General features: G+C 33.9%; 105 protein-coding genes, 4 tRNA genes and 1 pseudogene (2 of these 110 only partly in view). 43 read left to right on the top strand and 67 right to left on the bottom strand.

Annotated features, from left to right (window positions below; all coding sequences use genetic code 11):
• The 5 genes from GQ46_RS01270 to GQ46_RS01250 all read right to left on the bottom strand — a co-directional run.
• A protein-coding gene (locus GQ46_RS01270) for a hypothetical protein (protein WP_044397631.1) crosses the window boundary here: on the bottom strand, positions 1–510 show its 5' portion. The gene continues 141 nt to the left of window position 1, outside the view; 510 of the gene's 651 nt are visible here — the first part of the coding sequence; it begins with the start codon at positions 508–510; its stop codon lies off the left edge, out of view.
• A gap of 24 nt (positions 511–534) precedes the next feature.
• Complete coding sequence (locus tag GQ46_RS01265; protein ID WP_231567306.1) at positions 535–876, bottom strand: hypothetical protein; 342 nt, start codon at positions 874–876, stop codon at positions 535–537.
• A gap of 121 nt (positions 877–997) precedes the next feature.
• Positions 998–2326 carry a 4Fe-4S dicluster domain-containing protein gene (locus GQ46_RS01260; RefSeq protein WP_044397630.1) on the bottom strand — a complete coding sequence of 443 codons (1329 nt, stop codon included), beginning with the start codon at positions 2324–2326 and terminating at the stop codon, positions 998–1000.
• An 18-nt stretch (positions 2327–2344) separates the two neighbouring features.
• Positions 2345–3322, bottom strand: coding sequence for an MlaD family protein (locus GQ46_RS01255; RefSeq protein ID WP_044397627.1), 978 nt, complete (start codon positions 3320–3322; stop codon positions 2345–2347).
• Positions 3323–3375: 53 nt separating this feature from the next.
• Complete coding sequence (locus GQ46_RS01250) at positions 3376–4488, bottom strand: N-acetylmuramoyl-L-alanine amidase (RefSeq protein ID WP_231567305.1); 1113 nt, start codon at positions 4486–4488, stop codon at positions 3376–3378.
• A 98-nt stretch (positions 4489–4586) separates the two neighbouring features.
• On the opposite strand from GQ46_RS01250, the gene GQ46_RS01245 reads away from it, so the two are divergent.
• Together GQ46_RS01245 and GQ46_RS01240 are read left to right on the top strand one after the other, a co-directional pair.
• Positions 4587–7358 carry a putative LPS assembly protein LptD gene (locus GQ46_RS01245; protein ID WP_044404354.1) on the top strand — a complete coding sequence of 924 codons (2772 nt, stop codon included), beginning with the start codon at positions 4587–4589 and terminating at the stop codon, positions 7356–7358.
• A gap of 88 nt (positions 7359–7446) precedes the next feature.
• The gene (locus GQ46_RS01240) at positions 7447–7830 is read left to right on the top strand and encodes a Rid family detoxifying hydrolase (protein ID WP_044397625.1); all 384 of its coding nucleotides are present in this window, start codon (positions 7447–7449) and stop codon (positions 7828–7830) included.
• A 74-nt stretch (positions 7831–7904) separates the two neighbouring features.
• Here GQ46_RS01240 and GQ46_RS01235 read toward each other — a convergent pair whose 3' ends face one another.
• The 4 genes from GQ46_RS01235 to GQ46_RS01220 all read right to left on the bottom strand — a co-directional run bounded on the left by GQ46_RS01235 (position 7905) and on the right by GQ46_RS01220 (position 15485).
• Entirely contained in the window at positions 7905–8771 is an 867-nt protein-coding gene (locus tag GQ46_RS01235) for an N-acetylglucosamine kinase (RefSeq protein ID WP_044397623.1), read from the bottom strand.
• A gap of 87 nt (positions 8772–8858) precedes the next feature.
• Positions 8859–9860 carry a type I glyceraldehyde-3-phosphate dehydrogenase gene (gene gap, locus GQ46_RS01230; RefSeq protein WP_044397621.1) on the bottom strand — a complete coding sequence of 334 codons (1002 nt, stop codon included), beginning with the start codon at positions 9858–9860 and terminating at the stop codon, positions 8859–8861.
• 73 nt (positions 9861–9933) lie between these two features.
• Positions 9934–10920 (bottom strand): 6-phosphofructokinase, encoded by a 987-nt coding sequence (gene pfkA, locus GQ46_RS01225; RefSeq protein WP_044397619.1) that lies wholly within the window; start codon positions 10918–10920, stop codon positions 9934–9936.
• A gap of 170 nt (positions 10921–11090) precedes the next feature.
• Positions 11091–15485 carry a translocation/assembly module TamB domain-containing protein gene (locus GQ46_RS01220; RefSeq protein ID WP_231567304.1) on the bottom strand — a complete coding sequence of 1465 codons (4395 nt, stop codon included), beginning with the start codon at positions 15483–15485 and terminating at the stop codon, positions 11091–11093.
• A gap of 137 nt (positions 15486–15622) precedes the next feature.
• On the opposite strand from GQ46_RS01220, the gene tsaD reads away from it, so the two are divergent.
• From tsaD to GQ46_RS01185, 7 genes are all read left to right on the top strand, one after another.
• Entirely contained in the window at positions 15623–16645 is a 1023-nt protein-coding gene (gene tsaD / locus GQ46_RS01215; protein WP_044404351.1) for a tRNA (adenosine(37)-N6)-threonylcarbamoyltransferase complex transferase subunit TsaD, read from the top strand.
• Between the two features lie 68 nt (positions 16646–16713).
• Entirely contained in the window at positions 16714–17421 is a 708-nt protein-coding gene (locus GQ46_RS01210; RefSeq protein WP_044397613.1) for a 16S rRNA (uracil(1498)-N(3))-methyltransferase, read from the top strand.
• 1 nt (position 17422) lies between these two features.
• Complete coding sequence (locus GQ46_RS01205) at positions 17423–18064, top strand: DUF4159 domain-containing protein (RefSeq protein WP_044404348.1); 642 nt, start codon at positions 17423–17425, stop codon at positions 18062–18064.
• Between the two features lie 49 nt (positions 18065–18113).
• Complete coding sequence (locus tag GQ46_RS01200; RefSeq protein ID WP_044397611.1) at positions 18114–18614, top strand: TrmH family RNA methyltransferase; 501 nt, start codon at positions 18114–18116, stop codon at positions 18612–18614.
• A gap of 67 nt (positions 18615–18681) precedes the next feature.
• Positions 18682–19779: an AI-2E family transporter gene (locus GQ46_RS01195; RefSeq protein ID WP_044397609.1), complete on the top strand. Its 1098-nt coding sequence runs from the start codon at positions 18682–18684 to the stop codon at positions 19777–19779.
• 4 nt (positions 19780–19783) lie between these two features.
• The gene (locus GQ46_RS01190) at positions 19784–20965 is read left to right on the top strand and encodes a hypothetical protein (protein ID WP_044397607.1); all 1182 of its coding nucleotides are present in this window, start codon (positions 19784–19786) and stop codon (positions 20963–20965) included.
• Between the two features lie 66 nt (positions 20966–21031).
• Complete coding sequence (locus tag GQ46_RS01185) at positions 21032–21553, top strand: DUF421 domain-containing protein (RefSeq protein ID WP_044397605.1); 522 nt, start codon at positions 21032–21034, stop codon at positions 21551–21553.
• 282 nt (positions 21554–21835) lie between these two features.
• On the opposite strand, the gene GQ46_RS17830 is transcribed toward GQ46_RS01185, so the two are convergent.
• The 5 genes from GQ46_RS17830 to GQ46_RS01165 form a co-directional block, all read right to left on the bottom strand.
• Entirely contained in the window at positions 21836–21997 is a 162-nt protein-coding gene (locus GQ46_RS17830; protein WP_197077321.1) for a hypothetical protein, read from the bottom strand.
• A 73-nt stretch (positions 21998–22070) separates the two neighbouring features.
• A tRNA-Arg gene (locus GQ46_RS01180) sits at positions 22071–22144 on the bottom strand.
• 40 nt (positions 22145–22184) lie between these two features.
• Positions 22185–22259 (bottom strand) — tRNA-Pro (locus GQ46_RS01175).
• A gap of 20 nt (positions 22260–22279) precedes the next feature.
• Positions 22280–22368 (bottom strand) — tRNA-Ser (locus tag GQ46_RS01170).
• 90 nt (positions 22369–22458) lie between these two features.
• Positions 22459–24504 carry an HD family phosphohydrolase gene (locus GQ46_RS01165; protein ID WP_044397602.1) on the bottom strand — a complete coding sequence of 682 codons (2046 nt, stop codon included), beginning with the start codon at positions 24502–24504 and terminating at the stop codon, positions 22459–22461.
• A 134-nt stretch (positions 24505–24638) separates the two neighbouring features.
• On the opposite strand from GQ46_RS01165, the gene GQ46_RS01160 reads away from it, so the two are divergent.
• Both GQ46_RS01160 and GQ46_RS01155 read left to right on the top strand, forming a co-directional pair.
• Positions 24639–25817, top strand: coding sequence for an acetyl-CoA C-acyltransferase (locus GQ46_RS01160; protein WP_044397600.1), 1179 nt, complete (start codon positions 24639–24641; stop codon positions 25815–25817).
• A gap of 13 nt (positions 25818–25830) precedes the next feature.
• Positions 25831–26580 carry a C40 family peptidase gene (locus GQ46_RS01155; protein ID WP_044397598.1) on the top strand — a complete coding sequence of 250 codons (750 nt, stop codon included), beginning with the start codon at positions 25831–25833 and terminating at the stop codon, positions 26578–26580.
• A 61-nt stretch (positions 26581–26641) separates the two neighbouring features.
• Here the strand turns inward: GQ46_RS01155 and GQ46_RS01150 are convergent, their stop codons facing one another.
• Positions 26642–27220, bottom strand: coding sequence for a fasciclin domain-containing protein (locus tag GQ46_RS01150; RefSeq protein ID WP_044397596.1), 579 nt, complete (start codon positions 27218–27220; stop codon positions 26642–26644).
• Positions 27221–27442: 222 nt separating this feature from the next.
• Between GQ46_RS01150 and tpx the strand changes: the two genes are divergently transcribed.
• From tpx to ribB, 6 genes are all read left to right on the top strand, one after another.
• Positions 27443–27949, top strand: coding sequence for a thiol peroxidase (gene tpx / locus GQ46_RS01145; RefSeq protein ID WP_044397594.1), 507 nt, complete (start codon positions 27443–27445; stop codon positions 27947–27949).
• 65 nt (positions 27950–28014) lie between these two features.
• Positions 28015–28383, top strand: a complete 369-nt coding sequence (locus GQ46_RS01140) for a diacylglycerol kinase (RefSeq protein ID WP_044397592.1) — start codon at positions 28015–28017, stop codon at positions 28381–28383.
• 64 nt (positions 28384–28447) lie between these two features.
• Complete coding sequence (locus tag GQ46_RS01135) at positions 28448–30862, top strand: DNA translocase FtsK (RefSeq protein ID WP_044397590.1); 2415 nt, start codon at positions 28448–28450, stop codon at positions 30860–30862.
• Positions 30863–30919: 57 nt separating this feature from the next.
• On the top strand, positions 30920–31558 hold the full coding sequence (locus GQ46_RS01130) for an outer membrane lipoprotein carrier protein LolA (RefSeq protein WP_044397587.1): 639 nt from the start codon (positions 30920–30922) through the stop codon (positions 31556–31558).
• An 8-nt stretch (positions 31559–31566) separates the two neighbouring features.
• Positions 31567–33540, top strand: a complete 1974-nt coding sequence (locus GQ46_RS01125) for an LptF/LptG family permease (RefSeq protein WP_082041689.1) — start codon at positions 31567–31569, stop codon at positions 33538–33540.
• Between the two features lie 120 nt (positions 33541–33660).
• Positions 33661–34812, top strand: a complete 1152-nt coding sequence (gene ribB, locus GQ46_RS01120) for a 3,4-dihydroxy-2-butanone-4-phosphate synthase (protein ID WP_044397585.1) — start codon at positions 33661–33663, stop codon at positions 34810–34812.
• A 160-nt stretch (positions 34813–34972) separates the two neighbouring features.
• On the opposite strand, the gene GQ46_RS01115 is transcribed toward ribB, so the two are convergent.
• The 3 genes from GQ46_RS01115 to GQ46_RS01105 all read right to left on the bottom strand — a co-directional run bounded on the left by GQ46_RS01115 (position 34973) and on the right by GQ46_RS01105 (position 37419).
• Positions 34973–36166 (bottom strand): DegT/DnrJ/EryC1/StrS aminotransferase family protein, encoded by a 1194-nt coding sequence (locus GQ46_RS01115; protein WP_044397583.1) that lies wholly within the window; start codon positions 36164–36166, stop codon positions 34973–34975.
• 98 nt (positions 36167–36264) lie between these two features.
• Entirely contained in the window at positions 36265–36726 is a 462-nt protein-coding gene (locus GQ46_RS01110) for a thioredoxin family protein (RefSeq protein ID WP_044397581.1), read from the bottom strand.
• A gap of 63 nt (positions 36727–36789) precedes the next feature.
• Positions 36790–37419: an NAD(P)H-dependent oxidoreductase gene (locus GQ46_RS01105; RefSeq protein WP_044397579.1), complete on the bottom strand. Its 630-nt coding sequence runs from the start codon at positions 37417–37419 to the stop codon at positions 36790–36792.
• A gap of 90 nt (positions 37420–37509) precedes the next feature.
• Between GQ46_RS01105 and GQ46_RS01100 the strand changes: the two genes are divergently transcribed.
• Together GQ46_RS01100 and GQ46_RS01095 are read left to right on the top strand one after the other, a co-directional pair.
• Positions 37510–37899 (top strand): acyl-CoA thioesterase, encoded by a 390-nt coding sequence (locus GQ46_RS01100; protein ID WP_044397576.1) that lies wholly within the window; start codon positions 37510–37512, stop codon positions 37897–37899.
• A gap of 97 nt (positions 37900–37996) precedes the next feature.
• Positions 37997–38081 (top strand) — tRNA-Ser (locus GQ46_RS01095).
• Positions 38082–38471: 390 nt separating this feature from the next.
• On the opposite strand, the gene GQ46_RS01085 is transcribed toward GQ46_RS01095, so the two are convergent.
• From GQ46_RS01085 to GQ46_RS01020, 14 genes are all read right to left on the bottom strand, one after another.
• On the bottom strand, positions 38472–40202 hold the full coding sequence (locus tag GQ46_RS01085; RefSeq protein ID WP_044397571.1) for a DUF2207 domain-containing protein: 1731 nt from the start codon (positions 40200–40202) through the stop codon (positions 38472–38474).
• A 3-nt stretch (positions 40203–40205) separates the two neighbouring features.
• Entirely contained in the window at positions 40206–40760 is a 555-nt protein-coding gene (locus GQ46_RS01080; RefSeq protein WP_044397569.1) for a LemA family protein, read from the bottom strand.
• A gap of 57 nt (positions 40761–40817) precedes the next feature.
• Entirely contained in the window at positions 40818–41051 is a 234-nt protein-coding gene (locus GQ46_RS17515) for a hypothetical protein (RefSeq protein ID WP_156133064.1), read from the bottom strand.
• 397 nt (positions 41052–41448) lie between these two features.
• Positions 41449–43533: an immunoglobulin-like domain-containing protein gene (locus GQ46_RS01075; RefSeq protein WP_044397566.1), complete on the bottom strand. Its 2085-nt coding sequence runs from the start codon at positions 43531–43533 to the stop codon at positions 41449–41451.
• Between the two features lie 21 nt (positions 43534–43554).
• Positions 43555–44391 (bottom strand): family 16 glycosylhydrolase, encoded by an 837-nt coding sequence (locus tag GQ46_RS01070; RefSeq protein WP_044397564.1) that lies wholly within the window; start codon positions 44389–44391, stop codon positions 43555–43557.
• A gap of 25 nt (positions 44392–44416) precedes the next feature.
• Positions 44417–45820, bottom strand: a complete 1404-nt coding sequence (locus GQ46_RS01065) for a hypothetical protein (RefSeq protein ID WP_044404342.1) — start codon at positions 45818–45820, stop codon at positions 44417–44419.
• An 8-nt stretch (positions 45821–45828) separates the two neighbouring features.
• Complete coding sequence (locus GQ46_RS01060) at positions 45829–48975, bottom strand: glycoside hydrolase family 2 TIM barrel-domain containing protein (RefSeq protein ID WP_044397562.1); 3147 nt, start codon at positions 48973–48975, stop codon at positions 45829–45831.
• A gap of 673 nt (positions 48976–49648) precedes the next feature.
• The gene (bglX, locus tag GQ46_RS01055) at positions 49649–51955 is read right to left on the bottom strand and encodes a beta-glucosidase BglX (protein ID WP_044397560.1); all 2307 of its coding nucleotides are present in this window, start codon (positions 51953–51955) and stop codon (positions 49649–49651) included.
• Complete coding sequence (locus GQ46_RS01050) at positions 51955–53067, bottom strand: glycoside hydrolase family 16 protein (RefSeq protein WP_044397558.1); 1113 nt, start codon at positions 53065–53067, stop codon at positions 51955–51957. Before GQ46_RS01050 ends, bglX begins: the two co-directional genes overlap by 1 nt.
• A 14-nt stretch (positions 53068–53081) precedes the next feature.
• Entirely contained in the window at positions 53082–53996 is a 915-nt protein-coding gene (locus GQ46_RS01045) for a hypothetical protein (RefSeq protein WP_044397556.1), read from the bottom strand.
• A 14-nt stretch (positions 53997–54010) separates the two neighbouring features.
• Entirely contained in the window at positions 54011–56095 is a 2085-nt protein-coding gene (locus GQ46_RS16990) for a PKD domain-containing protein (protein WP_052503367.1), read from the bottom strand.
• A gap of 17 nt (positions 56096–56112) precedes the next feature.
• A complete protein-coding gene (locus GQ46_RS01030) occupies positions 56113–57579 on the bottom strand; it encodes a RagB/SusD family nutrient uptake outer membrane protein (protein WP_044397555.1) in 1467 nt (488 codons plus the stop codon).
• A gap of 11 nt (positions 57580–57590) precedes the next feature.
• Positions 57591–60650 (bottom strand): TonB-dependent receptor, encoded by a 3060-nt coding sequence (locus tag GQ46_RS01025; RefSeq protein ID WP_044397553.1) that lies wholly within the window; start codon positions 60648–60650, stop codon positions 57591–57593.
• A gap of 238 nt (positions 60651–60888) precedes the next feature.
• Positions 60889–63708 (bottom strand): triple tyrosine motif-containing protein, encoded by a 2820-nt coding sequence (locus tag GQ46_RS01020; protein ID WP_044397551.1) that lies wholly within the window; start codon positions 63706–63708, stop codon positions 60889–60891.
• A gap of 289 nt (positions 63709–63997) precedes the next feature.
• On the opposite strand from GQ46_RS01020, the gene GQ46_RS01015 reads away from it, so the two are divergent.
• Positions 63998–65014: a 2-hydroxyacid dehydrogenase gene (locus GQ46_RS01015; RefSeq protein WP_044397549.1), complete on the top strand. Its 1017-nt coding sequence runs from the start codon at positions 63998–64000 to the stop codon at positions 65012–65014.
• Between the two features lie 303 nt (positions 65015–65317).
• On the opposite strand, the gene GQ46_RS01010 is transcribed toward GQ46_RS01015, so the two are convergent.
• On the bottom strand, positions 65318–66100 hold the full coding sequence (locus tag GQ46_RS01010) for a patatin-like phospholipase family protein (RefSeq protein ID WP_044397547.1): 783 nt from the start codon (positions 66098–66100) through the stop codon (positions 65318–65320).
• A gap of 141 nt (positions 66101–66241) precedes the next feature.
• Between GQ46_RS01010 and GQ46_RS01005 the strand changes: the two genes are divergently transcribed.
• Genes GQ46_RS01005 through GQ46_RS00995 form a run of 3 tightly spaced genes read left to right on the top strand, consistent with a single transcriptional unit; the run spans position 66242 to position 68806 of the window.
• Positions 66242–67024 carry an ABC transporter permease gene (locus GQ46_RS01005; RefSeq protein ID WP_044397545.1) on the top strand — a complete coding sequence of 261 codons (783 nt, stop codon included), beginning with the start codon at positions 66242–66244 and terminating at the stop codon, positions 67022–67024.
• Positions 67021–67803, top strand: coding sequence for an ABC transporter ATP-binding protein (locus GQ46_RS01000; protein WP_044397543.1), 783 nt, complete (start codon positions 67021–67023; stop codon positions 67801–67803). Before GQ46_RS01005 ends, GQ46_RS01000 begins: the two co-directional genes overlap by 4 nt.
• A gap of 10 nt (positions 67804–67813) precedes the next feature.
• Entirely contained in the window at positions 67814–68806 is a 993-nt protein-coding gene (locus tag GQ46_RS00995; RefSeq protein WP_044397541.1) for an MlaD family protein, read from the top strand.
• Between the two features lie 99 nt (positions 68807–68905).
• Here the strand turns inward: GQ46_RS00995 and GQ46_RS00990 are convergent, their stop codons facing one another.
• The 6 genes from GQ46_RS00990 to GQ46_RS00965 form a co-directional block, all read right to left on the bottom strand.
• Complete coding sequence (locus tag GQ46_RS00990) at positions 68906–69490, bottom strand: hypothetical protein (protein ID WP_044397539.1); 585 nt, start codon at positions 69488–69490, stop codon at positions 68906–68908.
• 164 nt (positions 69491–69654) lie between these two features.
• The gene (locus tag GQ46_RS00985) at positions 69655–70233 is read right to left on the bottom strand and encodes a hypothetical protein (RefSeq protein ID WP_044397537.1); all 579 of its coding nucleotides are present in this window, start codon (positions 70231–70233) and stop codon (positions 69655–69657) included.
• A 160-nt stretch (positions 70234–70393) separates the two neighbouring features.
• The gene (locus GQ46_RS00980) at positions 70394–71305 is read right to left on the bottom strand and encodes an RsiV family protein (RefSeq protein WP_044397535.1); all 912 of its coding nucleotides are present in this window, start codon (positions 71303–71305) and stop codon (positions 70394–70396) included.
• A 424-nt stretch (positions 71306–71729) separates the two neighbouring features.
• Entirely contained in the window at positions 71730–72185 is a 456-nt protein-coding gene (locus GQ46_RS00975) for a pyridoxamine 5'-phosphate oxidase family protein (RefSeq protein ID WP_044397533.1), read from the bottom strand.
• Between the two features lie 103 nt (positions 72186–72288).
• Positions 72289–72789 carry a nicotinate-nucleotide adenylyltransferase gene (locus tag GQ46_RS00970; protein WP_044404333.1) on the bottom strand — a complete coding sequence of 167 codons (501 nt, stop codon included), beginning with the start codon at positions 72787–72789 and terminating at the stop codon, positions 72289–72291.
• Between the two features lie 75 nt (positions 72790–72864).
• Positions 72865–73767, bottom strand: a complete 903-nt coding sequence (locus GQ46_RS00965; RefSeq protein ID WP_231567302.1) for a metallophosphoesterase — start codon at positions 73765–73767, stop codon at positions 72865–72867.
• Between the two features lie 34 nt (positions 73768–73801).
• Between GQ46_RS00965 and GQ46_RS17935 the strand changes: the two genes are divergently transcribed.
• A complete protein-coding gene (locus GQ46_RS17935) occupies positions 73802–74011 on the top strand; it encodes a hypothetical protein (protein ID WP_231567301.1) in 210 nt (69 codons plus the stop codon).
• A gap of 72 nt (positions 74012–74083) precedes the next feature.
• Here GQ46_RS17935 and GQ46_RS00960 read toward each other — a convergent pair whose 3' ends face one another.
• The 17 genes and pseudogenes from GQ46_RS00960 to GQ46_RS00880 form a co-directional block, all read right to left on the bottom strand.
• Positions 74084–74683, bottom strand: a complete 600-nt coding sequence (locus GQ46_RS00960) for a CDP-alcohol phosphatidyltransferase family protein (protein WP_044397530.1) — start codon at positions 74681–74683, stop codon at positions 74084–74086.
• A 2-nt stretch (positions 74684–74685) separates the two neighbouring features.
• Complete coding sequence (locus GQ46_RS00955) at positions 74686–75594, bottom strand: mechanosensitive ion channel family protein (protein ID WP_044397528.1); 909 nt, start codon at positions 75592–75594, stop codon at positions 74686–74688.
• 12 nt (positions 75595–75606) lie between these two features.
• Positions 75607–75903 (bottom strand): chaperone modulator CbpM, encoded by a 297-nt coding sequence (locus GQ46_RS00950; RefSeq protein ID WP_044397525.1) that lies wholly within the window; start codon positions 75901–75903, stop codon positions 75607–75609.
• A complete protein-coding gene (locus GQ46_RS00945; protein ID WP_044397523.1) occupies positions 75903–76781 on the bottom strand; it encodes a DnaJ C-terminal domain-containing protein in 879 nt (292 codons plus the stop codon). Before GQ46_RS00945 ends, GQ46_RS00950 begins: the two co-directional genes overlap by 1 nt.
• A 27-nt stretch (positions 76782–76808) precedes the next feature.
• A complete protein-coding gene (locus GQ46_RS00940) occupies positions 76809–77174 on the bottom strand; it encodes an arsenate reductase family protein (RefSeq protein ID WP_044397521.1) in 366 nt (121 codons plus the stop codon).
• A gap of 7 nt (positions 77175–77181) precedes the next feature.
• Positions 77182–77397 carry a hypothetical protein gene (locus GQ46_RS00935; protein WP_044397519.1) on the bottom strand — a complete coding sequence of 72 codons (216 nt, stop codon included), beginning with the start codon at positions 77395–77397 and terminating at the stop codon, positions 77182–77184.
• Positions 77398–77600: 203 nt separating this feature from the next.
• Positions 77601–77810, bottom strand: a complete 210-nt coding sequence (locus GQ46_RS00930) for a DUF2892 domain-containing protein (RefSeq protein ID WP_044397517.1) — start codon at positions 77808–77810, stop codon at positions 77601–77603.
• A gap of 78 nt (positions 77811–77888) precedes the next feature.
• A pseudogene (locus tag GQ46_RS00925) lies at positions 77889–78563 on the bottom strand (ABC transporter ATP-binding protein).
• A 1-nt stretch (position 78564) separates the two neighbouring features.
• Positions 78565–79827 (bottom strand): FtsX-like permease family protein, encoded by a 1263-nt coding sequence (locus GQ46_RS00920; protein ID WP_044397515.1) that lies wholly within the window; start codon positions 79825–79827, stop codon positions 78565–78567.
• A complete protein-coding gene (locus GQ46_RS00915) occupies positions 79827–80906 on the bottom strand; it encodes an efflux RND transporter periplasmic adaptor subunit (RefSeq protein WP_044397514.1) in 1080 nt (359 codons plus the stop codon). Before GQ46_RS00915 ends, GQ46_RS00920 begins: the two co-directional genes overlap by 1 nt.
• A 15-nt stretch (positions 80907–80921) precedes the next feature.
• Complete coding sequence (locus GQ46_RS00910; RefSeq protein ID WP_044397513.1) at positions 80922–82013, bottom strand: site-2 protease family protein; 1092 nt, start codon at positions 82011–82013, stop codon at positions 80922–80924.
• 19 nt (positions 82014–82032) lie between these two features.
• Positions 82033–83322: an acetyl-CoA hydrolase/transferase family protein gene (locus tag GQ46_RS00905; protein WP_044397512.1), complete on the bottom strand. Its 1290-nt coding sequence runs from the start codon at positions 83320–83322 to the stop codon at positions 82033–82035.
• A 40-nt stretch (positions 83323–83362) separates the two neighbouring features.
• Positions 83363–83974: a WG repeat-containing protein gene (locus GQ46_RS00900; protein ID WP_044397511.1), complete on the bottom strand. Its 612-nt coding sequence runs from the start codon at positions 83972–83974 to the stop codon at positions 83363–83365.
• A gap of 94 nt (positions 83975–84068) precedes the next feature.
• Positions 84069–84767, bottom strand: coding sequence for a purine-nucleoside phosphorylase (deoD, locus tag GQ46_RS00895; RefSeq protein ID WP_044397510.1), 699 nt, complete (start codon positions 84765–84767; stop codon positions 84069–84071).
• Positions 84768–84769: 2 nt separating this feature from the next.
• Positions 84770–85417 carry a deoxyribose-phosphate aldolase gene (deoC, locus tag GQ46_RS00890; RefSeq protein WP_044397509.1) on the bottom strand — a complete coding sequence of 216 codons (648 nt, stop codon included), beginning with the start codon at positions 85415–85417 and terminating at the stop codon, positions 84770–84772.
• Positions 85417–85716 (bottom strand): thioredoxin, encoded by a 300-nt coding sequence (trxA, locus tag GQ46_RS00885; RefSeq protein ID WP_044397508.1) that lies wholly within the window; start codon positions 85714–85716, stop codon positions 85417–85419. The genes deoC and trxA overlap by 1 nt, the downstream gene beginning before the upstream one ends.
• Positions 85717–85722: 6 nt before the next feature.
• Entirely contained in the window at positions 85723–86103 is a 381-nt protein-coding gene (locus GQ46_RS00880; RefSeq protein WP_044397507.1) for a hypothetical protein, read from the bottom strand.
• Positions 86104–86233: 130 nt separating this feature from the next.
• Here GQ46_RS00880 and GQ46_RS17925 point away from each other — a divergent pair, with 130 nt between their 5' ends.
• The 8 genes from GQ46_RS17925 to GQ46_RS00840 all read left to right on the top strand — a co-directional run bounded on the left by GQ46_RS17925 (position 86234) and on the right by GQ46_RS00840 (position 95001).
• Positions 86234–88114, top strand: coding sequence for a PAS domain-containing sensor histidine kinase (locus GQ46_RS17925; RefSeq protein ID WP_044397506.1), 1881 nt, complete (start codon positions 86234–86236; stop codon positions 88112–88114).
• Positions 88111–89166: a response regulator gene (locus tag GQ46_RS00870; protein ID WP_044397505.1), complete on the top strand. Its 1056-nt coding sequence runs from the start codon at positions 88111–88113 to the stop codon at positions 89164–89166. The genes GQ46_RS17925 and GQ46_RS00870 overlap by 4 nt, the downstream gene beginning before the upstream one ends.
• Before the next feature lie 103 nt (positions 89167–89269).
• Positions 89270–90112, top strand: coding sequence for a universal stress protein (locus GQ46_RS00865; protein ID WP_044397504.1), 843 nt, complete (start codon positions 89270–89272; stop codon positions 90110–90112).
• A gap of 12 nt (positions 90113–90124) precedes the next feature.
• Positions 90125–90511 (top strand): hypothetical protein, encoded by a 387-nt coding sequence (locus GQ46_RS00860; RefSeq protein WP_044397502.1) that lies wholly within the window; start codon positions 90125–90127, stop codon positions 90509–90511.
• A 478-nt stretch (positions 90512–90989) separates the two neighbouring features.
• Positions 90990–91841, top strand: coding sequence for a universal stress protein (locus tag GQ46_RS00855; protein ID WP_044397500.1), 852 nt, complete (start codon positions 90990–90992; stop codon positions 91839–91841).
• A 16-nt stretch (positions 91842–91857) separates the two neighbouring features.
• Positions 91858–92703 (top strand): universal stress protein, encoded by an 846-nt coding sequence (locus tag GQ46_RS00850; protein ID WP_044397498.1) that lies wholly within the window; start codon positions 91858–91860, stop codon positions 92701–92703.
• Between the two features lie 86 nt (positions 92704–92789).
• Positions 92790–94154 carry an oxygen-independent coproporphyrinogen III oxidase gene (hemN, locus tag GQ46_RS00845; RefSeq protein WP_044397496.1) on the top strand — a complete coding sequence of 455 codons (1365 nt, stop codon included), beginning with the start codon at positions 92790–92792 and terminating at the stop codon, positions 94152–94154.
• Positions 94155–94167: 13 nt separating this feature from the next.
• Complete coding sequence (locus GQ46_RS00840) at positions 94168–95001, top strand: universal stress protein (protein WP_044397494.1); 834 nt, start codon at positions 94168–94170, stop codon at positions 94999–95001.
• Positions 95002–95112: 111 nt separating this feature from the next.
• On the opposite strand, the gene GQ46_RS00835 is transcribed toward GQ46_RS00840, so the two are convergent.
• A complete protein-coding gene (locus GQ46_RS00835; RefSeq protein WP_044397493.1) occupies positions 95113–95544 on the bottom strand; it encodes an Rrf2 family transcriptional regulator in 432 nt (143 codons plus the stop codon).
• A gap of 116 nt (positions 95545–95660) precedes the next feature.
• On the opposite strand from GQ46_RS00835, the gene GQ46_RS00830 reads away from it, so the two are divergent.
• The 9 genes from GQ46_RS00830 to GQ46_RS00790 all read left to right on the top strand — a co-directional run bounded on the left by GQ46_RS00830 (position 95661) and on the right by GQ46_RS00790 (position 103004).
• On the top strand, positions 95661–96164 hold the full coding sequence (locus tag GQ46_RS00830) for a cytochrome c (RefSeq protein WP_044397491.1): 504 nt from the start codon (positions 95661–95663) through the stop codon (positions 96162–96164).
• A 6-nt stretch (positions 96165–96170) separates the two neighbouring features.
• Positions 96171–96749: a fasciclin domain-containing protein gene (locus tag GQ46_RS00825; RefSeq protein ID WP_044397489.1), complete on the top strand. Its 579-nt coding sequence runs from the start codon at positions 96171–96173 to the stop codon at positions 96747–96749.
• A gap of 26 nt (positions 96750–96775) precedes the next feature.
• Positions 96776–98746 carry a Sec-dependent nitrous-oxide reductase gene (gene nosZ / locus GQ46_RS00820; protein WP_044397487.1) on the top strand — a complete coding sequence of 657 codons (1971 nt, stop codon included), beginning with the start codon at positions 96776–96778 and terminating at the stop codon, positions 98744–98746.
• Between the two features lie 158 nt (positions 98747–98904).
• A complete protein-coding gene (locus tag GQ46_RS00815; RefSeq protein WP_044397485.1) occupies positions 98905–99501 on the top strand; it encodes a hypothetical protein in 597 nt (198 codons plus the stop codon).
• 14 nt (positions 99502–99515) lie between these two features.
• Entirely contained in the window at positions 99516–99950 is a 435-nt protein-coding gene (locus GQ46_RS00810; RefSeq protein ID WP_044397482.1) for a nitrous oxide reductase accessory protein NosL, read from the top strand.
• Positions 99951–99953: 3 nt separating this feature from the next.
• A complete protein-coding gene (locus tag GQ46_RS00805; protein WP_044397478.1) occupies positions 99954–100247 on the top strand; it encodes a cupin domain-containing protein in 294 nt (97 codons plus the stop codon).
• A 36-nt stretch (positions 100248–100283) separates the two neighbouring features.
• Positions 100284–101528 carry a nitrous oxide reductase family maturation protein NosD gene (locus GQ46_RS00800; protein WP_082041688.1) on the top strand — a complete coding sequence of 415 codons (1245 nt, stop codon included), beginning with the start codon at positions 100284–100286 and terminating at the stop codon, positions 101526–101528.
• Complete coding sequence (locus GQ46_RS00795) at positions 101522–102229, top strand: ABC transporter ATP-binding protein (RefSeq protein WP_044397476.1); 708 nt, start codon at positions 101522–101524, stop codon at positions 102227–102229. The genes GQ46_RS00800 and GQ46_RS00795 overlap by 7 nt, the downstream gene beginning before the upstream one ends.
• Positions 102222–103004, top strand: coding sequence for a nitrous oxide metabolic protein (locus GQ46_RS00790; protein ID WP_044397474.1), 783 nt, complete (start codon positions 102222–102224; stop codon positions 103002–103004). The genes GQ46_RS00795 and GQ46_RS00790 overlap by 8 nt, the downstream gene beginning before the upstream one ends.
• A gap of 163 nt (positions 103005–103167) precedes the next feature.
• Here the strand turns inward: GQ46_RS00790 and GQ46_RS00785 are convergent, their stop codons facing one another.
• The 10 genes from GQ46_RS00785 to GQ46_RS00740 all read right to left on the bottom strand — a co-directional run bounded on the left by GQ46_RS00785 (position 103168) and on the right by GQ46_RS00740 (position 113874).
• Entirely contained in the window at positions 103168–103587 is a 420-nt protein-coding gene (locus GQ46_RS00785) for a CBS domain-containing protein (protein ID WP_044397473.1), read from the bottom strand.
• Between the two features lie 101 nt (positions 103588–103688).
• Positions 103689–104930: a pyridoxal-dependent decarboxylase gene (locus GQ46_RS00780; RefSeq protein ID WP_044397472.1), complete on the bottom strand. Its 1242-nt coding sequence runs from the start codon at positions 104928–104930 to the stop codon at positions 103689–103691.
• A gap of 13 nt (positions 104931–104943) precedes the next feature.
• A complete protein-coding gene (locus tag GQ46_RS00775; RefSeq protein ID WP_044397471.1) occupies positions 104944–105645 on the bottom strand; it encodes a sulfite exporter TauE/SafE family protein in 702 nt (233 codons plus the stop codon).
• Complete coding sequence (locus tag GQ46_RS00770) at positions 105646–106092, bottom strand: FixH family protein (protein ID WP_044397470.1); 447 nt, start codon at positions 106090–106092, stop codon at positions 105646–105648.
• 256 nt (positions 106093–106348) lie between these two features.
• Positions 106349–107773, bottom strand: a complete 1425-nt coding sequence (ccoG, locus tag GQ46_RS00765) for a cytochrome c oxidase accessory protein CcoG (protein ID WP_044397469.1) — start codon at positions 107771–107773, stop codon at positions 106349–106351.
• A gap of 25 nt (positions 107774–107798) precedes the next feature.
• A complete protein-coding gene (locus tag GQ46_RS00760; RefSeq protein ID WP_044397467.1) occupies positions 107799–108752 on the bottom strand; it encodes a cbb3-type cytochrome c oxidase N-terminal domain-containing protein in 954 nt (317 codons plus the stop codon).
• An 85-nt stretch (positions 108753–108837) separates the two neighbouring features.
• Positions 108838–109023, bottom strand: coding sequence for a cytochrome c oxidase subunit IV (locus GQ46_RS00755; protein ID WP_044397466.1), 186 nt, complete (start codon positions 109021–109023; stop codon positions 108838–108840).
• A gap of 6 nt (positions 109024–109029) precedes the next feature.
• A complete protein-coding gene (gene ccoN / locus GQ46_RS00750; protein WP_044397465.1) occupies positions 109030–111225 on the bottom strand; it encodes a cytochrome-c oxidase, cbb3-type subunit I in 2196 nt (731 codons plus the stop codon).
• An 11-nt stretch (positions 111226–111236) separates the two neighbouring features.
• A complete protein-coding gene (ccoS, locus tag GQ46_RS00745) occupies positions 111237–111422 on the bottom strand; it encodes a cbb3-type cytochrome oxidase assembly protein CcoS (RefSeq protein WP_044397464.1) in 186 nt (61 codons plus the stop codon).
• Between the two features lie 79 nt (positions 111423–111501).
• The gene (locus tag GQ46_RS00740; protein WP_044397463.1) at positions 111502–113874 is read right to left on the bottom strand and encodes a heavy metal translocating P-type ATPase metal-binding domain-containing protein; all 2373 of its coding nucleotides are present in this window, start codon (positions 113872–113874) and stop codon (positions 111502–111504) included.
• Between the two features lie 194 nt (positions 113875–114068).
• On the opposite strand from GQ46_RS00740, the gene GQ46_RS00735 reads away from it, so the two are divergent.
• Together GQ46_RS00735 and GQ46_RS00730 are read left to right on the top strand one after the other, a co-directional pair.
• On the top strand, positions 114069–114899 hold the full coding sequence (locus GQ46_RS00735; RefSeq protein ID WP_044397462.1) for a universal stress protein: 831 nt from the start codon (positions 114069–114071) through the stop codon (positions 114897–114899).
• Between the two features lie 71 nt (positions 114900–114970).
• Positions 114971–115343: the 5' end (the start) of a universal stress protein gene (locus tag GQ46_RS00730; protein ID WP_044397461.1), read on the top strand. The gene runs 482 nt beyond the window's last position; 373 of the gene's 855 nt are visible here — the first part of the coding sequence; it begins with the start codon at positions 114971–114973; its stop codon lies beyond the right edge, outside the window.

Raw genomic sequence — 115343 nt, 5'->3', positions numbered from 1 at the left:
ACCTGTAGAATTATCTTTAAGAAAAATAGTAATACTATTTTTTATTATTGCTTTTAGAGTGTTTTCAGAGATAAATTCGACTTCCATACCTTGTACTCCCATCATTTTAATCATCATTTCTTGAGCTTCATCATCAAAGTCTTGATTTTTAAATATCATAGTCATTTTCATATCATAGGATAAAAATGCATATTGTAAATCCTTCTCCTCGGCGTTAAAAACCTTTGATATTTTATAATTGGGAATTTCTTTTGGAATCTCTATTGAAAACTCGTCGTTTCCTTCAAGCATTGCTTTTATAACAGAAAGCATAGATTCCTTAGGAACGATTTCAAACAATTTTAGATACGTCATATCCATGAGCGCATCATAATCTTTATCATTAAAATTTTCAAACATTTTTAAAGCTACTGTATCAAGCGCTTTAGAAATCTTATTATCCTGAGAAAAACCTTTAGAATGGCTCCCTAAAAATAATAGTACTACAATTAATAACTTTGAACGACTCATAATTTAAGGTGTTATTTAATTAGTTTAATTATCTTCTCTTATTGCCGCAAAATCTGTTTTTGCTATTCTAATATAAACGGCTAATTTCTTTTTACCGTTTTTTAGTGTATTCTTGGGGTCGTGTTTTTCGCTAGCTGTTCGCCTAATAGCATCTTCTCCTAATAGTTTTAACTGTTTTTCTGAACAGTAATCACAAAACACTTTCTTTAGAGTAATACCTAGGGGCTGACCATTTCTGAACTCTATTTCTGTATAGGCCTTTATTTGTAAGGAGTCTTTTTTATAGGCTTGCGCAAAAACCATTTGAAATGCAGATACCAGAAAAAAGATCATGATTAGCTTGTATGTGACTTCTCTTGTATGCATTTAAAATTTGTCCAATTTAAGTTAAGCAATTAATCTTTATAGAGGTCCATGAAAAGAGCCGCTGCCGAAAGCCTAACCTTGAGGTTATTTCCCTACTGTCCAGCAGGTGTCTGAAATTATTTTACTCGTTTTTCCAATTTAATCTATCCATTTGATTATAAGGCCATGGTGCACCATTGTTTTCGATATTGGTCATCATATTATTAAGCTCCATTGGTGCTGCGCTTTCTTCCATAACGAGATAACGACGCATTTCCATAATGATATTTAATGGATCTATACTCACAGGACAGGCTTCTACACAAGCATTACAAGTAGTACAAGCCCATAATTCTTCTTTAGTAATATAATCATTTAATAATTGTTTACCATCATCTACAAACGTTCCATTATTAGCATCTATATTTTTACCAACCTCTTCTAAGCGGTCTCTCGTATCCATCATAATTTTACGTGGAGAGAGTTTTTTACCCGTTTGATTTGCCGGACACTCGCTCGTACAACGCCCACATTCTGTACACGTATAGGCGTTTAATAGGTTTACCCAACTTAAATCCTGTACATCACTTGCGCCAAATTTTGCTGGTGCTTCTTCGGTTTCCGTTTCTGCTGGAGCTGCAAATGGGTCTGCATCTGGATCCATCATGAGCATCACTTCTTTAGTCACCGCAGCGTTGTTTTTAAATTGTCCCTGAGGTGTTAATTTACCGTAATAGGTATTTGGAAACGCTAATAAAATGTGTAAATGTTTTGAAAAGTATAAATAATTTAAGAATACTAAAATTCCAATAATATGCAACCACCAGGCACTTCTTTCTACCAGGTGCAGACTGCTTTCAGATAATCCAGAAAATAGTGGTGCGATAAACTGACTAATAACATTGCCTGAATTATAACTTTGGAAAGTAGCATCTGTGGCATTCATTATTAAAAACAAACACATTAATACGACTTCAAAATAGAGGATGATATTAGCATCACTTTTAGGCCAACCTTTCATTTCAGCACTTAAAAAACGTTTAAGTTTAATCACATTTCTACGCAACCAGAAAATAATAACCGCAATTAAAACACCCACTGCCAGAATTTCAAAGCTTCCTATTAGAAAACCATAAACAGCCTCTGGTAAGAAACTCATGCCTATACGATGGCCTTCATATAGTACACCACTAAACAAGCCATCAATTATAATTTCTAATACTTCAATATTAATGATGATAAAACCAACGTAAACGACAACATGAAAAAAGCCTGATATAGGACGTTTAACCATTTTGCTCTGCCCTAAAGCAATCATTGCCATGTTTTTCCAACGCTGTGATTTATTATCACTCACATCTTTGTCTTGACCTAATTTGATGTTACGCCAAAGTTTATTTACGTTTCTTGAAAAATAGCCAATTCCTGCTATGAGGATGATGGCGAAAATTATGTTTGGTAAGTAATTCATTATTTTGGTTTATGTCATTTAATCTTTAGGGTCTTCAGTACTATCTTCAATTTCATTGCCTTCCGCATCGTAACGTTTTGGTTTTTTTCCAAAGAGAGAAAAATGAACATAACGCTTAGGGTTTAACTTCATGTCTTGCAACAATTCTTCCATTTGCTTAGAAGCTCCTGTAAGATTATCATACATTTTTTCGTCCTTTAGCAACTTCCCTAGAGAGCCGTCACCTCTTTCTACACTAGCCAATACATTATCAAATTTTTCGACTGTTTCTTGTAAACTTTTAATAGTCCCTGCTAAATTAATTTGTGACAGAGAATCTGAAAATTTAGAGAAATTTTCAGTCATGTTTTCAGCATTTGTTAATGTATTACTTAATTTAGACTTATTACTTTCTAAAATTTCATTTAGTGCTTTGGTGGTTTTGTTAAATGAAGTAATTGTTATATTCAAATTAGCGACACTTGCTTTTAAATTAGCTTTCGTTTCTTTGTCGAAAATAGAATTAAAGTTGACTAAAAGCGTATCTGTTTCAGACATTACTTTTTCAACTTTATGCTGAAGTGGCTCTAATCTATCGTTTAAAACCTCTGTCATCCCAGCTTTAACAGTGCCTGGTAAATAATCTCCGTCCTCGGCATTTGCACCACCATCATAGGCGGGAATTATAGCTACCGCTTTTCCACCTATAAACCCATTTTGATACAATAATGCCTGACTGTTTTTAGAAAACTCAAATGCCGTATCAATATCCATTTTAACGACTAAAACACCAGAACTAGCATCCTTAAAATAGATCTCTAGAACTTTACCCACCGCATAACCATTAATAGTCACTGGAGTCGATGGTGTTAGCCCATCTACATTATCGTATTCTGCATAAATTATACGTGAATCGTCTAATAAATTATTGCCTTTTAAATAACTGAAGCCAAATATGAATAGTATTATTCCTAAAATGACTAAAATGGCAGTTTTAATTTCTCTTGAGATCTTCAAAATTTTAAGGTTATGATTGAAAACAAAAATAAAATAAAATAAATAGTAAATCGTTATTTTGAGCCTTGATTTAGAGCTTTTTCTAAACTTATGTGTTTTCCGTCTTTAAAAGCGACAATAAAAGCGCTTTTGAATCCTTTTTTTTGCGCGTACTCTTCCATGGTTTGGATTTTATTATAATCTGAAGTGTAACCATAAAAATATTTATAAAACGCTCCTTCCTTTTCACGGGAAACAGATTCCAGTCCTTTAAAGTTAGAAGGTTTTGGTTCTAATATGTTAGATCCTGCAGCAATTTGCACTTTAAAAACAACATTACTAATAATGTTTTCTTCTGAAGGAATCGGAGTAATATCTATCGCTTCTTCGATACTGTAGGTCGCCTCACTAATATTGGATTCAACTGTGTTTTTATATTTAAGAATGGCTTTTGAAATAGCAGAAGCCATTTCTGCTTGTCCTTTAGAAGAGTTCAAGTATTTACCTTCATCATTATTTGTAATAAAACCAGATTCTACCAGTACGCTTGGCATAACTGTTTGGTGCAATACTATAAATCCAGCTTGTTTAACACCACGGTTTTTACGCTTTAGTGAATAAGTAAAATTATCCTGAATGTTCTTTGCTAATTGAATACTTTGATCAAGATAGGCTTCTTGCATTAACGTTAATCCCACAAAAGACTCTGGAGAATTAGGATCAAATCCGCCATAATTTTCTTTATAATTATCTTCTAAAAATATTACCGAGTTTTCTGCTTTTGCAACTTCGAAGTTTGTATCATTTCTATGTATTCCAAGCACATAGGTCTCTGATCCTGAAGCCTGAGAATAATGCGCATTACAATGCACAGAGACAAATAAATCGGCATTCGCTTTATTAGCGATGCTTCCCCTAACAAACAAATCGACAAAAGTGTCTGTTTTTCGTGTATAGATTACTTTAATGTCCTTATTTTTTTCCAATTCTTTACCAACAGCCAAGATAATTTTTAATGTAATATCTTTCTCTTTTAATCCATTCTTAGCTACTTTTCCGGGTTCACGACCACCATGACCGGCATCTAAAACCACAATAAATTGTTCGTTTTCAGATTCTTGCGCATTAATCGTGCTATTAACCCCAAGTGTTAATATTATTGTAATTGATAAGAAAATCCTTTTCATCTGCGTTTTCATACTATTATAACCCATTTTGTTTTTGTTTAGTATCGGTTTTTAAATTTTAGTGAATGATAAATTATTCCCAAAAAAATAATGTAATTTTGGCAATTCAAAAACCGAGCCATACTTTAGCAAAAATACATTTAAAAGCATTGCATACAAACAGATTTCATATACTTTTTGCCCTAAGTTTTACAGTGCTTATCAACACTTTTGGCTTTTCTCAAGTCGACGGCGGGAAAGAAACCATAAAAGTTCCTGCTGAAGAAGAAAAAGAAACTACTTTAAAACCACAAGATACACTCACCTTAGATACCGCTGGTTTAGTTCCAAAACCACCTGTTGTAGAAACAGACTCTATTAAAACAGATTCTATAAAACCAAAACCTGCATTATTACAAGATATCGTTACTTATAACGCAAAAGATTATACCACTTTTAATCGTAAAGAGCAGAAAATGTATATGTATAATGAAGCTAAGATTACCTATCAAGACATGGAAATCACTGCAGGAATTATTGTTATAGATTATACTAAAAATGAAGTCTATGCCGGACGCTTAAAAGATTCGTTAGGTGCCTATTCACAAAAACCTGTCTTTAAGCAAGGTGCTCAGGTAGTAGAACCAGATTCGATTCGTTTTAATTTCAATAGTGAAAAGGCTTTGATCTGGAATAGTGTTACAGAAGAAAGTGGCGGCACAATTATTTCTGAACTCACTAAAAAAGAAAACGATTCCGTTTATTTTGTAAAGAATGCCAAATTTACCACCGCTAAAGATTTAGAGGACCCGGAATATTATTTATTAATGAACCGTGCTAAAATTGTTCCTGGATCAAAAGTGATAACAGGATCAACACAAATGTTCATTTATAACGTTCCAACGCCTATTATAGTACCTTTTGCTTTTTTTCCATTAAGTAAAAAACAAACATCGGGAGTTATTTTTCCAAGTTTCGGTGATAATGACAGAGGTTATTTTCTTCAAAATGGCGGGTATTATTTCGCGATTAGTGATTATATAGATTTAGCTGTTTTAGGTGATTATTATACTAACGGGAGTTATGGCTTGCGCTTTGAAAATCGCTATAAAAAGCGTTATAAATTCAATGGTAATTTGGCCTTTAGATTTGAGAATTTAATTAATAGTGAGCGTGGTTTCCCCGATTATTCCAAAACAAATATTTATAATTTGCGTTGGTCGCACGCTCAAGACACAAAGTCTAATCCTAATTCTAGATTTTCGGCCTCTGTTAACCTTGGTAGTAGTAGTTATTATCAACAATCAGTAAATCAAGTTAATGCTGCCAGTTTTTTAAATAATACATTAGCCTCTTCCATTTCCTATTCTAAAACTTTTCAAGGTGAGCCACAAGTGAATATGAGTGTAACAGCGACCCATTCACAAAACACACAAACCGAAAGTATTAATATGACCTTACCTACATTGCAGGCTAGCGTAGGTCGTGTGTATCCCTTTGCGCCTAAATTTGGTTCTAAAAAAGGGATTCTTCAAAATATAAACTTACAATATAATGTAAGAGGTGAAAATAGAATAACGACCACAGATTCGTTATTCTTTAAAAAAGAAATGTTTGATGACGCCTTAATAGGGGTAAAACATTCTATCCCATTAACTACAAATTTTAAAGTATTTAACTATTTTAGTGTTAGTGCTAGTACCAATTTTGATGAAACCTGGACTTTAAACACCGTAGATCGCTTTTACGATCCCGAAACCAACAAAACCATAACTGAGGATTTAAAAGGGTTTGATGCCTATAGAACCTATAATTTTACGAGTAGTATAGGGACTACCATTTATGGATTATTCAATTTTGAAAAGAAAGGACAGGATAAAAAAATTAAGGCGATAAGGCATGTTATGCGACCGAGTGTAAGTTATAATATTAACCCGGCATTCGACAAGTATTATGATACTTTTGAAGTAACTGACATTAACGGTAATCCAATTGAAGAACGTGAGTTCTCGCGCTTTGAAGGTAGTTTATATGGCGCGCCTAACAAAACCTATTCAAGTTCTATTGGTTTGGCATTAGGCAATAATATTGAGGCAAAAGTAAGAGATAGAGATAGCACTAAAACAGAGCCTAAAAAAATAATTATTCTAAATAATTTAAACTTTTCAACATCTTATAATTTAGCGGGGGACTCTTTACGTATTAGTCCGGTGAGAATGACTGGTGGTACCCAATTATTTCAAAATAAAATGAATGTGAATTTTGGAGCCACATTAGATCCTTATGCACTGGATAACAATAATAGACGTGTTGACAAATTTAATATTGATAACGGCGGAAGCCTCTTTAGATTAACAAGTGCCAATCTTACCTTAGGCTATAGTTTAAGTAGTAAAGGCAAAAATGGTGAGGATAGAACTAGTGACCGAAGCCGTAACGAAACACTACAAAGTGGTGGTCGTGATGATGATTTATTTGGTCGTTCTCAGGACTTTGCAGACCAGCAATTTGGTGATAAAGAAGAGGAAGAAGAAGTGCCAAGCGATTTGTATAATGCTAAGATTCCGTGGACTTTGCGACTAGCTTATGCTGTAAACTATTCGAATACAACCAGACAAAATGAAATTTCATCGCATTCTTTAATGTTTTCTGGTGATATTGATATTGCACCGCGTTGGACGGTTGGTGCATCTTCTGGTTATGATTTTAAAAATAAAGGCTTTTCCTATACACAATTGCGTTTTGAGCGTGATTTATTAAGTTGGCGGATGAATTTTAGCTGGATTCCCTTTAGCGCAAGAACCTCATGGAACTTTTTTATAGGCATTAAATCAAGTATATTAAAGGATTTAAAATACGAAAAGCGCAGACAACCCGATCAACGCTTGTAATAGCCTAAACCCGATTTTAATAGTCTGTATTAAAAAAACATATTAATGAGATTTCTGCTTTCGCGGAAACTTTAAAACCCTTTTTCTGATGAAAAAAATAATAACAACCTCTAAAGCTCCGGCTCCTATAGGACCTTACAATCAAGCTGTTTTAAGCGGAAACACCTTGTACACTTCAGGACAAATAGCCCTACATCCAGAAACTGGCGCATTGGTTATTGATGATATCATCACAGAAACCAAACAAGTTATGGAAAACATGAAGGCGGTTTTAGAGGCAGCAGAGATGTCTTTTGAAAATGTGGTAAAAGCCTCTATATTTATTAGTGACATGACTAATTTTTCTAAAATAAATGCCGTTTATGCTACTTATTTTAGTGATGAAACAGCGCCAGCACGTGAAACTGTTGAAGTCGCAAACTTACCAAAGTTTGTGAACGTTGAAATTAGCATGATTGCTGTGAAAGGGTAAACTTTTAACCAAAAACGTCTATAGACTATGAATTCATAGTCTATAGACGTTTTTCCGGTTTTTAAGTCAGTAAATTATTTTGCCAAAGCGTTTGTATGAAAAGACACTAAACCTTCAATAGGTCTGCGCTCAAAATTCCCCACCTTAAAGCCCATCTCATCTGCAACTGCTTTTATTTCTTCTTGACAGAAAAAGGCTACAGAACCTGCAAAGTGTACAGGCACTGTTTTTAGTTCTTCTCTAAATTGAAAAATCATATTTTTTGCAAACAAGCGCATCCCATCTTTTATTAGCTTTTGAATGTATGCTGAATCTTTATTTAAGATCATGAATTCTGCAAATTGTGCTAAATAGGCATTAGGGTTGGGTTGCTTATAGAGGTTGTATTTAATAAAATCTGATTCTAAATTATATTTACTTGCAAAAGATATTTTAATACCTTCTGGCATATGGTTAAAATAATAATCTCTAATTAATTGCTTACCAAAATAGTTTCCTGAAGCATCATCCATTAATGTATACCCTAATGAGTCTACGCGTTGATGTAATATTTTGCCATCATAATAACTACAATTAGAGCCTGTCCCTAAAATACAAACTACGGCCGCCTGATCTCTGGAATCTATAGTGGCATACACAGCAGCCATAGTGTCTTCTTTTACAACTATATCCGCGTTTGTAAAAAATTCCTGTAAAACGACTTTTAGTAGTAATCTAGGATTCTCTGTGCCACAGCCTGCACCATAAAAAAAGACCTTTTCTACTGCTGTTTTAATATTTTCAAAATCCTTACTCTTTTTTATCGTTTTTCTTAATTTCTTCTCCGACAAAATAGCAGGATTGAGACCTTTAGTCCGGATTTTTTCAAGTAACTGTTTCCCCTGTTTATCTACTGCTATCCAATCGCATTTGGTAGAGCCACTGTCAACTATTAATATCATGATTATTAGGTGTTAAATTTAAAAAAAAGCGCAGTCTTAAGCTAAATATACTTTTAAAAACTTAAATACTACGCTTTTTAATATGTGTTATAATGCATTTACCTTTTCTGCTAAATCTACTAATTTGTTTGAATACCCGAACTCGTTATCATACCATGACACTAACTTGAAGAATCTTGAATTTAATTCGATAGCAGAATCTGCATCAAAAACACTAGTACGCGTTTCACTAACAAAATCTTGAGACACCACAGCATCTTCTGTATAGCCTAAGACCCCTTTCATTTCACCATTAGCGGCTTTTTTAAAGGCTGCCTTTATTTCTTCTAAAGAGGTCTCTTTCTTAGTTCTTACTGTTAAATCAACCACTGAAACATCTACAGTTGGTACTCTAAACGCCATACCTGTTAATTTTCCGTCTAATTCTGGAATTACTTTACCTACAGCTTTTGCTGCTCCAGTAGACGACGGAATAATATTGTTTAATGCTGAACGCCCTAAACGATAGTTTTTAGGAGACGGAGAATCTACAGTAAACTGTGTAGAAGTCGCTGCATGAATCGTGGTCATTAAGGCTTCTTCAATACCAAAGTTATCTTCTAAAACTTTTGCCATAGGGGCCAAACAATTCGTTGTACATGATGCATTGGATACAATTTTGTGATCTGCAGTCAATTTAGAATCATTGACACCCATCACGAACATTGGAGCATCTTTACTTGGTGCCGAAATAACGACTTTCTTTGCGCCACCATCAATATGATATTGTGCCGTTTCCATCGTTGTAAATATACCCGTGCATTCTGCCACAACCGCTGCTCCTGCTTCATCCCATTTTAAGTTCTTAGGATCGCGCTCTGCAGTTACTCTAATCATTTTTCCGTCTACAACAAGGTTTCCATCTTTAACTTCAATAGTGCCATCAAAACGGCCATGAACCGAATCATATTTTAATAAATAAGCTAAGTGATCTACATCTAACAAATCATTAATAGCGACCACTTCTACATTATCACGCTTTATTGTCGCTCTAAATACAATACGACCTATTCTTCCAAATCCGTTAATTCCTAATTTTAATTTTGACATTTTATTCTGTGTTATTTAATATTCTATAGGTTAAAAAAAGCCTAAACCAATTAGGCATTCAGGTTACATTGTTTTACGTTGTCATGATATCTGACACGCGAATTAATTCTTTATTGATCTTAGATTGCCCTTTTATGGCTTTTTCCAAAGGTGTTAATGCTATTTTATCATTTAACAAGCCAACCATTTGATTCGAAATGCCTTCCATTAAACTTTCTACAGCTTTTACTCCCATTCTGCTGGCTAAAACACGATCGAAACAAGACGGAGAACCACCACGTTGCATGTGTCCTAAAACAGAAACACGCACTTCATATTCCGTCATATTTTCTTCTACGTAATCTTTAAGTTCAAATACGTTCTTTCCAATTTTATCACCTTCTGCAACCACGACAATACTTGAAGATTTACCAGAAGCTTTACTTCTTCTCAATGATTCTAACAAGCGCTCTAAACCAAGATTCTCTTCCGGAATCAATATTTCTTCAGCACCAGCGCCAACGCCTACATTTAATGCAATATGTCCAGCATCACGACCCATAACTTCAACAAAGAATAACCTATTATGCGAACTCGCAGTATCTCGAATTTTATCAATGACTTCTACAACTGTGTTTAAAGCGGTGTCATATCCTAGCGTGTGGGATGTACCATAGATATCATTATCAATAGTTCCTGGAATTCCCATCACTGGAAAACCAAATTCCTGATTAAAAATTAAAGCTCCAGTAAATGTGCCATCACCACCAACAAGTACCAAGCCGTCTATTTCTTTTGCTTTTAATGCTTCATATGCTTTTTTACGACCTTCTGGCGTTCTAAATTCTTTTGAGCGTGCAGATTTTAAAATCGTACCCCCTTTATTGATAATACCCTTTACATTCCTGGCTGTTAAATCTTTAAAGTCCCCTTCAATCATGCCTTCGTAACCACGATAAATACCAACACATTCTATATTATGGTACGCACAAGTTCTAGTCACTGCACGAATGGCTGCATTCATTCCTGGAGAGTCTCCCCCAGAGGTCATTACCCCTATTTTTTTCATTTTATTTGGCATTTATTTTCCTTTAGAATATAAAGCTAATGAAGTAAATCTATATAATACTATGCTTTTGTTAAAAATTAACAAGGCATAAATTACTATAACGTTTTAGTTGACAAAAATGTTGAAAAAACACTAAATTAATAGAGAATCAAGCGTAATATGACTGCTAAAAACAGTGCTTTTTATTTGCTTTTAATCCCAATTCCGTCTGGCAACGGATTGCTTTTCTCTTCAGAATCATTTTGGTCTTCTGTTTCGAGAGTCGGTTTTTGATTTTTTCTAAAAATTCTACGAAGCAGTTCGCTAAATGTATTAAAATCTACAGAATAGTTAATACCTAAACCTTGGGTATAGCCTATTTCTTCTCCAAAGTTCCTAATACTATTCTCCCTGTTAAAAACGGTGGCGGTTAATGTACCATCTTCATTCAATAAAAAATCGACTTGTACATCTCCAGCAATAACAGATTCTGTAGCTCCTGCACCTCCAATAGGTACACCAACTTTACCATTTATTAAAACACGGTCAGTTATTTGAGTTTGTAGTGTAACCCCTAAGCGATCTTCGGTGATTAAGTCAGGTCGATTTAAACCCGCCTCATAGTTTAAACCAATGTTAATTTTACTATCAGTATCGCTAAAGAAACCGTTAATTAAACCATTGAGTCTTTCGGTTATTGTACCCGTAATGTTTATGTCTTTATTTTGTCGGTTAAAACTTCCGGTCGCTAAAATGTATAAGGCCTGATTATCTCTTTCGTCTTTTGAATCCAATCTATAATTTAACTCCGATTTTATTGTAGACGTTACATTGGGAAAATTAAATGTAAACTCCGGTTCTGGTTTAGCCAGCTGCCCCGTTAAATTAATTTCCAGTTCCACAGGTATGCTTTGTCTTATAGGATTGTCTAGTAAAGCCGAAGGATTTGTTCTTAATTTATAGATGGCTTGAATATTTATGGCGGCATTTAAAGGATCACCATTCCATGCTAATGTACTTTCAAAAGGTCTAACACTAAATTCTTTTTGAACCACACCACCATATAAAAAGTTATAAACGCCCTCATAAACGATGAAATCTCCAAACATTTCAAACTTTCCGTTTGTGTTTATGTTGAAGAGTAATTGTCCTGAACCTCTGCCTCTAATGGTACTTCCCGAAACACGATCCATTACAATTTCAATAAGTGCATCGCTGGTTACATTTAAATCGAAAAATAATTCTACACCAGAAACAGTATTGATTTTCACTTCTTTACCAGAGTATTTTGCTTCTTTTTCTTCTGGACTTAAAAAGTGAATGAATGAGTTGTCTCCAAAAGTCTCAACATCGCTCAGTGGTATAAAAAAAGTAGTTCCTCTTTTAGTTTCTGCTTCAGCCGTAATCCTTAAGGCTTTTGCAGGGCCATATAGTTCAGTTACCCCACCAATAAAACCTTTTCCATAATACATGGATTCTTCAACAAATTTAGTATCTAAAACTAATAACCTATCTGTTTCAATCGTTAAATCTAATTTCCAGTTGCTAAAATTAACATGACTAATAGAGCCATCTAAAACCCCTTTTGTCTTTTCTTTAGTATCCGTAATTTTTACTTCATTAAAAAAAAAGCTTTGATTCTTTAGCGTTACAGAGGCCTTGTCCTGAAAGCCATAATCGACATTGAGATAAGGGACATTTAAGCCGCCACGATCTATAGTTAAATCACCATTTATCTCTGGTTTATCTAAATTACCTATTACTTTGGCAACACCATTTATATCCCCCCGTATTCTATTAATCACCGGGTCTAAAAAGGGTGTTAATATCTCCAGTCCGAAATCTTTAAATTTTAGATCAACATCGATATAAGATTTATTTTTAGTAACATCTATATCTCCGATAGCCTGAAACGAATTTGCATCATCATTTTTAATTTTAGCATCTACGGTATAACGTGTTAATGTAGAATTACCAGTAATTTTAGCATCGAAAGACCCTAAATAGTTATGATTAACTTCTAAATCATCAATGATTATAGTAGAATTAGGGAGGTAATTTCCGTTTTTTTGAAGGATGTCTAGCTTCCCATTGACGTTGCCGGTTAAAGTTAAACTGTCTATTCGAGGTGTTATTTTCGCTAAATCGACGTCTTTAAAGTTTAATTTTAAATCTTTGTAGGTTGAGTCTCTAATAACCCCTTCGAGTTTTATTTGCTCATTTTGATGACTCATTACCAGTTGCTCGATATTTATGTTTTGAAAGCCACCATCGAACTCTATTTTGTTATACTTATCGCCTGCCCTATTAATTTCCCAAACACTCTTTTTAAAAATGACTTCACTCTTTTTAAAGCCCACAACTGAATTATTCTTCTCATTTAGTGTATGGTAGAAGCTTAAATTGTAATCGTCAGTATTGTTTTCACCCCCTTTAAATTCACTTCGCATATACAAGGTATCATTAAGGGTTACGTTGATTAGGTTAAATTTAGAGATGTCGTAGAATTTTGTGTTTAAACTATCGATCTCGATATACGTATTAAATAATGGGTTTTTATTATCAACTTGAATTTCGATGTCATTGGCAAAATAATTCAGTAATTCTATTTTTGGCGATTTAAAAGTGAGTTTAAACTCTTTCTCATCGGTTTCCACAAGGCCTTTAATAAAGGTGTTTTTACCTAGTTTTAAATCAGAATAAAACACTTCAACTATCTTATTATAAATCTTAAAGTTGAAGTTTATATATTGATCTGAAGTAATTAGATTTGGTGCCTCACTAGTGTAAATACTCTGTATTGAATTTTCAAAAAGCTTTCCTACATCCTTAAACTTAAACACTCCATTCATTGATCCCTCAATAATATCTGGTGAGTTAATTGTTATAAAGCGCTCTTTTCCTTCAAAGCTTGAAGTAATTTCAAAATCATCAAAATAGTAGTCATCATTTTCATTTTTGTAGTTTGTCTTATTAAATGAAATATTACCAACAGCATCATCAAACGATGTACCTTTCATCTTCATTTCTACTATGCCTTTAAATTCTGACGTGTCGTCCTTGTTATAAAAATTTAAAGCCTTTAGATTTAGATAATCTACATTTGCAGTAAAATCAAAAGCATTGGTGGTTTTAGAGAAATCTGCAAGTCCGTTAAAGTCTAGTTTTAAGTTTTTATCGTCAACAACTAATTTACCATTAAAGACACTCTGCATGTACGTACCGTTAACGTTGATGTTTTTATAATCATACTTATTATAATATATAGCATACACGTCTCCTTTTATTCGAGAACTCAAATTTTGCTTTTTAAACCCTTTCCCATCAACCTTTAAATTGGCTGAAATTTTACCAAGGTTTGGATCTTCCAAAAATTTTCCTATACTAAAATCATCAAAAATAATTTTTCCTTTATAAGTAGCTGTTTCAATATTAGTAACATTCGAAATACTTAAATTAGAGCGCACAAAACCTATTTGCGTTGCAATATCTAAATCGGCGTCAATTCTTGTTGTTGTAATTTTTGTAGTGCCATTAATACTAAAATTACCCAATTTATTAAAAATAGAAGGAATAGAAGCCCCTAAAACATTAGGTAATAGGTTTTTCAAATCTCTATAGTTAGATGACAGATTAGAGAAATCACCTTCCATTTCAAAATCATCAGTCGTTTTACTTAATAAATTTTTAAAACTTAAGTCACCATAGATTCTGGTATTACTACTTGTATTTAGTCTTAAATTAGTAAGATATAAATCATTTAACGTTCCAGAAATAGTAGTATTAAACTTTGCCCGTTGTCCAACACCAAACTCATTATAAAACATGTTAAGCTCATCTAAAGCAATATTTGCACCTGTAAACTTTGCCTCTATATTTACTTTGTTTACAAAATCAGCTAAGTCCTCTCGATCATAATTAAAGGTTAAGTCTCCTTTTAATGATGAATTTTTAGTTTTTATAACTAAATCATCAAACACCATCTTATTTAAGGTGTATTTAAAATTAGTAGACATGTTCTGCATGACAAGACCTCTTTTATCTAAAAAAGAAAGCGTATTTATTCGTGCTTCAACATCACTGCCATTGATTAAGAAATTGGTTGCATTGACATCCAGTTTATCAAATAGAAGTAAATTTGGATTTTCTCTGTTTTCATCTATAAACCTAAACGTACCATTGTAAATTGAAACGTCACTGGAAGACAGAAGAAAAGCACTTTTTTCGGCTCTTGGATTGTCTATATCAAAACGGGCGACAAACACATCCAGATTTGTTTTTGTTTCCCCTTTATAGGTTTTAACGTTAAAAATTAAATCTTCTAAATCAATATCACCAAAATTTAGCTTAGCATTGCTGAGATTGTTAAAACTTAAGATTGATGTATTTAATTCTGAAGCACTAATTAAGGTATCTCGTTTATAATCACGGATTAAAATCTCCTTTAACTCAATATCACCATTAAACTGTAAGCCAATTTTACCAATAGTAATGTTTGTTTTAAAATCATCATTAATACGCTTAGTGACATATTTACCTAGACGTGTTTGAACAGCGGGAATAGAAAGAAACAACACCAAAATGATGAACAGTAGCACTAAGATTGCTACTAATTTTCCGACTATTTTAAGAAACTTCTTGATAAGGAATTTAAGTTATAAAAAACTACCTTTGTTAAAGATTAATAACCAACTATTATTAGTCAAAATTAACAATTATAATGCCAAAACAACTAATGTCTTCGCAAAATATTTACATCCTAGGTATTGAGTCGTCCTGTGATGATACTTCAGCTGCTGTTTTATGTAATAACGTGGTTTTAAGCAACGTTGTTGCCAGCCAAAAAATTCATGAAGAATTTGGTGGTGTCGTTCCAGAATTAGCCTCACGTGCTCACCAGCAAAACATAGTCCCTGTAGTAGATCGCGCATTAAAACAAGCCAATATTTCTAAAGAACAATTACACGCTATCGCTTTTACCCGTGGCCCAGGTTTGATGGGTTCGTTACTCGTAGGTACGTCATTCGCGAAGTCTTTGGCTTACGGATTAACTATTCCGTTAATTGATGTTAACCACATGCAAGCACATATTTTAGCCCATTTTATAAAGGAAGACGGTTTTCAACACCCCCCATTCCCGTTTTTAGCGATGACTATTTCTGGAGGCCACACACAAATAGTGAAAGTGGACAATTATTTTAAGATGGACGTCATTGGTGAGACCATTGATGATGCTGTGGGTGAAGCCTATGATAAAAGCGGAAAAATTCTAGGTCTAGGTTATCCTGCCGGTCCTGAAATAGATAAACGCGCACAATTGGGAAACCCTAAAGCCTACCCTTTTACCAAACCAAGAGTAGAAGGCTTGAATTTTAGTTTTTCTGGTTTTAAAACTGCTGTGTTGTATTTTATTCAACGTGAAGTTAAGAATAACCCTAATTTTATTGAAGAAAACCTCAATGATATTTGTGCCTCAATTCAATACACTATTATTGGTATTTTAATTGATAAATTGAAATTGGCCAGCAAACAAACAGGCATTAAGCATATTGCTATTGGCGGCGGTGTTTCGGCAAATTCTGGTATTAGAAGAGCATTGAAAGCGGGGGAACAAAAATTTGGTTGGACCACCTACGTTCCCAAATTTGAATTCACAACAGACAACGCAGGGATGATTGCCATTGTTGGCTATTTAAAGTATTTAGAGGGTGATTTTGCAGCTCATGATGTGATGGCTTCAGCACGATTAAAAATATAAATAAAAACACATGGTACTATGCCTTTCAAAGAATTATATATTTTAAAAGTATTAGAAAATAAAAAGTAATGCAACTATTTTATAGTCCAGAAATACATAAAGAACAAAAGCAATTTGCCTTCTCGAAAGAAGAAAGTAAACACATTGTAAAAGTGTTGCGTAAAACTATTGGAGATGTTCTTAATATTACTAATGGTAAAGGTGATTTATTTACTGCTGAAATTAGTAATGCAGATATTAAAAACTGTGTGGTAACTATCGTAGCGTTTGAAACACAAAAACCGTTATCCTATCATTTGCATTTGGCTGTTGCTCCAACAAAAATGAACGACCGTTTTGAATGGTTTTTAGAAAAGGCTACTGAAATTGGTGTAACAGAAATCACCCCAATACTCTGCGATCATAGTGAGCGAAAGGTTATAAAAACAGAGCGTTTCGAGAAGATTTTACAAGCGGCAATGAAACAATCACTCAGCTGTTATTTACCAAAACTAAATGAAGCCATTCCTTACAAAGACTTTATAAAACAAGCATTTAGAGGCGATTTATTTATTGCTCATTGTGAGGAAACAGATAGAAAATCATTAAAAAAAATGCTAAAGCCAGAAAAGGACATTACGCTATTGATTGGTCCTGAAGGTGATTTTTCTGTTAAAGAAATAGAAAATGCGCTTGTTAATAATTTTATTCCTGTAACTTTGGGTGAAACACGTTTACGCACTGAAACAGCGGCTATTGTGGCCTGCCATAGCGTAGCCTTTGTGAATGAAATATAAAATGAAGTTATATCTATCTATTTTCTCCTTTCTTTTTTCTGTACTTCTTTTTGGTCAGGATTTAGCCGTTTTAAAATATGGTGGTGGTGGCGATTGGTATTCCAATCCTACAGCCTTACCAAATTTAATTCAGTTCTGTAATGCCAATATTGCGACAAGACTAAATGAAAAACCAGAGACTGTTGAAGCTGGTAGCACGGCTATTTTTCAATACCCCATGTTACACATGACTGGTCATGGTAATGTGTTTTTTAGCGACGAAGAAGCCGAAAATTTAAGAACCTACCTTGAAAGTGGTGGTTTTTTACATATTGATGACAATTATGGTATGAAAGACTATGTCATTAAAGAGCTTAAAAAAGTGTTTCCAGATCAAGAATTAAAAGAATTACCGGCTAATCATGGCATTTTTAGTACCGCCTTTAAATTTCCTAAAGGCTTACCAAAAATTCATGAACACGATGGTAAAAGACCACAAGCTTTAGGGTTGTTTTTTGAGTCACGTTTGGTTTTGGTATTAACTATTGAGAGTGATTTAGGCGATGGTTGGGAAGACCAAGAAGTACATAATGACCCACAAGATATAAGATTAAAGGCATTGCAAATGGGAGCTAATATTGTGAAGTATGTTTTTGAGAATTAATACCCTAGCAAAAACACAAAGGCGTAAAATAAATACTAAACCCTAAGACGTGCAGCTCAACCACTACACCAACCATTTTAAAAAGCAAAAATTCCCAATCGTTTTAGTTTGCGAAAATGTCACCAATGCACCAAATATTGGTAGTTTATTTCGTACGGCAGATGCCTTTGGTATTGAAAAAATTATATTTTGCGGGAGTAGTATTCCTTTAGGACGGAAGATGACAAAAACGTCTCGGGCAACAGAAAAGGTAGTTAATTATGAAACTTTTGAGAAGGCTTCAGTTGTCATTTCTCAATTAAAAGCTGATAACTATCAAATCATAGCCATAGAAATTACTGAGAACAGCAAACCCATTCATACGTATAGTTTTTCTACAAACAAACCAATCGCTTTAATTATTGGAGATGAGAATTTTGGTGTTTCTGAATATTTATTGAAACAAAGCGATGCCATTATTTATATTGATATGTTTGGACAAAACAGTAGCATGAACGTAGTGCAAGCCACCACCATCGCATTATATGAAATAACGAAGCAATCGCGTTAATTTTTTTTCTATTGTGAGTGGTAACATTCGTACGAATTGAGTAGATTTACTGACTAATTATTTTATTTTGACTCCACAAACAATCTCAAACGGTATTTTAAGATCAATTGCCATTCTTGTTGGCATCGTAATTCTGCTATGGTTTTTGTATACTATTCAATCTGTTATTGCCTATATCGCAATTGCTGGTGTTGTTTCTTTATTAGGAAGACCCATAAAACGTTTTTTTCTGATAAGACTAAAGTTTGGTGATACTTTATCTGTTGTCATAACCATGCTTTTGTTTTTTTTAATTTTTGTGGGCATAATAAGTATGTTTATTCCACTAGCGATGGAGCAGAGTAAAAATTTATCGCTTTTAGATATTAACAAGCTACAAGGTAATATTGAAAATTTATATCAGGAATTTATTACTCATTTCAATCTGCAACACCAAGATGTTGAGGAATCGATGAAAGACTCTAAGGTATTATCAAATTTAAATTTTGGCTTTATTCCAGATTTTATTAATGCATTTGTTGCTGGTTTTGGCAGCTTTAGTATTGGTTTGTTTTCGGTTTTATTTATCTCGTTCTTCTTTTTAAAAGACAGCTCCTTGTTTGGGAATAGCATCATGTCTATATTCCCAAAAGAACATGACCACCGCATTAAGAGATCCTTATTGGTGACAAGAGATTTATTATCACGATACTTTAGCGGCCTACTCTTACAGTTACTTATTTTATTTTCAATCTACTCTATTATACTCCTTATTTTTGGAATTAAGAATGCAGTAATTATCGCATCACTTTGTGCTTTATTAAATGTTATTCCATATGTTGGCCCAATTATTAGTGCCGTTTTGATTATACTGTTAACCATGTCCAGTAATCTCGGTGAAAGTTTTAGTGAAGTTATCTTACCTAAAACCATTTATGTTATGATAGGGTTTATTATAGCGCAATTAGTCGATAACTTTTTTAGTCAGCCCTATATTTTTTCAAAAAGTGTAAAATCACATCCATTGGAGATCTTTATCATCATCATCATCGCCGGTTTACTTTTTGGAGTCGTTGGTTTAATTATAGCTATCCCTGTTTACACAGCTATCAAAGTTATTGCGAAAGAATTCTTATCAGAATACCGAGTGGTTAAAAAACTAACCAAAGGATTAGACATGGATTAAAAATTTGAACACCTCTATTTTAAATACTGAAATCCAAGAGTTCATTGAAAATAATATTAATTCAGACACCACTGCTTTAATATTAAAAGGCACGTCTTTTCCTCATGTTAACACCCTAGAAATAGTAGAACAAATTGAAGCCAAAAAACGTTGTGAAAAGAAATTACCAACCTGGTTTTCTGCCAAAAACATATATTACCCCAATAAATTAAACATAGAACAGACCTCGTCTGAAGCAACGGCTAAATATAAAGCGCGTTTAGTTGAAGGCGATAGCCTGATAGATTTAACTGGTGGTTTTGGAGTGGATTGTTTTTACTTCTCTAAACGCATAGAACAGGTTACCCATTGCGAATTAAATAGCCATTTATCTGAAATTGTGGCTTATAATTTCAAACAGTTAAACACAAAAAATATAACCTGCTATGCCAAAGATGGCATTGAAATACTAAAAAGTAGCGAACAGCTTTTTGATTGGATTTATGTAGATCCGTCACGTCGTAATGCTATTAAAGGTAAAATTTTTTTATTAAAAGACTGTTTGCCAAACGTTCCACAGTTTCTGGAATTGTTTTTTAAACAGGCGAAACAGGTGATGATAAAAACATCTCCATTGCTCGATATTTCATCAGGAATTAATGAATTGCAAGCTGTGAAAGCGATTCATATCGTTGCTATAAATAATGAAGTAAAAGAATTACTTTGGCTTTTAGATCCCGATTTTAAAGGTAGTATTGAAATAAAAACCATTAATATTCAAAAAGAATCTGAAGCCCATTTTAATTTTTATTTAAATGAAGAATCTGAAGCTACTTCTAGTTTAAGTAAACCACTTAGCTATTTATACGAGCCTAACGCAGCCATTTTAAAAGCAGGAGCCTTTGAAATTCTAGCAGAAAAACTTCAGCTTAAAAAATTACATAAACATTCTCATTTATATACTTCTGAAAAGCTAATGGAATTTCCAGGAAGACGTTTTGAAGTGGAACAGGTTTCTGCTTACAATAAGAAACAATTTAAACGTCAATTAAAGATGACTAAGGCTAATGTGACCACTCGTAATTTTCCTGAAACAGTACAACAAATTCGTGAAAAATTGGCTTTAAAAGATGGTGGCAACGACTATCTCTTCTTCACTACCGATTTAAACAATAACAAAATTATTATAGCCACTAAAAAGGTATAGGGTCAATTCTCTTTTATATAGCGCACGAGATTATAAATTGCAAAACCTATCTTTAAAACAAAAATTATGATGGACTGGTTTACATTCAATTTGAACGCTTTTTTTGGAATTATTCTAACTGCTATTGGCATTTATGTAGCTACAATAATTTGTACCCGAATTGCAGGGAAACGCAGTTTTTCTAAAATGTCAAGTTTCGATTTTGCAATGACGGTTGCCATTGGTAGTATTATTGCCACCACGATTGTCTCAAAGTCTGTTAGTCTCCAAGACGGCATTATTGGCTTAGTTATTACCTATACCTTACAATTAGGTATGGCTTATTTACGTAGGTATAAATTCATAAGAAATACAATTGATAATGCACCTCTACTGCTAATGGACGGCAATACAATCCTGACTGAAAATCTAAAAAAAGTGAGGGTCACTGAAGATGATTTGCGTTCCAAGTTGAGAGAAGCCAATGTCTTAGAATTATCTCAAGTACGTGCTGTTATTATGGAAGCTACAGGAGATATCGCAGTCTTACATACAAAAGATCAAACCATAGAAGTTGAAGATTTTATATTGAAAAACGTCAAGCGCTAGACTTCAAAAAAAAACAAAATCTATAAAGGCTGAGTAATCTTTAAGACTATTTAAAGCGTTCAAACCGGTAAATATGCTGAAAGCCGCTACGATTAATTACAAATTAATCACTTAACAACAAGCTTTTGTCATGGTTTGTCTGCTTTTTCCGCGAATTACAATACCTTATTTAGTACATTTTAATAGCTCCTTTTTAAAACGTATAATTTACAACTAGTGAAAATTACTAAGGTGAAATTAACGCTATTTCAAACGGTTAAAATAGACACAGGTAATACCGTACTAGTCTTCTTCGTTAGTATTCTCTTTAGAGCGGGCAATAATAGCTTTCAGTTTTTCTTTGCGATCTATTTTTCCCTGTCGAAGTTTATTCTTTTTTTTATCCATAAGCTTAGAATGCTTAGTCTTATTCTTTGTGTTTTTAGGACGTCCTGTTTTAGCCATGAAATAAAAATAATGATTTTAAAATACTTATTAGAAACAAAAAATCCCTTCCAAACAAATGAAAAGGATTCTGTGAGCCCTACAGGATTCGAACCTGTGACCGCCTCCTTAGAAGGGAGGTGCTCTATCCAGCTGAGCTAAGAGCCCTTAGCATTACAAGTTTAAAATTGATTTTCAAACTAAAAAGTCGGGGTGGCAGGATTCGAACCTGCGACCTCCGCGTCCCAAACGCGGCGCGATAACCGGGCTACGCTACACCCCGATTCTGGTTATCTAATATTGCGGAGAGACAGGGATTCGAACCCTGGGTAAGTGTTTCCACCTACGACGATTTAGCAAACCGCTCCTTTCGGCCACTCAGGCACCTCTCCAATTGTATATGAACTATGCTATAATTGCGGATGCAAATGTAAGATAACATCTTATATAACGCAACAAATTTATTTATTTTTTTTTAATAATTATTCGGGATATTCAATTCGTAAATGGTAAATATTTGCAAGCTTGCGTTTTAGCACTTTTTTTATAGCCTGAATTTCTTTAAAAGTAATATTTGCATTTAAAAATTGTCCGTCTTCCATCTGTTTACTTAAGATATTCTCTACAAAATTATCGATTTTTGTTGATGTTGGCTCTTTTAAACTCTTAGAAGCTGCTTCAACACTATCACACATCATTAATATTGCAGTCTCTTTACTAAATGGCTTTGGCCCTGGATATGAAAAATCTTTAAGGTCTACGTCTTCATTTACCTCTTGAGCTTTCTTGTAGAAATAATAGACACTACTAGTACCATGGTGTGTTCTAATAAAATCGATAACACGATCTGGTAGGTTATTTTTCTTTGCTATTTCTATACCATCGAGAACATGATCGGTAATTATTTTAGCACTTTCTTTTGGTGATAATTCATCATGCGGATTTAAGCCTGAAGATTGATTTTCTGTGAAATACGTAGGATTATTCATCTTACCAATATCATGATACAGTGCACCTACCCTAATTAGCATGGCATTGGCTCCAATTTCATTGGCGGCTGCTTCAGCCAAATTTGCGACGTTTAATGAGTGGTGAAACGTCCCTGGCGCTTCATTTGATAGCCGTTTTAATAATTTTGTATTGGTGTCTGACAATTCTAAAAGAGACACGTCTGAAACTAAACCAAAAAGGTTTTCATAGATATAAATAAGCGGTTGCACGAATAAAGTCGCTAGTCCGCAAAGAATAAACGTTCCAAAAGTTTCCCATTTTAACGTTTCAATACTACCTTCATGAATAACGAAAAAAGCAAAATAAGCAATGATATAGACTAAGGTTATCTGGCCAACAGAAATAAATAAGTTCGCCCGTTTATATAATTCGGAAACCGTTAAAATCGTTACAATTCCCGCTATAATTTGTAAGAACATATATTCATAACTGTTGGGTACAATTGAACCCAGTAATAAAACAGTAATGACGTGTGTAAATAGACCCAAACGCGCATCAAAAAATGCTTTTAATACTAGTGGTAACACTGCAATAGGTACGATATAAATATACAGAGAATTATAATTTACTAATAATGTGGTTAGTAATACCATTAATAAAATATTGAAAAAGATAAAGGTGACTTTTGTATTATTATTAAATACGGTTAACCTATATTTTCTTAAGAATAACAAAAGCATTAATAATGCTAAAGCCACTAGAAGTGTGTACGCGAAGATTATTAAATTATAATTTGATTCGTTCCAAACTTGTGACTTGTATTCAGACTTTAATGACGTTAAGATCAAAAATTTATTTCCTTCGACAACCTCTCCTTTAGAAATAATTAAAGTCCCTTTCTCAATACTACCTCTTGTATAAGATATTTTATCAAATGCTTCCTGAAGTGCTTTTTCTGTTAAAGCCTTATTATAGGTTACGTTTGGTTTAATAATATCAAAAAATAAAGCGGTTAGCGGTTTTGAATAAGCATTTAAATTAGCCTTTTTTAGTTCAGATTCTATTTTTGTACTGACCTCAGATAGATTATAAAGGTTTCCAAAATCAGTTTTCTTCTTTTCAACCCGGTCATCTAATATGGTTATGTTTGCATTGTCTTTAATGGTAATAATGTCGTTAAGCACACCATAGTCGTAAAGGTCTCTAATAATTTCTTTGCCGATTCTTTTTAATCTGGATCTGTCATTTCTTATGGAATCTGGAATGGTTTTATTAAAAGTTTTATCATATTGTTTTAACACAAAAGGCTCTACGGATTTATCCAGTTCAAAGTATTTGGTACTATTCTTTTCAATTTGATTTTTTTCTTTTGTTAACTCCTCTTCTGTTTTTTGAATCGCAAAATCAAATGGCGCATAAAGTGTTTCAGACTGCCAAGGTTTTCCTTTTTCGAAGTTGTATTTAAATTTTCCACTTTTAGGGAATAAGTAAACAATTAAAAATGTGGTACAGATAAAAAGAAGTACTTTATATATTAAAGAGTGATTTTTATAAAATTTATTGATTAAGTCCTTCATTATGAATTGAAAATTAATTTCTAATTTCAAATGTAACAAATATTGTTTTCTATTCTCAGTTATATTCAATTTATGCCTCCCATTTTTAGTAAAAATTCATTAATTTCGCAACGAATTATATTTATACTCATATCATGAATAAAGAAGTTGTTATTGTTTCTGCAGCACGTACTCCAATTGGAAGTTTTCTAGGTGCTTTATCTACTATTCCTGCTCCAAAACTGGGAGCCATTGCCATTAAAGGGGCATTAGATAAAATAAATCTAAAACCAGAACTAGTTCAAGAAGTTTTAATGGGTAATGTGGTACAAGCTGGTACAGGACAAGCGCCTGCCAGACAAGCTGCTATTTTTGCTGGTATTCCAGACACAGTGCCTTGTACTACTATAAATAAAGTTTGTGCCTCTGGTATGAAAACCGTTATGCAAGCTGCTCAAGCTATTGCTTTAGGTGATGCAGATATTATTGTTGCTGGTGGGATGGAAAACATGAGTTTAATTCCTCACTATTATTATGCAAGAAGCGCTACTAAATTTGGCCCAACGACCTTAATAGATGGGATGCAAAAAGATGGATTAGTTGATGTTTACGATCAAAATGCTATGGGGGTTTGTGCCGATGCTTGTGCTACTGAATATGGTTTTTCACGTGAGGATCAGGACGCTTTTGCCATACAATCTTACAAACGTGCTGCTGATGCATGGGAGAATGGAAGGTTTAATAATGAAGTTGTACCGGTAGAAGTCCCTCAACGTCGTGGAGAGCCAATAATTGTAACCAAAGATGAAGAATTTAGCAACGTGAGAATGGATAAAATTGCAACTTTACGCCCTGCTTTCTCAAAAGAAGGTACGGTTACTGCTGCCAATGCATCCACAATTAATGATGGTGCGGGCGCTATGGTTTTAATGAGTAGAGAAAAAGCAGATGAATTAGGTTTAAAACCTTTAGCTACAATAAAAGGCTATGCTGATGCAGCACAAGAACCAAAATGGTTTACAACCGCTCCAGCTAAAGCGCTACCTAAAGCACTTGATCGCGCTGGTATAGATATAAAAGATGTAGATTTCTTTGAGTTTAATGAAGCCTTTGCTGTTGTAGGATTAGCAAACATGAAATTATTAGGCTTACATGACAGCAATGTTAACGTTAATGGTGGGGCCGTATCATTAGGCCATCCATTAGGTTGTTCTGGTGTTAGAATCCTTATTACATTGCTTAATGTTTTAGAACAAAATGACGCTAAAATTGGAGCTGCTGCTATTTGTAATGGTGGTGGTGGTGCCTCTGCAGTTGTTATAGAACGTAATTAAATCTGGTATATTAATGCAATACGGCATTTGCAACTTAAGCATTGTTCCTTTAAGACTTGAAGCAGCTGATACTAGCGAAATGGTTTCGCAAGTGTTGTATGGTGATATTTTTAAAATCTTAGAAGCACGTAAGTCTTGGTGTAAAATCCGTTTAGCATTTGATAAATATGAGGGCTGGATAGATCAAAAGCAGTATTTAGAAATTTCAAAAGAAGCTTATAGTATCATCAACCAAGAAATACCAATACTGTCTACAGACCTGGTTGAATGTGTTGAAGACGACCATAAGCAATTATATTCTATTCCTTTGGGGTCCTCTTTAAACGGATTACAACTTTTAAATCATCATTTTGAAGGCCATTCTTCTAACATAAAACAAAAAAAAGAAGCCCTTGTAAATACTGCTTTTTCTTATTTAAACGCGCCTTACCTTTGGGGAGGAAAAACGCCTTTTGGTATTGACTGTTCTGGATTTACACAAATGGTTTACAAATTGAATGGCTACAAAATATTACGCGATGCTTCGCAACAAGCCTCTCAAGGGGAAGCTTTGAGTTTTATAGAAGAAAGTGAGCCAGGGGATTTGGCCTTTTTTGATAATGCAGAGGGTACTATTACACACGTAGGTATTATTATGAGAGATAACTACATTATTCATGCCCATGGTAAAGTACGTATTGACCGTTTAGATCATTCTGGTATTTATAATGTGGACACGCGAATGCATACTCATAAACTACGCGTTATAAAAAAAATTATATAAAAAAAAAGCCACTTCAAATTGAAGTGGCTTTTTTAAATTAATGGTAATTTACTTAGCAGTCTTATGATTTTGGTAATAATACAGTATCAATAACATGAATCACACCGTTCGATTGGTTAACATCTGCAATAGTAACTTTTGCTGAGTTACCATTTTCATCTGAAATATAAACGTCTTCTCCTTTTAACCAGGCCATAATAACGCCTCCGCTTACTGTTTTAATTTCAGCTTTTCCATTTCCTTTTTTAATTTGTTTTAAAATAGATTTAGCACTCAACTTTCCAGAAACCACGTGGTATGTTAATACGGTTTGAAGTGTTTTTTTGTTTTCTGGCTTTAGTAAGGTTTCAACGGTACCATCTGGTAATTTTGCAAAAGCATCATTTGTTGGTGCAAAAACAGTGAAAGGTCCTTCGCTAACCAACACATCTACTAATTCTGCTGCTTTTACGGCTGCTACTAGGGTGGTATGGTCTTTTGAATTAACTGCATTTTCTACAATATTTTTACTTGGATACATGGCTGCCCCGCCCACCATTACGGTTTGTTCTTTCGTCATTTTCTCTTGAGAAAAACCACTAATAGCTGTGAAAATTGCCATTGTAAATACCGCTGATTTAATTAATTTTGATGTTTTCATAATTTTGAAGTTTTTTTAAAATTGTTATTTTATTGTTTCAGTGACATAAACGAAGTTCTACTCAAGTCGGTTTTTGCTTATTTAGGCTTTAACAATATATTAACGACACCAAATCAATTAACTTATTAATTATCAGTCTTTTGTATTACAAACAAAAAACTGAAAAAATAGTTTAAAACTCTAATTATTCTTAATTTTATAACTTAATAAAAACAAATAAAGATGGCAGAAATAACATTAGGAGGAACAGCAGTTGAAACGTCTGGAAGCCTTCCGGAAATAGGTAAAAAAGCCCCAGACTTCACCTTAACGGTAAGTGATTTATCAACTCAAAAATTATCAGATTTCGAAGGACATAAAGTCGTATTAAATATATTTCCAAGTGTAGACACAGGTACCTGTGCGCAATCTGTTCGAGAGTTTAATAAACAAGCAGTAGCCATGGAGAATACTAAAGTATTATGTATCTCAAGAGATTTGCCTTTTGCACAAGCACGCTTTTGTGGAGCAGAAGGCTTAGACAATGTTGTAATGTTATCAGATTTTAAAACTGGAGACTTTGGTAAAACTTATGGTTTAGAGTTCACCAGTGGTGCTTTTGAAGGGTTACATTCGCGTTGTGTAGTGGTTTTAGATGAAAATGGTATTGTTAAATATACTGAACAAGTTCAAGAGGTTGCAGATGAACCAAACTATAAAGCATCATTGTATGCTTTATTAGATGAATAAATAATACTAAATTCAATAAATTATAACCTGTCGCGTTTAATAGCATGACAGGTTTATTTATATACATGGAAAAAAAAGATTCTTTCATAGTCAACAGAATTAAAAGCATAGGTTTTGCATTTAAAGGAGCCTATTTATTACTCACAACCGAGGCCAGCCTAAAAGTACAATTCGTAATAGCTATTATTATTACTGCTGCTGGATTATACTTTGAATTATCAAGTATAGAATGGTGTATCCAGATTTTAGTGATCGCGCTTGTTATGGCTGTAGAGGGTGTTAATACTGTTATTGAAGAAATTGCCGACTTTATTCATCCTGCATATCACCCAAAAATTGGACTTATAAAAGATTTGGCAGCAGGTGCTGTATTTATTGTTGCTATTGCAGCTGTTGTCGTAGGCTGCATTATTTATATCCCTAAGATATTTTAAACACAATTACTAATTAGGATAAACGTTAGTAATTTGTATTTTTGTTTCATACTAAAAACTGATAATGGCGAAAGCGAAAAAGACAACGAAAAAGAAAGCAGCACCCAAATTAAAAAAACCAAGCTTTAAATTATCAAGTCAGCAAAAACTTATTTTTGGTAGCTTATTAGTGCTTTGTGGTGTCATGCTTTTTATTGCATTTCTCTCTTATCTATTTACAGGTAAGGCAGACCAAAGCTTGTTAAGTGAATTTCCGTCCCGTACCTCTGAAACACAAAACTGGGCAAAAGTACTTGGCAATTGGTTAGGCGATTTCTTTATTTATAAAGGTTTTGGAGCACCTTCATTTATCTTTTCTGGATTGGTTTTTTTATCTGGAGTCTATATTTTATTAGACTTAAAAAAAGAAAAACTACTACAGCACTGGATTTGGGGCATTATAATTGTGATTTGGCTCTCAGTGTTATTAGCATTTGCAGCACCATTAAGTGATTATCTAAGTGGCACCATTGGCTTTGAACTTAATAGTTACTTACAGGATTATGTTGGTAAAGTGGGTATTATTTTATTACTTATTTTCGTGCTTATAACGTATCTGGCTATACGGTTTAAATTCACACCAGAGCGCATTGGCTCTTTATTTAGAAGTGCAAAAAAAGAAATCAAAACGGAGTTCAGGGATGCTTCAGGTAACGTTTTTGTACCTGTTGACAATGCATTAACTGATGAAGCCGAAGCTATAAAAGCAGCTTTCGAAAGCAATTCTGAAACGCTTGACCCTACCACTTCCAAGCCTTCCAAAGTGGATCTAACGGAGACTCTAAAAACCGAATCAACTTCTGCAGCCTTGGAAATTGAAATTCCGAAAGAAGAGGAAGAAGACGAAGAAAGCTTAGACATAGAAGTTGAAAAAATAATAGAGGAGAAATCTGAAACAGATAATCTTTCAGATAAATTAGTAGCAGATTTTGGAGAATTTGATCCTACATTGGAATTAAGTAATTATCAATTTCCACCTTTAGACTTATTAAAAAAATACGAAAACGAAGGAGTTACTATAAATCAAGAAGAGCTAGAAGAAAATAAAAACCGAATTGTAGAAACCCTAAACAACTACAAAATTGGTATTGCCAGTATCAAGGCGACTATTGGTCCTACCGTTACATTATACGAAATTGTACCAGATGCTGGTATTCGCATTTCTAAAATAAAAAACTTAGAAGATGATATTGCCTTATCACTCTCTGCACTTGGCATTAGAATTATTGCTCCAATTCCCGGAAAAGGAACCATTGGTATTGAAGTACCTAATAAAAATGCAACAGTCGTTTCTATGCGCTCTGTTATTGCCTCTCAAAAGTTTCAAAAAACAGATATGCACTTACCTATCGCGATAGGTAAAACCATTAGTAATGAAACTTTAGTTATTGATTTAGCAAAAATGCCTCACCTATTAATGGCTGGTGCAACTGGTCAAGGAAAATCGGTAGGGTTAAATGCAGTACTAACCTCTCTTTTATATAAAAAGCATCCTGCTGAAGTAAAGTTTGTATTAGTCGACCCTAAAAAGGTTGAATTAACGTTATTTAATAAAATTGAACGTCATTATTTAGCAAAATTGCCTGGGGAAGCAGAAGCGATCATAACTGATAATACCAAAGTAATTAATACCCTTAATTCATTGTGTATTGAAATGGATAATCGTTATGAAATGCTTAAAAATGCCTTATGTCGTAACATAGTAGAATATAATAAAAAATTTAAAGACCGTAAGTTAAATCCTAATGACGGGCATGCGTACTTACCATATATCGTTTTGGTGGTCGATGAGTTTGCCGATTTAATTATGACTGCCGGTAAAGAGGTTGAAACTCCTGTAGCACGTTTAGCACAATTGGCTCGTGCTATTGGCATTCATTTAATTATTGCGACTCAACGGCCGTCGGTTAATGTTATTACGGGTATTATTAAAGCCAATTTCCCTGCACGTATAGCCTTTCGAGTATCCAGTAAAATTGACTCCCGTACCATTTTGGATGCTGGCGGCGCAGATCAACTTATTGGTCGTGGAGATATGTTATATACACAGGGTAATGATATGATTCGAATACAATGTGCATTTGTAGACACACCAGAAGTAGAAAGAATAGTCGATTTTATTGGCTCACAAAAAGCCTATCCAGATGCTTATTTATTGCCTGAATATGAAGCTGAAGAAGGTGGCACGAGTCTTGATATAGATATATCAGAAAGAGACAAATTATTTAGAGACGCTGCCGAAATTATTGTTACAGCACAGCAAGGTTCGGCATCTTTATTGCAACGTAAACTTAAACTAGGTTATAACCGAGCAGGTCGTATTATTGACCAATTAGAAGCTGCAGGTATTGTTGGAGGATTCGAAGGCAGTAAAGCAAGACAAGTACTAATTACAGATTTAGTAGCTCTCGACCAATTATTAGAAAACGAAGGCCAATAATTTATTAAAACAACATAAAATTTCTACTTAAGTGGAAATAGCAAATTAAAATTTACCATGAAAAAACTATTACTATTGTTATTAATGACAAGCGCGACCCTTTTTGCTCAAAATGATGCGAAGGCAAAAACACTTTTATCTGAAGTTTCAACAAAAGTTAAAAGTTACGATAATATTGCAATCGATTTTAAATACGTTTTAGAAAACACTGCAGAAAATATTAAACAAGAGACAAGAGGAGACGTCACTATGAAAGGTGACAAATACCATTTAAATATTTTAGGCGCAACAAGAGTTTTTGATGGTAAAAAACTATACACTATAAGTCCAGATGATGAAGAGGTGACAATATCTACAGAAAATGGTGAAGATTCAGGCACGATTACACCAAGTAAAATGTTGTCTTTTTATGAAGACGGTTTTAGTTACAAAATGGATATTGTTCAAAATGTAAGAGGGCGTCAAATTCAGTATGTAAAATTGATTCCAATAGATTCAAATTCAACCATTAAATATATCCTCTTAGGTATAGATGCACAAACCAAGCACATTTACAACCTTATAGAAATTGGTAATAATGGGACAAAAACAACATTAACTGTTAATTCTTTTAAAACAAACGAGACTATCTCGAAAACCTTGTTTACTTTTGACGAGAGTAAGTATAAAGATTACTACATCAATAAACTAGACTAGGTTCCTTAGTGAAAATACTGGATAGATACATATTATCGTCTTATCTTAAAACTTTTATCAGCGTGTTTGTTATTCTCATGCTGATTTTTGTATTACAGGCTATTTGGCTATACATCAAAGAATTAGCAGGTAAAGATTTAGATGTTTCGACCGTTTTAAAATTTTTATTTTACATCACGCCTACTCTTATTCCTTTAATTCTGCCGCTTACTATCTTATTAGCATCTATCATGGTCTTTGGCAATTTTGCTGAAAACTATGAGTTTGCCGCCATGAAGTCTACAGGTATTTCCTTACAGCGTGCCATGGCGGGATTGAGCATATTTATTGTACTACTAGCCATAACCACCTTCTTTTTTACTAATAATGTGATTCCTAGAGCAGAATTTGAAAGTTATAATTTGCGAAAGAACATTGCCAAAGTAAAGCCACAGCAATTTATTGCAAAAGGTCAGTTTAACCAACTTGGGGACAATTTTAATATTAAAGTTGAAGATAAGTATGGTCCTGAAGGCAGGCTATTAAAAAAAGTAGTCATCCATAAGGGGCAGACTAGAATACCGGGGAATCATACGGTAATCATAGCAAAAACAGGAAAATTAGCAAGTGCTGAGGATTCTGAAGTTTTAAAATTAATTCTCTTTGATGGTTATTATTACGATGACACCCCTCCAAAAAAAGTCCAAGAGCGAAAAAAGAATCCCCATGTAAAAAGTACCTTTAAAGAATATACTATAAATCTAGACTTATCAAAATTAAATACTGTTGATTTAGAGGATAAAAGTTTTGACAGTAAATATACCATGCTATCTATTTCAGAATTAGATACTACTACAGATTCTTTAATTACGGAACGGCATAGAAGTTATGAGCAATTTGGTGAAACATTATACAATCGTTCTAATATAGCGACTTTAAACCTAACGGTTAACGCAAAAAAAGACAGTATATTTAAAGGTAATATTCTGGATTTATTTGAAACTAAGCGTCAAGTACAATTGCTGGATTATGCCATTAATGCATCCTCAAGTACCAATCAGATTATCGTTGCTAAACAAAATAATATTAAGGGTGAGACTATTTGGCTCAATAAGCACATTATGGCAATGCACGAAAAATTTGCTTTATCTATTGCTTGTATTATCTTATTTTTTGTTGGTGCTCCACTTGGTGCCTTAATTAGAAAAGGCGGTTTGGGCTTACCAATGGTGATTGCGATTGTCTTATTTTTAAGCTATCACTTTATTGGTATTTTTGCCAAAAACAGTGCAAAAGACGGGTCTTTTAACCCTGCATTAGCCACTTGGTTCTCTACGTTAATTATGCTGCCGTTAAGTATTTATTTGACCACTAGGGCGACTGCTGATCGTGGTCTTTTTGAATTTGATCATATTACTATTCCTGTAAAAAATTGGTACCATTCGCGTTTTGGAAACAAAAAACTAATCATTAAAGAAGATGATGACGATACTATTGTTACTGGAACTTTAAAGGTTCCTTCTAAAACAAGAACTATAATAGCAAACAAAGAATATCAATCATTATTTAAAACAGCTATAATAACTTTCGTTTTCGGTCTCATTTGCTTTGTTCTTTATTTTGTTTTCGCTAACAATAAATTACCGCAATTTGCCACAATTTTAATGCAGCTAAGTGGCGTTTTAGTAGTCGTTAGTCTATTTTATTTTATAAAAAGCAAACGCATTGAGAATAAAGAATTAATTATTGAAGACTCTGCGAATACCACATCCTTAGCTAGTGCTTCCGAAGGAAAAATTAAAACAAAACCAACAAATAAAGCGCAAAATTCATTATTTAAAACGGCCGTAATAACTTTCGTTTTTGCTTTCATTTGTTTTATCCTTTATTTTGTCTTCACAAATAATAAACGACCACAATTTGCTTCAGTTGTAATGCAACTCAGTGGTATTTTGGCGCTTGTTAGTCTGTTCTATTTTATAAAAAGTAAACGACAATCATAAAAGTGTTTTCAACACCTATAAAATATTTTATCTATTCAAAAATCAAAAAATCAAATCTTTATTCAACTTAAAAATCGCAAATAAGCAATATCTTTGCGCTGTATTAAAAAAAGTATTGAAATGATTACTAAAACCGAATCAAAAGTGGCTTTTAAATTAAATACCATTCAAGAAGCAATCAACGATATTAAAGCTGGGAAAGTAATAATTGTTGTTGATGATGAAGATAGAGAAAATGAAGGTGATTTCTTAGCTGCTGCAGAATTAGTAACACCAGAAATGATTAATTTCATGGCGACTCATGGCCGTGGTTTAATTTGTGCACCTTTAACTGAAAATCATTGTAAAGATTTAGGTCTACAAATGATGGTGACCAATAATACAGATCCTTTGGAAACCGCGTTTACCGTCTCGGTAGATTTGAAAGGTAATGGTGTAACCACAGGTATTTCTGCCAGTGATCGCGCATTAACAATTCAAGCCTTAGTAAATAAAGAAACCAAACCCTTTGATTTAGCAAGACCAGGTCATATTTTCCCTTTGGTAGCAAAAGAAGGTGGTGTACTTCGCCGTACAGGTCATACAGAAGCTGCTATAGATTTTGCTCGCTTGGCAGGTTTAGAACCCGCTGGTGTGATCGTGGAAATCATGAACGAAGATGGAACAATGGCACGATTACCGCAACTGATTGAGGTTGCAAAGAAATTTGATTTAAAACTGGTTTCTATTGAGGATTTAGTGGCCTATAGAATGGATCACGATTCTTTAATTGAAAAGAAAGAAGATTTTAATATCGAAACACGTTTTGGGAATTTTAGATTAAGAGCTTATCAACAAACCACTAATAACCAAGTACATATTGCTTTAACGAAAGGAACTTGGGCAACTAATGAGCCTATTTTAACCAGAGTAAATTCAACTTTAGTTAATAACGACATCTTAGGAACTTTAACCAATAATGCGGATAAAAAATTAGATGACATGTTTCGTGTCGTTAACAAAGAGAGCAAAGGCGCCATTCTCTTTATTAACCAACAATCACAGTCATTAAACTTGTTAAAGCGCTTAAGTCTGTTAAAAGACAAGCAAGTTGACGGAGAAGTTGTAAAAGCACCTGCGATTGCAATGGATAGCAAAGATTTTGGAATTGGCGCACAAATATTGCACGATTTAAACATTCATAAACTAAAACTAATTTCTAACTCGCAACAAACCAAACGTGTAGGCATGATTGGTTACGGCTTAGAGATTGTTGAGTATGTAGCATATTAACTCCATTAGATTAGTGTTTATTTTCATAAACCCGCTTTCGCTGCTATCTCTGGGTTTATTATCTCCAGTAGTAAATAAAAAAAATAAGTAAGGCTAACATCCCTTTGTTACGAAAAGAAGTTAGCCTACCCTTAAAAGTTTTGTTTATTCTATTTCAGATTTAAAGTGATGCTTTTATGGCTTCGACCATTTTATCGGCACGACTACTAACCTCTTCTTCTGTCCATGACAGTTTGATTAAACAAGAAATGTTGCGCCCTATATAATGATCACTTTGCTTAAAAGAAGCCATGTTCAACGCGTTCAAAGCTGTTTTAATTTCAGCAGATAAAGGGAATAGCGACTTCGCTGTTTTTAAATGATTCCATTCACGCACATAGTGCCAGCTATTATCGTAGTAATGCCAACAGGCGTCTACACCATTATTTTTAAAAGCCTCAATTGTTTTTCTAGCAGTTTCTAAATTTGGTAAAAAGAAATTTAAAAAAGAGTAACTCTCCTCTCCACCAGAGGGTACGGTTCTAAAAGTGACTTCTGGAATTTGAGACAGCCCTGCTCTTAAAATAGTATAGTTTTTTTTCTGAATCGCTAAAAATTCTGGTAAGCGTTTTATTTGCGCTAAACCTACAGCAGCATGTAATTCTGAAATTCTAAAATTATAGCCCAAAAAAGGATGTGTTTCTGCACCTCTATCATTTCCAACATGATCATGGCCGTGATCACTATAGTGATCTGCATTTAAATAGTACTTTTCATTATTAGTAATTACGGCACCACCTTCACCGCATGTTATTGTCTTCACAAAATCAAAAGAAAAACAACCTAAATCGCCAACGCTTCCAAGAGGTTTGGAGTTATAAGTCCCACCAATAGCCTGACAGGCATCTTCAATTAATACTAAACCATGAGTATCACAAACAGTCTGTAAGGCATTCATATTCGCCATGCTCCCGCACATTTGCACCACCATAACGGCTTTAGTTTTCTCAGTAACTGCGGCTTCAACAGCACTCGGGTCTAAGCCTAGTGTATCATCTATATCTACTAACACAGGAATGGCGCCTAACATTAAGATGGCTTCAAAACTTGCCACAAAAGTAAATGTTGGCATTATCACTTCATCTCCTGCCCCCACTCCTGCACTAGCTAAAGCAACTGTTACCGCAGCAGTCCCACTAGAAACTAATTGTGCATATTTAGATTCTAATGTTTTTTGCAATTCAATCTCTAAAGATTTGGCTTTCCAGTGTCCGTTTCGCATCCCATCAAAACCATAACGCATTAAAACACCATTATCTAATACATCTTGTAATTCCTTACGTTCTTCAGTTCCAAAGCGTTCAAATCCTGGCATAATTATTATTTAAATTAATGTCAAAATTAACTGAAATTACTCAATAAAAAAAGCCTCTAAGGTTAGTTTAAAGGCTTTATATGATAAAATAGGTGTCATCAATATTTTTCTATAATAGCATCTACAAATGCAAAATGTCTATCGGTTTCACGTAAAAAGGTATAACCAGATAACTCACCGATAACCTTTAATTCTTGACTAAGTGCTACAATATTAGGATAACCGCCTTCGCTATTATATTTTTTAACTAAAATTTTATTTTTCTCTTTTTGCTCTGGAGTTATAAGATCTGTGCGTCTTGGCATGTCTACCAGTAATAAAACAAAGTGTTCCGCTTTTTCTTCAAAAGCTTCCGAATTGAAAAAATCGGTTTTTAAAGATTTACAAGGTTTACACCAATCACTACCCGTAAAATAAATTAAGATCGGCTTTTTAGAAGTCACTGATTCTTTTTTAGCCTGATCGAAATCGGTTAACCAATTCAGGTTAGAATAATCCTCTTCTTGCGAAAAAGCAAGTGTGCCTATACACAAAGCTAAAAGTAAAACTATATTTTTCATTTGTCTCTTCATCTTAAAATAGTAAAAAACATAATGCACCAACAATCTTGCCAAAGTACTGTATTACAACACGATAACACTGTCTTCTAAATCTTTACGTACTTTTCCTAATTTGGCCATAAAATCCCCTTCAGCCCTATAACCTATTGGCATAATTAAAACGGACTGTAGTTCCTTTTCTTTCAAGTTTAAAATAGTGTCGTAATCTTTAGGTGAAAAACCTTCCATAGGACAGGCATCAATATGTTCTAAAGCACATACGGTTAACAGGTTACCCATAGCCAAATAGGCCTGTTTTGTTGCCCATAACGCTATATTCTCTTGAGGTCTGTTTTTAAAATCTTCAATCAAAAAGTCCCGAAAAGGATTTAAAATACTATCTGGTGTATTTCTAATCTCCTTAATACGCTGAAAATAGTTTTCAATATTTGTGGTATCCACAATCCTTTCAATACAAAAAACCAAAATATGTGAGGCTTGCGCAACTTGCTCTTGATTCATTGTATGTGCAACTAACTGTTTTTGTAGCGCTTTATTTTTTAGCACGACCAATTTGATAGGCTGTAAACCATAAGAAGTAGCCGTTAAATTAAAAGCTTCTAAAAGAATATTAAGTTTCTCTTCTGAAATAATTTTATTAGCATCAAATGTTTTGGTGGCATAACGCCATTTTAGTGCATCAATTACATTCATAAATTAGTTTTATAACTTTATGCAAAAATAGGATTACATTCGCATATATGATGACAAACAGTGATAAATTAAAATGATACTATTATAGTTATGAGTACTACTGAAGAATTAATAAATGCCTCAGAAACCAGGATCTTTAAAGCAATATTCCCTAATACAACAAACCATTACAACACGCTTTTTGGCGGAACAGCATTAGCCATGATGGACGAAGCTTCTTTTATTTGTGCCACACGCTTTAGCCGAAAAAAAGTAGTCACCATATCTACAGATAAAATAGATTTCGAAAAACCCATTCCCGAAGGGTCAATTGTAGAGCTTATAGCACGAATATTTGAAGTTGGAACAACAAGTTGTACTGTAAAAGTCGATATTTTTATGGAAAACATGTACAGCTACAAAAGAGAATTAACGGTTACAGGATTCTTTAAGTTCGTGGCTGTCAATACTGAAATGAAACCAATCTCGATTTTAGGCTAAAATTTTAGAAAAAAATCCTAATTTTTATTTGATAAGAATGAAAAAGGACACTATATTTGCAGCCGCATTCAGGCAAATAGCTTGATAAGGCACTCAAGGAGAATTGGCAGAGTGGTCGAATGCGGCAGTCTTGAAAACTGTTGAGGGTCACACCTCCGGGGGTTCGAATCCCTCATTCTCCGCAAAAGGAAACCTACAACGAAAGTTGTGGGTTTTTTGTTTCTAAAAAGTTCTGAAGCTCGCTTCATAGGATTTTTGGAAATGAAAAACCAGCCACGCGCTTTTCAGCGGGGTGTTGGGGTCTATGCTTGTCATGGAATTCCTAATTGGGATCACAAGTACCAACGCATAATCCCTCATTCTCCGCAAAAAGAAACCCACAACTTTGGTTGTGGTTTTTTTATTTTATGAAGTGACCCAAACATGTTTGAGCTTAATGAAGAACTAAACTAAACAAACATAGTTTGTTGAGGGTTTTATACCTACTATGTATTTCCATTAAACATTATATAAGCACGTTAAATAACCCCCTCATTACTGAATTTACTGAAAAAGTGCTTTAAAAGAAGTGCTTACCAGCCTCCGCCGCCACCGCCGCCGCCGCCGCCGCCGGAGAAACCACCTCCGCCAGAACCACTACCGCTACTTGATGGTGGGGTTGCAGAACTGCTAATGGAATTAGACAGTGATGAATTTAATGAATGATTAAAGGTTGAGAAGTTTCCAATATTTCCAGCATACCATGTGGGTTGGTAGTTTTTATCAATTAAAGATTGGTTAATCAAGTTTTGAAATTTTTCTCCCCAAACAGCTTCTACACCCAATGCTATGGCATAAGGCAAAAGTTTTTCGAAAATTTCTGGTGTTAAACCTGGTGGATTAAAATAGGCTATTTGTTTTTCTTCTGCAGCACTCATATACATCTTAAATCCATCGATCAATGATTTGAGTCTCAATTTTTCAATGGAAGGTTTTCTAATTAAATACTGATATATCAAAAAGAAAATCACATTTAAAACGATAAATAGAAAAAACACCGACACATCATTATCGCCTTCAAAATACCCTGAAGTGAGAATAAAGAATGAGAAAACATAGGCAACCATTGCCAAAATTGGGACTATCCAAAACTTCAAATTAATACCCTGATAAATTAAACTATTATGCTGTTTTTTTAATGATGCTTTAAATGCTGTAACTGCGCTTTCTACTTTTTTATCATATTTACCATCTAATACTAAGGTAGATTCAGTTGTAAATAATTTTGAAAACAATACGCTTTCTTCATTATTTATAAGACCTGTATCTTCTTTTAATTTATGAATTATATAGTGCTTGCTTTTGAACAATCCAAAAATATGTTCTTCAACATCTTCTTCAATTTTAATATAGCCTTTAACTGCCAAATTTAAAATAGACCCTGTAATCAAATCACCATGATAGCGCTGTTTATCTATCATTCCTACAGATGCAGGTGTCATTTTTTCTGGTACATCAAACTGTGGGTACACTGTTGGTTTCATAGGATCAACACCAAACTTCAACCAAGTAAATCCGTAATAAAACAAAAGCAAAAAACTCAGTAATCCACTTAATATAAGGGCTCCAAACTTTTGAAAAAATGTAGGTGGTGGTGGTGGCGGTGGTTGATTTACAATGCCTTTATTAAAACCTACTGCTATAGTTAGGTTTTCTCCGGCACTTAAATTATCTGCACTAAATCGAATGCTATTCTCAGATAAAATTATTGAACTGCAATTTGTATCGCTACTTCCATACCTACCGGTATAACAAGAATTTTGAATAATTCTCCCTGCTGCTGGAAGTGTCACTTGACTAGAAACTTGATCAACAGGAAAATCCCATCCAAACCCATTGACATTCCAATAAATCTCATCATAATTATTAAAAAACCTTATTTGACCACTCATACGATAAGTAATCGTGTAGTCATATTCGCCTTCATTTAAAAAAACATTTTTTTCTCCTACGTAAATGGTGATTTCACCATTCCCTTTTTCAGTATGAAATTTTGAAACTTCACCATCTCTTTCTACAGATAGAATTTCATAATCCAGTTTATTTTTTAGACCCAAACTATCTCTTCTTTCAATTGGAATGCTGCGCGTAATCCCCCTTTTAAAAACAGTTCCGGTCGCGTAAATTTTAATGGACTCTTTTACAGTAATTACGCTTGAAGTATCTACTGTAATATCTGAATGAAATGAAAGAACCCTTTCACTTTGCGCAAACAAAGAAAAAGAGCTCGTTATCAATAGTATAATAAAAAAGAATTGTTTCAATGCTTAAAATTTTACTTGCGGGTTCTGTTTTTCTATTTGATTATCAATTTCAAAAAATTCTGCTTTACTAAAATTAGTCATTCCGGCTATAATGTTTGAAGGAAAAGAATCAATTAAAATATTATAATCTCGAGTGGTTCCATTATAATACCTTCTTGATTTCTCAATGTCAGCTTCTATACTAGACAATTCCTTTTGCAAGCTCAAAAAATTCTCATTTGCTTTTAATTCCGGGTACTGCTCAGCTACTGCAAATAAGTTTAATAAAGATTTATTTAATTGATTCTCTGCAGCTTGTTGCCCTTCAACAGTCGTCGCGTTTTGCGCTTGACTTCTAGCTTTTGTTACATTCTCAAAGGTTTCTTTCTCATGACGCGCATAACCTTTTACCGTTTCTATTAAGTTTGGAATTAAATCATAACGCTTTTTTAATTGCACGTCTATTCCACTCCAAGCCTCTGCCACAAGTGTTTTCAATTTTACTAATCTATTATAAATTCCAACACCATAAAATGCTGCCAATAATACAAGACTAATTAATGCAAATAATATTATCATAGTATTTAACTTTTTAAGGAATTAAAGATATTAAAATATAATGAAAATACGCATTCATTAATTTAAAATAGAAAAGACATACACTAAAATTACCATTGACAGGAATTCCTTTTCTCCCGAAGCATTTGGCGAAGTAACTGTTCTCAAAAAACGCATTACTGGCTGTGATTCCCATTCCCACAGTAGAGCACCTTTTAAAACGATGGCAGTGCTGTCCTGACAAGGTTTAAAAAGACATAACCCAAAGGTATTTATCCAATTTAATACCAGACTCAAAAGCTGCTTTTTCAAACGAAATGCTATTTACATTTGTTTCCCTTTTGACTAAGAAATAAGAAAAGCCTTGATTCTTTACAGTTACTGATGTTGACAATAGGCATGATATACTACTAAATGGCAATTCTATATTCCGATAGCCAGTAGCCCTTTTTATTTTCTTTTAACTAAAACTATCGCAGGTCATAGGCATTTCTTCCTAAAGTTCTGGTTCTTGATGCTCTGCATTTTGATTTCCAGAACTATTTCCCGCATCGTTATTACAAAATAATGGCTAGAAAATCAACCACGATTACTATAACGTTTAATATAAGACGCTTTTTAAGAAATATAAAAGTGATTGCTATTGATGCTACTATAGAATACGATCCTAAAAATAGTTTAAAACCGTATTATATAAATTTTAGTTTTTTTACTGCGCGGTTAAAGAAACATTATCAATATTAATTGTTCCTCCGCACGTTGTAGCTCCACCACAAACTAATTCAAATAATAGTGATACTCCACCATCAACATTCCCTGCAGTAGTGAATGTATAAGATCTAGGTGTCCAAGCAGTTGCTAAATTTGCATCTCCCGCTATAAGCACATGTTGGGTTGCAGAAAGTCCAGATCCATCAGCTGGTTCAGAAAACGTAAACACCTGAAAAACAGCCCCGTCTACTAATGGATTAGCAGCATCTGCTTTAATATCAAAAGTAACAACATACGTGGTGTTCGGTTGTATTGTACCCACTCCAAATCTTTCTTGTTTTAAACCCGGATTTGCTCCTGTAGCGGTTTGTATTTGTCCTGAATTCGTACCCCCACCGTTACTAACTGTTGTAGATATTGTGGTTGTTCCACCATTATCAAATAATCCCCAACAATTTGCATTGGCTTCAAAATCCCCATCTAAAATAAATTCACCAGCAGGCGGTGCAGGACAATTGCCGCCACCGTTACCTGATCCGTACACCATTAAATCATCAAAGTAATAGGTACTACCATCGGCTACATTAAAGTTGAAGAAAATTACTATCTTATTAAATTGAGGTGTTGCTGTTGCTGCAAAATCAAAAGTTAATTCCTCCCAACTATTGACTACAGATGTAGTCGTTAGTAGCTCTACAAAGTTACCACCGTTACCAATTTCTTCTAGTTTCAGTAAAACAGGTGTATTTGGCACTGGAGACCATACTTTCATTTTCAGACCTTCAGAGGTATTAAAATCAAATTTATCTGCCAGATCGATTTGAATATTATCATAAGGAGAATTATTTGCTCTTATAACCTCACCAACTTTGCAAGAGGTGTTTATTGAACCATTAAAGTCTGGATTATCTATCCATGTAAACGTTGTATTATCTTCAATGACTGCAGGTGTATTGCTTTGGAAGGTAATATTTAGAGTATTAGCAGCTATTGATTCTGTCGTTTCTGGAACACATCCGCCTCCGGTACCCCCTCCATAAACCATTAAATCATCAAAGTAATAGGTGCTTCCGTCAGCAACATTAAAATTGAAAAAGATTACCATTTTATTAAATTGTGGGGTCGCTGTCGCTGGAAAATCATAAGTTAGTTCCTCCCAACCATTAACAATAGAGGTAGTCGCTAGTACCTCTACGAAGTTGCCACCATTACCAATCTCTTCTAATTTTAGTAAAACTGGCGTATTTGGCACTGGAGACCATACTTTCATTTTTATTCCTTCAGAAGTATTAAAATCTAATTTATCCACCAGATCAATTTGTATATTATCATAAGGAGAGTTATTTGCTCTAATTACTTGACCTACTTTACATGAGGTGTTTACTGGTCCTCCTGGATCTGGATTATCTATCCATGTAAACGTTGTATTATCTTCAAAGACTGCTGGTGTATTGGTTTGGAACGTAATATTTAGAGTTGCAGCTGCTATTGATTCTGAAGTTTCTGGAGTACATACTATAGCCGAAACATTAACAGTTCTTGTCACTTGAATTGCTTCATTGCCTTGAGCGTCGGTAACGTCATAGGTAATAACATAGGTGCCTTCCACAGACGTGTCTACTACATCACCTCCAACAATAATATCTGCAGTAAGATCCCCATCGACTTCATCAAAAGCTGTCGCTCCAGGATCTGTAAAAGTATCTCCTAAGGTCAAATTTATTGTAGCATCCCCTATTAAAGTAATTAATGGAATCTCCGAATCTAAAATCATTATTGTGTCTTCATAGGTATCTGAAGCGCCAGCAACATTAGATGCCGTAAGAATAATGGTATAGACACCTGGGGAATATATTTTAATTGGATTTATTTCTGTAGAAGTTGATTCATCTCCAAAATCCCATGAATAATTATCAGCGTTTGTAGAGGTATTAATAAATCTAACCACACCTGTTTGACTGATAGTGTGCGTAAACCCCGCAGTTACCACTGGTAAATTGTCATCATCATCTTCGCACCCTATAAAGGAAATCGCCAAAATCAGTATGACAAATATTTTTGATTTTTTAATTAGCTGTTTCATTATTCTTTTTTTTAGTAATTATTATTGCTGATATACTCGCACATAATCTACAAGCATCGTTTGTGGAAAAACAGTCTCTGCGTTAGGAGGGCCAGGAAAGTCACCGCCTACTGCTACATTTAAAATAATATAGAATGGATGATTGAATACCCATTCTCCAGGGACGTCATCAGGTGTTATTTGTTGGTATAAAGCATTATCCACATAATAATTTATATACTCTGGTGTCCATTCTATACCAAATACATGAAAACCTGTGTCAAAACGGCTATTTTCTAAAACATAGTTTTTAGTTACTGCTTCACCAGCGGAATAACCTGGACCATGAGCACTTCCAAAAATAGTATTGGGATTATCTCCTAAATACTCCATAATGTCTATTTCACCACATTGCGGCCAAATGTTAGTCTCACAATCATTACCTAAGAGCCAAAAAGCAGGCCATAATCCTTTTCCATAGGGTACTCTTATTCGTGCTTCAAAACGGCCATAAGCTTGCTCAAATAAACCTTGGGTAGTTATTCTTGCTGAAGTATATGATGCCCCGTTAAAGTCTTCTTGATTAGCGGTAATCAACAAATACCCGTTTTCTACGGTAATGTTTTCTGTTCTATTGGTATAATATTGCGCTTCATTATTTCCCCAACCATTGGCCCCTGTTCCAATCTCGTAGGTCCAAATTGAGTTATTTGGAGCACCATCAGTATTAAATTCATCGGACATCACCAGATTGGTAAAATTGGCGACCACTTGAGTTTCATCTGTTGAACATGATATCACCGAAAAACCTAACACAACGATGTAAGACAAAATAACACCTCTGACAAAACTTATTTTATTACTGATTTTATAGTTCATTGCTTATTCTTTTTAATACTCCTCTTTAATTATAAAAATAAATATTGTCTATATAAAAATTAGCTACCCCTCCAACAAAAACAATTAGTGCTAAATTGTTTTTTTGCGTAGCTAAATTACCTTCTAACGGGATGTCAATTGAAGTCCATTCACCTTGTGGTATGCTACTAACAGTATATCTTAAATCTTTATCATCTGCCGTTGGGAAGCCATTACCATCAGAATCAATTTGTCCGTTAGAACCTCGATCTCTAATTTGTATTTCAAAATTGCCACTAATAACGTCTTCAGTATAAATATCTATATGCATATGAGTCATCGTTGTGGCATTAATGGTTGGATTTTCAAACCCAATACCTACAAAGTTATTTTGTGTATAATATTTAATATCATCACCACCTACATTAATATTGGTAGTTTGCGTTGTTGACCCCTCCCAATCCGCATTAAAAAAGTCAACAGGAACACTATTATAGGCATTACTAAAAACAGAGATAACATTACTCGCTGGCAAAGTAGGTACTGTAGCAGTGGCTAAAGCACCTGATGATTCTAGGGTTAAAGATCCTTGGGCTAGAACACCACCTAAACTGGCTGTAATGGTTGCTGTACCCGTTCCTATAATAGAGACTACACCACGTTCATTTACAATAGCCACATCAATATTAGATGAAGAGAATGTAAAATATGACGGCGCACAAGATACTGTTTGATTCATACCGGAGGCTAAGTTATACGTTTGAGTAAGCCCAGTAAGTATTATATCTGTACCTATAAACGTTTGCTGTTCTGTATCAACACCATTTAAAATTGCTGGACGTGATTGAGCAATAGTGCCTAACTTTTCGAATTTTAGTTCATCAATCCAAAATGTATAACCCCCTTCATCCGTTGCGTTTTCTGCACCTTCTGCATACCAAAACATGCCTTTTTCTTGATTTAATTTTGAAGCATCTGGTATCGCAATAACGTATTTGGTCCATAATGTTGTTAAGGGCAAATTCTGCAATGTCACTTTAAACTTATCGTTTGTATCTCCATTGATTCCAAAACCAATTTCGTTTATATCTGCACCTTGTGATGCTCTGGCCCAAAACGTTAAGGCATCATAACTTGATAAATCTCTAGGCGAAGTACTTGGGAAGGTTGCACCTCCATAACCCACACCAAATTGTGGGATATCAAAGCGCATAGATGCAGAGCCTAAATATTTTTCATTGGTATCTACAGAAAATGCTTCTGCAAACGAACCCGAAAAAGGAAAGTAGTCTAAACCACCTACAAATCCATCAATAAAAATTCCAGAAGTGTTTTGGTATGTTGCAAATTCTGCCTCGTCTGAAAGACTTCTTTCACAACTGTTAACTGTAATAAAAATCAATCCTATTAACAGGACACCTTTTAAATGACTTTTTTTTCTAGTTTTCATTATCGTTTTTATTTTCCTATGTTGATGTGTATGTATGTTCTTATCTCCCACTCGTTTCCATTATCAAACCCAACGGGACTTAAAACCGGTACTGTAGGAAATGTATTTGGCGACACCGCTGTTGGTGCATATCTTGGTGAGTATTGATCTAAAGTCCTCCAAGTACCACGAATACCAATACTTGTGTTAGGCAGAATGAACCAATCTGGTTTACCAAGTGTTGTTGAAATATCTAACATGAACTGTAGCGGATAGGTTAGGTTAAAATCACGATGATAATCAAAAGGTCCCCAATCATTAAACTTTGCCTGATAGACTACCTTCATTTTTTTGTAAATCATTCTCACATCACCACCAAAACGCTCTATTACTCTTGGATCACTACCATTAGCTTGTGCGTTACCCCCATAAAGGTTTGCAATGATTCCCAGGTCTGGATTTGCTTTAGAAACTAAACGAGAATGCACTTCCCATAAATCTTTTGCAGGCGCGGAATTTGTAAAAGCAAAGGAGGTACGATTCCTTAAAAATCCAATGGCAGCATCTTGATTTGTAGGGTGATGCCGGAAGACAAAGCCTAAATTCATGGCAAATTCTGCATCTTCTATTCTATCATTATCCCATTCATACATCCAAGTACCAGGCGTTGGATCGTATGTAAGCAATAGCTCTCCTGCTGTTGTCTCTCTATTGGCTCTAACGGCAAAAGGATCATCTTGAATATTTCTTAATCTTCCAGGTGCTTGAACATCATTTGGCATGGCATCCACTATTGGTTTTTGCCATAAAAAATTTGGTGCGATTTGAAACTCCCCAAAAGTATAAGTGAAACCAGAAAGCACATTCGTTTGGTTTCCGCTTCCACTATCTTTAAGTTTCCAACCTGTAAAGGTTTGTGTTTGGTCTGCACCACCTCTAGCAACTAATCCTTGTACGGCACCTTGGACATACATATTGAAAGCACCTTTTTGATAGGTGATTTTCGCTTTTGCACCCCAATTATCTTCTGTATTAATTTTATCGGTATAAATAATATAGTTGCCTGGCGCTCCTTTCGCAATCTGAAAGACTCTTCCATTCAAAGGTTGACCGCCCCATATACCTCCAATTTCGACACTAACTTGGTCAAAATCTCGTTTAACATGTAATGTCGCGCGTCGTGTTTTAGGTAAAGGCACAGCAATAGAAGTTACCGCTTCACCAACATCGTCTATGTCATCATGGTAAACCCCCGTAATATCAAATTTTCCAACTTTTGTAGTATATTTTAAAAGTACCGCTGGATTTGCTCCCCACCAGAGTTGTGGTCCAAAAGCCGCTTTTAGGCCATCAAACGTTTTTTTGCCATCCATCTCGAAACCTAAAATTTCTCCGTTATAAATATCTAGATTAGGTCCATAATTTGCTTCGGGGTATAAGCCAAAAAAATCACCTTCATAGCCCCAATGGTAATGTCCCTTTCTATAAAACCCTCTTAAATCGAATGCTTTAGCATTCCATTCATAGGAAGCATTATAGACTTGAACCCGATTAACATCTGTTAATTCTAAGTTTCCTTCCTCTGAAAACACGGTACGTCCTCGTGCTCTATTCTCATAAAAAATCTCATCGATAGGATTTTCAGCAACATTGCCAACAACATTAAAGTTTACTTCTGCTCTCATGGTTACTGAAGGGTTTCCTTCTACACCTATAAAATAAGATTGCATGTGATCAAACCCAAGTTCGTCTGGAAACACGCGCTCATCTGGATTGGCATCCTCTGGGGTTGTTATTAGGCTTCCTCCTGTATTATATGTTGTAAATTCTGCTCTTAAATTACTAATGCGAATTTTATCTTTATTTTCTCCCAGAGCAGCCTTATCGCCTCTCGCTTTTAGTACAGCGTCGATAATTTCGATAGTGCTAAAATAATTAGTTATAAATGCGGCTGTAACACCTTCACCATATGGATTTAATTGATGCGCTTCCTTCAAAACATAATAAGCTGCTCTAGGGTAGAGTTCATATAAACCGCTTTCATTTGTTGGCCCTTTTGCTGTGATACCAAACCACTCTTCGTTCATGTTATTTTCTCCCGCGACAAAATCTATTGTATAACCGCCATTAGACCACGAGGCGTTATTATCGTGTATAGCTGCATTTTTTCTATCGTCAAAACCATACTTCCACCAGCCGTCACTAAATTGAAACGTAAATCCTCCAATAGAATTTCCAGCGTTACCTAAACCTGCGGCGTTTAGATAAATCTCTTTCCAATTAGCCAGCAGATAATATGCTTGCGATTTTTGGTCTTCTCTATTTTCTATCGCATTAAAAGCATCCGCTCCAAACTCTGTAAACAGTACAGGCATATTTAGTTTCTCTTTAACAACCTGAAACATATCTGTAAAAGAAACACCGCGATAGGTATTTGTGCCATAGATGTCAATATCTTTACATTCTTCAGCAATAATATCTATGAATAAAACATCTCCGTTACATATCGCTATTGGATGTGATGTATCTGTTGCCTTTATTTTTTTTGCAGCCTCATTCATTAACCTGTACATTGGTCTTCCTCTTTTTTCGCCAACAAATTTTCTTTCCTCTTCATCATCAGGAAAATCCTCTGTTTCAGTTCCTGCCCAGAACAAACCATAATTATTTTCATTCCCTAACAAGTAAAGTAAAAGTCCTGGGGTGTTTTTATAGTCGCTGACTAATTGGTCAATCTCTGATAACAAGAATTCTTGTGTACGTGGTTCAGAATAGTCGGTAACTGGCGTCCAAACGCCATCGAGTGTTAACCCATATCTACCAAAAGAATGATTAAGCATCGTGTAAATACCATAGTTTTCATAGATATACCTAATCCATTTTGCAGGCACCCCGGTATATTGTCGAATTACATTTACATTCATGTTTTTTAGAAGCGACATTTCGGTATCGAGTCCAGCTTTTATAACCGCATCTGATTTTTTCCAAAATGCTGCATTAACCGTATTTGTTCCTATTGGAATATAATCCCAATTCATACCATTAATCATGAAGTCTTTACCATTGACTACTAATTTCATTCCGTCTTTACTTTCTAAAACAGCTACCTTATCTACTTGTGCAAATAAGAAAGAAGTTAAAAAGAGAAATGCTATTCCTACAACGTTTTTTTTCATTGTGCCTTTTTTTAGTGGTCAGAAATAATTCTAACCTCGATTATTCTCAACGTAGAAGCGGTCAAGTAATCTGAATGAATTATCAATAAATTTAACACTTAAAATTACCAATACGGCAAAATATATATTAAAAAGAAGTGGAAAACGCAAGAATATATTTAAAAAGACAAGAAATAAGCAATAAAAATCACTTTCTGTACTTTTATAGTGTCACTTTTGTGTTTTTAGATTGCCTATAGCTGTCTGTAGTATGACTTTTACGGCGTTTTTTTACCAACCGATAGCTATTTCACCATGTAAGGCAAGTTTGCAGTAATGCTATCGTGAGCTCACATTCAAGTGAACCTTGGCTTATTAGTAATTTTACCTTGGTTTCAATACCTACCTATTGAAAGGCTATTTTGTTTTTGGTATAGAATTTAATCCAAAAATAAGCGCTATCGTTAAATGTTGCGGTTATTACTAATTCCGGTCTAAATTGGAGTATGCTGCTTAGTATAAACTTGCTTTACGCTATTCACCCTTCTAGATAAACTAGGACCAGCCATCTCCCAAAACGAAAGTCCAATAGGCTTCACTTATAGATGCGGCATCAAAAGGAACACCAAATATAATTTAAGGTCCTTTTTTAAAAGATGAAAAGCATAAAACTACTAAGTCATTCAAAATAAATCTATGGTTCAATTTTAAATTCAGACTCTAATGTGGTGTACGAGCTGCCTCCTATAAAGATTTTAAAATCTCCAGGTTCTAAGAGAAATTCGCCTTGGTTGTTAAAAAATCCTAGTTCATCCTTCGTTAGGGTAAACGTAATGTTTTTAGATTCACCAGGATTTAATTCAACCAATTCAAAACCTTTTAATTCTTTTACAGGACGTGTAATACTTGCATATAGATCTCTTATATAAAGTTGCACCACTTCTTTACCTTTTAGCTTTCCTGTATTTGTTAGTGTAACAGTTACTTCTACTTTTCCTGTCGTATTATAATTATTTTGAACAGCAATATCTTCATATTTGAAAGTAGTATAGCTTAACCCGTGTCCAAATGGATATAAAGGGCTATTTACTTGATCTTGATAATGTGACCAAAACACAACATCTGGCGCTGGAAGTATTGGCCTACCTGTACTCTTATAATTGTAATACAAAGGTACTTGCCCTACATTTCTTGGAAATGTCATTGGTAATTTTCCACTTGGGTTGTAATCTCCATACAAGACTTGCGCAATGGCATGACCACTTTCTGTACCCAACTGCCATGCTTCTACTATGGCTGGAATATTTTCATCGGCCCAAGAAATAGTTAGCGGTCTCCCGTTGTTTAAAACCAAAACAATATTTTTATTGACTTTATGTATGGCTTCCAATAGCTCTTGTTGCACACCTGGCAACCCTAACTCTGTTCTACTGCGGCCTTCACCACTTTGAAAACCGTGTTCACCTAATACCATAACTACAACATCTGCACTTTTAGCTGCTTGAATAGCTTCATTAAAGCCAGTTTTATCGTCTGTATTAATTTTTACTTCGGTAGCAAATTGAGATTTGCCAATAGATACATCTGCTCCTTTTGCATAGGTTATTGTATTACCTTCATATTGGTGTAAGCCTTCTAAAACTGAAACTGCCGTACTGTCGTCGGCTGCAATTCTCCAACTACCAAGTGGACTCGTTTTATCTGAAGCTAGGGCGCCTATTAAGGCTATTTTCTGACCTTTCTTTTTAAGCGGAAGTAAATTCTTTTCGTTTTTAAGCAAAACAATTGATTTCTTAGCCATATCTAAGGATGCTGCATGTATTTTTTCGCTTCCTATGACTTCTTTTTCCCGGGTTTCATTGCAATATTTATAAGGATCATCAAATAAGCCTAACTCGTATTTAACGCGTAATATACGGCGTACAGAGTCGTCTATAAGCGACTCTTTCACTTTACCTTCTTTAACCAATTGGGCTAATTCTTCAACATAGAGGTAGGATTCCATGTCCATATCGGAACCTGCCTTTACTGCCAGTTCTGCCGCATGACTTCCATCTTTTGCATAACCATGTGCTATCATTTCGGTTATTGATCCCCAATCTGAAACTATAAAACCATCAAAATTCCACTTTCCTTTTAAAATGTCACGTTGTAAGTATTCGTCTGCAGTTGCCGGTATGCCATTAAGTTCATTAAAAGAATTCATAACCGTTCTAACACCAGCATCTTTTGCTGCTTTAAACGGCGGTAGTACGACATTGTGCAATGTAGAAGTACCAATATCAGCAGTATTATAATCTCTACCAGACTCAGCAAATCCATAAGCTGCAAGATGTTTGGCGCAAGCTGCAATAGAATTAAATTGAGATAAATCGTCTCCTTGAAAACCTCGAACTCTTGCTTCAGCAATTTTAGAACCCAAGAAAGTATCTTCTCCTGCCCCTTCCATCACACGTCCCCAACGGGCATCTCTAGAGATATCGACCATTGGAGCAAACGTCCAGTTAATTCCTGCTGCGGAAGCTTCTTCAGCTGCCATTTGTGCAGACTTTTTTATGGCCTCTAAATCCCAACTAGCAGATTCTGCCAATGGAATTGGGCTTAGCGTTTTATAGCCGTGAATAACATCAAAACCTATAATTAGCGGAATCCCTAACCTAGAGTCTTCAACGGCAATTTTTTGAACTTTACGCACCTCACTAACGCCACGCACATTAAGCATCGAACCAACATAACCTTTTCTAAGGTGCTCATATTTTTTGGCCGCGGCACCCGCTTTTGGTTCTGGCCCTGTCAAGTCCCAAAACCCATTATACTGATTCATTTGCCCTATTTTTTCTTCTAAAGTCATTCTAGATAACAATTGATTGACTTTATCTTCAATTTCGGTGTCGTAGACCTTATCTTTTCCATTTATAACTAGAGGCTCCTGCTTTTGTTCTTTACAAGTAAAGAGCAGAAATACAAAAGAAAAAAATAGTAGTTGTCGTGTTATTTTCATTATTGAAATAGTCTTATATAATCAACCTCCATACGGTCTTCCGTAAAATTAGAGGGTATGTCACCTCCTAAACTCCCTCCCATTGCTACATTAAGTATTATGAAGAAATCGTTTTGAAAAGGTGTGTTTGGAATCGCAGAACCATCACTATTCATTACAAAGAATTGGATATCATTCACTAAAATTTTAATACTGTTTGCACTCCATTCCAGAGAATACACATGGAACTCAGACGAAACATTTGAAATTGCGGTGTCCAAACCATAACTAGCGTAACTTGAGTTAGACGTATTTAGCCAATGGCAAGTTCCTAAAGTTTTATTTTTATCCCAACCGGTTTGCTCCATAATATCAATCTCTCCACATGCAGGCCAACCTACAGATGGAAAATTAGCGCCTAACATCCAAATTGCAGGCCATGTTCCTGCCGATGATGGTAGCTTGGCTCTAACATCAAGTCTGCCATACTTAAACTCTACAAGTCCTATTGATTTTAACCTTGAAGAGGTGTAGCCAGAACCACTTGCTTTAGCCATTATTTTTAATACGCCGTCCTCTACGATAACATTAGCAGCATTATTAGTATAGGTTTGAGCTTCATTATTTCCCCAGCCCCCTGCTCCAAGATCATACGTCCAATTTTCGCTATTAGGTGCTCCCGTCTGGAAAAACTCGTCTGCCCAAACTGGCGGCGTTCCAATATAATAAGAAACCGCTACATTTGCTGAGGTCTCTATAGCGTCGTTAGTACTTGAATAGGCAATAACAGTGACATTATAATATTCTATTCCTTCTTTAGTGTTAAAAGTGTATAGCAGCGTTCCATCTGTACTTTGAACCTCAGTTCCCCCATCTATTACAAATCCATAGGACACTGCATCGATAGCTTGCGCATTAAAATTCACAATACCCGAACCATTACCGTAGGGATTATTACTATCTGCGCCCTGAAGTACAGTAGTAAGTATCAAGTTTGACGGAACCACATTTGAATTAGGAACTGAGTTATCGTCTGAATTTCCCGAATCTATACTGTCATCTGAACAACTCCAAGATGTTAGTAGTGTTAAAGAAAAAAATAGAAAAATTAATGATTTTATATTTAATGCCATTTGATTATTTTTTTTTATTCTGCAATTAGGATAAAGCCCCAATCAAATTCACCATTACCATCTGTTGCTCTTAAGACCATCTCGTTAGCACTGCGCATTTCAATTTCATAAGTATGATCACCTCCAATATAATACCCTATAAAACCGATACCCGTTAAATTTATAGTTTCAGTACCCCCTGGTGCAGTAAGCGTCCATTGTTCAGAATAATCTTGGTATGGATAATTCTCTACATCCGCTCCATTTACAGTACCAGATCCACTACCATTTAGTTGATCTATGAGTCCATCACGTCCAAAAACGGTTCCTGTAGGGTCATTTACAGGGTCATCATTTGTACCATCTACATTATGTGTAAAGGTACCATCTATATTAAAAGTGTAACGGTCATCGTACATACCCACACCTGCCTTATCATTAGGAGGAGCGGCAAAAAAACCATTAAGGTCACCATCAATAGCACCTAACCCAAAATGACTGGGAGCCTCACTTTTAATTCTAAACGTTCTAGAACTGTCTCCAGTTAGTAAAGTAATTAATTCTGCCGGTGGTTCGTATAAAGACAATACTTCGACCTCAATAACCTCTGTTGATGAAGCGCCACCGGTACCAAATGCAATAACCGATACTGTATAGGTATTTAGTCCTAAGTTTGCGAAACTATACGTTTTATATCCTGCCGGAGCAGAGGACACCGCGTTATTATAAACAAATTGATAGGCGGTTGCATTGTCTGCGGTAGCAACAAAATTCACAACGCCGCTTCCATCCCCATTAGGGTTACTAGTGTCAGCTCCAACAATATCTATTTCTATCTGGATATTTGAAGGCGTAGTAATGTCTCCAAATGTAATGTCTTCGTCTTGACAACTTGTTATTATTAACAAAACACTTAAAAGTGAAGTCAATAAGTATTTTAAATTTTTCATCTTTTATTCGTTTATTAATTTCTAATTAATTTATACTGCCAGAATACACCAGCCCCTGATTCTACATAAACACTAATCGTATCTGTATCAATAAAAGTAAGCGTATAAGTTATTTCATTTGGTACGGCAACATTTGGTAGTTCTCCTTGATTATTTGCTTTAGGCAAACCTAAATAAGCACCAACTCCATTTATCGTAACTGTTCCTGCTGTTTCATCGTGAATAAATGTCGCAGTAGTATTCCCATCATGTGGTGCTACAGGTGTACCACAAGCATCATTTCCTCCTTGCCATGGTTCAATCCAAGTATCTACTCCTAAAACGTTAGTAAATGAACCATTTGCTCCAAAAACATAGGTGTCATCAAAATAACAAGCTCTATCTGTTACACAAGCGGCATCACAAGCAAACCAACTTGTATCACCTGGTGCTGGACCAACGCCAAGCGATCCTGCTTCTGGTGCCATTTGCCAAGTTCCGACTAACGGAGAGTTGGTCGTTGGAATTTCTCTTACTAATTTATACTGCCAGAATACACCAGCACCAGATTCTACGTAAACACTAATCGTATCCATATCAATAAAAGTAACCGTATAAGTTATCGCATTGGGTACGGGAACATTTGGTAATTCTCCTTGATTATTTGCTTTAGGCAACCCTATATAGGCACCCGTTCCATTCAAAGTAACCGTTCCTGCGGTTTCATTGTGAGTAAACGATGCTGTAACTCCATTATAAGGCGCCACAGGCGTACCACAAGCATCATTTCCTCCTTGCCATGGTTCAATCCAAGTATCTGTTCCTAAAACGTTTGTAAACGAACCATTTGCTCCAAAAACATAAGTATCATCAAAATAACAAGCTCTATCTGTTACACAAGCGGCATCACAAGCAAACCAACTTATATCCCCTGGTGCTGGTCCTACTCCTAAAGCTCCTGCTTCTGGCGCCATTTTCCATGTTCCTATTAACGGTGATGGTCCTGAAGCTAATTTGTAGAAATAAAAATTATCTATATACACCACATCAGCAACACCGTCTGAATCTATAATTAACTGTGTGATTTTTTCTTTATTAGCCAGATTTCCATCATCGAAAACCGTCATATCAATATCTATGCTCTGCCAAGAACCGCCAACCGTAGTTCCTAAAGATTCAATATCTTCGCCTCCATCTACAGTATTTACTATTTTTACGAATAATTCATTTGTTGTACCAGATGGTACCCAATAATCTATATGTAATGTCTCCATAGCAGAAACATCAATACCGTTAGCATAATTAGTAACAATACCTAGAAAATCTAAAGTTGTAAGTTTCCAAATATTATCACTCTCCACAGTAGTAGCCTCAAAACCTGAGGAAGACCATACTGTTGGTAATTCATCTAAAGTTACATCTGTGTATGCATCACTAAATACCGAAACCACATCACTATCTACTCTAGCTGGAGGTGTAGGTGCTGGATTTAGAGGCGCTAAAATTTCTGTAACTAAAAACGCTTCGCTATAAGATGTTGTTTCAACAGCTGCACTAAATGCAGTAACAGTAATGGTATACGTGCCTGGCTCTTGGTATGTGTAAGAAACGGTATCATCAATATTTCCCATTATAGGAGTAGACCCAAGTTCTCCAAAATCTACCTCATAAGATAAAGCGAACTCTGCAGAAGCTGTAACATTAACTTGTTTAGAGACATTACTATCATTCTCAATAGTTACCATTAAATTTTGAGGTGCCTGAAAAGACACGACAATTTCTTGAGTAACCGTAGTCGTTTTGCCGTTTACTCCTGTAGCAGTAATTGCTATTAAATATACGCCTTCGGCATAAGTATGCTGGGTGTTATATCCAGGGCGTAAAATTTCAGAATTATTCTCTGAACCATCGCCATAGTTTACTACAAAAGTAGTTACGCCTTCACCAAGAGGTGTTATCGTTACCAATCCAGTATTATCTTGAGTCACTGTTACTAATGCAGAAACATTTGTAGGTGCTGGCACTTCATTTATAAAATCAGTATTGTCGTCATCTTGATTACAAGCAAAATAGGTTGCTGTAATTAAAAAGAAACAAAAGAGGTGTTTTAATGTTTTCATTTTTCTTTTTTTTAATTTTAATATCCTGGATTTTGAACCCAACGATTTCCTGTTAGTGCTATTTCTATAGATGGAATTGGAAATAATTCATGTTTTCCAGAGACAAATCCGTCAATCTCTGCAGCTGCTCTGCCAGTTCTTACCAAATCGAAAAAATGATGCCCTTCACCCACCAACTCTAAACGACGCTCATTATAGATTGCTGTTGTTAGCGCTGGCCCTGTAACTGTAACATTATTTGTCATATTGCCAAAAGCTCGTTCTCTTACTCTGTTTAAATAAATAAGCGCTTGAGCATCGCTAATATTTCCTCTATTATATGCTTCTGCTGCCATTAGTAAGACATCTGCAAAGCGAATCGCTCTATAATTATTTGGATTTGTAAGATTAGCATCCCCTAAATTTGAATCGTCATCACGCGGAATGTATTTTCTATTAAAATAGCCCGTATGTTCATAGCCTGTACCATACGTTGCTCCTGTACTTGTAGACCAAGCTTCAATATCTAAAATGGCTACATCACGCCTTAAATCATCTGTTTCAAACGCATTATATGCTTCTTGTGTAGGCACGTTAAAGCTAAAACCAGATTCAAAATCCGGTCCAGAGTAATTTCTTATGCCATTAAAACCAACAGCCACATTACCTTCACTACATTGTAAGCAACTAAAACCGGCCCCTTCTGTGTCTATATATTGCACTTCAAAAACAGATTCTATATTATTTTCATTATCGTTTTCAAACATGGTGCTGTAATCGGTAACCAGGTCGTAAGGTCCTGTAGTAATGAGTGTTTCTAATACTCCTGAAGCTTCAAGGAATTTATCTTGAAATAAATACACTTTACCCAAAAGCGCTTGTGCAGCACCTTTAGTTATTCTACCCGTTTCTGTTTGTACAGCTGGTAAATCATCTATTGCAGCTAATAAGTCTATTTCTATCTGCGCATAGACTTGTGCTTTTGGTGTGCGATCCACATCAAACTCAGTCCCAAAAAGTATACGCTGATCTACAACCAAGGGCACATCGCCAAACCACTTTACAAGTTCAAAATAATAGTAAGCACGGAGAAATTTAGCTTGTGCCAAAACATTTGCTTTTCCACTAAAGTCTGTTTTATCTTTAAACTCTAGAATGTAATTGGCGCGATTGACTCCAGAAAACATCCAGCCCCAAATATCACGTAATTGTGCGTTATTTGGTGTATGGATCATATCATCTATTTGTTGAACACCTGGTACATCGTTAGCATTTTCACCACCAGCCAAGGTGTTATTTGATGCTATTTCACCAATCATAACATTAAGATAGGTAGACTGTAATAAATCGTAAGCCCCAATTAATGCATTTTGATAGTCTTCTTCTGAATTAAAATAATCTTCTGAATTTTCATTTGGAGATGTGACATCTACAAAATCATCGCTACAAGAAATCATTAATAAAACAGCTAAAATTAGTAAGTAAGTATAATTTAAATTTTTCATCTTTTTTTAGCTTAAAATTTTACGTTTGTTCCTAATAAAAAAGTTCTTGGATTTGGATAAAATCCTGGATCGATTCCACCACCAATGGGTGCGCCGTTTGAGGCTGTAGGATCAAAACCTCTATATTTGGTTAAAGTAAAAACATTACTTACAGACATATAAAGCCTTATTCCTCTTAAACCAATATTACTTAATTTATCTTTGTTGAAAGTATAACCCAATTGCATGTTTTGAGCTCTTATAAATGAACCGTCCTCTACATAGTAATCTGAAAACACACCATTTGAAGTCGCTCCTGTAGTCACTCTCGGATTGGTGTTTGAAGTCCCTGGACCAGTCCAACGGTTTAAAGCGTAAATTGTTTTATTTGTAACGGGATCATTTCTATCATAGTTTCTTACAATATCATTACCTATAGAAGCAAAGAAATATGTTTGAAAGTCAAAGTCCTTATAATCTAAAGATAAATTAAGCCCCATAGTAACCTCTGGAATTGGACTTCCAATGTAAGTACGATCATCTTCATCGAGAACACCGTCACCATTTATATCTACAAATCTTAAATCTCCAGGTTCTGCATTAGCCCCCAAGGCAAGTTGCGATGGATGTGCGTCTACTTCTGCTTGACTTTGAAAAATACCGTTGGTTTGTAAACCATAAAACACACCTATAGGTTGTCCCACTTCCATTCTTGAGGGTGGATTTGCCTGACCAATACCAAATACACCTCCAACTTCATAACCAATACCATTATTGACTTCAAGAACTTCATTGTCTAAGGTTGTAAAGTTATAACTCACATTAAATTTTAAATCCTCTGTAATTCTGTCGTTATAACCTATTTGAAATTCTACTCCACTGTTTTGTACTGTACCAGCATTTGCTACTGGGTTTGCCGCTCCTGGAGCACTACTTCCTAAAATACGTGAGGACTCTACAACTAACAACAGATTTTCAGTTGTGCGATCAAAGTAATCTGCTGTAATATTTATTTTATTATTAAAGAGTCTGGTTTCTACACCAAAATCAAATGTTTTTTGCTCTTCCCATTGAATTTCAGGATTGGAAATACGACCAATGGCTACTCCTGATGCTAATTCATCATTTAATACGTATGTTCCTTCTCCGTCCAACAATGATACAAATGCAAAACCTGGAATTCTATCATTACCTAATATACCATAAGAAGTTCTCAACTTTAGAAAGTTAATAGTATTACTATTCTCTAAAAATGACTCATCTGAAGCCACCCAACCCAATGAAGCAGACGGGAAGATTCCAAATTTATTTTCTGGACCAAAAGATGTAGATCCATCTCGTCTCACTACTGCCGAAAACAAATATTTACTTTTGTAATTATACTGTACTCTTCCAAAATAGGATAGCAATCGCGAATCGAATAGTCGATGGCTTCTTTTAACAGGTGTTTCAAAATTATCTATAAATTCAGCAGCATCATTAAGATTAGCGGTTGTAAATGTAACCTCTCCCAAATCTCTTCCTGTAAATGAATACCCATCGCCGGTTGTTTTAAAAATCGAATTCCCTAATGTTACTTTTAGATTATGGATGTCATTGAAACTTTTTTCATAATTAATTAAAGCGTCAAACGTGTAATCTCTAAAAAAGTTTTCGTTCTCATCTAATTGATTGATTTCTCTATCAAAAACAGTGTTAGATCCAATATTTCCAAAGTCTGCCTCTGGAAAGAAAGCTCTGTCCCTTACCTCCGAATAATTCCATTGGTAATTTACTTCAGCAGAAAAATCATCTAAAAATTTATAATTGACTCCGAAAACACCACTAAGTTTATCCACCTTAGCAAGATTGTTAATACTTTCAATCTGTGCTAACGGATTAATAACTTCAATAGGATAATTTTCGGCTCTCGTAAAACTACCATCTTCCTGTCTTACTGTTAACGTTGGATCAATATTTAAAGCATTGAATAATGCTGAACCTAATCCATTTTCAGGAAGCGATTTTTTAATGGTACCTGTATATAAAAGATTTGCTTTTATATTTAGATTTTTCATGAGCTCTGTTCCAAAATTTATTCGTGTTGTATAACGGGTAAAATTAGCTTTGCTTCCACCAACAATACCGTCTTGCGTTAAAAGTGATGAACCAAAGGAATAGGTTGATTTTTCTGTACCTCCTCTAACGTTTATATTATTATTAAAAATTGGCGCAGTTTCAAATACCTCACCCTGCCAATCTGTACCACGACCTAATCGGCTTACATTTGGAAACGGCAAGGTTTGACCATTTGCTGCAGCTGCTTCATTTCTTAGTAACACATATTCTGTAGCATTTAATAACGGTATTTCCCTTGTGGTTTGTTGAAAACCTACATAAGCATCATAGTCAAATTGCATAGGCATAGACTTTCTTCCTGTTTTTGTTGTAATCAGAATCACACCATTTGCGGCTCTTACACCGTAAATACCAGCAGTAGCATCTTTTAACACAGTAATATTTGCAATATCTCCTGGATTTACAACACTTAGATCTTCAATAACATTACCATCAACTAATATTAGCGGTCTATTATCTCCGTTGGTCGAAATACCCCGAATTCTAATATTTGAAGCGCTTCCAGGAGAACCAGATTGAGATGTAATATTAACACCAGCCACCTGACCTTGTAGAGCTTGCTCTATTCGCGTTGGTTTAAGATTTTCGATAGTTTCAGAATTGACTACCGAAACTGCTCCTGTAATCTCTTTTTTCTTTTGAGTTCCATACCCTACTAAAACAACTTCGTCTAATGCAGCAGCGTCTTCACTTAATAAGACTCTAAGTGAATCGTCGTTGGTTATCACAATTTCTTGAGATGCATATCCTATATAACTGATTTGTAATGTCGCTCCAACAGGAACATCATTAATAGAAAAATTACCATCAAAATCGGTAACATCCCCCTTATTACTGTCTTTCACCAAAACATTCACCCCTACTATAGGCATATTATCCATTTTGCTTATGACAGTACCAGTAACATTGACATTTTGAGCGTAAGTAGAAATACAAAATGCAAAAATTAGTAATGCAGTAAATTTAATTTTCATAGTGCGTAGTTTATCTTATCCTCAAAATTAAACCAGATAAATGACAAATTATCATAAAACTCCGCTACAAAAAACATACATCTTATAAAAAGCAGTATTTTTATGCTAAATTATTAGTAATACACTGGTTTTGTTGACATAAACCCCTAATGGACTTCTGTAAGCGATAACTTAAAAAGAATTAAATAATTAATATTGTTGTGGTAATGTATAGTTCAAATTTAAAAATGTAGTGTAGCTACAAGTCTAAGATGTAGTTTGTTAAACTAGTCTCGTGAGGTAAATCCATTTTTTTACGCAAACGATAGCGTTTAACTTCTACACTTCTAGGAGAAATATTTAAAAGTGGTGCAATTTCTTTAGAAGACAAGTTTAACCTAAGGTAGGCGCACAATCTTAAATCGTTAGGAGTGAGTTTTGGGTGTTTAGACTTTACTTTCTTTAAAAAATCTTTATCAGCATTATTGAAGGCTTCTTGAAACAATTTCCAATCGTCTGTATTGTTAATGTTTTTATCAATAATCTTAATTACCGGATTAAGGTTCGCATCAATTTTCGCACTATTTAATTCCTTTTTTATATCATTAAGAAATTCATTTTTTTTAATTAAACTCATTGTAGAGATAGCAAGTTCTCGACTTTTATTTTCTATATCCCGCTGCAATTTTTCGTTTTTAAACTGCATTAATTGCTGAGCGTTTTCTAATTCTCTATGTTCTAATTCTTGTTTTGTTTTCTTTAATAAAGCCTCCCTCTGTTTTTTATAATAGGTTTTATAGAGATGATGTGTAAACAAGAGCAATAAAAGTCCTCCAATAATATAAAGTGCTACTATCAAATTTGATAAATACCATGGTTTTTGTATTTCAAATGTATAAGTAGCAATATTGGAAGTGCTATTACCTCCTATTCTACCTCTTACTTTAAAGTTATAAGTACCAGATGGTAAATTCTTAAATAACTCATTTGAACTGGAAGACCAATCACTCCACTGGTTATAAATACCTTCCAGTTGATGTTGATATTCAACATTTTGGAATTTATCAAATTCGGGCACACTGTATTCAAAAAGAATATTGTTCTGTTTGTTTTCTAAATCTGCAACCTCAGTTATATTAAGTTTATTTGATGGTCCATCTACCGCATTAGAAACGACACTATTAATATAAATATTATATGATTTTTCCTTAATGGCATTTAGATCTATAATGATGTATCCTGATGAAGTCCCGAACAAATATTTCTTGTTACCAAGATTTAATATGTTTTCATAGCTTGGAACGCCTTTTCTAAGCGCATTAGAAATGGGGATTCTTTTTATTATTGGTATTTTACTGAGTTTTCCTGGTGTAATGTAGTTAATATCATGCCTAGAAAAGCTCCATAAATAACCTGTTTGCTTATCTACAATTAGTTTCCCTGAAACATAGTTTTCTGCATCATAAACCTGACTAAATATCGAATCCTTTTCGAAACTTTTGTATTCCTTATTATATTTAAAAACGCCCTTATTAAAAGCATAGTAAATCGCTTCGTCGTACTTAAACAAACTGGAGTGTAATTCTTTCATGACAGTATCTTTCGTCACATTTGTCGCTTTAGTATAAGCCTCATTTATTTCAACATTAAAGATGCCTTTATATTCATGACTCATGATTACTTCGTGACTATTAATCAGCTCAAAGAATCGTGAGGAAATATCAAAACCTTCAATTTTATTTTTAAAACGCCAACCATCCTTTTGTCTTTCCAATATATTAAGCCCATTGTAATTACCTTGCAGCAATAGGTCTTCATTCCCTTTTATTGGTTTAATAGACCAAGTGCCCTGAATCTCTGCTATTTTTTCTGCTTTTCCATTTTCAATTACAAAAGTTCCAGAATTATGTCCGCAGAATAAGCGCTTTTTTAATTCAACTAAACACCAAACTTGACCTTTCGTGCCTTTAACAAATTCAAAAGCATCATTAGAATCTATTGTCTTAAAAAACAGCCCTTGGTTTGTTCCTAAATATAATTTATCATGATAAATGGCAGACGTGTATATTGTACCCAAATTTCCTTTTTCGTCATTAAAAATTTTAATTGGAGACTTGCTATTAATACAATTAATTCCATTATCCAGTGCTAACCAAAGATTAAGATCTTTATCTTCAAAAAGTGCTAATACTGTATTATTTAAAAGGCCATTCGTTTGATTAATTTCTTGAATAACTTCGCCATGGGTATCGACCTGAATTAATCCATTTGAAATCGTACCTAAAGCATAGTTATCATCTTTAAGTTTAATTCCACTATAGACTGTATACTTTGATAGTATATCGTTTGTTTTATTAATCCAAGGCTTAACAACCTGATTCTTCATACGATAAAACCCACTTTCTTGTGTTAAAAACACAAATACGTCTTCTTCTTTAAACATATTAATGATGGGTTCCTTTTTTAAAATATTATTCTCTAAGAACAGTACCGCTTTACCGTTTTGTATTTTATAAATACCTTTATTGATAGATTGAAAATAAATCGTATCATCTACTTTAAACATCTTGGTAATAGTTGTTTCAGATTCAATGATTTTAAAGGTTTCACTTTCTGTATTATAAATATAAACTCTATTTAGAGATCGAAATAGAATCCAGTTTTCCACGTTTATAATTTGCCAAAATTGCTCATCCTCAATGAGCGGTGTTTTAAGAAATTTTGACAGTGAATCGTATTTTAAAGTACCAAACACATCTTTTTTCCAGAAGCCAAACTCCATATAACAGCCAGTATAAATCTTGTCATCAATAGCTTTAACCGATCTGATAATGGTTTCATTTGGCGAATTATAAAGTCTCCAACTGGCGCCATTGTATTCCAACAAGCCTAAGTTATTGGCTACATAAATATAATTTTCATCAGATTGCGATATTGCCCAATTTTGATTTTCTGCCCCATACTGTTGTGGTGTAAAAACATTTATAGGAGGTAATTCTTGCGCAAAAAGTGGTGCAAAAAAAATAAACAAAACCAGTGTAAGCAAGGCTTTAAATAAAATGTTCTTCGTAAATATCATAATTATATGTTACATGCAATATACAACTTTGTATAGTAATTGTATGGCTAAAAAAACAACTAATTACGTACTCCTTCATGAATTACAATTACGGGATTTTCTAAGTGTTTTAATTTCTATTGTGATATTTATTATGTTTTCCTTTAAAGTTAAATAGTGACCATTTAATATAAGAAAACAATAGTCTTATTTTTTTTAAGGATGTTATAAAGTGTGCTGCTATAACTGACATATATCATAGTTCTATTTTAACCATTTACATAGTTTTATCTTAGATATAATTAAAATTATGAAAGTCATTATTTACAGTACAAAAGATTTTGAGATCCCTTATATTGAGCGTGCTAATAAGAAAAAACACAAATTAACTTTTGTGAGCGAAGCATTAAACTCTAAAACAGCCTTAAAAGCTGTTGGCTATGACGCGGTTTCCATTTTTTCTGGAGATCAGGCTTCTATAATAACCTTAGACAAATTAAAAGATTTTGGGATAAAATATATTGCGTTACGATCTGCTGGTTATGACAACGTAAACTTAAATACTGCAGCACGCTTAAATATTAAAGTAGCAAATGTACCAAGCTATTCACCTTATGCCATTGCTGAACACGCCGTGAGTTTACTTTTAGCGTTAAACAGGAAATTGATAGAATCTAACGAACGTGTAGAACACTTCAACTTTGATTTAAACCATCTCATTGGCTACGATTTAAATAATAAAACGATAGGTATCATTGGCACAGGCAGAATAGGCTCGATAATGGCAAAAATAATGCATGGTTTCGGCTGCAATTTATTAGGCTGTGATATTGAAGAAAACAAAGAATTAGTAGATAAATATGGTTTGACTTATGTGGCTTTGAATACCCTTTGCAAACAAGCAGATATTATTTCAATTCATGTTCCCTTGAATGGTGATACGCACTATTTAATTAATGAAGCATTAATTGAAAAAATGAAAAAAGGCGTTACTATTATAAATACCGCAAGAGGCGCAGTTATTAACACTGAAGATATTATAACAGGATTAGAAAATGGTACGATTGGCGCTCTAGGAATAGATGTTTATGAAAATGAGCAAGACCTCTTTTTTAAGGATCATTCTCATGAAATTGTTAATGATGACAATATCATTAAATTGAACGCTATGCCCAATGTGCTCATAACAGGTCATCATGCTTTTTTAACAGACGAAGCACTAACAAATATAGCAGAAACAGTGATTTATAATTTAGACTGTTGGGGTGATAATAAAAATACAGAAAATGAATTAACAAATATTATAACCAAAGTAACTCCTACTTAGGCTTCAAGAAACTCTAAATATCTTGCAAAAGAGTACCTGCTCCCTTTTATCTTTTTATAATAACAAGCCACAAAAGGAAAGTAACCGCATTTATAAAGCGTATTATTTTACGACATGGCAATCTGCCTCTGTTTTTTAGTGACATTTTACGGTAGCATATTGATGATGTCTTGAAACAATTTCAAGGTTATATAATTTTAAATTACTATTTTTTCTCAACCACTACCTTTTATGTTCTGGAACGCTCCTTTTACCTATTAAAAACACCCTACAAAAAAACAAATAAAATGATATAGATGCCTACTAAACAACCCCTAATTCTTCTTTAGTTTTCAACCTCAAATTAGTTATCGCATCACTCATACTGTTATAACCTATTTTAAAAATAACATCACTATTTTTCTTATCAAAAAGACCGTACTGATTTAGGATTTTCGGAGCTATTACTAAATCGCAATCAGCGAATTTTTTAATATCATCCTTAGCTATTCTTACATTGATTGCTCTTTCAATAATGTTATGGAAATGCTTGAGATCATGCTCTTTTATTGTTCCAAAATGATTAACATAAACTCCTATAATTTTATCACACTTTTCTGTTAATAATTCCACAGGAAAATTATTTAAAACACCTCCATCGACGTAAAGCTTGTCATTAATATGCATTGGAGAAAAAACACCTGGAAAAGCAGAAGATGCCAAAATAGGTTTAATGAGCTCCCCTGTTTTGAACACTTCTAATTTGCCCTCTAAAATATTAGTCGTTGTAATAGATAACTCTCTTTTAAGCGTATTAAAATTATCTTCTGGAAAGTAACCTTTAAAAAAAGAGTAATACTTTTCAGGATCTATAAAACCAGGTTTATTTAGTGCATACGTTTTAATACTAAAAAGTTCAATCTTATTAAAAAAAACAAGCATTTCTTCCCAGGTATAGCCATAGGCATATAAAGCACCTACAACCGCTCCAGCACTGGTGCCCGCTATATGTGTAATCGTTATATTATGTTCTTCTAATGCCTTAATAGCACCAATATGAGCGGCGCCTCTTATTCCTCCTCCAGAAAGTGCTAAACCTATTTTCACGAGTCTTTATTTTAAACTATTATCGTGCAAAATAGGGTTAGTTAATGCCACTAAAAATGATATTCATCAGCCTTGAGATATGATTTTTATCATTTAAAACACAATTCTATTAACATACATTTGAGTATTAAGCGAGTTCGTATGCCGTATACAAATAAAATAATAACCAGACTAAACTCTTTTTTTATAGAAATAGGTGCCCTCTCTTATTTTACAGGTCGGTTTTTTAAGGAACTTTTTAAGCGTCCTTTTGAATTTAAAGAGATAATGCGACAAGCCTATAATATGGGTAACCAATCTCTTTTACTGGTTGGCATTACAGGTTTTATAATCGGTTTGGTTCTTACCTTACAAACCAGACCTACGTTAATGGAGTTTGGCGCCGTATCATGGATGCCTTCTATGGTAGGCATTTCCATTGTTAGGGAAATAGGACCGATTATTACCGCTTTGGTTTGTGCTGGAAAAATCGGTTCTGGAATTGGTGCTGAACTGGGTTCCATGAGGGTTACAGAACAAATTGATGCCATGGAAGTTTCTGGCACCAACCCTTTTAAATATCTGGTAGTTACGCGAGTACTCGCCATTACTTTAATGCTACCCTTGCTAGTTATTATTGGTGATGCTGTTGCCTTGTATGGCTCTTATTTGGTAGAAAATGTAAAAGGTGATGTCTCGTTTCACTTGTATTTTAGTCAAGTTTTTGAGTCTTTAGAGTTTGGAGACATTATACCGGCGACTATTAAAACATTTTTCTTTGGTCTTGCTATTGGATTGGTGGGTTGCTTTAAAGGTTATTATTGTGAAAAAGGAACTGTAGGTGTTGGCGTAGCTGCTAACTCTGCTGTTGTTTTCACCTCGCTACTACTCTTTATTATTGACTTTATTGCTGTTTTTGTAACTGACATTTTTTATGATATATGAGTCTACAAAAAAACATAGCTACTAAAAGTGATGCTTTAAATAAACGGGAGATTGTTCTTGAAATTAAAGATTTACATAAACGTTTTGGCACTAATAAGGTCCTTAATGGTTTCAACATGACACTACATAAAGGTGAGAACTTGGTGATTATGGGGAAATCAGGGTCTGGAAAATCGGTAATGATTAAATGCCTTGTTGGTTTAATGGAAGCCGATAGTGGTACAATTTCGCTAATGCATAAAGACATAACAAAATTAGATCAAGAGGCTTTAGACACACTACGCACAGATATTGGGTTTTTATTTCAAGGCAGTGCATTGTATGATTCTATGACGGTACGGGAAAATTTAGAATTTCCATTACGACATCAGGCAAAAAAAACGGGTATTGATAAAGACACAAATGCACTAGTTCTTGATGCTTTAGAAAATGTAGGTTTAGCTCATGCAATAGACTTAATGCCCTCAGAATTATCTGGAGGCATGAAACGTCGGATAGCCCTAGCACGAACGCTAATTTTAAAACCAAAAATCATTTTGTACGACGAACCTACAAGCGGGTTAGACCCAATAACATCGAAAGAAATAATCTTATTAATGCAAGATATTCAAAGAAAATACAATACGTCCTCCCTCATAATCACTCATGATGTGGATTGCGCGCGAGTGATTTCAGACCGCATGATATTACTTATAGACGGCACTAATTATGCTGTTGGCACATTTGCAGAATTATCATGCTCTAAAGATCCAAAAGTCCAAGCTTTTTTTAAACATTAAAACGAACACCATGAAGACGACGAACTCACAGAAATTAAATTTAGGCCTTTTTGTCATTATAGGCACTCTCCTATTTATAGTTGGTATTTATTTTATTGGACAAAAAGACAATTTGTTTAAAGAAACGTTTAGCATCAATGCTAATTTCAAAAATGTGAATGGTTTACAAAAAGGAAATAATGTACGCTATTCTGGAATAAATATAGGGACGGTAAAAGCAATAACCATGGTAAATGATTCTGCTATAAAAGTAGATATGGCTATTGACGAAGAACTGGTAATTCACATAAAAAAAAATGCTATCGCCACTATTGGTTCTGATGGCTTAGTAGGTAATATGATTATAAATATAGTTCCAGGAAAAGGTAATGCAAAAGCGATAGCTAATGGAGATACCATAAAATCTTATAGTAAGATTGGAACAGATGATATTTTAAGCACACTGAGCGTTACAGGAGAAAACACAGCCATTTTGACAGCGAAATTGCTTAAAATCACCGAAGCTTTAGCCGAAGGAAAAGGAACCTTAGGGATTTTATTAAATGACACTATTATGGCTAATGATTTAAGATTATCCATTAAGAGCTTAAAGCGTGCTAGCTATGGTGCTACGACAACGATTAATGAATTAAATGGTACTATAAAAGCAATACAAACCAATGATGAAACCATTCTAGGTGTGCTGCTACATGACACGCTTACTGGTAAGAAATTAAAAACTATTGTTAGTAATCTAGAAACATCAAGTACCCAAGTTGAAACGGTTGTTAGCAATATTAAGGGTATTGTAACTGATTTAGATTCTGATAAAGGTGCTTTAAGTTACATTATAAATGATACCGTTTTAGTCCATGATTTAAAATCGACCATAAAAAACATTACTGAAGGCACAGATAAGTTTAATCAAAATATGGAAGCCTTAAAACATAATTTTTTAACTCGAGGTTATTTTAGGAAATTAGAACGGCAGGAAAAAAGGGCGCTTAAAAAAGATGCTAACTAAAACAAAAGAAACCTGGTTAATAAACAGTTCCTTAATTTCTTTAAAAAAATAATTGATAATTTATATTCCTAAATCCATCGAAGTTTTAAACTAAAGGTACTAATTAACCAATACCACCTGGTTTTTATTAGAACTTCTTAACGTAATTGTATTTCCCGACTTATTTTTATATACGACTATATTGATCCTGCCAGTAGACACGTTAAGTACTTCTATTGGTGTAATAAAGTCAACCGCATCTAAGTTTAAACCATTATTACTAGAATTCAACGTATAGTTTTCTACTAATGAACTGAAAGTTTTAGAGGTTTTCTCATTGAGAATATAATGTTTGTAGTCTCCATCATGTTCGATAAGCAAAGCAAGCTCTTTAGATTTAAAACCTAGTAAAGGTTCTTTACTTAAAGGAACGGCAAAACAGTTATTGCTAAATTTAACCACTTCAGAACCGTCGTAGTTATAGCCTTTGTCATCTAATACCTTTGATAATTCTTTATGCGCTTCCTGTAGCTTTTTTGATAAGGCTCCTACTGAAGTATGATGAATTAAATTGGATAGCGCGTTAAATCCATGTCCAATACTGTATATTGAAATTGCTGAAGTACTAGAAAAAGCATTGGCAGGAACTAATGATAAAGCACCCGCACAGAGCGTGCCTGATGTTATAAAATGTCTTCTATTCATGGTAGGTTTGTTAGGTTAATGAATAATTGCGGTAGTTATTTGCGTTATGGGAAAAAGCAATATCAAGTTGAAAAATACATATTACTTTTAACAAATCACTGTTTTATTTATGTTTTTATGATGACTCTATAATGATAAAACTTGTAATGTACTCGGTTCATACTTTAAAACGTTTTTGAAATCCCTAAAGCAAAGACGATATAATTAAGGTCTATAGCTTTCTTTGTGTTTAGAATCTCTAAATCTCTCGATAAGGCACGATACCCCACTTGCGGTCTTAAACTCCAACCATTATTGCCAAGAACGTAATCTAACCCTCCACCAAACTCATAGCCTAATCCGTGATCTGTGGCTTGAATGGTATCATTATTATTATTTTCAATTTCAATATGATTATAAATTCCGCCTGCGCGTATAAGATAAGATAAGTTCGACCCTTCACTTATAGGGTGTATAAATTGAAATCCGAAGGTATAGCCTGTTGTATCGAAATCTATTTCAGGATTATCGGCAAACTGAAACGAATTAAAGCCCCAACCTACATAGGCGTTTAAATACTGTATAACTTTATATGAAAGAGCTGCTTCAAAGCCATATCCAGTTGTTAATTTAGTATCACCAATAGCTTCAGTTGTAAAATCTAAACCTGGTCTAAATTCTGCTGACCACCTGTTTTGTGCTGTTAGGGAATTTAGAAAGAGCAATACTATTATTGTAAAAGCAATTGTTTTTAAAAGTGTCATAATGGTTAATTTTATTATTTAAAATTAATCCATACCGGACTCTAATAATATGATGATTATCAGCTATAAGAATAATCTCATCTTATTTTACTAAAGCAATAAAATTATGGATACTAATTCTCAACACATTAAAAATAAACATTTATCTAAGATAAGTACACTAAAAAACTAAGGGGTTTGATTCGTATTTCTTTAGCACGGATAACAAATCGACTAATGGTAGTTCTACAGAATAGGTACCTGTATACGATGGGCAAATTATAAAGTCATCAAAATAAAACTCAATATACGTTTCATTAAGCACGAAATTATTTTTATGTTTAAAAAAATCGGCAGAAGACAACTCCCAACAATCATAATACAACTCGCCTCTTTGTATTTTTTTATTTATTTTTTCATTGATTAGAACCAACAATTCATCTTCAGATCCTATAATAAAGAAATCTTCATAGTTCATAAAAACACCTCTTTTTAAATCGAAGTTAAAACAATCAAAAGAATAAGTGGGATGCATGGCTCCTGAATAGTAATTCTCTTTGTAAAAAAGTAAGCTAACAAGATGATTATTAACATTATAAATTTTATAATCTATAAACCGTTCTTCCTTAAAGTTTTTAGCCTCAATACTATCACAGGTTAAAAGCCTATCACATAATAATTTATTTTCTAGTATTTCAGCCTCAGTTTTAGCAACCTTTACGTAGTATTCTTTAATAAATTCATTAAAATTGGTATGTGTAGGTTTAAAAGATTCGTTGAGTAGCGGATAATTAAAATCAATAGTATAGTCCTCATTATCTATTTTATACTTTTTATCAATAATCAATTTTTGAAGTTCTTCTCTTTCATCTTTTTTTTCTATGAGTTTTTTTTGCTTCAATTCAATAGAAATTAACTTGTTTATAGGTATAATATCTAGATCTGTTATCTTTAAGCTGTCGTTTTGTAAGCTATCTATTACTAATGGCTTGAGCTCTTGAGTGGGATCAATGGCATCACTAGGGTCATTTGAATTGTCATTTTTACAATTAAAGAGTAGTATTAGTAGCACTAAGGTATACAGATATTTCATCGAATTGATTTTATTTATGCGAAATTAGTCGCATAATTTGATTGAAAATATGAGAATAATCAGTAAAAAACAAGTTCTCACTAATAAATAAGATTTGATTGTAAATCTCGAAAAAACAAATCAAGGCTAAACCCAATACTATTCAATAGTTGTCACTCATTACAAACGATTGATCAGCGTCGTTATTTCTGAAACACTACCATATCATTTAGTATTTCTTTTCAAACGCCATTTTAGGTTAGTTTCTATTGGTGCACCTTTTTTATTGATGCACTAAAAAACAGATTCTGTTAGGTGAAGCACTTATTTTTTCTCTTATTCATTTACTTAAAGATCTAACAATTGATTTGAAAATGGTATTTGAACTCTATCCAAAATATTATTTATTAACAACTGTCTTTTAGATTTGATACCAATACCCTGTTTAGAAGCGCCTTTTCTTGCCAGTTATTTCATCTATTCGAATAAGAAAAACAATGGGAACATCGTCTTTATAAATTTTTGCAGAAAACTCAGCGATATAATCTACATCGCGATGTTCTTTATTTAAAATAACGTCTTTAACACCTAAAGAAAACTTATGTAATTCTGCTTTTGCATAACTTCCTTCTAGCTCTTCATAATTTCCTTCCACCAATACCGATTGCCAATGGTTTACAGATTCTATCTCTGCTACTTCAAGAGACACAAAGTCATGTTTCCGCATGGCATTTATCTTATGCCCATCAGCTGAATAACAAATAATTACATTTTCTTTTTCATCAAAATAATAAGTAATGGGAACCACGTAAGGCCTATTATGGTAAATATACCCTAAATGGCCTATATAATTATGGTTAAGGATGAATTGGCTTTCTTTATTTACTAAATTTTGTATCATAATTATCCTACTCTAGTTTTAATGGTTTTTAAGCTAATTATTTTGTTTTGTTCGACCGATAGTGATTACTAATCTTATTTTCACTAATTAAATACTCTACTGTTTATAAAAATACGCCAGTATCATCAACTTTTATCTTAATGCGTTTATCACCGTTCTCTAAAGTAATTTTGTACATTTTTTTAGCGTCCTCAGACTCACGATAGTTTACCAAATACACCTCTTTGGTTATACTCCATTTAGGAAATCTTTTTAAAACAGATAATAAAACAGGTTCCGGTAAAGCAAGACCCTTATATTTTTCAGCTGTTCTTAGAATATTACCTTCATTGTCATAAGTCGCTAGAATTCTTCCTTCTGGAATAATAAAATAAACATCGTATAAATCGTATTCATCTTGGTAAATATCCAAGGTTTTAATATCAAAATTAGCAGCTTTAATCTGAAGTTCATCGATGGCGACAGGCAAATCTTCAGCATCTGTGCTATTCAAGTATTTGTAATTGGTATAGACTAAAACAACTTCTTCTAACGGTATTGGATTTTGTGCAAAACCTTGGGTGGTTAAACCAAAAATAAACAAACCAATAATTATTCTTTTCATAATCATATTTAAAATTTAACGTATTTAAAATTAAATATTTATAAAGGAGTAAAACATGATATATGTCAGTAAGATCTAAACTGTCTTTTTTAATTCAATACAGGTAATCTCTGGACGCATCCCTAATCTACCAGGAAAACCTAACCAACCTAAACCACGATTAACATAGAGGTATTGATTTTGTTCTTTATACAAGCCTGCCCAATGTTTATACTTATATTTTATGGGACTCCATTGTCGTTTTTTAAATTGAAAGCCTGCTTGCATCCCATGCGTATGGCCTGATAATGTTAGCGCTATATTTGTTTTATTAATAATCTCTTCGTCCCAATGTGATGGGTCATGAGATAATAGTATTTTAAAAGTAATCGCTTCTACCTCTGCCATTGCTTTTTTAAGATTTCCGTACTGCTTAAATGGTGGTTTTCCCCAATTTTCGACACCTATTATTGCTATATTTTCCCCTGAATTTTCAATAACCTCAGCTTCATTTAACAACAATTTAAAATCAATAGCTTTATAAAACTGTTGTATAGCCTCAAAATTCTTTCGTTTTTCTTCCTTAGTTTTCCATTCGCTATAATCGCCATAGTCGTGATTTCCTAATACGGCATACTTCCCTTTTGCCGCGACTAATGTATTGAATGTGTTTTTCCAACCTTTTAATTCCCAAGCATAGTTATTCACTAAATCACCAGTAAAAAAAATATAGTCTGGCTGTAAGTGATTAATCTTAGCTATTGCCTTGTCCAAAATATGATATCGGGCATTAAAACTGCCTAAGTGAATATCCGATATTTGTACAATTCGCAAGCCATGAAAGGCTGTTGGCAGCTTTTTATCTTTGATTATTATATGATAAACTTTAAATAGATACAGCGTTCTAAATACACCATATAGGATTATAAAAAAAGGGAGAAACCCAGAAAACAAACCAACCAATGGTACTATTACTAAGGAGGCTTTTTCTGAAATCACATAGTTTACCGAATATAATATAGTAATGATAATAATGAAAAGTATCTTAGGGATAAAAGAGGCTACTGTTAGGCCATACAATGATGTTATCAATTTCTGTTTACGCTTAGGCGCTATGCTATCCAGTCTAATCTTTAAGGTTATTATTGAAGCCATCAAACCTATAGAGAACACCCAAAATAAAATATTAATGCTATTTTTAAATGGTATTGAAACCAATGCGGTTATGGAGCCCAGCCAATAAAAGGCAACAATATCTACAATTAAAATCGCTAGACATAGGAGTAAAATAGTAAAGATGGAATAACTTCTCATATTAGTCTTCTTTATACTGCTTCTTGAGTCTTCTTTTATCTTTTAACGCCCAATAAAGACCTTTCACATCTGATGTCCAAGAATCGTAAATAAAAATAAGTGTTACTTCTTCAAATGTTTCTAACAACCCAATACCAATCATGATATAAAACAAGGTATAGTTTGGACTAAAAAATAAAGAATATAGAATAAACACACTTTGTACAATTGCAGAAAATTTCGCAAAATAGGTATGAAAAGCTGTTGCCTTACCATATTTAACAAACGCTATAATCATTTGAAATATATAGGGTATAAATACGATAAAAATTAAAATAAGATTGGTCTTAATAAAGTCTGTTTCAAAATAAAACAACCCAGTGAGTCCAATAACAAGTGTAATTTGATCGCCAAAAGAATCCAATTGTGACCCTCGAGAGCTCGTGATTTTTAATTTTCGTGCTAAAAAGCCATCAATAGCATCTGTTAAATAGCTAATGAGTAAAAACCATGTGAAAATTAAACGCAAATCGAACCAAATAAAAAGTAATAAAAAAGGGGCAGCAAATAGTCTATAAAAAGAAAACCAATCGGCAATATTGAAGTTTTTAAAAGTGAACATATTTAAGTGTTAGTTTGCTTCAAATCAATTTTCAATTCTGGTATTTTTATAAGTTCTAAAGTAGAAGACGCTAAAATAACTTTGCCGTTGGTTGCTTCAAATGCTTTTCTTATACGATCATTTAAACTGTGTTTTGTAATTCTTCTTTTCTTATAATCAACGATATAACGTAAATTAAATTCAATCCAATTATCTGTCAATTTAATGGCTAAAGTGGGATCCAATTGTGCATCTTCAATGTAATATTTATTAACTATTTCACTCCATTGTGCTTTTGAATTAGCAGTATATTCTGAAAGTATTTCTGAAGCAATCTTTATTACAATGGTCTTTGCCAAGTCTACGTCAGATTCATATCTAATGGGTAAGTTAAACTCGTCCCAGATAAAAGGAAAATCTTGAGAATAATTATAAATAGGACCTTTAAATACGAAAGCATTACTTAGTTTTACTATTCTACCACTATAATTATCGCTAGTCACCCATTGGCCTATTTCCATCATTGTGGTATAAATACTATCCACATCAATGACATCGCCTTTAATCCCGTTAATTTCTATTCTGTCACCAGGCTTATATACTTTAACCACAAAAATATAAACCGATCCTGCAATACTTAATATTAATTCTTGTAACGTAAAAGCAATTCCTGCAGTAAATAAACCAATGGCAAGTGTAAAGTCTTTAATAGAGCCGGAGAAATAAAAAAAAGAGAGCATGATTAGCACCACATAACCAATAATCTCAATTCCTTTTTGAGATTTATATCTTACGACCGTGTTTTCTATATTATGTTTAAGAAACTTTCTAATAAATTGAATACCTAAAAGAATAAGTGCTACAATTAATAGATATTTTATAACACTGTAGAACGTGGGGTTTTCATAAAGCCATTGTTTTATCGTCTCCATTGCTAAGTTAATTTACTCGTCCTCATACAAACGCAATCTATTTTTTAAATCTTTAATTTGATGCTGTAATGTGACTACTTGTTTGAGAAGATTATCAACAACATCTAAGCCCTCGAAATTTAAATCGAGTTCAAAGTGCAAACGCATCATTCTTTCTAAATCATTAATTTGTTTGATTTTAATGTAGCGTTCGTTATTAGTGACTACTATTTCTATAAGTTCATAATTGTGTAGACTATCAATAAATGTATTTGGCACATTATGATGTAAACAAAATTGCTGTATTGATATTAAATCGTCTGTTTCCATTACCTTAGTTTTTGCAATTCTTCAATGAGTTCTTTTTCTTTTGAAGATAATTTGGTTGGAATATTTATATCATAAGTGATATATAAATCACCAAATTGCCCTTCTTTTTTATATTTTGGAAAGCCTTTTCCTTTTAGCTTAACTTTACTTCCATTCTGGGTTTCTGGTTTAATGGTTAGTTTAACTTTTCCTGTAAAAGTGTCTACCATAATAGAACCACCTAATAATGCAGTATATAAATCTAAATCTACTGTTGTGTAAAGGTTGTCTTTATCGCGTTTAAATTTTGAATGATTAACAATTGAGAACTGAATAAATAAATCGCCATTGGGTCCTCCATTAAAACCTTTGCCACCATGACCTGCTATTTTTATTATCTGGCCATTTTCTACTCCAGCAGGTATGGTTATACGAATATTTTTATCATTTACTGTAAGGGTGCGTTTATGAGACGTATAAACATCTTTTAAATCTAATTGCAATTCGGCATTTAAGTCGTGTCCTCTGTATTTTACATTCGAACTTCTCGATGAACCACCACCGAACATACTGCCAAAAATATCTGAAAAATCTTGCTCAAAACCACCTCCAGATGCTGTTTGTGCGCGTCTTTGATATTCCTGTTGTTGCTTTGCCTGTTCGTAGGCTTCAGAGTTTTTCCAATGCTCACCATAGGCATCATACTTATTACGATTCTCAGGATTGCTTAATACTTCATTGGCTTCATTTATAGCTTTAAATTGCTTTTCTGCTTCCTTGTCATTTGGGTTTAAATCGGGATGGTATTTACGCGCCAATTTTCGATATGCTTTTTTTATATCCTTATCCGTCGCATTTTTTGGTATGCCTAAAACCTTGTAATAATCTATAAATGCCATTGTATTGTTTGTTATTGAATCCTAATCTTATATTTTTATAATATCTGTAGGTGTCTCTATAAGAATAGTCTTATCGCCTCTTAAAGCGATAGGTTGCTTCATTATGTCTGGATTCTGTTGTATCATTTTTATCCAATCATCACTAGACAACTGGTGTTGTTCAAATTTACTATTATAACTTGGGTGCTCTTGATTTACAAAATCTTCAATTTTAATTTTAAGACGCTCGGCCAACTCTGTAATTTGTGTTCCAGTGAGTTTTTGTTTCAAAATATCTATAGGTAAGATAGGAATGCCTTCGGCTTGAGCATATGCCAAGGTTTGCTTAGCACGCACAGAATTAGAATTATAGTATAGTGTTATTTGTCTATTTGAAGTAGCAATCTCTCCCATAACTAAATCATGCTTTATTTTTATAGGTTTCTATATGATGTTTTAATAGCTGTTTTAAAGTCTCTAAATAATCTTTCATAGCGTTAATACCAATATCTGGATGATTATTTGCTGGGATCGTCATTGGCGTTTCATCTAAATAAAGGTATAACTCAGGGTAATTCGTTTCTATACGAGTCGTTAGTCTGGTGATTTCAATAAGGGTTTCTTGTAAATTTTTCATTGTATTTCTTAATTAAAGGTTGATTTATCATGTCTTCATTACTAAATGTCTTTCTAATTAGTACAAACACCCCTTTTAATCGCATGAGCTAGGGCACTAATAAATACTGGGCCTAGGTATTTAAATCAGCATAACTTTCGCTACATTAATGTATTAAAAAATAATGAGAATCTTCAATAAACGACAAGAAAACTCGACGCCAATTAGCCTTCTTTTTCTGAGCAGGTACGAATACCAAATGGCACATACAGCGGACAAAAACTAACAAAACTGGTTAGCAAGAATATGCCCGAAAAGACTAATAATACGATACCTAAGGCTCCAGAAATAACTTGTGTTGCAAACAAAACAATAACGATAGCAGCGACTATAAAACGAATAACTCTATCTGCCTTTCCCATATTTTTTTTCATAATCTTTATATTTTTATTAAAAGTAGGCGCTTACTTTGATTGGTAAAATGATAAATATCAGTTGAAACAAGAACCATTTTAGCGAAGTACACGACCATCTTCCATCGTTATGATTCTATCTGTGCGCTTTGCAAAATCCTCGTCATGTGTAACAATGAGCAAGGCTAAGTTCTGTTCTACACTTAACTTTTTAAAAATATTAAACACATTGTCTGAATTATTACTATCCAAATTTCCTGTGGGTTCATCGCCCATGATAATAGAAGGACTATTTATTAAGGCTCTGGCAATAGCCACACGTTGCTTTTCTCCTCCTGATATTTGAGACGCGCGTTTATGTGCTAAATGTGCGATGTTTAATATTTTTAATTTTTGAAAGGCATCCTGCTCGATTTCTTCTAAAGATTTTTCGGCTAACTTTTTAGCAGGCAACATGACGTTTTCTAATACAGAGAATTCAGAAAGTAAATAATGAAACTGAAACACAAAACCGATATGCTTATTTCGTATGTATGATAATTGATTCCTAGTCTGCCCCGTAATTAAAGCATTATTGAGAAACAACTCCCCTTCATACTCTGTATCCATAGTAGATAAAATATATAGAAGTGTTGATTTGCCACAGCCCGATTTCCCCATAATTGAAACGAACTCACCCTAATCAATCTTAAAATTAATGTCTTTTAAAACATGAAAAAGCACGGGCTTTCTAAAGTATTTGTTTATGTTTTTGGCTTCTAATACGGTATTCATCTTACTGACCTCTAATTATTTTAACAGGATCTATATTTTTAGCTTTCCTAGAAGGTAAATACCCAGCAAAAAAAGTAGAAACCATGGCAAAAACAATTCCTATAATATAAAACCAACCACTAAAATTTATAGGATACGTTTTTACAGTGGGTAATGCTTCCGTTTTAAATGGGATGGTGTTGATTATATTGGTAAATACAAAACCAATGAGCAGTCCTAAAAGGCCCCCAACTAGCCCTATAATTATAGCTTGACTCATGAAGATATATTGCACATCTTTTCCAGAAAAACCAATAGCTTTTAAAATAGCAATATCATTCATTTTTTCATAAATAAGCATGTTTAAAATATTGTAAATACCAAAACCAGCAACGATTAACAAGGTGATAGAAACAGCGTAAGTAATGAGATTTCTAATGGTTGTGCCCGTTTCAAATTGTGCATTTGCCGAATTAATATCTATGGCTGTTAAATTAAATTGTTTTTCTATTGTTTGAGCTAATGGTAATGCCTTATCAATAGTATAAAGTTTGACATTAATATCTGTTATATAATTTTCTGCTTCGCCTAAAATACGTTGCACTGTTTTTAAGTTTACAAAACTTTGAACAGCATCCAAATCTGCAACACCGCTTTGGTAAATACCAACAATTTTTAATGGAAACACATCGCCCTTTATCGTGCTTATTTGTACCCGGTCTCCAAGAGATAAAGACATTTTTTTAGCGACACCTGCACCTAATAGAATACCATTGTCTGTATTTTGAAGTTTCTCTGCAGAACCTTCTACGATATAATCTTTAAAATTGAATAATTTCGCTTCTTCTATAGGGATAATCCCTGTTAAATTACCACCTAATTCTATAGAGCCTGCTATATAAAAAATTTGTGTTTTAATTTGTGGAATGGCGCCTTTTACATCCGGATTCTTATTCAATAAATGTATGATGGGTAAGGCATTATGTATTTTTTTCTGACTTTGTTTTGGTTTGATAGAATGTACAACATTAAAGCTGTTTTTAAAAGCATCGTACACAGCAACGGGTTGCTTTTTTGAAGGTTCTATTTCATTGTAAATATGAATATGAGGGGTTTGATTTAAAATTAAGTTGTCTAACATCGCATTTAAACCGGTCATAAAACTGACTAAAGTAATGTAAGCACCAATACCAAAAGTAACCCCTAAAGCAGCAATCGCCGTTTGCTTAAACTTTGTCAGCAAATGCGTTTTAGCAATGTTCAAAATAATTTTCCAGTTGACCATTATTCTGGTTTATAAATGTATGTGTCTTCTGTAATCCCGCTTATAACTTCAACATATTCTAAATTTTCCAAGCCTTTAGTTATGGTTACTAAACCGTTTTCGGTTTTTACTTTATCTGAATTTATCAAATAACTTTTTGGAATGGTTAGTACGTTTTCCTTTTTTGAAACAATAATATTAGCCTCTCCAGACAATCCAGGATAGACTATTTTAGGAGGCACATCGAATAATGCTTCTACTTTAAAAGTTTGATTTCGCTCATCTTTTTTAAGGTAGATTTTTGAGATGGCCCCTGTAAAAACGTCTCCCATATACGCATCTAAAGTTATGATAACCTTTTGATTTTCGCTGATTTTTACAATATCAACCTCATCCACTAAAAGCTCTAAAACAAAATGGGTTTCACTGCCTATTAAAGCTAAAGGCTGCATGGTGGATACACTCTCACCTGGCTCATTATACAAGGCATAAACTTTACCTTTAATTTTACTTTTCACAGTAAAATCTTTTGTGTTTATCAATGCCGTTTGATAGTTATTACTCGCTCGTTTTACGGTGGTTTGTAATTCCAGTGCTGTACTGTTGTATCTACTTCTTAATAGCTTTAAATTATTTTGAGACAACTTATAGTTTAGTAATTTGTTGTCATATTCCACTTTTGATCCTATGTTTTGCTCCCAAAGATTTTTCTGTCTGAAAAAATTGATGGAATCATTTTTAAGCTTAAGCTGGGCCGCAGTAATTTCATCTTGTATGCTTTCTAAAAGAGTTGCACTGCCAGAATAGTTCTCTTTCGCTAATTCTAAAGTTAATCTAGCATTTTGAGTATTCAGTTCTGGTGTACTATTAATAATTTGCATTAAAGGATCTCCCTTTGTAACGAGGTCGCCTTCCGCTACAAAATGCTTATCTAAAATGCCTCCCACGCTAGCATAGACGCTATACATACTATCGGGTTGAATAGTCACAGAAGAATAAACAGACGCTGTAACTTCTCTTAACTCCGGTAGCAGTCTATCCTGTTTTTTAGAACAAGCTATTGCTAATAGGAAAACGAAAGATAAAAGTGAAACTCTCATAAAGCAGATCTTATTTTAATAATGCAATTGAGACTCAAGCATGATAAATTCACTGATGTTGGAAAAATCAATAGCACCCACTAATTTATTTTTATCTGTTACGGCAAAAAAGGGCTTCTTATCTTTAACCAGTCTAGCATAAGCCTCTTTTAAATTGCTATTAACAAGAATGGGGTGATGTGTTTTTGTCATCACTTCATCAATGCTTTTTGATCTATTTTTTGAGTGTTTTATAACATCGTCTCTATATAATATTCCAGCAACCGAATTATCGTTATTGACAATCACAAAATTAGTTTCACTTCCTGTTAATAACACGTCAATAACGTCTTTAATTGTATCCTTAGGGGTAAACGTTGTAATAGCTGTAAGCATCGCTTCTTTAACCATATGATCTTTGAGCAGCGCATTGTGCTTAACGAATTTATTTTCACCATAGGCACTAATAAAAATAAACAGCGCAATAAAAATTAACACAGGATTATAAAGCAAGCCTATAAGTAAGAGTAATACCGCTATAAATTGCCCCACTACAACAGCCACTCGCGTGGCTTTAACACGATCCATAAACATGGCTAATAAAGCCCTAAATATGCGGCCACCATCCATTGGAAATGCAGGTATGAGATTAAACACAAACAAACTTATGTTAGCGACAAAAGTGTAGAGTAGTAAATTTTGAAAGGTAAAAGTATTAAGCGATATCAATAGTTCACCAAAGCTTTGACTCGTATAACTGCTTATTGGAATAGCAAAATAAAGCAGGATTGCAAGTATTAAATTCACTAATGGGCCTGCAATAGCGATTAAAAATTCTTGTTTTGGATCTTCCGGAATGCGCTCTAAACTTGCTACGCCTCCAATGGGATATAATGTTATTTTTTTAGTTTGCACCCCAAAACGCTTAGCAACACTAGCGTGACCCAACTCATGCAATACCACACAAAAGAAAACAATACCTACGAAAGCTAAATTAAATAATACCCCTTCATCTGATGCTTGGCTTCGAATTTGCTCTAAAGCAATCCACAATAACAAAAATAAAAAAGTCCAATGAATTTTAATTTTAATTCCTAGAACACGACCTATGTTTAAGTTTCCTTTCATTTTTTTATTACAATTCGTTTTAAACCAAATTCTCAAAGCGTTTAAACGCTTCTTTTTCTAAGGTTTCTTGATAATCAGGATGGGCAATTTCTATTAGCGCCTTGGCCCGCTGTTTTAAGTTTTTTCCAAAGAGGTCTACAATGCCATTTTCGGTTACAACGTAATGAACATGAGCTCTAGTCGTGGTTACCCCTGCTCCTTCTTTTAAAAAAGGCACTATTTTAGTGAAGCCTTTTGCTGTTATAGAAGGCAGCGCAATAATGGCTTTCCCCCCTTCGGAAAGCGAGGCGCCGCGTATAAAATCCATTTGACCGCCTACTCCAGAATACTGGTACTTCCCAATAGTATCGGCACAAACCTGCCCAGTTAAATCAATTTCTATCGCACTATTAATAGCAGTTACTTTTGGGTTTTTTCTAATTAACTTGGTATCATTAGTATAAGAGGCTTCCTTAAAATGTACCATAGGATTATCGTTTACAAAATCATATAATTTCTGAGAGCCCATAGCAAAGCAAGTCACAATTTTCCCTTGTTTTACTTTTTTATCTTCTCCTGTAATACTACCGTTTTCGATTAAAGGTAAAATACCATCAGAAAACATTTCAGTATGAATGCCTAAACGTTTGTGATGATTCAAATTAGCCAATACAGCGTTTGGTATGTTTCCAATACCCATTTGTAGCGTCGCACCATCGTCTACTAATGAAGCCACCTGTTGCCCAATAGCTTCTTCAATAGTGGATAAAATTCCCGGGGTTGTAAAATGTAAAGGTGTATTTACTTCAATAGCATAATCAATATTACGCCTATGAATAATACCATCTCCGTGGGTTCTTGGTACTTGTGGATTAATTTGAGCAATTACAATTTTAGCAGCTTCTAGAGCAGATAAGGTAACATCTACAGAGGTCCCCAAGGAACAAAACCCATGTTGGTCTGGTGGAGACACTTGAATGAATGCCACATCGATAGGTAGTATTTGTCTTTTAAAAAGCAAATGAACTTCACTTAAAAATATGGGAATGTAATCGCCATTAATGGAATTCACTGCTCCCCTAACATTAGCTCCTACAAAACAACTATTAACTTTAAAAGCTTTATTATAAGGATATTCTGTATATAAGGCAGTGCCTTCGGTATGCAATTGAATAATTTCCACATTGTCCAGTTCACTATAACGCTCGCACAAGGCATCAATTAAAGTATTTGGTGTCATTGCAGCACCTTGAATAAAAACTCTATTTCCCGAGTTAACATAAGAAACCGCGTCTTGTTTTGTAATTAGTTTTAATGTAGTATTTTTCATAGTGTTTTAGCGTATGCCCTACTCTTTTTAATATATGATCTTATTTATTTAGCATTTTAATTTTCCATTTCTTGTCTTTACTTCTTGTCGCAATTAAATTTTCTGAAATGAATGTTGAAGAAATTACAGGAGGTTTTCTAAGGTTTGATGCCGACAAGCCTATATAAACAGGACCTGTTAGGTAAGTTTTAATTTTACCATCTGAATCTATGACAACTTCAAAATATTTATACTGATAGACTTCTTTGTTAAGTATTTCATTTTTACCCAAGTCTTCTTTTACTAATTCTAATGCAATAGCTTTATTTTCATTAAAAGGCCTTGCATTTAAAAATTGAGGTTCAATAACCGTTTTACCGGTTTTATCAATATAGCCGTAATACGGAATACCCGCTTTGTTTTTAATAATCAAGCACCTATTACTATTAAATATTGGGTAGCTAGTCCTCCCTGTTTCAGTAAGCACGAGATCTGTTCTAAAGTCCAAAATGAGTTCACCATCAGTATCTATAAAGGCCCATTGGTTTCCTTTTTTTATAGCAGCCACACCATCACTAAAAGGTGAAATAAAATCTAATTGTTCTGTATTTTGGGCTGCATTTATTAGCGGAATAAAAAGCAACACCATAAATAAAATGACTTGTTTTCTCATAATAATAAAAGGTTTTGATTTATGAGAATAAAAGTATCCTGAATCACTCCATTATAAAATGATATTAGTCATACAAATCAAGGAAAATATCTTCCTACAAAGTTGCTAAAGCAATCTCTACCATTTTATCAAAGGTACTCTCACGTTCGTCTGAAGAGGTTTTTTGCTTGGTAACCAGAGAATCTGAAATCGTTAAAATAGCCAATGCTTTTACATTAAATTTAGCAGCAATAGTATACAAGCCTGCAGCTTCCATTTCTACACACAGTACCCCAAAGTCTGCCCATTTTTTATAAGAATCAAAGTCGTCTTCATAAAACTCATCTGCAGAGAGTACATTCCCTGCTTTAATAGGAATGCTTTTTTCTTTAGCGTAAAGGGCCGCCTTCATAAAAAGCTCAAAATTTGCCGTTGGCGAATAATCGGCATTTATAAAGCGTGAATTATTAATACCAGACGTTGAAGACGCCGCCATAGCAATAACAATGTCACGAATTTTCACGTCTTTGTGATAAGATCCTGCAGAGCCCACGCGTATTAAATTTTTCACCCCATAATCATTTATTAATTCATGGCTGTAAATTAAGGCAGAGGGTATCCCCATTCCGGTGCCCTGTACAGATACGCGTTTCCCTTTATAGCTTCCGGTATACCCTAACATGCCACGAACTTCGTTATAACAAATAGCGTCTTTTAAAAAGGTTTCTGCAATCCATTTGGCTCGCATAGGATCACCAGGTAATAATACAGTTTCTGCAATATCTCCTTTTTTTGCTTCAATATGTATACTCAAAATTATTGTGGGTTTAAAACGATTTGTATTCCAGAGGATGTGCCAATTCGGGAGACCCCTAAATCTATATATTTTTTGGCCGTTACTGTGTCTTTTATACCACCAGAGGCTTTTATTTTTAGTTGCTCTTTAACTTCTGCTTTCATTAATTTAACAGCTTCAAAGGTAGCGCCACCAGGTCCAAATCCAGTGGAGGTTTTTATGTAGTCGGCCCCAGCGTTTATAGATAATTTGCAGGCTGTTTTTATTTCCTCGTCTGTTAAATAGCAGGTCTCAAAAATGACTTTTAACACCCTGTGCCCTATTTCTTTTTTTATTTCTGAAATCTCACGTTCTACGGTTTGATAGGCTTTTGCTTTAAGTAAGCCCAAATTAATTACCATATCAATCTCATCGGCACCATCTAAAACAGATTGGTTTGCTTCAAAAATTTTAGTTCTAGTAGCCATTGCGCCTAAAGGAAAACTAATAACAGAGGCTATTTTAATTTCTGAATTGAGCAACTGCTCTTTTGCAAGAGTAACATAACAACCATTCACACAAACGGCAAAGAACCCATACTGCTTTGCTTCACTACACAGTGTAATAATATCGTTTGGAGTCGCCGTTGGTTTAAGTAAAGTGTGGTCTATATATGTATTGATTTCCACTATTGATGCGATTTTATAATGGTAATAATCTCATCTTTCTGAAGCACGCCAGACTGTCGCCACAATTGCTTGCCATTTTTAAAAAGCAGTAGTGTTGGCACACCTCTAACCTGATATTTTGCTGCCAACGGTTGATTTTTATCAACATCAATTTTAATAATTTTCACCTGCTCTCCTAAGGCATCTTTCACCTGTTTTAAAACCGTAGCCAGCATTTTACACGGGCCACACCACTCTGCAAAAAAATCGACTAAAACGGGTGCCTCAGAATTTATAATCGTATTAAAGCTATTTTTCATTTATTTTTAATTTTCAAAGGCTAACCCTAACTTTGCAAGTAGTATCAGTTCAGATTTGTTTTTTCCAGCAAAACTCGATGCCACTTTATTAGCCGTTCTTAAAATTAGTTGTTTTATTTTATCTGTGAATAAATGCTCATTATTATTTTTAAAGAGAATAAAACTTTTAAAGCAATCCTCAGCATTATATTCCTGATCGGCGTTTAACCAATTAAAAACATCAACTATTGGAAAAGCATCATCAACGAGTAGCCACTCCTCACTAACAACATGCTCTAAGGTACTTATTTCTAAATCGTTAACTTCGCCATCTACTAATGCTATAGCGTAGAACAGTTTGCCAAGGTTTTGGTAAAAAGCGCGTTTAGTAGTATTTTCACCCTTCATCTAAAAATAATTTTATTAAACAAAACTAAATCGTCTATCCTTATTTAGCAATGATATATATCAGTATTATCAATCCATTCATTATATATTTTTGTAATTTTATCAAAAATACGAACTTCAAAAACTAGCAATGTTTCAGAATAATCAGGATATTTTTCAAATTCTAGCTGAAGCTATTTCAGAAGGCATTCTTATCGTAGATGAGCATCAAAATATAGTAGGCGTAAACAGTTCTACCGAAACTATGTTTGGTTACGAGAAAGATGAATTACTTCAAAAACCACTTAGCACTTTAATTCCAAGCAATTACCATGAAAGTCATGTGCATCACTTTAATACTTTTTATAAGCATAGTGAAAAACGCACTATGGGAAAAGGGCGTGCACTGTTTGGCTCTAAAAAAAGTGGTGCTACTTTCCCAGTAGAAGTGGGTTTAAATCCATTCAGCATTTACGACAAGACCTACGTTATGGCTCTGGTTATAGATATTACAGAACGTAAAGAAAAAGAACGGGATTTAATGATGAAAAGTGAAGCGTTACAATCTGCCAGTAACGGTATTATTATTACAGACGCCCTTGAAAAAGATAATCCCATCATTTATTTTAATCCAGCTTTCGCCAAATTAACAGGTTATTCGGAAGCGGAGATATTAAATAAAAACTGTAGGTTTTTACAGGCTGATGATAGAGATCAAGAGAGTGTAAGAGCACTAAGAAAGGCTGTAAAGCAAGGCAAGAGCTGTCAAACCACTATAAGGAATTACAAAAAAGACGGCACTTTATTCTGGAACGATTTAAACATCACGCCTGTTAAGGATAAAAGCGGTGTCATCACTCATTTTATTGGTATTCAAAATGATGTTACCGAGCAAAAAATTAGTGAACAGGAACGCAATCACCTCGCCACAATTTTTGATGAATCCCTCAATGAAATCTTCGTTTTTGATGCTAAAACTTTAAAATTCATTAATGTTAATTATGGCGCACAAAAAAATATTGGTTACACTTTAGCCGAATTAAAGAAAATGACGCCGCTTGATATTAAACCTGATTTCTCAAAAGTCGCTTTTCAAAACGTTTTAAAACCACTATTAGACGGTAGCAAAGAAAATATTGAGTTCGAAACCAGACACCAACGCCATGATCGCTCTTTCTATCCTGTGCAGGTACATTTACAATTATCGACTTTAGGCGACAAATCTGTGTTTGTTGCGATTATAATGGATATAACAGAGTTGAAAAATTACACACAAAGACTGGAACACACCGTTGAGGAACGCACAAAACAGTTAAAAGAAGCTTTAGAAACCGAAAAGGAACTTAATGAACTTAAAACAAAATTTTTATCTCTGGTATCACATGAATTTAAAACGCCTTTAGCGGGCATTCTAACCTCTACCATGTTGCTTAGCAAATATACATTAGAAGCACAGCAAGACAAACGTGATAAGCATATTGAAACGATTACGAAAAAAGTACATTACCTCGACACTATTTTAAATGATTTTCTATCCGTTGAAAAACTAGAAACCGGAAAAGTTATTTACAAGTTTACCACGTTTAAATTAAGCAAGGTGGTTAATGAAGTCATTTACAACGCCAATATGCTTTTAAAAGAAGGACAAAAAATTAATTATCCAGAAAATATAGATGAGATAACATTAACTCAGGATGAAAAAACCATCGAACTCTCACTTTCCAATTTAGTCCATAATGCTATTAAATATTCTCCTGAATATACCACAATAGAACTAAACATACATCAAGATAAAAATCAAACGGTATTTAAAGTAATCGATAATGGTATAGGTATCCCTATAAGAGACCAAAAGAATATTTTTAATCGTTATTTTAGAGCTGAAAACGCATTGCTTAGTCAAGGTACTGGCATTGGCTTAAATATTGTAAAAACCCACCTTGAAAATTTAGGAGGCAGTATTCATTTTATAAGTCAAGAAAACCAGGGTTCCACTTTTACGATGCGTATTCCAAACACACCAAATCAATGAAGAACGTATTATTAATAGAAGATGATGCTGTATTGCGCGAAAATACCGCTGAATTATTAGAGTTAGCAAATTATAAAGTCACTACTGCAGCCAATGGTATCATTGGCTTAGAAATGGCAAAACAGCATGCACCAGATATTATTGTTTGTGATATTATGATGCCAGAACTTGACGGTTATGGCGTGCTTAATGGTTTGTCTAAAAAAGATGAGACTAAATACATCCCTTTTATTTTTTTATCTGCTAAAACTGAAAGACAAGATGTTAGAAAAGGAATGGACTTAGGTGCAGATGATTACATTACAAAACCTTTTAATGAAGACGAACTCATTAGTGCGATAGAAAGTCGCTTAGCTAAAGTTTCTATTTTAAAGGATTTAAGAGTTACGAAAACAGAAAACGAAGAAAACAGAGATGATAATGAGTTGAGAACTTTAAGTGATCTTAAAAATTTCTTTGATGATAACGGCACGCTTTTTTCCTTAAGTAAAGATGAAATAATCTACAGCGAAGGCCAAAACTCCAACTACATTTATTTAGTCATTAAAGGGGTCGTAAAATGCCACAAATTAGATCAACAAGGCAAAGAATTAACAACAGCCTTACACAAAGAAGATGATTTGTTTGGTTACACGTCTTTTACTCAAAATATTCCTTATCAGGAAACGGCAACTGCAATTAAAGCAGTAGAGTTGGTTGGTATCTCTAAAAATGAGCTAAAGCAAGTTTTAAATAGTAACCATAAACTCACTTTAGAACTTATACAACTTTTAACAGATGACATTTCTGGTGTAAAGAATCAGTTATTACAAATGGCCTATAGTTCGGTCAATAAAAAAACGGCGGTCACCATTTTAAAATTTGCCGAAAAACTAAACCGTAAACCAGAAGATCCTATTAAAATATCAAGAAACGATTTAGCCAGTGTTGCTGGTATTGCCACAGAAACATTAATTAGAACCATGTCTAATTTTAAAAAGCAAGGCCTTATTGAAGTTGAAGGCAGAAATATTAGAATTCTTGATCTTGAAGGACTTCAAGAGATTAGTTAATATGATTTATATCATTTTTTAAAAAACACCTTCCTGCTAAATTTGTCTTATCCCTATTCTAGCATTAACAAGCTACAATAGGTATTAATTAAGATAAATGTAAATGAAGACTATTCTATTACCAACAGATTTTTCTGAGAATTCTTGGAACGCTATAGTTTATGCACTTAACTTCCTGGAAAAAGAGCCTTGTACCTTTTATTTATTGCATGTCACGAGATTAGGTGACGTGATGACAAATGAATTGCCTTATACCAATGCGCCTGAGGTAATTGAAACGACCTATACTAAACCTGCAAAAAAGAAATTGCGTAAATTTTTAAAACGTATTGCTGCACAGTTTCCAGACAATTTAAACCATTCCTTTTACACACTAACAGATTATAACTTTTTTATAGAGTCGATCCGAAAGCACGTTGAAGAAAAAAAGGTAGATCTAATCGTCATGGGTACCAAAGGGGCTTCTGGAATAAAGAAATATATAGTAGGGACAAACACAGGAGATATTATAACAAAAGTGCACTGTACAACCTTGGTTGTCCCCGAAAACGCAACATTCACAGCGCTTGAAGAAATTGCCTTCCCTACTGATTTTTTACAGTTTTATGGTGTAAAAACCTTATTGCCACTTTCAGATATTTTAGAACACAATACTAGTGCTTTAAAGATACTCCATATCAGTAAAAAAGAGGCGCAACTAAATAGTGAACAACAAAAAAACAAAGAGTTTTTAGCAGATTATTTTAACGGTAATCAGCATAGTTTTCACTTTTTAACCAATAAAAAAGTTGAAAATGCAGTCCAATGTTTTGTTGAAAGCAGATCAATAAAAATGATTGCTATGGTAGCAAAAAATTTAAACTATTTTCAACATCTATTTTTTAACTCAAAAGTTGAAGAAATTAGTTATCAAACAGACATTCCATTTTTGGTGTTACACGAATAAACAATAAATAGTATGGACATTTCAATCTTTTTAGCAAAGTTTTGGGGATGGTACCTTATCATCTTCTTCATTATATTAAGTTTCAATCCCAGACGCATAAAACAAATATTTAATGATTTAAAAGATGAGAAATTTCTTATATTATCTGCGTTTTTAGCCATAATTGTCGGACTCCTAAACCTCTTGTTTCACAATATTTGGGAACCTAATTGGAAATTTATCATCACTATAATAGGGTGGTTTTCATTAACTATTGGCCTATCCCTATTCATTTTTCCTAGGCGTACCTCTTCATGGTTAACACTAGTCAATGTCAAACTAGCGCAAACACTTTATATTTTATTATTAATTGTAGGCGTTTACTTACTCAATGTTGCTTATGGCTTTATTCTGTATTAATTTTATAAAAACTGATATATATCATATTTTAAAAATTATTTGTATATTACTTTTGTATTACTACTAAAACTAATCAATTAGTTATAAACTTTAGTATACATCTATAAATCGTAAGACCTTATAGATTGTAGAAGTGTTCAAATTTATTTTATTTGGCAGCAAATACTTTGGCTATCTTTATTTAATGCAAAGAAATCTTTAGGATTACTATTTGTCAAGTAGTAAAATTAAGCACTTAAAAAGAAATGGGAGGTTTCGACTTCCTGTTTCTATTTTAGTAATGGCTATTAATCAATGTCTCTCATATTCATTTTGTTTATAATTAAAAACAGACTGAGCTTTAAACTAATGTTTAGACCATGAGACAAAAAAGGGAATGCTTTATAGCTTTCCCTTTTTTTGTTTTAAACACATCTGATAAATATCATAGTTTCTTTTTTTTATACCCTTTATTTTTAAAACTCTAAAAGCGATAACCATGAAAAATATATTAATTCCAACCGATTTTTCAGATAATGCTATGAACGCATTAAAATATGCTCTCGAGTTATTTAAATATGAACGTGCCGAATTTTATTTTTTACATGCTTACGAAGATGAAATTTACAGTGATGCCAGTTTACTCAACAGTGGCAGCTTTGAAGACGTTGTAAATCGCGTTAAAGAACGCTCTCAAGATTATTTAAAATCATTCTTAGAAGCGGCAAAGACTATTGCCCCTAACCCAAAGTACACCTACCATACTGTTTGTGCGTATAATTCGCTTATTGATGAGGCTGACAAAATAGTCACAGCTAAAAATATAGACCTTATCATCATGGGAACAAGAGGTAAAAGTAATGCTAAGGAGATTACTTTTGGAAGCCATACATTACAAGTTCTAAAATATGTACAATGTCCAGTTTTAGCAATCCCAGAGCACTACCAATATAAACAACCTAAGCACATCGTTTTTACTACTAATTTCATGATTCCATACAAAAGAAGAGAACTCAAATTAATTAGTGAAATAGCCACGCCTTATCGTGCAGTTATCGATTTGTTATACGTCTCAAAGAACGACAAACTTTCCAGACGTCAAGAGGACAATAAAGCTTTTATAATAGGAGAACTACCCAAGACTAAAGTCAATTTTATAGTCGTGGATAATAAAAATATGACTAATGCTATCTATATCCATATGAAAGAAAATGACACCGATTTATTGGTCATGGTTAATACCAGACGTTCCTTTTTAGAAAATCTTTTATTCGCGTCTGCAGTAGATAAAATGACCTTACATATAGATGTCCCTTTTTTAGCCTTACAAAATATGAGACGCGACTATTAACTATAAAACATACAAAATGAAAAACATACTTTTACCAACAGATTTCTCAGATAATTCATGGAATGCCATTAAATATGCTTTACAACTGTTTAAAGATGAAACCTGTAATTTTTGCTTATTAAACACTTATACGCCTATTTTTTATCATACGGAGCAGGCATTAGTTGTCGCGCCAGCAATGAATTTAGAAAGTATTGTTAGAGAAAATTCTGAAAATAGACTAAAGGAAATGATTCATCGTATGGAAAAAGAATTTGGTAATCCAAACCACAGCTATTCCAGTATTGCTGCATTTAATACTTTAATTAGTGAAATAGATGAGCTTTATAGATCAAATGTCATGGAGCTTATCGTTATGGGAACTAAAGGTGCTTCTGGTTTAAAAGAAGTATTATTTGGTACCAATACAGTACACACTATTAAAAATACAAAATGTCCTGTTTTAGCCATTCCAGATACGTTTGAATATGAAGCGCCTCATGAAATTTTATTTCCCTCAGACTATGAAGTGTCTTTTACAGAAGAACAAGTAAAACCTGTTATAGACATTGCTAAAAATAAGCACGCTAGAGTAACTGTTTTACATGTTTCTTATGGTCAGGATCTTACTGAAAAACAAGAAGAAAACAAGAACACCTTAGCCTCTTATTTTAAACCTATTTCTAGTGTTTTTCATGACGTTAACAACCAGGATGTTTCTACTGCTATTTCAAATTTTCAAATAAAAGCACGTATAAATTTTTTGGTCATGATTAATAACAAACACTCCTTTTTTGAAAACGTTTTTTTTAAAGCAAAAGTGAATCAAATAGGTTTCCATTTAAATATTCCTTTTTTAGTAATTCCTTCAAAAAACAATTGATATTTCTATAAAAATCAGTAACTTTAAGTATGATATAAATCATGTTTTAAAATACATTCTTAGCGTAATTTTACGTAAAACAATTTATGTGTCATTCTTTAGTAAACAAATATAATATTGCTGGTCCTCGATATACCAGTTATCCTACAGTTCCCTATTGGAATATGGATACATTTTCTTTAAAGAAATGGAAATCGTCTTTAATACACGCTTTTAACGAAAGTAATAGAAATGAAGGGATTAGCCTATACATTCATTTGCCTTTTTGTGAGAGTCTATGTACGTTTTGTGGTTGTAACAAACGCATTACTAAAAGACATGAAGTAGAACTTCCCTATATAAATGCTGTGATTAAAGAGTGGCATTTATATTGTAATTTATTCAGTATAAAACCAAAAATTAAAGAGCTGCATCTTGGTGGCGGTACACCAACTTTCTTTAGTCCAGAAAACTTAGACTATCTCATAAATGAAATTCTTAAGCAAGCGACTTTAGCTGAAGACTATGAGTTTAGTTTTGAAGGGCATCCAAACAATACCTCAGAAACGCATTTACAAACGCTTTATAATTTAGGCTTTAGGCGGGTAAGTTTTGGTGTGCAAGACTATAATGAAACTGTTCAAAAAGCAATACATAGGGTTCAACCTTTTGAAAATGTAAAAAAAGTGACTGAAATGGCCAGGCAGATTGGCTTTACCTCTATTGGCCACGATATCATTTTCGGACTGCCATTTCAAACAGAAGCACATGTTGAAGATACTATAGAAAAAACAAAAACCTTAGGTCCCGATCGTATTGCATTTTATAGCTATGCTCACGTACCATGGATAAAAGGCAACGGTCAACGCGGCTATAATGATAACGATTTGCCCACTGCTGTTACCAAACGTAAACAATACGAAACAGGTAAAAAACAACTTTCAGATGCTGGCTATATAGAAATAGGAATGGATCATTTTTCACTAAAAACAGATACGCTATACCAAGCTATGGAAAACGGTACACTACATAGAAACTTCATGGGATATACCGCCTCAAAAACACAAGCCATGATTGGCTTAGGCGTCTCAGCAATAAGTGATAGCTGGTATGGCTTTACACAAAACACAAAAGGTATTGAAGACTATTATCATTTAATCGAAGCTCAAATTTTACCCATTTTTAGAGGTCATATTTTAAACGATGAAGATCTTATTATAAGACAGCATATTCTTAATCTTATGTGTCAATTTGAAACGTCATGGAATGATAACAGAGTCGTTTTTAAGGAATTACCTGACACTCTGATAAGACTTAAAGAAATGGAAACAGATGGACTTATAGAAATACAAGCAAAATCAATTACCGTTACTGAAAAAGGCAAACCATTTATAAGAAACATATGCATGGCTTTTGATGTATTACTACAAAGAAAAAAACCCGAAACGCAACTGTTCTCAATGACAGTTTAAACACCAAATTATTATGAAAAAAATTATCGTGCCTATAGACTTCTCTAAACAGTCTGAATATGCTTTAGAAACAGCTGCTAGATTGGCAAAGAAACACAATGCTGAAATTTTAGCACTACATATGTTAGAAATCTCTGAAACTATTTTAACAAAAGGGAGCAACGAATTACAGTCTGAAACCCTCTTTTTTATGAAGCTTGCTGAAAAAAAGTTTAATGAGTTTATGACTAAAAACTATTTAACAGGGATTAAAATAACACCTATAATAAAACATTTTAAAGTGTTTTCTGAAGTTAATGATGTCGCAAAGGAGCACAATGCAGACTTAATAATTATGGGGTCTCATGGCGCAAGTGGCATCAAAGAAGCTTTTGTAGGCTCAAATACCGAAAAAGTAGTTAGACATTCAGACGTACCTGTATTAGTGATTAAAAAAGCGCCTGTTTCTGTAGATTTCGATACGGTTGTTTTTGCCTGTGATTTTACCGAAGAAGCTATTAAACCTTACCAAAAGGCCGCCACTTTATTTAAATCTTTAGGATCTAAAATCCATTTAGTATACGTGAATTTACCAAATGAAAATTTCATGAGTACTACCAAAATGAAATCACAAGTTTTTAATTTTTTAGAAAAGGCAGATGGTCATTTAGACCATTTAAAACAGGTTAATTATGTCAATGATTATACCGTTGAAAAAGGTATTTTAAATTTTGCAAATGATAGTAACGCAGATTTAATTGCTATCGCTACTCACGGAAGAACAGGAATTTCTCACTTCTTTACAGGTAGTATTTCTGAAGATTTAGCAAATCATGCACAGAAACCTGTAATGACTTTTAAAATATAATAATTACTTTAAATATTTTTAAGTTAGTTTTAATGTTTAAAGTATGAAAGGAGCTGAAATCATTTTCAGCTCCTTTTTTTATGTCCGCTTTATACATTTAAAAAACAGGAATTAAATGGGTAAAAATGCGATGCGGCTTTTTATATCACTTGCAAGATCTCTTATCGTTTTATTTTTTAAATTATTAATTAATGCTTCTCTACTAGGGTTTGCTAAATGATGCAAAGGACAAGGTTTCGCTGCATTACACTCTTTTAAATTCAACAAACAATTCGTCATTTTTTGCTCTCCTTCTATAGCGTAAATAATAGACAGAATAGATTGTTCTCTATTGTTTTTATCTAAATAAAATCCGCCATTTGGACCTCTAGTTGAAGAGATTATTTTCTGCTTCGAAAGCTCCTGCAGTACTTTAGCTATATAGGCTTGTGGTACATTAATAGGTTTGGCAAGATCCTTCACCATAACCTTTTTCTTTTCATTAGAATTTACTGCCAAAAACAACACCGCTTTTAGTGCATATTTAACTGATTTTGAGAACATACTATAAGTGTTTTACACTGCAAATATATAAAAGATATTTTTATCTTAAATATGATAAATATCATATTTTTTCTTCTCTTGAGAAAGTACATTTGTGCTATTAAAACAACTTAAACATGAAGACAACACTAAAATTACTGACCGTTGTATTTACTATTGCACTTATTAGTTGTGGAGGCAAAGAAGAAAAAAAGAAAGAAACATTTACGTTCAAAAAAAAGACAACAACAGAGCAATCTGCAACACCTAAAGCAGAAAATAGTCCGGCATCTAAAAGAGTGGATTTAACGACTAAAGGTGTTGGTCCTATAAAGTCTATAAGCTTAAATGATGAAATAGACCAAAAAATGGTTACTCATGGCGCCAATGTATTTAAAAACATGTGTACCGCTTGTCACAGACCAAATAAAAAGTTTATTGGTCCTCCACCATCGGGTATTTTAGAACGACGTACACCAGAATGGGTTATGAATATGATATTAAACCCAGAGGTTATGGTTAAAGAAGATCCTTTGGCCAAAGAATTGTTAATCGAATTTAATGGTTCACCTATGGCCAATCAAAACTTGTCTGAAGAAGAGGCCAGAGCCGTTTTAGAATACTTCCGAACCTTAAATTAATTAATCATGAAACCAATCAAAACTCTATTTTTCACTTTTACATGTATCTGTTTAATTTACGCCTGTAAAAATGAAAACGAAGAAAACACAACAAACACTGAAGTCTCAAAAACTGAAAGCGCATCTGAAACAAAAACAGGACAAGCGTTTATTAAAGATGATGTTGGTAAGCCAACCGTTTTAAGTATCGCTATTGGTTCAAAGGACCATAGCACTTTAGTGGCTGCTGTTCAAGCTGCTGAGTTAGAGAATGTATTAGTAAATGCTGGACCATTAATGGTATTTGCGCCTACAAATGAGGCTTTTGATGCCTTACCTAAAGGGACTGTCGAAAATCTATTAAAGCCAGAAAATAAAGAAGTTTTGGCTAATATTTTAAAGTATCATGTAACTCCTGGTAATTACAGCAAAGACTTTCTTAAAAAGTTTAAAAAATTAGGACAAGCCAATAATGATTATGTAAAAGTTGAAGTTGTTAATGGAGAACCTTTAATAGGTGGTGCAAAGATTCTAGCTAGTATTCCAGCTGGAAACGGTATTGTACATGTGATTGACAAAGTTTTATTACCACCAACTGAAGAATAAAAATCACTAATTAAATTTTTAAAACAATGAAGAATATAATACAATCTACTATAACACTTTTAAGTGTTTTACTAGTATTTACAAGTTGTAATAAAGCTACTAACTCTAATAGTAATTCTGGTGCCTTAGCAAGTAATGCCGCAGAAAAAGTATACGTCGCTCCAGGAGAACATGATGAATTCTATGCTTTTATTTCTGGCGGATATAGTGGTAACTTAACCGTTTATGGCCTACCATCAGGAAGAATGTTTAAAGAAATTCCTGTATTTTCACAATTCCCAACCTCTGGATATGGCTATTCTGAAGAAACAAAACCCATGCTTAATACCTCTCATGGATTTATTCCTTGGGGAGATTCTCACCATCCAGACATTTCACAAACTAACGGAGAAATTGATGGTCGTTTCATTTTTATAAATGAAAATAATACCCCGAGAATTGCAAAAATTGACTTAAAGACCTTTGAAACTACTGAAATCATCGAAGTTCCAAATAGTGCTGGTAACCACAGCTCTTCTTTTGTAACGGAAAACACAGAATATGTCGTGGCAGGTACCCGTTTTTCTGTACCTATTCCGCAACGTGACATGCCAATTAATGAATATAAGGGTAATTTTCAAGGCGCTTTATCATTTATAAGCGTTGCACCAGATACTGGAAATATGGCGATAAAATTCCAAATCCTTATGCCTGGTTTTGATTATGATTTATCACATCCTGGACGGGGAAAGTCTCATGGCTGGTTCTTCTTTACCACTTATAACACAGAAGAAGCAAGTACCTTATTGGAGGTTAATGCCTCTCAAAACGATAAAGATTTTATTGCTGCTATTAATTGGAAAAAAATTGAAGCGTATGTAAATGATGGTGGCGGCACAATGATGCCTGCAGATTATGCGCATAATGTATACGATGAAAGTACACACACAGCAACATCTACTATGAAAAAAGAAGTGCGTGTCGTTAATCCGGCTGAAGTTCCTGGTGCTATTTATTTCTTACCAACACCAAAGTCACCGCATGGTTGTGATGTTGATCCCTCCGGAGAATATATTGTTGGTAACGGAAAACTATCTGCCAATTTAACGGTACATTCATTTACAAAAATGTTGGATGCCATTGAGAACAAAAAATTTACGGGTGAAGCGTATGGCATTCCAATTTTAAATTTTGAAGACGTATTAGCTGGTATTGTAGATCAAGCAGGATTAGGCCCATTACACACAGAATTTGATGGTAAAGGTAATGCCTATACGTCGTTCTTTATTTCTTCTGAGGTTGTAAAATGGAAGTTAGACACTTGGGAAGTAATAGACAGACAGCCTACATATTACTCTGTTGGTCATTTAACAATTCCTGGAGGAAACTCTAGAAAGCCACAAGGTAAATATATGTTTGCGATGAACAAGATTACTAAAGATCGTTATTTACCAACTGGTCCAGAGTTAGAACATAGTGCACAACTCTATGACATTTCGGGCGATAAAATGGAGCTTCTACTCGACTTTCCAACGCATGGAGAACCACATTATGCCGCAGCAATGCGCGCTGATCTTATTAAAGAACGGTCCCAAAAAATCTATGATTTAAAAGACAATATGCACCCTTATGCTGCTAAAACTGATGGAGACACAAAAGTGGAGAGAAAAGGGAAAGAAGTACATGTTTACATGACGACTATTAGAAGTCACTTCTCACCAGATAATATTGAAGGCATCAAGATTGGAGATAAAGTATACTTCCACGTGACGAACTTAGAACAAGATTTTGATGTGCCGCATGGCTTTGCTGTACTAGGTCAAAACACGTCAGAAATATTAATTATGCCCGGACAAACTAAAACCTCGGTTTGGGAGCCAAAAAAAATTGGTGTATGGCCCTTTTATTGTACAGATTTTTGCTCTGCATTACACCAAGAAATGCAAGGTTATATAAGAGTATCGCCAGCAGATTCTAGCACACCTATTAAATGGTCTCTTGGAGAGGATATAGAATAAATAAGGTAGCTCTGTAGAAATATCAACATTAGGGAAATTTATATTGGTGTTTATTTTCCTAACAGAGGCGAGAGCCAAAGTATTTTGCTCTCGCCTTTATTTAAAAACAGTAGAGACTTCTAAATAAGTAGTTCTATAATATAACTAAGATCACTATCATGAAAAAATCTAATATTCTCATGTTTATTGCTGCTGTGCTTCCATTTGGGTTATTTCTTTTCCCTTTATGGAGAATCACTCTAGAAGCACCACAGTATCCAACGCCCTTAGCGATGAATATTCATATTAATGATTTTTCTGATGTGCATCCGCATGACATTAAAAACATTAATTTAATGAACCATTATGTGGGGATGAAATACATTCCTGAAGCCATACCAGAGTTTAAAATTTTTCCCATAGGTATAATCATTACTAGCATAATAGGCTTAATTATCGTATTTATAGGTAATTATAAATGGTTTTTAGGTTGGTTTATATTAATGGTCGTCGTGAGTGCTACTGGTATATATGATTTTTATATTTGGGAACATGATTACGGGCATAATTTAGACCCAAAAGCCATTATGAAATTTAAGAATCCAGATGGCACCCAAATGGGCTTTCAACCTCCTTTATTTGGCACCAAAACTATTTTAAATTTCAAAGCACATTCCTATCCACAATTAGGAGCGCTATTTTTAGCATTGGGCATTGCTATGGCATTTGTAGCTTTTTGGGTGGGAAAAAGAGGTAATAAAAAACTTACGCTCTAAAAGAAACAATTCGTATGCATACACTAAAACACTTCATAATAGCAGCATTGCTAATATCAGTTAGCTGTACCGTATCTCCAAAAGCTATAGATTATGGTAGCGATGGTTGTCATTTTTGTAGCATGACCATTGTCGACAAAGTTCACGCTGCAGAAATAGTGACTAAAAAAGGCAAAACATACAAGTTTGATGCTACAGAATGTATGGTGGCCTTTTTAAATGAGTTTGATGCGTCAACAATCAAATTGTATTTATCTAATGATTACAACGTTCCAGAATCTTTAATAGATGCAACACAATCTACCTTTTTAATTACTGAAAGCATCCCGAGTCCTATGGGTGCCTATTTGTCCGCTTTTAAAACTAAAGAAGAAGCTGTTTCCATGCAATCCCATAAAGGAGGCAAATTATATACCTGGAAAGAATTAGTAAACCACTTAAATCAATAGACAATGAATACCATTAACAATGAAATAAATATGGATGTCACAGCAGACTTTAAGTCTTCTAAATTATTAGATATCAATGCTAAAGAAGTCATTTTAATAAACCTGAAAAAGAATGCCATTTTTCCAGAACACACCTCTCCTAGAGATGCTACATTACTAATATTGGAAGGAAAGATAATATTCCACATCAATAATTCTGAATTTAATTTAGAAAAGCACCAAACTTTTAACTTTCCTAAAAATGAAAAACATTGGGTTGCTGCTACAAAAAATTCTAAATTTTTAATTATTAGATAGTTATATAAAAACAGTTTAAATTCAGTCAACGCTATAGTGAACCGCACTTCTAAACATATCATTTTATTCTTTTTTGTTCTTTTAGGCTATTCAGCGTTTTCTCAAACCATTAGCGTTTGTGAAAATTGCGAAATTTCAAGTTTAAAAAAAGCCATTAGCCTAGCTAAGGATTTTGATACCATTATTCTTAAAAAAGGCACCTATAAAGAGCACACTATTATTGTAGATAAACCACTAACCATTATTGGTAAAAACCATCCTGTGATTGATGGTGAGTTAAAAGGAGAAATCATTACCATTATAGCAGATAATGTTACCATAGACGGCTTATTTATTATAAACGTTGGTACAAGTTATACTGAAGATTATGCCGCCATAAGAGTCAGAAAAAGCAAACATTTTGTGATTCAAAATGTAGTTCTAGAAAAATTATTCTTCGGGATTTACATAGAAAAATCAAGCTATGGTAAAGTGTTTCATAACAAAATAATTGGAAATGCCATTGACGAATATAACTCAGGAAATGGCATTCAACTTTGGTATAGTAATCATATACAAATAGAGCATAATTATATCGCGCATGTTCGGGACGGTATTTATTTAGAGTTTTCAGACGATTGCTTAATCAAGAATAATATGACTGTAAATAATGTACGCTATGGTTTACATTTTATGTTTTCTAATGATGATATTTATCAAGACAACACCTTTAAAAACAATGGTGCTGGTGTAGCAGTAATGTTTTCCAAAAAGATAAAAATGATTAATAACACCTTTCAAGAAAACTGGGGAACAGCCGCCTACGGTATGCTTTTAAAAGAAATAAATGATGCTGAAATTATTGGGAATACGTTTGAAGAAAACACTATTGGAATAAACATCGAAGGTTCAAATCGCATTGTATACAAAAACAACAACTTCATTAATAATGGCTGGGCAATTAAAGTGCGCGGTGCGTGTTATAGCAATCGCTTTATAGCGAATAACTTCCTCTACAATTCCTTTGACATTTCTTATAATAGTAGAGTGAATGATAATGTATTTGATAAAAATTATTGGAGTAATTACACTGGATATGACCTCGATAAAGATGGTATTGGTGATATCCCTTACAGACCTGTGAAATTATTCTCTTACATCGTAAACCGCACGCCAGAAACTATTATTTTACTGCGCAGTCTGTTTATAGATCTCATAGATTTTTCTGAAAAAGTATCTCCTGTTTTTACACCAGATAATTTATTTGATAACCATCCAGTAACAAAAAGAATAACATGGTAACAATACAAGGTTTACATAAAAAATTTGGTAAAAACAACGTATTAAGTGGTGTGGATTTAAACATCGATAAAGGTGGGATCTTTGCTGTACTTGGACCAAACGGCTCTGGAAAAACAACGCTAATAAAATCTGTTCTAGGCATGGTGATTCCTAACCAAGGCTGTATAACTGTGCGTGGCGAAAATATTAGAAAAAAATCTAACTACAGACGACACATTGATTACTTACCACAAATAGCAAATTTTCCAAGTAATTTGAAAGTGAAGGAGCTTATCAAGATGATAAAAGATTTACGCGGTAGTGCCTCAGAATCAGAATACCTCATTGAACTATTCAAATTAAAACCGTTTCTAGACAAAAAATTGGGCACCCTTTCTGGTGGTACCAAGCAAAAAGTAAATATTGTATTGACTTTTATGTTTGATAGTCCTTTAATTATTCTAGACGAGCCAACCAGTGGTTTAGATCCCATGGCATTAATCAGACTAAAAGAGTTACTCAGAGCCGAAAAAGAAAAAGGGAAAACAATTTTAATCACGTCACATATTATGGGTTTTGTTGAAGAAATTTCAGACGAGATTGTCTTTCTATTAGAAGGCAAAATCTACTTTAAAGGTACCGTAAACGCTCTCAAAACCAAAACAAATCAACCCGATTTTGAACATGCAATAGCATCAATACTCATAGATAATCATGCTTAAAATATTAAAATATAGTTTTTTCGATTTAATCCGCAGTCGTTGGAGTTACGTCTATTTCGCTTTTTATTTACTACTAGGTATTGTATTGTTATTTTTAAACAATGACCTCTCTAAAGCAGTCATTACCTTAATGAATGTTATTATTGTTCTTGTGCCTTTAATCGGGACTGTTTTTGGTGTGATGTATTATTATAATTCTAGGGAATTTACGGAACTCCTCTTAGCACAAACACTAAAGCGTTCTTCTATCTTTTTAGGCCAATATTTAGGTGTGGCCTTGTCATTGGCCTTGAGTTTGATTTTAGGATTAGGAATTCCCTTTGTGTTTTATGGTTTGTTTAAATCTAATGCGATTTGGGATTTTTCTTTATTACTAATTACCGGAACATTTCTTACCATGATATTTACTGCATTAGCATTTAACATCGCACTCTCTAATGAGAATAAAATAAAAGGATTTGGCTATGCAATACTACTATGGCTATTTCTTGCCATTGTATACGACGGTCTCTTTTTAATGACCTTAATCCTGTTTGAAGAGTATCCTCTAGACAAATTATCTCTGGCCGGTACGATGCTTAACCCTATAGATTTATCACGAACACTCATTCTATTAAAACTAGACATCTCTGCATTGCTAGGTTACACTGGCGCTGTATTCAAGCAATTTTTCGGCACTAGTTTGGGACTCATTGTCTCATTTATAATGCTAATTATTTGGGTAGCTCTACCCGTATTACGAATTGTCTTCAAATCTAATAAAAAGGATTTTTAGCCCTATAATTAGTGATTCACAGTATACGACACTTTAAATAATTAATAGGCCACGCAATACTCTCCCTATATAACGCATAACGATAAACAATTAGGAATCCATAAAAAAGCGCCTAAACAGTACCGTTTAGACGCTTTATAATTTTAATGGTAGTGGTCTTAAACTAAAACTGTTCTATCAAGTAATTTATTAAATCTGTAGTCGTTACAATGCCAACTAATTTTTTATTATCGACTACAGGTAACGCGTGAAACTCTTCTTTTGCTAAAATTTCGGCGACTTCCTTAATCGTTGTATTTGAATTTACACTTACTAAGTTTTTTGCCATAACCTGCTCTATAGTAAACATATTATAGACTACAGTATCGACATCTTCTTGCTCATCGTCAACAGCATCTGCAAAGCTTATTCTTAATAAATCTGTGTAACTTAATATTCCAATAATTTCGTCTCCAGAGACTACAGGAATATGGCGAATATTATTTTTTTTAAATAATCCTTCGGCAGTTTCTAAGTTATCTGAGTGATTTAATGTAATAACATCTTTGGTCATTATTGCTGAAACTGGTGTTCTTTTCTTCATCATTTTTGGTTTTAAATTCTATAGTAAAGATAGTTGTAGGAGCTGATTAAGACCATGACGAAAATCATAAACCAGAATAAAAAACTAATAAAAAAAAAGATTTATACTTTAGGAATAACCCCGTGCTTAAAAGCCTGAATTAACAGCATTAATTTCTCGATAGTTACATGACTCATGACCACAATTTTAAACCATTTCGGATTTAAATGGTTGTCTGGCACAAGTCCGAATTTTTTAGCAATTTCAGCGTTTATAAACGCACTTTTTATCGTCACAATATTCGACGTTGGAAAATGATAATAAGCTATAGCCAAATCGTCCAATTGCTTGCATAGCCAATGTGTACGCTGTTTCAAGATGTGAATTCTTTCAAACCATCCAAAAGGCCCCATTTTCATTAAAATCATCCAAACAGCAATGGCATTAGCACCAGAGCGACTGCCTATTAAGGTGGAATCTTGCCCAACAACATAGCTGGCTTCCTCCGTATTAACATACTTCATAAACCCTTTTTTTATTAAAAAAACACCGGTTCCATAAGGTGCTTGCGCCATTTTATGAGCATCTAGGGTAAAAGAAGTAACATATTTATTACTAAAGTTGAGTGTGTTTTCTTCATTTGAAAACGGATAATAAAAACCGCCAAAAGCACCATCCACATGGATCTTAAAATCTACGTTTACAGCCTTCAAGCTTTCAACATATAAATCGATATCGTCCACGGTTCCAAACATCGTCGTCATCATATTCACGATAACAATAAAATATTTTTTGCCTGAAGATTTTGCAGCCGTTACTTGTGCTAAAATATCTGCTTTAGAAAGTGATCTATCCTCTACTGCATTTGGAATTTTAATATTTGAAATGCAAAGTAAATTACTCGATTTATCCATAGAATAATGGCTGTCTTCACTACAAACAATACAAATCTCATCTAGTGTTGCCTGATGCTCCTGCATAAAATAATTTCTGTAAGTCCAAATAGCTTGAATATTAGCTTCTGTACCACCAGAGGCAACATAACCATCGTGTTCTAGTGGTTTTCCTTTTAAAATATCTACAGCACAGAGCGCTATTAATTCTTTTTCAATTTCTTGAGTGCCTGAAAAATAACCTTCAGACTTATTTAAAGTATGGCAACCAATATGATTTGGATTTTTCACCAACGACGTCATGAATGGAGCCTCTTTAAGAAAAGCAGCATCCAGAGGAAATACGTCTTCATTTAAATGGGACGCTGGAATGCCTAATATGTTTTGAGTAGTATAATTTGCATTGTTATTTAGTGCATTAAAAACTATAGTCTTAAGCTCTTCTTGCGTTTTTTTAAACCAATATTTCATTCTTATTTAAATTTTAATGGCAATCAATAGCGCTAGAAGCCATTTCCACAACTGGCGCTGGAGAAATATAAGGGATTCCTAATCCCATTCCACGAAGAATAAATAATAGCCCAATGACGATTACAAATACTGGAATAGCCTTTTGAATGCGCTGCTTTATAGTTGCATTTAAAAACTTACCTAAATAAATAGCAGTAGTCATTAGCGGTATTGTACCCAAGCCAAATAGAAACATATATAAACTCCCATTAAGTATGTTCCCTGAAGCAATAGCTCCAAAAACAGCCATATAAACCAACCCACAAGGTAAAAAGCCATTTAAAAAACCAATGGTTAAAAAGGTGTCATTGGTTTTCTTTTTTAACGCACTCCCTAAAGCTGATTTTACTTTGGAAATAATTATATAAATAGGTTTGGAAAAATTGTATTTGCCAACGATTTTATGCGGCATTAGCACCACGACAATCATTAAAGCACCTATAACAATTGAGAGTTTTTGTTGTAATCCAAAAATATATAGACTCTTCCCTACTAAGCCAAAAAAGAATCCAATACTACTATAAGCCAGCAATCGTCCAAAATGGTACAAACCAATTTGAGTGACTTTTCTAAGTGAGTTTGAGCGATCTACTGGCAACATAAAGGCTATTGGTCCACACATCCCAACACAATGGAAGCTCCCCAATAAACCTAATATGACCGCAGAGAATAGCATTTAATAGCTGATTTTAGTTTTATATAAATAGTCTTGTCCTTTGTGTTTCCAATCAATTTTAATGTTCCAACGACCATCTAATAAACGTTTGTCAGGTATGAGCAAATGGTAGTCTGACAATGAAATATCAATTTCAAAGTCAAATTGTTTATTAGATGGTCTATATAGGAACATTTTACCTGAAATTTCAGCTAGTTCTAAAGTCTCTGGGAACTTGATTAACAACCCCTCTTCTGTTTGTTCTAAACTTAAATTTTGTGATAAATTTTTAGCATTTTCCTCTTTATTAATATCATTTTGGTAAAGGAGTTCTTGTGCATAATAATCTTCTACTACCAAATCATGATCGTATTTTTTATTGATATTCATGTTAATAACAAAATACATGATAAAGCTTATAAATAATACGAATGCAATAACAATTCCTGTTCCCCAATTAAATCTCATCACTCTATTTTATTTTGTGATTTCCACGACAATGGAAATCATATTACTCTTATTTTTTTATTGAAACTGTCTAAAACGACGCGTTCATTGTTATATTGCGCCTGTTTAAATATTCTAATCTAGTGACAGACAACACTGGTTTCGACAGGCTCAACCTGACAAATTGATATCACAAGACTTTTTATATAGCCTCTTATTTATTACAATAAGCAGCGCCTCTCGAGGCTCCAGAACTACATGCTTAACTATAGTCAATTTATTTATAACTTCTAGGTCCTAAAAAGTTAACGGTAGTCGTTTCAATTATTCTATCATGACTGTAGACTTCAATCATTAGTTTGTTTTTATCTCCTTTAAGTTCGCTTTTTTCAATTTCTATAAATAAAGTCCCTTCAGCAATACCTTGTTCTGGTACAATAAAGTCATCTTTTGTAGAGACTAATTTTATAGTACCCTTGTACTTCCTTAGTTTAAAACTCACATTATCAATAGCATCATTGGTTTTATTCACTAGTTTGTAGGTAAACACATTACTAATAATATCACCATCTTTATGTTCATATAACTGACCGGGCAATCTCAAAACACGTGCTTCAACGTCATTTCTTAGAGTTAACATTCCCAGAAAAACCCCCATAAGAATAATCAATACAGCGATGTAGCCTTTAAGTCTAGGCGTAAGTTTAAATTTTTCTTTCTTTTCAATATTAGCTTCACTAGCGTAACGTATTAACCCTTTAGGGAGATTAACGCTCTCCATAATGTGATCACATTCATCAATACATGCCGTACAGTTTACACATTCTAATTGTGTTCCATTACGTATATCTATACCCGTAGGACAAACATGCACACACTGAAAACAATCAATACAATCACCATAACCTAAGGCTTCCCTATCTTCATTTTTCCTAAAGGATTTTCTTCCATTTTCTGCTTCACCTCGTTTGTGATCATACGCGACAACGATAGATTTATTATCTAACAGCACCCCTTGTAATCTTCCATAAGGACAAGCTATAATGCAAACTTGCTCTCTAAACCATGCAAATACAAAATAAAAGACTGCTGTAAATATAATGAGTGAAAAAAGGGTGCTTACATGTTTAAAAGGGCCATCTATTACGTAGCGAATTAAGGTATCGCTTCCTATTAAATAGGCTAAAAACACATTAGCAATCAAAAAGGAAATAATTAAGAAAATAGACCATTTTAGAACACGTTTTCTAATTTTTTCGGCATCCCATTTCTGTCTATCTAACCTGCGTTGTTTGTTTCTATCGCCATCAATCCAAAATTCAATTCTGCGGAAAACCATTTCCATAAAAATAGTTTGTGGACAAATCCATCCACAAAAAATACGCCCAAAAGCAACGGTGAACAACGCGACAAATATGACACCAATAAGCATTGAAATAACGAACAAATGAAAATCTTGTGGCCAAAATGGAAATCCAAAAATATTAAAACGTCTTTCTAAGATATTAAACAGTAAAAATTGATTCCCATTGATTTTCACAAAAGGTGCAGCAACTAAAAATAGTAATAGAAAATAACTTACTATTTTACGATACTTATAAAATTTACCACTAGGTATTTTAGGAAATACCCAAGCACGTTTGCCTTCTTCATTTATCGTTCCGATAGTATCTCTAAACACTTCGTTTTCGGGGGTTTCCATCATTAAGTCTTTGTTTTTCTAAGGTCTAGTTACCTTCAATAACTATTATTGAATCTGTTTTTACTTCTATCTTTTCTGTTGGAATGGCTTCCATGGGAGCATTCTCACTTACCCAGATATCTCCTTCTGCTTCTTTTGGGTTTGCTGGAGTTGAGCCTTCTAAAGTGAGCACATAGCTGGCAACTTGAGCCATCTCTGCTGCTTTCAAATTTTGTTTCCAGGCAATCATCCCTTTTCCGGAACGCCCTCCCTCAGAAATGGTTTTAAACACATTTTTTATTCCGCCGCCAAGAATCCAGTACTTATCGGTTAAGTTTGGTCCAATACCACCACCTCCGTCTGCCATATGACAAGGAATACAGTTTTCGTTAAAAAGCGCTTTACCGTTATTTAAGTCTAACGCATCGGTCAATACCGTTACGGTTCTAAAATCGACTAAATTTTTTGCTGTTTTTTTGTACTCTTCAATAGCTATTTCAGCCTCTGCATATTCTGTTTCTAATTCAGCATATTGATCATCACCATTAAAAACATGATACCTGAACATGTATACAAATGCAAAAATAATTGAGGCATAAAACCCGTATAGCCACCAAGGCGGTAAGTCGTTATCTAACTCCTTTATCCCATCATAATTATGATCTAGAATAATTTCATGTTCTTCTTCTATTGGTTTTGAGCCTAATAATTTTTTATAAGTAGTTTGTATCGCAACAACAACTTTTGAAGGCTGATTTTGCTTTGCCAGATAACTTTGTTGTTGGGTTTCTGTTAAACTTTTAAACAATATGTTTTCAAGTGCATCGATGATAGCTTCAACGCCAATAAGAAATAATAACACCAGTAATAAATACAACATTATTAATGGGTATTTTAAAAAGGCTGGTTCGTTTCCGGAATCAACGAAATACTCAATAAGTCCGAAGACAGTAAAAAATAAGACAAGGACTCTTAACCAAGAGGGTATAAAATTTTTCATTTGATATCTTTTTTAATATTTTTAAACGGACAACTATAACCTTCAGTAATGACAGTGTAAGGATTCAAATTTTTATGAGTCGGTTTCATAGCTCTGTATCCTTTTGGTTATCTAATGGTAAGTTGCTTACTTTATTTATATACTCTTTTTTAGCAGTGATTACCCACCAAAAAAGGCCTGCAAAAAAGGTGAAGAAAATAAGTAAGGAGATTAAAGGATAAATTTCAATACCTGGAATGCTATCCATATAGTTTTTTACAAATTTTAACATGATTTCTTAGTTTTGAATTGCTGCTTGTTCTTGTAAATCATCGACTTTAATATCTGTTCCTAAACGCTGTAAATAGGCAATAAGCGCTACGATTTCACGGTTTCGCATTTCGACAAAATCGGCACCACTACTCTTTTTATCGGCTTCGTAGGTATTCGCAAAATCGGGATCTGAATATAAGTTTTTTTCTATCTGAGTACCTTGCTCCAGCATATGTTGCTGTGCATTTTTTATTTCTTCTTCGGTATAAGGAACACCAAGTGACACCATGGCTTTCATTTTCGTTTCGGTAAGCGACTTATCTAATGCATCTCTAACAATCCATTGATAGGCAGGCATAATAGAACCACTAGACGTGCTCTGAGGGTCGTACAAATGGTTTAAATGCCAGTTGTCTGAGTACTTTCCGCCGATACGATGTAAATCTGGTCCTGTTCGTTTACTTCCCCAAAGAAATGGATGATCATAAACATATTCTCCTGCTTTAGAATATTCGCCATAACGCTCGACCTCACTCCTAAACGGTCTTATCATTTGCGAGTGACAGCTTACGCAACCTTCTCTAATATATAGATCTCGACCCTCCAACTCTAAAGGGGTATAAGGCTTTACGCTACTAATGGTTGGAATATTAGAGTCTATCATTATGGTTGGAACAATTTGTATTACACCACCAATTAGAATAGCTATCGTAGCGAAAATGGTTAATTTAACAGGCTTACGTTCTAACCAAGTGTGCCAGCCTTCACCAGCGACACGTTTTTTAGACACATTTTGAAGTGCTGGTGCTTCGGCTAACTCATCAGAAACGGTAACCTTAGATTTTACAATAGTTACAATAATATTATAACATAAAATCAACATTCCAATAAGAAATAGTGTTCCTCCAATAGCGCGCATCCAATACATAGGCATAATTTCAGAAACCGTTTCTAAAAAGTTCCCATAAACCAATGTTCCGTCTGGATTAAATTGTTTCCACATACTCGCTTGGGTAAAACCAGCAACATACATGGGTAACGCGTACATAATAATTCCTAATGTTCCTATCCAAAAGTGGAGGTTTGCTAAACCAAGAGAATATAGCTTGGTTTTAAACAATCTTGGGACTAACCAGTAAATCATTCCGAAGGTCAAAAACCCATTCCATGCTAAGGCACCAACGTGAACGTGAGCAATAATCCAATCTGTATAATGCGCAATGGCATTCACATTTTTTAATGAAAGCATTGGCCCTTCAAACGTAGCCATTCCATAACCAGTAATAGCCACAACCATAAATTTTAAAACGGGATCTACTCTTACTTTATCCCAGGCACCTCGAAGTGTCAGCAGTCCATTTATCATTCCTCCCCAAGAAGGCATTAAAAGCATTATAGAAAAAGCAACACCTAAATTTTGTGCCCATCCCGGAAGGGCTGTATATAACAAGTGGTGTGGTCCTGCCCAAATATATATAAAGATTAGTGACCAAAAGTGGACGATAGATAATCTGTATGAATAAATGGGCCTATTAGCCGCTTTAGGTATAAAATAATACATCAACCCTAAAAACGGTGTGGTTAAAAAGAAAGCGACTGCATTATGACCATACCACCATTGTACTAATGCATCTTGCACCCCTGCATAAACAGAGTAACTTTTAAATGCACTAACGGGCATTTCTAAACTATTAAAAATATGAAGTACTGCTACAGTAACGAATGTTGCTAAATAGAACCAAATCGCAACATACAAGTGACGCTGTCTTCGTTTAAGAATAGTACCAATTAGGTTCCATCCAAAAACCACCCAAATAACAGCAATAGCGATATCAAACGGCCATTCTAATTCTGCATATTCTTTAGAACTTGTATAGCCTAAAGGTAAAGTGATCGCTGCTCCTACGATGATTAACTGCCATCCCCAAAAATTAATTTTGCTTAATGCATCATTAAACATTCGCGCTTTAAGTAACCGCTGTGTAGAATAATAGACCCCTGCAAAAATAGCATTTCCTACAAAGGCAAAAATAACGGCGTTAGTATGTAAGGGTCTTAAACGCCCAAAACTTAACCACGAAATACCGTCTGTAAGATTTGGGAAAAGAAACATAAATGCCAATAGTAATCCTACTAACATACCTACAACTCCCCAAAGCATTGTAGCATAAATGAATTGTTTAACGATTTTGTTATCGTAATAAAACTGTTGTACTTCCATTGTAATTATAATTAGTCTTTTTTAGATTGTTTCGCTTTTTTAGGGTCCTCTTTTACTAGTTCATCTTCAAAAAGCATTCTAACAGAAGGCGTGTAACTATCATCATATTGTCCTTTTTTTACAGCCATGATAAAGGCAAAAAAGAACACAATGGCGATAATAATACTTATCGTTAATAATATATATATAACACTCATACCTATTAGAAGTTATGGTTCAAAAGTAGTTGTCTGTGTTTTTTTAGTACATGATATATATCATGTTCTTACTATTTTATCACTTAATTTTTCGTCCTATAAAATTGGTTGCAAGCGTGGTGAAAACCACAACACTTATTGAACTTAAAGGCATTAGTATTGCAGCTATTACTGGCGATAACTGACCGGTTACTGCGAAATACAATCCTATAATATTATAAATGAATGACAAACCAAAACTCCATTTAATAATGGTAATGGCTTGTTTTGACACTTTTATGTACTGGTATAATTGTCTGAATTGTGATGCATCTAAAATAGCATCACAAGCTGGCGAAAAGACATTTACATTTTCTGAAACTGAAATACCCACATCACTTTGTGCCAACGCGCCTGCATCATTTAATCCATCTCCTATCATTAAAATTTTTGCACCTTCTGTTTGATGGTATTTTATATACTCTAGTTTGTCTTCTGGTTTTTGGTTGAATAATAATTTTGTCTTTACCGGTAACAACTTCTTCAAATTTTCTAATTCGCCTTCATTATCGCCAGAAAGAATAACTAAATCATAGTGTTTTTTAAGTTTATTAAAGAGTTTAGACACCCCTTTTCTATAACTATTATAAAACGTAAATTTCCCTTTGTACTTATTGTTTGTACTCACATGAACAGACGTATTTAAAACCGCTGTTTCTGTAATACCTACAAAATTTGCAGAACCAATTTTGATACTTTTTTGGTTGACTTCACCTTCGATACCCTTTCCTAGATGCTCTCTAAAATGGTCTAGTGTAAAAATATTATTTCGCTCTAAAATAGCATAAAGCGATCGGCTTAAAGGATGGTTTGACGCTCTAAGCGTATTTGTTAAAAGGTCTTCTTCATCCTTAGAAAGGCGTTCACCTTCATAAGTCGCTGTACTGTTTTTATTAGAAGTGATGGTGCCCGTTTTATCAAAAATAATAGTATCTACCGCTGCTAATTGCTCAATAACACTGGCACTTTTAAGATAGAATTTTGTTTTTCCAAAGCGACGCAATACATTCCCTAAAGTAAATGGCGCCGATAAGGCAATGGCACAAGGACAAGCGATTATTAATACTGCAGTAAAGACGTTTAACGCTTTTGAAGCATCGTAGACCAACCAAAAAGTAGTGGCTATAAAAGCAACAGACAAGACAAAAATAGTAAAGCGCCTACTAATGGCGTTGGTGATTGAGCTAAACGCTGTTTCTTTGTTTTTGCTAAAAATAGCGTTACTCCACAACTGGGTTAAATAACTCTGCTCTACAGATTTTAAAACCTCCATTTCAATGATGCCTGCGGTTTGCTTTCCACCTGCATAGAGTTTGTCTCCTGAAGTCCGACTTATATTTTTAGATTCTCCAGTAACAAAACTATAATCTATTCTTGCATTTCCATTTATTAGAATACCATCAACAGGAATAAGCTCTTCGTTTCTAATTAATAAACGATCGCCTTTTTTAATGTCATACACTTGAATAGGCGTTTCTTTTCCTTCCGCTGAAATATGGGTTACAGCAATTGGAAAATAGGATTTGTAATCACGTTCAAAGGAAAGGAATGCGTATGTTTTCTGCTGAAAGAATTTCCCAAGCAATAAGAAAAAAACCAGACCGGTAAGACTATCAAAAAAACCAGATCCTAAATCAAAAAAAACATCAATAGTACTTCTTAAAAACAACACGCTAACACCTAATGCAATGGGGACATCTATGTTTAATACTTTAGAGCGTAAACCTTTATAAGCTGAGATAAAATAGTCCTGCGCAGCGTAAAAAACTACGGGTAATGAAAAGACGAACATTAATATTCTAAACAACGGTTTGTATTGTTCAATCCAAAAACCATCGACTTGAAAATACTCTGGAAAAGACAAAAACATAATATTCCCAAAAGCGAAACCAGCAATTCCAAGTTTATAAATTAAACTTCTATCAATCTGTTTTTTGCCTGCCGAAAAATCGTCTAAACTAATATAGGGCTCATAGCCAATAGCACTTAACAAAAGAACAACTTCTTTAAGGGAGTCGTGTTTCGAGTTGTAGGTAATATGCACGGTTTTCTTTCCGAAATCAACTTGAGATGATGAGATAGATGTCTTTAGTTTATTTAAATTTTCAAGAATCCAAATGCAAGAACTGCAATGAATATGTGGTATGTAAAGTGTTACAATCTGAGTATTATCTTCATTAAACTCTAACAACTTATCTATAATATTCTGCTGATTTAAAAAATCATACTTCCCTCCTATTTCTTTCGGAATAGCGCCTGGAGACCCTTGTAAATCATAATAACACGTGAGATCACTTTCAGAAAAAATCTCGAACACCGTTTTACAGCCATTACAACAGAATGATTTATCGTCTACTACAATAGTCTCTTGGTCACACGGGTCACCACAATGAAAGCATTTATTTTGCTTCATACATTTGCTCTTTTATACCTGGAGCAAACCTATCACAACACCGTGTTTTATAACATGATAATTATCATGTTTATGACACATTCCTGTTTTCGTAGTACTGATAATTATCATAGTTAAAAGGCTCTCTCTCCATTAATTTTATAACATCAATTAACACCCTTTATGTATTATAAAATAGATTTAAAATATTTAAAATGAAACACATACTATTACCTACTGATTTTTCGGACAATGCCTGGAGTGCTGCTGTTTATGCTTTAAAGCTTTATACTAACGAAGTCTGTACATTCTACTTTTTAAATTCCACAAAATTTAAAGCATCGGCAACCAGATCTTATATTACAAATAAATATATAGAGACCTTAAGAGCCGAAGCGTTACAAGAACTTACCAATCTAAAAAAAATGGCCAGAGTTGCCAATGCTAATACAAACCATACGTTTGAAATTATTGCACATGAGAAAGATTTAGAAGCGGCTATTAATGATAGCATTCGGTTACATGACATAGACCTTGTAGTCATGGGAACCAAGGGCGCCACAGGAGCCAAAGAGGTGTTTTTTGGAAGCAATACCGTACACATTATAAGTAAAATCAAAGACTGTCCTGTTCTAGTGGTACCCGATGAATTCGATTTTGTTATTCCAAAGGAAATAGCCTTTCCAACAGGTTTTAATCGTTATTATAGTAACATCGAATTAGATCCGTTAAGAGCGATGAGCAGCCTTTACAATTCTAAGATCAAGGTAATACACATCAATACTGAAGACCATTTAACAAGTGTTCAAACATATAATAAAGACATGTTACACGACTATTTAAAACAGTACGAGCACAGTTTTCATTGGCTTCCTAAGTACACTAAAAAAGCTAGTGCCATTAATGAATTCATTACAGATTTGAATATTAACCTATTGGTAATGGTAAATTATGAACACAGTTTTATCGAGAAAATAATTAATGAGCCAGTTGTAAAAAAAATAGGGTTTCATCCTATTATTCCTTTTTTAGTGATTCCGGCCTAAGCTGATAAATATCATTGCTAAAGATTTGAAGTCCTGCTAACTTTACTACGTTGTCAAAATAAAAACATATCATGAAAAGAAGAATACTACTCCCTACAGATTTTTCGAACAATGCCTGGCATGCTATGCTTTATGCCATGGAATTATATAAAGCGGATTCCTGCGATTTTTTTATACTCAATGTCTTTTCTGCAACCAGTAATATTATAGATAGTCTTATAAACATGGAGCCTGGAAGTGAATTGTATGAATTGGCTCAAGAAAATTCTGAAACGGGCTTAGCCCAAGTTCTCGATAAAATTGCGTTAAAAGCATTTAATAACCCAAAACATCATTTCACCACCATTTCAACTTTCAATAACCCATTAGAAGCCATAAAAGATACCGTTGAAGATAAAGATATTGAACTTATTGTGATGGGGTCTAAAGGTGTAACAAATTCAA

Origin of the sequence: Lacinutrix sp. Hel_I_90 (assembly GCF_000934685.1) — a bacterium.
Classification (GTDB): Bacteria; Bacteroidota; Bacteroidia; order Flavobacteriales; family Flavobacteriaceae; genus Lacinutrix.
The sequence above is the reverse complement of the archived record's forward strand: the minus strand, read 5'-3'. Positions and strand labels throughout refer to the sequence as shown.

Excerpts from the sequence above, each read along its gene's own strand:
- GQ46_RS01150 (WP_044397596.1), bottom strand. The coding sequence starts at position 27,220 with ATGAAAACATCAAAATTAATTAAATCAGCGGTATTTACAATGGCAATT.
- GQ46_RS00855 (WP_044397500.1), top strand. The coding sequence starts at position 90,990 with ATGAAAAATATATTAATTCCAACCGATTTTTCAGATAATGCTATGAAC.
- GQ46_RS01050 (WP_044397558.1), bottom strand. The coding sequence starts at position 53,067 with ATGGCATTAAATATAAAATCATTAATTTTTCTATTTTTTTCTTTAACA.
- GQ46_RS00865 (WP_044397504.1), top strand. The coding sequence starts at position 89,270 with ATGAAGACTATTCTATTACCAACAGATTTTTCTGAGAATTCTTGGAAC.
- GQ46_RS00950 (WP_044397525.1), bottom strand. The coding sequence starts at position 75,903 with ATGGAAACAGACGATTTAATATCAATACAGCAATTTTGTTTACATCAT.
- GQ46_RS00940 (WP_044397521.1), bottom strand. The coding sequence starts at position 77,174 with ATGGGAGAGATTGCTACTTCAAATAGACAAATAACACTATACTATAAT.
- GQ46_RS00780 (WP_044397472.1), bottom strand. The coding sequence starts at position 104,930 with ATGAAATATTGGTTTAAAAAAACGCAAGAAGAGCTTAAGACTATAGTT.
- GQ46_RS01100 (WP_044397576.1), top strand. The coding sequence starts at position 37,510 with ATGAGTACTACTGAAGAATTAATAAATGCCTCAGAAACCAGGATCTTT.
- GQ46_RS16990 (WP_052503367.1), bottom strand. The coding sequence starts at position 56,095 with ATGAAAACATTAAAACACCTCTTTTGTTTCTTTTTAATTACAGCAACC.
- GQ46_RS17925 (WP_044397506.1), top strand. The coding sequence starts at position 86,234 with ATGTTTCAGAATAATCAGGATATTTTTCAAATTCTAGCTGAAGCTATT.
- GQ46_RS01185 (WP_044397605.1), top strand. The coding sequence starts at position 21,032 with ATGATGGACTGGTTTACATTCAATTTGAACGCTTTTTTTGGAATTATT.
- GQ46_RS00815 (WP_044397485.1), top strand. The coding sequence starts at position 98,905 with ATGAAAAAATCTAATATTCTCATGTTTATTGCTGCTGTGCTTCCATTT.
- GQ46_RS00770 (WP_044397470.1), bottom strand. The coding sequence starts at position 106,092 with ATGAGATTTAATTGGGGAACAGGAATTGTTATTGCATTCGTATTATTT.
- GQ46_RS00900 (WP_044397511.1), bottom strand. The coding sequence starts at position 83,974 with ATGAGAAAACAAGTCATTTTATTTATGGTGTTGCTTTTTATTCCGCTA.
- GQ46_RS01015 (WP_044397549.1), top strand. The coding sequence starts at position 63,998 with ATGAAAGTCATTATTTACAGTACAAAAGATTTTGAGATCCCTTATATT.
- GQ46_RS00775 (WP_044397471.1), bottom strand. The coding sequence starts at position 105,645 with ATGCTATTCTCTGCGGTCATATTAGGTTTATTGGGGAGCTTCCATTGT.
- GQ46_RS00975 (WP_044397533.1), bottom strand. The coding sequence starts at position 72,185 with ATGATACAAAATTTAGTAAATAAAGAAAGCCAATTCATCCTTAACCAT.
- GQ46_RS00740 (WP_044397463.1), bottom strand. The coding sequence starts at position 113,874 with ATGAAGCAAAATAAATGCTTTCATTGTGGTGACCCGTGTGACCAAGAG.
- GQ46_RS00880 (WP_044397507.1), bottom strand. The coding sequence starts at position 86,103 with ATGAAGGGTGAAAATACTACTAAACGCGCTTTTTACCAAAACCTTGGC.
- GQ46_RS01140 (WP_044397592.1), top strand. The coding sequence starts at position 28,015 with ATGGAAAAAAAAGATTCTTTCATAGTCAACAGAATTAAAAGCATAGGT.
- GQ46_RS00805 (WP_044397478.1), top strand. The coding sequence starts at position 99,954 with ATGAATACCATTAACAATGAAATAAATATGGATGTCACAGCAGACTTT.
- GQ46_RS00995 (WP_044397541.1), top strand. The coding sequence starts at position 67,814 with ATGAAGACGACGAACTCACAGAAATTAAATTTAGGCCTTTTTGTCATT.
- GQ46_RS01210 (WP_044397613.1), top strand. The coding sequence starts at position 16,714 with ATGCAACTATTTTATAGTCCAGAAATACATAAAGAACAAAAGCAATTT.
- pfkA (WP_044397619.1), bottom strand. The coding sequence starts at position 10,920 with ATGCCAAATAAAATGAAAAAAATAGGGGTAATGACCTCTGGGGGAGAC.
- GQ46_RS01070 (WP_044397564.1), bottom strand. The coding sequence starts at position 44,391 with ATGAACTATAAAATCAGTAATAAAATAAGTTTTGTCAGAGGTGTTATT.
- GQ46_RS00990 (WP_044397539.1), bottom strand. The coding sequence starts at position 69,490 with ATGAATAGAAGACATTTTATAACATCAGGCACGCTCTGTGCGGGTGCT.
- GQ46_RS00790 (WP_044397474.1), top strand. The coding sequence starts at position 102,222 with ATGCTTAAAATATTAAAATATAGTTTTTTCGATTTAATCCGCAGTCGT.
- GQ46_RS01160 (WP_044397600.1), top strand. The coding sequence starts at position 24,639 with ATGAATAAAGAAGTTGTTATTGTTTCTGCAGCACGTACTCCAATTGGA.
- GQ46_RS00920 (WP_044397515.1), bottom strand. The coding sequence starts at position 79,827 with ATGGTCAACTGGAAAATTATTTTGAACATTGCTAAAACGCATTTGCTG.
- GQ46_RS00905 (WP_044397512.1), bottom strand. The coding sequence starts at position 83,322 with ATGAAAAATACTACATTAAAACTAATTACAAAACAAGACGCGGTTTCT.
- GQ46_RS00970 (WP_044404333.1), bottom strand. The coding sequence starts at position 72,789 with ATGAAAAGAATAATTATTGGTTTGTTTATTTTTGGTTTAACCACCCAA.
- gap (WP_044397621.1), bottom strand. The coding sequence starts at position 9,860 with ATGTCAAAATTAAAATTAGGAATTAACGGATTTGGAAGAATAGGTCGT.
- GQ46_RS00985 (WP_044397537.1), bottom strand. The coding sequence starts at position 70,233 with ATGACACTTTTAAAAACAATTGCTTTTACAATAATAGTATTGCTCTTT.
- tpx (WP_044397594.1), top strand. The coding sequence starts at position 27,443 with ATGGCAGAAATAACATTAGGAGGAACAGCAGTTGAAACGTCTGGAAGC.
- GQ46_RS01135 (WP_044397590.1), top strand. The coding sequence starts at position 28,448 with ATGGCGAAAGCGAAAAAGACAACGAAAAAGAAAGCAGCACCCAAATTA.
- GQ46_RS01260 (WP_044397630.1), bottom strand. The coding sequence starts at position 2,326 with ATGAATTACTTACCAAACATAATTTTCGCCATCATCCTCATAGCAGGA.
- nosZ (WP_044397487.1), top strand. The coding sequence starts at position 96,776 with ATGAAGAATATAATACAATCTACTATAACACTTTTAAGTGTTTTACTA.
- GQ46_RS01110 (WP_044397581.1), bottom strand. The coding sequence starts at position 36,726 with ATGAAAAATATAGTTTTACTTTTAGCTTTGTGTATAGGCACACTTGCT.
- GQ46_RS01250 (WP_231567305.1), bottom strand. The coding sequence starts at position 4,488 with ATGAAAAGGATTTTCTTATCAATTACAATAATATTAACACTTGGGGTT.
- GQ46_RS01045 (WP_044397556.1), bottom strand. The coding sequence starts at position 53,996 with ATGAAAAATTTAAAATACTTATTGACTTCACTTTTAAGTGTTTTGTTA.
- GQ46_RS00810 (WP_044397482.1), top strand. The coding sequence starts at position 99,516 with ATGCATACACTAAAACACTTCATAATAGCAGCATTGCTAATATCAGTT.
- GQ46_RS00760 (WP_044397467.1), bottom strand. The coding sequence starts at position 108,752 with ATGAAAAATTTTATACCCTCTTGGTTAAGAGTCCTTGTCTTATTTTTT.
- ribB (WP_044397585.1), top strand. The coding sequence starts at position 33,661 with ATGATTACTAAAACCGAATCAAAAGTGGCTTTTAAATTAAATACCATT.
- GQ46_RS00960 (WP_044397530.1), bottom strand. The coding sequence starts at position 74,683 with ATGTTCACTTTTAAAAACTTCAATATTGCCGATTGGTTTTCTTTTTAT.
- GQ46_RS00870 (WP_044397505.1), top strand. The coding sequence starts at position 88,111 with ATGAAGAACGTATTATTAATAGAAGATGATGCTGTATTGCGCGAAAAT.
- bglX (WP_044397560.1), bottom strand. The coding sequence starts at position 51,955 with ATGAAAATAACACGACAACTACTATTTTTTTCTTTTGTATTTCTGCTC.
- GQ46_RS00825 (WP_044397489.1), top strand. The coding sequence starts at position 96,171 with ATGAAACCAATCAAAACTCTATTTTTCACTTTTACATGTATCTGTTTA.
- GQ46_RS00935 (WP_044397519.1), bottom strand. The coding sequence starts at position 77,397 with ATGAAAAATTTACAAGAAACCCTTATTGAAATCACCAGACTAACGACT.
- GQ46_RS00785 (WP_044397473.1), bottom strand. The coding sequence starts at position 103,587 with ATGAAGAAAAGAACACCAGTTTCAGCAATAATGACCAAAGATGTTATT.
- GQ46_RS01025 (WP_044397553.1), bottom strand. The coding sequence starts at position 60,650 with ATGAAAATTAAATTTACTGCATTACTAATTTTTGCATTTTGTATTTCT.
- GQ46_RS01165 (WP_044397602.1), bottom strand. The coding sequence starts at position 24,504 with ATGAAGGACTTAATCAATAAATTTTATAAAAATCACTCTTTAATATAT.
- GQ46_RS00910 (WP_044397513.1), bottom strand. The coding sequence starts at position 82,013 with ATGAAAGGAAACTTAAACATAGGTCGTGTTCTAGGAATTAAAATTAAA.
- tsaD (WP_044404351.1), top strand. The coding sequence starts at position 15,623 with ATGTCTTCGCAAAATATTTACATCCTAGGTATTGAGTCGTCCTGTGAT.
- GQ46_RS01240 (WP_044397625.1), top strand. The coding sequence starts at position 7,447 with ATGAAAAAAATAATAACAACCTCTAAAGCTCCGGCTCCTATAGGACCT.
- ccoG (WP_044397469.1), bottom strand. The coding sequence starts at position 107,773 with ATGGAAACCCCCGAAAACGAAGTGTTTAGAGATACTATCGGAACGATA.
- GQ46_RS01155 (WP_044397598.1), top strand. The coding sequence starts at position 25,831 with ATGCAATACGGCATTTGCAACTTAAGCATTGTTCCTTTAAGACTTGAA.
- GQ46_RS01205 (WP_044404348.1), top strand. The coding sequence starts at position 17,423 with ATGAAGTTATATCTATCTATTTTCTCCTTTCTTTTTTCTGTACTTCTT.
- GQ46_RS01115 (WP_044397583.1), bottom strand. The coding sequence starts at position 36,166 with ATGCCAGGATTTGAACGCTTTGGAACTGAAGAACGTAAGGAATTACAA.
- GQ46_RS17830 (WP_197077321.1), bottom strand. The coding sequence starts at position 21,997 with ATGGCTAAAACAGGACGTCCTAAAAACACAAAGAATAAGACTAAGCAT.
- GQ46_RS00915 (WP_044397514.1), bottom strand. The coding sequence starts at position 80,906 with ATGAGAGTTTCACTTTTATCTTTCGTTTTCCTATTAGCAATAGCTTGT.
- GQ46_RS00980 (WP_044397535.1), bottom strand. The coding sequence starts at position 71,305 with ATGAAATATCTGTATACCTTAGTGCTACTAATACTACTCTTTAATTGT.
- GQ46_RS00955 (WP_044397528.1), bottom strand. The coding sequence starts at position 75,594 with ATGGAGACGATAAAACAATGGCTTTATGAAAACCCCACGTTCTACAGT.
- GQ46_RS00755 (WP_044397466.1), bottom strand. The coding sequence starts at position 109,023 with ATGTTAAAATTTGTAAAAAACTATATGGATAGCATTCCAGGTATTGAA.
- GQ46_RS01030 (WP_044397555.1), bottom strand. The coding sequence starts at position 57,579 with ATGAAAAATTTAAATTATACTTACTTACTAATTTTAGCTGTTTTATTA.
- GQ46_RS00735 (WP_044397462.1), top strand. The coding sequence starts at position 114,069 with ATGAAACACATACTATTACCTACTGATTTTTCGGACAATGCCTGGAGT.
- GQ46_RS01235 (WP_044397623.1), bottom strand. The coding sequence starts at position 8,771 with ATGATATTAATAGTTGACAGTGGCTCTACCAAATGCGATTGGATAGCA.
- GQ46_RS01075 (WP_044397566.1), bottom strand. The coding sequence starts at position 43,533 with ATGAAACAGCTAATTAAAAAATCAAAAATATTTGTCATACTGATTTTG.
- GQ46_RS00930 (WP_044397517.1), bottom strand. The coding sequence starts at position 77,810 with ATGAAAAAAAATATGGGAAAGGCAGATAGAGTTATTCGTTTTATAGTC.
- GQ46_RS01005 (WP_044397545.1), top strand. The coding sequence starts at position 66,242 with ATGCCGTATACAAATAAAATAATAACCAGACTAAACTCTTTTTTTATA.
- GQ46_RS01130 (WP_044397587.1), top strand. The coding sequence starts at position 30,920 with ATGAAAAAACTATTACTATTGTTATTAATGACAAGCGCGACCCTTTTT.
- trxA (WP_044397508.1), bottom strand. The coding sequence starts at position 85,716 with ATGAAAAATAGCTTTAATACGATTATAAATTCTGAGGCACCCGTTTTA.
- GQ46_RS01060 (WP_044397562.1), bottom strand. The coding sequence starts at position 48,975 with ATGAAAAAAAACGTTGTAGGAATAGCATTTCTCTTTTTAACTTCTTTC.
- GQ46_RS00840 (WP_044397494.1), top strand. The coding sequence starts at position 94,168 with ATGAAAAAAATTATCGTGCCTATAGACTTCTCTAAACAGTCTGAATAT.
- GQ46_RS01000 (WP_044397543.1), top strand. The coding sequence starts at position 67,021 with ATGAGTCTACAAAAAAACATAGCTACTAAAAGTGATGCTTTAAATAAA.
- GQ46_RS00945 (WP_044397523.1), bottom strand. The coding sequence starts at position 76,781 with ATGGCATTTATAGATTATTACAAGGTTTTAGGCATACCAAAAAATGCG.
- GQ46_RS01105 (WP_044397579.1), bottom strand. The coding sequence starts at position 37,419 with ATGAATGTAATTGATGCACTAAAATGGCGTTATGCCACCAAAACATTT.
- GQ46_RS00860 (WP_044397502.1), top strand. The coding sequence starts at position 90,125 with ATGGACATTTCAATCTTTTTAGCAAAGTTTTGGGGATGGTACCTTATC.
- GQ46_RS01020 (WP_044397551.1), bottom strand. The coding sequence starts at position 63,708 with ATGATATTTACGAAGAACATTTTATTTAAAGCCTTGCTTACACTGGTT.
- GQ46_RS00795 (WP_044397476.1), top strand. The coding sequence starts at position 101,522 with ATGGTAACAATACAAGGTTTACATAAAAAATTTGGTAAAAACAACGTA.
- ccoS (WP_044397464.1), bottom strand. The coding sequence starts at position 111,422 with ATGAGTGTTATATATATATTATTAACGATAAGTATTATTATCGCCATT.
- GQ46_RS00830 (WP_044397491.1), top strand. The coding sequence starts at position 95,661 with ATGAAGACAACACTAAAATTACTGACCGTTGTATTTACTATTGCACTT.
- ccoN (WP_044397465.1), bottom strand. The coding sequence starts at position 111,225 with ATGGAAGTACAACAGTTTTATTACGATAACAAAATCGTTAAACAATTC.
- GQ46_RS01080 (WP_044397569.1), bottom strand. The coding sequence starts at position 40,760 with ATGATAATATTATTTGCATTAATTAGTCTTGTATTATTGGCAGCATTT.
- GQ46_RS00835 (WP_044397493.1), bottom strand. The coding sequence starts at position 95,544 with ATGTTCTCAAAATCAGTTAAATATGCACTAAAAGCGGTGTTGTTTTTG.
- GQ46_RS17935 (WP_231567301.1), top strand. The coding sequence starts at position 73,802 with ATGAAAAGTATCTTAGGGATAAAAGAGGCTACTGTTAGGCCATACAAT.
- GQ46_RS01065 (WP_044404342.1), bottom strand. The coding sequence starts at position 45,820 with ATGAAAACTAGAAAAAAAAGTCATTTAAAAGGTGTCCTGTTAATAGGA.
- GQ46_RS01265 (WP_231567306.1), bottom strand. The coding sequence starts at position 876 with ATGCATACAAGAGAAGTCACATACAAGCTAATCATGATCTTTTTTCTG.
- GQ46_RS00850 (WP_044397498.1), top strand. The coding sequence starts at position 91,858 with ATGAAAAACATACTTTTACCAACAGATTTCTCAGATAATTCATGGAAT.
- hemN (WP_044397496.1), top strand. The coding sequence starts at position 92,790 with ATGTGTCATTCTTTAGTAAACAAATATAATATTGCTGGTCCTCGATAT.